The sequence below is a fragment of the Peptoniphilus timonensis JC401 genome (assembly GCF_000312025.1).
GTDB classification, from domain to species: Bacteria; Bacillota; Clostridia; order Tissierellales; family Peptoniphilaceae; genus Peptoniphilus_A; species Peptoniphilus_A timonensis.
Genome location: NZ_HE978595.1, coordinates 46,907 through 141,272, shown reverse-complemented (window position 1 = coordinate 141,272; position 94,366 = coordinate 46,907). Strand labels below are relative to the sequence as shown.

Below are 94,366 nucleotides of genomic sequence, written 5' to 3'. Positions count from 1 at the left end.
ATCCTTTGGCATTCAAGAGATGTTAGATCAAATTGGCGCCTTTCTAGGTCCATTTTTTCTTTATCTTGTGATGTTATTTAAAACTGAAGGATCTACTTTTGAAATTTACAGAACTTGTTTTGCTTTTTTGGCAATTCCTGGATTTATAACTATTATACTTTTATTTTTTACTAAAAATAAATTTCCAAATCCAGAACATTTTGAGCCTGAATCCAAGGAAAACGAGAGCTTTGTCATGAAAAAATCCTTTGTCTATTATATAGTTGGGATTTCTCTTTTTGCCTTTGGATTTATGGATTACGCTCTTATAATTATGCACATTTCAAAATCTCTTGCAGGTCTTTCTCTCATAAGCAAAGAAACTTTGCCACTTTTATATGCAGGGGCAATGCTTGTCGATGCAATAGCTGCTCTTATTTTTGGTCATATTTACGACAAAAAAGGCGTAAAAGCTCTTGTAATCTCAACCTTAATATCTGCTCCCTTCTCGATTTTTATCTTTGGGATCAAAAGTGAAGGGGCAATTTTGTTTGGTCTAGTCCTTTGGGGAATTGGAATGGGTGCACAAGAATCTATTTTAAAAGCTGCAGTAACTTCTATGGTTCCCAAGAAAAATAGGGCAAGTGGTTATGGAATTTTTGAATGTTCCTTTGGAATTTTTTGGTTTTTGGGTTCTTGGTTACTTGGAGTTTTGTATTCAGTTTCCATTCCACTTATGATAGGGATTTCTATATTAGCTCAAGTGCTTGCAATTCCATTTTATTTAAGTGTTTCCAAATTAAAATAAAATAAAGTTTAGACGGTTAATAAGAATTTATAAGTTTTTTATGTTCAACTTATAGCGAGTTATAGCCGTCTATTTTTTTTGAAAATTTTTACTATTTCTTTACAAAATTTTTACTTTTACTTTAAAAAAAGATAAATATATTGTAAGATGAAATTGAAAAACAATTTGGGAGGACATATGTCAATTAATTATTTTATTGAACTATTGGGAGGACTTGCTCTTTTCCTCTATGGAATGGAAATGATGAGTACAGGCCTCGAATTAGTCGCAGGTGATAAGCTTCGAGTTATCATAGAAAAAATGACATCGAACTTTTTTAAGGCAATACTTGTAGGTGCTGGTGTAACTGCAATTATCCAATCATCTTCAGCGACTACAGTAATGGTTGTTGGTTTTGTAAATGCAGGACTCATGACTATTTATCAGTCTGTTGGAATTATTATGGGCGCCAATATTGGTACAACAATCACTGGTCAATTAGTTGCCCTAAACATTTCTACTTTAGCACCTATAATTGCCTTTGTAGGATTCTTGCTAAATACCTTCTCCAAAAACAAGAGGAAAAGATATGTAGGTCAATCCATAATAGGACTTGGTTTCTTATTTATGGGTATGCAATTTATGAGTGACTCTATGGCACCACTAAGAGACTATCCTGGATTTGTAACTTTGATGACTAAGTTTGACAATCCATTTTTAGGAGTAATAGCAGGTACTGCCATAACAGCTTTGTTGCAATCATCTTCGGCTTCTCTTGGTATCTTGCAAGCCATTTCAAATCAAGGAGTAATAACACTACATTCAGCAATGTATATTATTCTAGGATTTAACATTGGTACTTGTGTCACTTCAGTTTTATCATCTGTTGGATCTTCCAAAAATGCCAGAAGAACTGCTTTAGTTCACGTTCTATTCAATATCATAGGAACAATTATTTTCGTAACTATTTCACTATTTGTACCTATAGACGAAATAATAAAGGGTTTTTCAAGAGATTTGCCAGCAGCAGAAATTGCCAACTTGCACACTACTTTTAACATTGCAACTACAATTTTATTAATTCCTTTCTCTAAAAAACTTGCGGACTTATCCTTCAAGATTATCCCTGGTATTGACAAGGAACAAGAAGAAATGTCTTTACAATATATAAACTTAAACGTTGTAAAGGATGCACCGGCAACTTTTACAGATGTAAAGGCAGAAATCAGAAGACTATTAGATATTGTTACTATGAACTACGAATCTTCAGTTAGCTTATTAAGTGAATTTGATGAAGAAAAATACGATGAAATCTTTAGAAGAGAAGGAGTAATAAATTACTTAAACAAACAAATTTCAGCCTTTATAATTGACTCCTTAGGTCTTTCTATGAATGAAAAAACTTCTGCAAACTTTGCAAATTATCTTAGAATTTCAAGAGATATGGAAAGAATTGGGGATCACTCCAAAAATATTGCCGAAGTTGCAAAACTAAAGTATGATGAAAAACTTGAATTTACAGACATGACTTTTGAAGAATTAAGAGAAATTAATTCAATCATTGAGAAGATGTTCCACTCTGCTATTGACAAATTAGATAAGGACGAGAGAATTACCTTTATGCGTGAATCCAATGAACTTGTCCAAAAAGAAGCATCTAACTTTAGAAACAATCACATGCTTAGAATGAGAGAAAAAATTTGTAATCCAGAATCTGGTCTTCTCTACGAAAAAACTTTGGCAGCCATGGAAAGAATTTCATCTTACATTTCTAATGCCAGCAAGCTTGCAAATTAAAATAACTTGTAAAAATAATTAATATTAAAAATAAAATAATAAAAAATTATCTGCTCTCGGGCAGATTTTTTTGTGGAAAAAATTCTTAAAAGAAAAACTAAAAGAGAGGACCAAGATATAAAAAGGAAAAGAATATTTGTTTACAAACGTAAGTTTCAATGATAAAATAAATTTGGTGGTAATATGGAATTAAGGGAAAAAATTAGAATTTTATCAGATGCTGCAAAGTATGATGTAAGCTGTTCTTCTTCTGGATCAAATAGAAAAAATAATAAGGGTCTTGGAAATGCAAGTCCTAGTGGAATTTGCCATTCTTGGTCAGAAGATGGAAGGTGTATATCCTTATTAAAAATACTTTTTACAAATCACTGCATCTATGACTGCAACTACTGCATCAATGCAAGAAGTGTTGATTCAAAAAGAGCGGCATTTACAGTTGATGAAGTAGTGGATTTGACCATAAATTTTTATAAGAGAAATTACATAGAAGGTTTATTTTTGTCCTCTGGTATTTTTAAATCCTGCGATTACACCATGGAAAAATTAATTGAAGTTGCAAAGAAACTACGTCAGGAAGAAAATTTTAATGGATACATTCACATGAAGGCAATTCCAGGTGCAAGTCAAGATCTTTTGAGAGAACTTGGCAAATATGTGGACAGGATGAGCATAAATATAGAACTTCCAACTGAAAAAAGTCTTGCTCTTTTGGCACCTGAAAAAAGTATCGAAGAAATAACAAGACCCATGGATTTAGTTTCAAAAACCTTAGAAATTAATAAACTAGAAAAGAAAAAATATAAAAAGTTTTCGAAAAAAGATTTATTTTTGCCAGCAGGTCAAACAAGTCAGATGATTGTTGGAGCAGGTGACATTCACGATAGAGACGTGCTAAAAAGGTCTCAAAGTCTTTATGATGATTACAAGTTAAAAAGAGTGTATTATTCTGCCTATGTTCCTGTTAGAAAAGATTCCAAATTGCCAAGTGTAAAGACACCACTTCTAAGGGAACACAGGATTTATCAGGCAGACTTTTTACTTAGATTTTATGGATTTAAGGCTGGAGAACTTTTAAGCGAAAGTAAAAAGGACTTTGATTTAAATATAGATCCGAAAATGGACTGGGCAATAGAAAATTATAAGGATCCCCTTGAAATAAATAAGGCGAGTCTTGAGGAACTCTTAAAAGTCCCTGGTTTTGGTCCAAGGTCTGCGAGAAAAATTGTAAGGGCGAGGAGATCTTTTAATTTGACCTTTGAAGATTTAAAAAAACTTAAGATTTCCACAAAGAGAGCCATAAATTTTATAACAGTTTCGGGAAAATATTATGGGAAAAATTTTGACTCTAAAGAAGCCTTGAGGTCCTTAATCCTAGAAAGAGAAGGAGGCGAACAACTCAGTTTTTTTGACTGAATAAATTATGATTTATATATATGATGGAAGCATTGAGGGATTATTTACTGTAATTTTTAATGCTTATAAGGTCCTAGAAGAAGTAGACACAATAACAAAAAGGTCTCAGCAAATAGATTTTATAAAGGACAGGATAAAATGCACTACTGAATTAGATAAGGCGAGACGAGTAAAAAATTCTATCATAAAAAACTTTTCCTATTCCTTTTATGACAGCATTCTAAAAGTTTTTGCCTCTTCTAGTGATAAAAAGGAAATAGCCATTGCAAAGACTCTAAAAAATTATACATCCATGGATTTAATTATTTGGAAAGTGCAGATGGAGATGTAATTCAATTTAGAGATTTATTAAAGAGAGTTTCTGGAGAAATTCATTCTTTCAAGGGGCTACTTCGCTTTGATGAAAAAGAAGGAATTTTATTTGCAAAGTTTGAACCACAAAATGACATTTTATTTTTTATTTACAGACACTTTAAGAGCAGGCTTGTAAATGAAAAATTTGTAATTGCAGATTTAAGACGTGATAAGGCAGTTATCTATAACGGCGAAAGGGGAGAATTTTTTAAATTTGAAATGAATGAAAATTTAAAATCAGAAGATGCTTATGTGGATCTTTGGATCTCCTTTTACGATGCAGTCGCCATAGATGAGAGAAAAAATGAAAAATTGAGGATGCAAAATATGCCAAAAAAATATTGGAAGAATCTCCCAGAGATGAATAGGCTAAAAAAATAAGCTATATTAATAAAACTTTCTTCAAGGGGTATAAGTATCTTGGGAGGAAAAGATGGAAAAAAATAGAATTGCAAACTTAAATACTTATATAGAAAAAAATTATCCCGGAGCAAAGTTCATCGAAGCTAGTGAGATTGATTTGCCAGATTTTTTGCAAAGAGATTTTGAGGCTGGATTAAATAACTGCACCATTACAAGCTTAACTAGGGTGATAACTTATTATTTTAAGGACATTGACAAAAATAAGGTCTACGAAGAAGTTTTTGAAATTGCAAAAAGAAATGGCTACTTCAAAAAATATGGAACTCTTCCAGTTTTTATCTCCCACATTGCAAATATTTACTTTAAGAGAAATAATATTCCCATAAGGGCAAGAGGCGTTTATTTAGGAAATTTTTATTCTCATGTAAAAGATGAGATAGATAACTTTAGGCCACTACTTATGAATTTAGCTTCAGGTTATTATAAAAATCACTCTTTAGTTATTTCGGGATATTCAGTTTACAAATTTAGGGGCATGAAAGTTAAGTTTCTACACGTTTATGACGGTTGGAATAAGGAAAAATCTTATATTGACTACAATGACTTAAATGGATTTTTGAGCCTTCCAATTTTTTCTTACAATGTCTTTGACATTGACTTAGATAGGAATTTGTAATAGAGTTTAAGACCAGATAGGGTGATTTTATGGAAAGAAACTATTTAAAATTTTTGGTATCTGAACTTATTTTTGTTAAGGAAGATACCTTGATAAATTTAATTCCAAAAACCGATGAAAAGTACAGGGAAATTTTTGGAGAATTAGAATCTTATGTAGATAATTTAAACCTCAGCATAAGAAAGCTTAGGAGAAATTTGAGACTTTTGGACAAACTTTCTCCAGAACTTGCCCAAAAAAAGGCAGATGAAGAATTTAAAAAAGATTTTTCTGAACTAAATGAAGAAGAAAAAATTGAAAATAAAGCCCCACTTATAAGTGATGATGACAGAAAAATAATAGAAGATTTATTTAGAGAAGTTATTTTTCACTACAGCCCAAGGCTTTACGATTTTCCTTTGGAAGATTTTGATGAGGCAAGAGAGTATTTTAAAAATTGTGATAGAGAGGGCCTCGAAAGCTTTTTAAATAAAAAAAGCCAGAAGAATTAGATATAAGTGATGAAAAGCTTCAGTATATGAGAGATGATTTAGAAATAGAAATTTCAATATTATTTGATAGATTTCCACTAAATCAGTTGGATATGCTAGACGATAAGGAGGCAATAGATTTCAATTTAAATAGACTAAAAAATGTCTACGAAGAGTATCAAGAAATCTATGGAAGCCTTGGAGAAGAATTAAATATAAAAATTGCAGAAAAATATACTACCCCATAAAAAATTATGAGGTAGTTTTTTTATACAAATTTTTTTACTAAAGTTCTTGCTCCAATACTGGAAAGAATGCCCACAACAATTCCTGCAAGAACATCTGTGGGATAGTGAACTGAAAGATACATTCTAGAAAATCCTATTAGACATGCCAAGATTAGGGCGAAAATTCCTTCTTTTTTGTTGAAGTGAAAAATTCCCCAAGCAGTGGCAAAGGATGATCCAGTGTGCCCTGATGGGAAAGATGATCCCATGGGTTTATTTATCAGAAGATCAAAGTCATAGACTGTATAAGGTCTAGGTCTTCCTATCAGAGGTTTCATAATTAAAAGTCCAATAATAGAAAAAATAATTAGACCAAAAATAAGAGTGAGACCTTCTCTTTTATCTCTTTTGTCTTTCTGAAAAAATATAATGAGGGCAAGAATAATCCAAACTATTCCGCCGTTACCAAGACTTGTGATAAAAATCATAAATTTGTCTAGGATGGGGGAATGAATTGATTCCAAAAATTCTAAGAATTGTAATTCCATCTTATTCTTTTTCTTTAAATTTGCTCTTGATGAATTGCACAAAATTCTTTAGGTTTTTCTTTAGGAAGGCTTCCTTGTGATAAACCATGTAGTAAGTCCTCTTTATTTCTAGGTCTTTGATTCTGTGCTTAGTTATTTCAGCATCTTCAAAAGAAGATTCTGCACCAAGAGAAATTGCATCAGAAGATTTTACAATATTTAGGACCATGTCCTTGTTTTGACAAATATACTTAATGTCAATAGGTATATTCGTTTCTCTCAAATAAGTTAGAAGGATTTTCTTTGTTGATTCGTCAAGATCTCCTAGGACAAATTTTTTGTTCCTAAGATCTTCGGCGTCTAATTCCTTCTTTTTACTGAACTCAGAATCACCAGATGAAATAATATAAATTTCATCTTCGTAGAAAGGTTCTGCAATATTTTTTTCAAAACCTGTGTCTCCGTCGATGATTGCCAAGTTAATTATTCCGGCATTTAATTTTTTAAGTATTTCTTCGCGAGAGTCAACATAAACTCTAATTTTTATGTCTTCTTTTTTACTTTCATATTCATCAATGATTTCTAAAAGAAACTGAGAGCTAAAATTTGAGCTGACGCCAAGATTGATATTGTGAGCAGTAGATGAACCTTGTAAGAAAATAACAGTATCTTGAAATTGTTCCAAAATATTTAAGGCAAAGTCATATAGTCTTAAGCCAACATCTGTTATGTATAATTTTTTTGAAATTCTATCGAAGAGTTTAACATTGTACTCACTTTCAATTTGAGAAATTGCGTGAGATACAGTGGGCTGCGAAATATTAAGGTTACTTGCAGCATTTGACATATTTTTTGTCTTAACAACTTCGATAAATATTTCTAAATCTCTAATTGTCATAAAAACCTCCTTAAACCTATTCTAGTATCATTTTTAGCAAAAATCAAGAATTATAGAAGAAAGCTTATATTTTTGTTTTCAGTAAAATTTTAAGAAAAATATTTGTAGGAATATTGTCACATTACAAAAAGGATACTAAAAAAATAAACAAAGGGATTACCCCTTTGTCTATCAAGATTTATTTATATCGTAGGTCTTTAAATCGTTAAACCAAACTGGATCGTCAGCCAGATTTTCTTGGAAGACCCCTTCTTTTTTCATATAATCAATAAAAAATAAATTAAATTTTTCTGCTCCATTCACATTTAAGTGGTGAGGATCATAAAAGTCATCCTTGGATAAATTCATTTCATCATAATACTTGTTAAAGTCGATGAAGTCTGCGTCCTTTTCGCCAAGGTGTTTTTCTATAACTTTTATATTTTCTTCATAGATTGGATAATCGTAAATTGGAGTTTTTAGAAAATAAAGTTTAATGCCATTTCTTTTCGCAAGATCAATTATTTCATCAAAGGCTTTTAAGTTGGATTCTAAATAATTTTCTTCATCAAAATTTTCTGCAAATGCTGTATATTTTGTTTTTACTTCTTCTCCAGAATTGGCAAAGTCTTTACTCTGTCCCTTTAATAGTACATAGCCCTTTAAATAGTCCTCATAGCTTTTCTTATCAAAGTTATAATCTTCGTCTTTAAGCTCATTCCATCTTGAGTGGTAGGCTATTAGAGGAAAAATTGCAGGAAGCTTATTTCCCCAGGGAACTTTTTTTGCAACCATCTCAATTTTATTTTTTGAAAGGGGCAAATAATCCGAATAAGAATTTATTACACTGTAATCCTCAGGAATATTGTAGATTGAACTTTGGATGTCCACAAAAATAACAGTTGGATTTTTTCTTTTTAATGCTTCTTTTACATAAGATGCAGTGATTTTTAGGGGTTGACTTTGTGATGCCAAGACATAGGACTTAACTCCTGTATTTCTATATATTACAAGGGGTTCAAAGGAACAGTAGGCGTGGCTTGTTCCAAAAAACATGGCATTATAATCTTCACTTTCGTTAAAAAAACCACCAATTTTATTTCCCATGTCCCAAGGTTTTGCCAAAGATTTTCTGATAAAGAGATTATTCAGTTGTAGGCAGGCAAAAATAATTATGCCTAAAAAAATTATAGATTTTAAAATTTTAAAAAATTTTTTCATATTAGCTCCTAGAACTGAAAGTAAATAAAGGCAGATTCAGAAAATTCTGGTCCATAAATGCCAAATATTATTATTGCAAAGATAAATGCCAAATAAACTATCCATCTTATAGGAAGGACTAAATTTATAACTTTTTGGGACAAATTTACCTTATTGTATTTTAGTATGTCAAAGATAAATAAAACTACAAGTCCACAAATAAGTGGATATATATTAGCTAGCCCAAATTTTGAATTAGCAATTTCATTGACTAAGTTTTTGGAAGATGGATTGTTTATTATACTTAGGATAAATTCATTTCCATGGTGAATATTTTCTGCCCTAAAATAAATAAAGGCAAAGACAACTATTATAAAAGTAAGGATTCGCCTCATGCTGTCTATAAAAATATTTTTATTCTTAAAATTTTTATTTATGCCAAAAATATTTTCTATAACATTAAAAACTCCGTGGATAAGTCCCCAAAATACAAAGGAAAGTTCTGCACCGTGCCAAAGTCCACTTACAAGAAATACAATAAGTAGGTTTAAGCATTTTCTAAAAGATCCACGTCTGTTGCCACCTAGAGGAATATAGAGATAGTCCTTAAACCAAGTGGAAAGGGAAATGTGCCATCTTCTCCAAAATTCTGTTATGGACTTTGATAAAAGTGGTTCTTTAAAATTATCCATTAAGTCAATGCCGAGAATTTTTGCAGAACCCTTTGCCATTATAGAATAGGAATAAAAGTCGCAATAAATTTGGATGGTAAATAAAAGTCCTCCGATTATTAGGAATTCTCTAGAGTGCATTTTGTAAGAAGAAAAGGCATCGTTGACAAAGATTGCTGCCCTGTCAGCTATTAGCAATTTTAAAAACATGCCGTAGACAAAAAGCACAAGACCTCTCACTAGATTTTCATAGGAAAATTTTTTAGGATTTTTAATTTGAGGAAGAAGATTTCTACTTCTTTCAATAGGTCCTGCCACAAGTTGAGGGAAGAAAGATACGAAGAGGGCATAGTCAATAAAATTTTTCTCTGCCTTGAGATCTTTTCTGTAGACATCAATTGTGTAGCCCAAAGCTTGGAAGGTATAAAAGGAAATTCCAACTGGTAGCAAAAGATCTAGGGCAATATTAAATTCTTTTGATGAAATTTTTGCTGCCAAGTCCACAAAAAAGTTAAAGTACTTAAATATAAATAAAATTCCCAGATTTATAAAGAAGCACAAAAATACAGCGACTTTCATTTTATTTTTAGAATCTCTGTTATTTTCTATAAAAATGCCAGTTAAATAAGTTATGAAAATGGAGATTAGCATTAGGAAAGTGTATTTTACATTCCAAAAACTGTAAAATGTAAGACTTGCCAAGAGCAAAAATATATTTTTAGATTTTCCCCTAAATAAATTGTAAATAATTACAACTATGGGAAGGAAAATTAAGTATTCAAATGAGTTAAAAAGCATAAAATCCTCCAATCACTATATAATATAGTAAAATTTGGAGGATTTCAATATTTAGATTAGCTAGCTATTAGGCTTAATTTGTACTCCTTGGGAGTTTTTCCAGTGTACTTTTTAAAGGTCATTGTAAAATGAGCTTGAGATGAAAATCCACACTCATAAGAAATATATTCTAGGGTCTTTTTGTCCTCTGTCAAAAGTTTTTTTGCCTTATTTGTCTTTAAAGTGTTTAGATATTGACAAAAGGTAAAGCCAGTTTCTTCTTTAAAAAGGGAGCATAAATAATTTTTGGAAAGGTGAAGTTTTTTTGCCAAATCTTCCAAAGTCAGTCCCTTCATGTATTCTTTGTTAATAATTTTAAGAGCCTTATCTATAAGATCGTTCTTGGAAAAAGAAAGGGCATCGAGAAGGGAGTTGGAATAAGGTTCTATTAGGTCTTTTGCAAGATTTTTTATAGCTTCTTCTTCATAGATATTTTCAAGTCTTTCTGTGAAATTGTCATGTATGTATGATAGGTCTTTGTTATATGTAATCAAGAAGTAGGTGTAAAGAAAGGTGTTTAGATTTTCTATTTGCCTTTTCATATCTTCAATGGAAGATTCTTTTTTTATGTCTTCAATATTTTCAAAAATTTCTGTGGCACAGTTTATGCACTGAGGTCTTGCCATTTGTGCAATCCTAAGATAATTTGTCATAAATTCCTCCTGTTTTTAATTTATTTTCTTAACTTTTTTACTTTATTTAATTTTTTATGGATTTGTTTAGTTTTTAAATTTAAAGTCAAAACAATTATAAGTTAATTGATATCAAATATCAATAGTAATATTTTTATTTTATCTCATCTTTAACAAAATAAAAGGAGAAATATTTTAAAAATCCTAAAAAGCTTTTGTAAAAATTTATAGAAAGTTGTAAAATAAATACTTTATGAAAGTCTTAATATAAAAACTAAAGAAAATAAGCCTTAATATCTTTAAAAATAAATCTAAATATTTGTAAATAATTTTAAGATTTACATCTAATTTATTTTACGAGATAAAAATTTGTTAAAAATTGAATTTGTAGAAGATAAATGGGTCTAGGTGGTTTTAATTTTTCGCAAATAGCATATAATAAGAAGAAGGAGGGATGACTGTGACAATTTCAAAAAATAAAATGATTGAATTAGAGAAGAGAACAATAGATGAATATAAAATTGATTCTCTTATTTTAATGGAAAATGCAGGAATGGGAATATATCGTGAAATTAATCAGTACGATTCCTTTACAATAATTTGCGGTAAGGGAAATAACGGTGGCGACGGTCTTGTCATTGCAAGGCACCTAATACTAAGTGGAAAACTAGTTGAGGTCTTTGTAGTTGGCGAACATCCCACTAGAGAATTTTCAAAAAATTTAGAAATTTTGGAAAAACTTACTGAAATAAATTATATAGAAGACGAAAAATTTGATGACTTAATTGAATCACTAGAAGTCAATGAAGTTACTATTGACGCCATTTTTTGGGATTGGTTTAAATAGAGATTTAAATTCTTTTTATAAAAACTTAATCAACTGTATAAATGAACATGGAAATTATGTCATTGCTGTGGATATCCCTTCTGGAATGGATGCAGATACTGGAGATGAGTACGGTAATTGTGTAGCGTCTAATCTTACTTATGCTATTTCAGACATAAAAAAGGGAGAACTTTTAAATAGCAAGGTGGGAGAACTTAAAAAGATATATATAGGGATTGTGAGGTATGCCAATGAGTAAAAAAATAAGCAGAAATATAAATTTGACAGAAGGCTCAATTGTCGAAGGGATAATTAAATTTGCCATTCCCCTTCTTCTCACAAACTTTTTGCAACAGCTCTACAACACAGCTGACCTTATGATAGTGGGAAGATTTGCTGGCAAAAACCCCATGGCAGCCGTTGGAGCAACTGGACCTGTTTCAAACCTTTTGATTGGTCTTTTCCTTGGGCTTACAACTGGTGCATCAGTAATAATTTCTCTTTACTATGGTTCCAATGACAGAGAAGCTTTAAAAAGATCTGTGGGTTGTTCTTATTTTCTCGGACTAGTTTCGGGTCTTATTATAACGGCCTTTGGTTATTTTACTACGCCATTTTTCCTAAGGATAATGGACACACCACAGGAAATTTTACAAGATGCGACAATTTACATGAGGGTATTTTTCCTAGGAACAGTTCCAATTCTTATATACAACATGGGAGCATCAATCCTAAGAGCAACAGGCGACTCCAAGAGACCTTTTAACTTTTTGTGCGTTTCTGCTATTGTAAATATTGTCCTTGACTTATTGTTAGTAGGATTTTTAAAGATGTCAGTACTAGGAGCAGGGATTGCAACTCTTGCATCTCAAGTTACATCAGCAATTCTTGTAACTTATTCACTACTAAAAACTGATGGATCTTATAAACTTAGAAGAAGTGAAATAAAACTTCACAAGTTTGAAGCTAAGAGAATTTTTGAAGTTGGTATCCCAACAGGAGTTCAAACAGCTCTCTTGTCCTTTACTAATGTAATTTTCCAAGCGAAGATAAATTCCTTTGGACCAGATGCCATAGCAGGTGTTGCGGCAGAAGGAAGAATAGATGGATTTTTATTTATGTCCCTGCAAGCTATTGCCCTTGCAGCTACAACTTTTTCAGGACAAAACTTTGGTGCCAAAAAATTTGACAGACTTCGTGAAGGTATGAAGGTTTCACTATTAATTGTGTTTGGAATTGCTTTTGTATTGTCACTAATAGCATACTTCTTGGCAAGTCCACTTATTGCAATATTTAATTCTGATCCTGATGTTGTTGCCTATGGGGCAGACTTCTTGAAGATTTTGAGTCTTGGAATATGGTCCTTTGGACTTTCAGAGACAATATCAGGTTTTATAAGAGGAAGTGGACACGCTATGGGACCTATGATTATTTCTCTTCTTACAATTTGTATATTTAGGCTTGTAATAGTTCACTTTGCAATGCCAATTTACAATTCAATAAGAGTAATATCAATAATTTATCCAGTTTCCTATTTTGCAAATTTCCTAATTATGGCTATTTATTTTAAATTTGGAAAGTGGAGAAAAGATTTTGATTTTTAAATAAATTTTATAAAAGAATTCATAGAATTTGGCACCTCTTGGTGCCTTTTTCATTGCAATAAAGAGAAGATTTATTGTAAACTATAAGTAATATAAAAAAAGCAGTGATTTTATGAAGAAAAAAACTACAATTTTAATAATTATATTGGCTTCTGCCATTTTTTTTGTCAGTATCTTCCTTTAATAGATATCCCAAAAAAATTGTTGCAGAAATCCTCTACACCATAGACGACAGGATTTTTGCCTTTGCAGATGACTATTTCCAAGATTTCGGCTTTAGTGATATCTTTAACAAGGTAAAAGCTTCTGGAGATTATGGGCTAAGACTTTCTTGTGAAAACAATAGGGGCGACAAGTTAAATATAATAAATCACCAATCAGCAAGCGACAAATCTAGATATTTTTACGAGAGAAAAGAAGTAAATCATGAGATTGAAACTTATGGTGAAAAAATTATAAATAGTGATGTTTACCTTCTTAGAGATGATATAGCAAGTCTTCCCCTATACATTGACAGAAATACTATGCTTAACCTTTCTCGTGACTCCAAAGTTTTATCAGACCTTGGCTATAGTTTGGACAACAAAAAATTATTTCTTCCACCAGTTTCTCCTTCTGAAAAGAATTCGGAACTAAAAAAATATGTGAAAAAAGAATGGACAGAGATAATTAGGAGAACTAAAGTAAAAAAAATCTCTGAAAAAAGTTATGAAGTAAAATTAAAGTCCAAAGACTTAAAAGATCTAATGGATAAGATAGAGGATTTTTATAAAGAAGAAAATTACTTTCCTTACACTTATTTTTCAAGCTTTTTTGAGAGATGAATTTTCAAAAATTTCCTATGATTTAGATAAGAGAGATTTAATAGTTTTTTATATCTCAACAGATGATGAGGGAAATCTTTTGAGATTAAAATCAGATGATTCTAAGTATGCCCTTACTATAAAGGACTATTTGGAATTAAAATTTCCAGAAACTAGAATTTATATTGAGCCTGAAGAAAATGGAGATTTAAAAACCCTAAAGGGAAAAATAAATGACAGTTCTTTTAGGATGTCCTATTATCCAAAGACAAAAAAATTAATTTATCACGATGGAAAGACCCTTATAAATGCGAGATTTTATAATTTTATAAGATCTAAAAAGTTTAAATTAATTGCTGATATTGATGGTGAAAATATAAAAAAATTAAATGTCAATTTTTATACAGTGCCAGAAAAAATTGAAAAAGAAAAAGAATATATAGAAATTTTGAAATTAGATGAAGAGGCTTGGAAGAGATTGAGATGGGGTGAAAAAGTTGAGAAATGATATAAATAGAAAGGACAAATTAATCTTTAGCATGCTTTTAGATGCCATAATGGTGGGCTTTTTTGCTGGGATTTTTTCTGTTCTATATAGATTTGTAATAATGAAAATGGACATGTATAGGGCATTTTTGTATAAGGAATTTAATATAAAATCTTTATTTATTTTAATAGTTTTGGCAAGCTTAATTTCTTTTATAATCTACAAATTATTAAAATGGGCACCCCTATCAGGTGGAAGTGGTATTCCACAAATTAGGGGAGAAATCCTTGGCAAATTTAAGATGAATGAAGTCCCAACACTTGTTTCCAAAATTGTAGGTGGAGGACTGGGAAATCTCATGGGATTTTCGCTTGGAAGAGAAGGTCCATCTATCCAAATGGGCGGAGCGGCAGCAAAGTTTTTGGGCAAATCCCTAAAAAGACCAGCTGATGAAATAAAGTATATGATAACAGCAGGAGCAGCAGCAGGACTTGCCGCAGCCTTTAACGCACCTATGGCTGGAGCAATTTTTGCCATAGAAGAACTTCACAAGTCCTATTCAAAATTTGTTCTCTTGCCAGCACTTATTGCATCAATAGTGGCAAATTATGTTTCCTTTGTAATTATGGGAGCAGAAACTTCCTTTTCCTTCTTTGTGACAAAATCACTGCCAATGAAATTAATTTGGCTTCCCATTGTTATTGGAATTTTGACAGGTTTAGTTGGAGGAATTTATAACCACTTAATAACAAAATTTCAGGACTTATTTAAAAAAATAGATTCAAAAATTTTAAAATATGCACTTTTAATGGGAGTTACAATACTTGTTGGATTTATGTTTTTTGAAGGAACTGGAGGAGGACACGGGCTTCTAGAAAAAATGGCAAAGGAAAGATTTGCAGTAAAATATATACTTGCCATACTTTTGGTAAAATTATTTTACACAACATTTTGTTACGGATCAGGTGTCCAAGGTGGAATATTCTTACCTGTCCTAGTTATTGGAGGATCTTGTGGAGCTTTAGTTTTTTCTATCTTAGATGGAACTTTTGCCCTAAACGACTATTACATCAACTTTATAATCTTGGGCATGAGTGGAATTTTAGCTTCAGTTGTCAGAAGTCCAATTCTATCCATAATTTTAGTTTCAGAAATGACAAAAACTTTTGAACACTTAATTGCCCTATCCATTGTGGTTATGGTGTCCTACTATGTTGCAGAACTTTTGAAAGTTGCACCAATTTACGACACTCTTTTTGAAAGACAGTTAAAAGATAAAAATTTACTTACTGCAAAAGAAAAAGAACTTGGCGATTATTCAGTTTTTGAGTATACTGTTTCAGATGATTTTGTCAATATAAATAAAAGCCTAAGAGATATAAAATTCCCAAGACACCTTATAATTCTTTCCATTGAAAGAGATGGAAGTGAATTTGTACCAAAGGCAGATGACTTGATCCTGCTTGGAGATAAAATAACTGTATTAATAAACGCAGAAGACTCTCTCGATATAGATGAATTTTTTAAGGGAGAATAATAACTAATAAAAAAGTGCAAGATTTTTTTCTTGCACTTATTTTACTTATAAAATAAATTTTATTTAGAAATTTACTTACAAATTTTTATAAGTTCTCTAAATATTTTTTGACTTGGGGACCTACATAGGCCTTGTCATCTTTTAAAAGAATTGGTCTTTTTACTAGCATTCCGTCACTTGAAAGAAGTTCGTAGATTTCATCGTCATTCATATCTTTTTTCTTGTCCTTTAGATTAAGCTCCCTGTATCTTATTCCAGATGAATTAAAAAGTTTGTAGATGTCTATATCTGCCATTTCTTTTATTTTTTTAAGTTCTTCTGGACTCAAGAGATCCTTGTCTATTTCTCTATATTCATAGGAAATATTTTTTTCTTCTAAAAGTTTTTCAATATTTTTGCAAGTGCTGCATTTTTTATATCCAATTAAAGTATTCATAATATCCTCCTCTTAAAACAAATTATACTATAAAAAAATATAAAAAAATTTTAAAAATTTTTTAAAAAAGTGTTTACAAAATAGTTTTGTGTGGTATAATATTAATACCAAATAAGATTAACGTATTAAAGTAAAGAAATTGATTAACTTATTTGGTGAGAAAAATGACAATTCCATCCAAGTAAAAGTAAAAGCGTATTTGATTTTTATTAAATTTGTTAGCCTTTTTATTAAATTTTAATGAGGCTTTTATATAAATCGAATGAGAAAAAGTAATTAGTTGATGGTAAATAGTGTAAATTGTAAGAATTAATGAGATTTACTCTTAGTTTTTATATAAATGGCAAAGAGTCCTAGAGTTGGGAGCTCTTACAAAAGCTTAATTTGTATATGACTTTAGTAAATAAAAGATTATAGGTGATAGATGTGATTGAACCAAAAAGTTTAAGTTGGATGGAATTGGAAATTTAAAAAGAATGTCTTTTTCTTGTATAAATATAAAGACATTCTTTTTTTTATGCATATTTTTAATTTAAAATTTTATAATTTAGATTAATATGCCTTTTTGATATTAAAATTTCAAAGAGTTTATAAAATTTATTATACAAAAAATCTCCACCATAAAAAGTGGAGATTTTTAAATTATAAGATTATTTATCTGCTAAGATTTTTGCAGCCATTTCTTTACCAAAGTCAATTAATTGTTTTAATTCTTCGTCTGTTGCTGCACCTTGAATTTCAAGTTGAGTGTCAAGAACATCGTACTTGCCATCTTCCATGTATTTCTTTAGAGTTCTTAAAGCTCCACCAGACCATGAGAAAGTACCGAAAATTCCCCAATAATTATTTTTCATTCTTTGGTGAGAAACTTCTGTCAAAAGATAATTCATTGGAGGGAATAGGTTGTTGTCATAAGAACATGATCCCAAGATAACTCCCTTGTATCTCCAAATATCTGATAGAAGATAAGAATTAGATGTCTTTGTAATATCTCTTACTTTTACATCTTTAAGTCCACCTTCAGCAAGTCCTCTGGCAACAGCTTCTGCCATTGTTTCAGTGTTTCCATACATTGAACCGTAAATAACTACACAGCCATCAATTGTTTCTTGTTTTGCAAGTGATGTGTAGATGTCGATAATTTTTTGAGGATTTTCTCTCCAAATAGGTCCGTGGTCTGGACAAATTAATTCAACATCAAGATTTTCTAATTTTTTTAGAGCCTTTAATGCTTGGCTTGCATATTTTCCAACTATGTTGATGAAATATCTAGTTGTTTCTTCTAGATATTGTGAATTGTATTCGATTTGGTCATCGAAGATTCCACCATCAAGTGTTCCAAAACCACCAAAGATATCTTGTGAGAAAAGTGTTTTAGTCGCTTCTTCATAGGCAACCATAGATTCTGGCCAGTGAACCATTGGAGTTGTGTAGAAAGTAATTTTTCTATCTCCAAGTTCTACAGTTTCTCCGTCCTTAACTTCTAGGATGTTATCAGTAACTTCGTAGAAATTATTGAGCATTGTTATAGCCTTTTTGTTTGTAACAAGTTTTGCATCTGGATAGATATCCAAAATTGATTTAAGTGAAGAAGAGTGGTCTGGTTCCATGTGATTGATTACTATGTAATCAATTTTTTCATTTTCTCCAATAATTTCATTTATCTTTTGAATGTAATCGTCAATTGTGTTAACTCTTACTAAATCAAAAAGTATATTTTTTTCACCTTTAAGCACATAAGAGTTGTAAGCAACTCCCTTTGGTAGTGGCCACATTCCTTCAAATAGTTCTGTTTTTCTATCATTTGTACCTATGAAATAAATATCATTTTTAATAGGCACTGACAATAAATTTTCCATATATCCTCCTTATATTTATATTAAATATTTTTAAAAATTTATTTCTAAAATTGAATAAGTTAAAATTTTAAATCAAAAAATTCACCATAAATAATTTAATACCCCATAATCCCAATAAAAATCAGAACTTTAGAATAATTTTTATTTTAGTAAAATTCTAAAAAGTCGTGTCTTTCTCCATTTTCTTTATATCCCAAAATCTGTTCCATATTTACATTTTCTGTTGCACGCAAGAGATTTATATCCACGTTTTTATTTTCTTTTTTTAGCTCTTCAATAAGTTCCTTTATAAAAAATCTCTTGTTGCCAGATTTCTTTTGTGTAACGGTGCAGGCACAGTCAAGAGCAGATAGACCAGTTGATTTCATAAACCTTATTATTGCTTCTTCCTTTACAAGATACATTGGTCTAATGAGTTCAAGTCCTTCAAAGTTTTTTGACTTTAACTTTGGCATCATTGTTTTAAAATCGCCAGCGTAAATAATGTTAAGTAGAACAGTTTCTATTACATCATCAAAGTGATGGCCAAGAGCAAGTTTGTTACAACCAAGTTCTTGTGCTCTGTTGTATAAATTACCTCGACGCATCCTTGCACACATGTAACAAGTTGATCCGCCTTCTGACATTTTTTCAGCCACAGAAAAGACATCGGAATCGTGAACCTTAACAGGTATGCCCAGTTTTTCACAGTTGTATTCAAGTCTTTTTCTGTTTTCAGGAAGATAACCAGGATCCATTGCTATAAATTCAAGGTCAAAGGGCACCTTGTTGTGTCTTTTTAATTCTTGCATTAATTTTGCAAGAGTAAGAGAATCCTTGCCACCTGAAATTGCAACAGCAACCTTGTCGCCTGGGCTAATCATTTCATATTTATTAACCCCTTGGACAAATTTTTTATAAATATCTCTTCTGTAAGTTTTTATGAGGGACCTCTCTATGTCCACAACACTTTTTATTGTTTCCAAAAATATTTCACCTTCATCAATCTATTTTCATTATATCACAGTTATTTACTAATTTTTAAATAAATAAAGCCTATAAAAATCTAAAATCTTTTATTAAAATCAAGACTCCTATAAAGTTTTGCTTAAAGATTATAACACAAGTAGAATTTTATAAAAATAATTTTGGGAATATATAGGATAAGAAAGACTTAAATTATAAAAAATATCTCCTTTGTGATATAATTTATGTAATTTAACTATAAGAAGCGTGAGCTAAAAAAAGAAAAGGAAGTATAAAATGGTAAATTATAATGTAAAGAAAAACCTCACTTTGCTTGTTGACTTTTATGAACTTACAATGGCAAATGGATTTTTTAAAGAAGAAATGAGAGATAAAATTGTCATCTTCGACATGTTCTTCAGAGAAGTACCTGACAATGGAGAATACACAATAGTTGCAGGACTTGAACAATTAATCGAGTACATGGGAAATCTTCATTTTTCTGATGAAGACATAGAATTTTTAAGAAGTAAGAATATTTTTGACGAAGAATTTTTAGCTTACCTAAAAGATTTTAAATTTGTATGTGATGTTTGGGCAATGCCAGAAGGAACACTTGCTTTCCCAGGCGAACCACTTTTAACAGTGAGAGGTCCAGCTATCCAGGCTCAAATGCTTGAAACTATGGTTCTCTTAACTTTAAATCACCAATCTATGATTGCAACTAAGGCATCAAGGATTGTTAGACAAGCTAAGGGAAGACCAGTAGTAGAATTTGGATCAAGAAGAGCACAAGGTTACTCTGCTGCAAATCTTGGAGCAAGGGCAGCTTATATTGGAGGTTGTGCAGGTACAGCCAACACTTTATCAGATAAAATGTTTGGAGTACCGGCTCTTGGCACAATGGCACACTCTTGGGTTCAAATGTTTGACACAGAATTAGAAGCCTTTAGAGCCTTTGCCAGAGTTTATCCAGACAACTGCCTTCTTCTTGTGGACACTTATGACACTTTAAAAGAGGGGATCCCAAATGCAATAAAAGTCTTTGACGAAGAAGTTGTGCCACGTGGATTTAGACCTAAGGGAATAAGAATTGACTCTGGGGATATAACTTATATTTCCAACAAGGCTAGAAAAATGTTAGATGATGCAGGTTATCCTGATGCACAAATTATGGCATCAAATTCTCTTGACGAATACACAATAAGGACAATCCTTCACCAAGGAGCAAAACTTGATTCCTTTGGAGTTGGCGAAAGACTTATAACATCAAAGTCATCTCCAGTTTTTGGTGGAGTTTATAAACTTGTTGCCACAGTAAATGATGATGGAAAAATAATTCCAAAGATTAAAATTTCTGAAAATGTGGCAAAAATAACTACACCAGGTTTTAAAGAACTTTATAGATTTTATGAAAACAAAACTGGTAAAGCCATGGGCGATGTAATAGCTCTAAGAGATGAAGAAATTCCTGAAGACAATTATGAAGTCTTCCACCCAATTTACACTTGGAAGAGGAAAACTTTAAGCGACTACACAGTGAAAAAAGTTCTTGTACAAATTTATGACAAGGGAGAACTTGTCTACGAACTTCCAAGCCTTGATGAAATAAGAGAAAAGGCAGAAAGAGAACTTGACACTCTTTGGGATGAAACAAAAAGACTTGACAATCCAAATGAATACATCGTCGACTTGTCAGAAAAACTTTGGAAATTAAAGGATGAACTTTTAAAGAAGCACGGTAAAAACTAATAGGATGAAAAAAGAAAGGGAAGTTATATGCAGTATTACGGAAATGTTTTTAGACCGCCAAGTGAGGCAAGGTCACTAATAGTTCAGGCTACAGTGGGTTGTTCACACAACAACTGTACTTTTTGCTACATGTACAAGGAAGATGATTTTAGGATAAGACCCCTTGAAGATATAAAAAAAGATTTAATTGAAATGTCCTCCTATGGAGATTATTTTGAGAGAATCTTCTTGGCAGATGGAGATGCCCTTGTTTTAAAGACAGAGGATTTAGTCGAAATCCTAAGGACAATAAAAAAATATTATCCCAATGTAAAGAGGGTTTCTTCCTATGCAACAGCTCAAGATATAAATAGAAAGTCCCTAGAAGAATTAAAAACTTTAAGAGAAGAAGGACTTGAAATGTTATATATAGGCTTTGAAACAGGAGATGAAGATCTTTTAAAGGAAATTCAAAAGGGCATAACTTATGACGAATATGTCACTGCCATGAAAAAGGCAAAGGAAGTAGGATTTAAAACTTCTGTCACAATAATTGCAGGTCTCGGTGGAGTAGAGGGAATGGAAAAAAATGCAGTGGGAACTGCAAAATTAGTTTCCGAAACAAAACCTGACTTTTTGGGGTACCTCACAATGAGAATTTACAAAAACACTCCACTTTATGAAGATTACGTGACGGGTAAATTTAAGATGCCAGATGCAGGAGAGATCCTAGAAGAGATGAAAATATTTTTGGAAAATGTGGACTCAGAAGGAACTGTCTTTAGGTCAAATCACGCTTCCAATTATGTACTTCTCGCTGGCAATTTAAATGAAGATAGAGAGGATCTAATAAAGGCCATAGAAAAAACTTTAAAGAAAAAGTCTTTTAGACCTGACGTATTGAGAGGATTTTAAAATTGAAAAATAAAAATTTTGAAAACAAGGATGAAAAAAGGCAAAAAAATGATAATTTTTCTAGAGATATTAACTCTGGTGTCATTTCTTTTACAGAAGAAAATGAAGAAAAATCTCTTGCCCTAAATCCTGTTAGATATCTCATCCCCCTTGATAGTTTTTCTTCCAAGAAAAAAGAAAAACTTGACATAGACTATATTTTTAAGGACAAGGATGAAGCTAACAATAAGAATTTCGAAATTATTATTGAAGTAAATCCAAAAGATTTTGAAGAAAATAAAAATAAGAGGAGAAGGGGCGATAATCTCCCTCTTCCTCGCATAAATTATATAAATGCAGAAGACAAAAATAAATCTAATAAAATAGGATATGGATCCTTATTTTATGATTACTTAGAGATTTACTTAAATAGGACAAAAAATATAGAAAGGCAATTTTTTGAAGACTACTTTGACTTGTAGTTTCAAATTGAGGTGAAAGATGGAAGAAGAAAGAGAAATAAAAGAAAAAAATAAATTGACATCAAAATTATCTTTTAAAACTGATGTCTACAAGAAGATATTTTTGTTGGGACTTGCCCTTTTATTTGTAGCATACTTATTTAGAAATAGCGGAATTATATTTTCTGGCTTAGGAGTATTCATAGGAATTTGTGCTCCCTTTATTCTAGGTGGAGTAATTGCTTTTATAATGAAAATACCTCTAAACTTTTTAGAAAGAAAAGTTTTTGACAAAATTAAAAATGAAAAATTTCAAAAACACAAGAGGTCAATATCAATTGCCCTTTCCTTTATTGTATTAATACTTCTTATATTTTTAATTAGTGCAATAATAGTGCCCCAACTTATAAATTCCTTTAACGAACTTAGGAAGTCACTTCCAAGTTTCTTGCAAATGGCAATAGATAAGACAAGAGAAATTCCTTATTTAAATAATTATTCAGACAAGTTACAAGCTGAATACGACAACTTGTCTTGGAATGAAATTTTTAACAAGGCAAAGAGTTTTGTAAAATCAGACGAAAAGTCATCCTATATACTTAACTCTGCACTTTCAACTGCATCGAGTATTGTTGGTGGACTTGTTTCTTTCTTCCTTGCCCTTATAACATCTATCTATGTATTGGCAGAAAAAGAAAGACTTGGATATCAAGCCACAAGAATTTGTTATTCATGCTTTGACAACAAAGTTGCCAACAAAATAATTCATGTTTTCCACCTTCTTCACGAAAACTTTTTTGGTTTCATAAGGGGACAACTTACAGTAGCAACTTTTATTGGAATTGCAACTTTTATATGTAGTTTAATATTGAGGATGCCAAATGCGGCGACTCTTGGAGTAATAATTGGAGTTACAGATCTTGTGCCAATAATTGGTCCCTTCCTTGGAGGAGCCATGGCATTTGTCATGATTGTAATAGAAGATCCAACAAAGGGTCTTGCTTTTATAATTTTAATTGTAATCTTACAACAAATTGAATCAAATCTTGTTTATCCAAAACTTGTGGGAAAAGAAGTTGGACTTCCATCCCTTTGGACTCTTGTAGCTATAACTATTGGTGGATCTCTTTTTGGAGTAGTTGGCATGTGGGCATTTATTCCACTAGCATCAACTATTTATGCCTTGATAAAAGAATACACAGAGTACAAAATTGATGAAAAGAACTTAGATCTTAGGATGAAAAAAATTTAAAATAAAAATAAAACTGCTTGGAGAAATAAGTCCAAGCAGTTTTTTGATTTAAAAATCTTATTTACTTTTCTTTTTTGTTGTCTTTTTAGATTTTTTATCCTTTTTATCTTCGTCTTCTTCTTCTTTTTTATTTTCTTCTGCTTCCATAATGCTACCTTCGCAGAATAAGTAAGTTCTCATTTGTTCGTCCCAGCCTTCTTGGTTGCGACGTAACCATTCAAGTGTCATCATTGCGTGTTCAATTTCTTCTTCAGCATTGTGCCACATGATTTCCTTTAATTCCTTGTCGTCAGTAACAGCAACTCTTTGGTAATACCAGTCCACTGCTTCTATTTCTTCTTTTAGTGAGTTAATCGCCCTAATAATTTCTCTAGACTTTTTTGTCATTTCACTAGCCGGTTCATGATAATCGTTAGCCATAATAACCTCCTTAACAAATAATAACATCTTACAAATAAATTATAGCACTAACAAAATAAAGTATGAAGTCAAAAATTTTTGAAAGTATGACTTTTGGGGTATAATAGATTTAGTTAGTTGATGAAAAGGAGAGATTATTAATGATTGAATTTAAAAATGTCAGCAAAATCTACCCCGGTAATCAGGTTGCAGCGGAAAATATAAATTTAAAATTTAAAGACGGCGAATTTATATGCTTTATTGGAGCCAGTGGATCGGGAAAGACTACTTGCATGAGAATGATAAATAGGATGAACGATATAACTAGTGGAGAAATTCTCATAAACGGCGTCAGCATAAAGGACATGGATCCAGTTGATCTCAGAAGACAAATTGGCTATGTAATCCAACAAATTGGACTCCTTCCACATATGACAGTTTACGATAACATAGTTCTTGTCCCAAGACTTTTGAAGTGGGACGAAGAAAAATTAAGACCTATTGCAGAAAACCTAATCGAAAAGGTGGACTTGCCACTATCTTACTTAGATAAATACCCATCAGAATTATCTGGTGGACAACAACAGAGAATTGGAGTTATAAGAGCTCTTGCAGCAGACCAAGACATAATTTTAATGGACGAACCCTTTGGTGCCCTTGACCCAATAACAAGAGATGCCCTACAAAAACTTGTAAAAAGACTTCAAAAAGAAATGGGAAAGACTATTGTCTTTGTTTCCCACGATATGGACGAAGCCCTATCACTTGCAGATAGAATTGTAATTATGAAAAAGGGTCACGTTGAACAATTTGACACTCCAGAAAATATACTCAAAAATCCAAAATCAAAGTATGTAGAAGATATGCTTGGTCAAGAAAAATTAAACGAAGCAAAAACATCTTATAGGACTGTTGAAACAATAATGTTAAAAAATCCAGTTTCTCTTCCAAAGGAAAGGTCAACTTACGATGCCCTTGCCCTTATGAGAAAGAAAAGAGTAGATACAATTTTCGTTACAGACGATGAGGGACATCTACTTGGATCAGTTGGCATGTTTGACATAGGAAAGTTCGGTAAAAATATAAAATCTCTTGAAGAAGTAATGGATAAGGTCTATGCCATAGATAAAGACACAGTTATTATGAATGCCATTCGCGACATTTATAATCTCGACATAAAAAATCTTCCTGTTGTAGATGATGAAAATAAACTTGTTGGACTAGTGACAAGGGCATCAGTTGTAGATACAATTTATACAAATCTTTGGGAAAATGAAGAAGAGGAAGAAGAGGAAGAAATTTTTGAAGAGGACAACTTGTCTGAACTTATGAAGGATGCATCAGGTGAGTCACCTAAGAAAATAGGTGATGAAAATGATTGATTTTTTAATAAATAACAGCGGAGAAATCCTGACAAAATCTATGGAGCATCTTTTTATTGCAGCAATTTCCCTTGCTTTTGGGATCCTTGTGGCAGTTCCACTGGGAATACTTTTAAATAAATCAAAGCAAGCAGCAAAAATTGTCATGGCAATAGCTTCAGTGCTACAAACAGTTCCTTCCTTTGCCCTTTTGGCTCTTATGATTCCACTTTTTGGAGTTGGGAAAAGGCCAGCTATAGTTTCACTTTTTATCTACTCTCTTCTTCCAATTTTGAGAAACACTTATCTTGGAATAGATGGAGTAAATGAAAATCTAATTGACGCAGCAAAAGGAATGGGAATGACTCCTTCTCAAGTTTTATTTAAAGTTCAAATTCCTATGGCAATGCCAGTTATCATGGGTGGAATTAGACTTTCAGCAGTTTATGTCCTTGCTTGGACAACTCTTGCTGCCTATGTAGGAGCAGGTGGACTTGGAGATTTTATCTTTAATGGACTTACAAATGCAATTATGCCAATGGTAGTTTGGGGAACAATCCCAGTAACACTTATGGCAATAATTGTGGACCTATTATTTGGAATCCTAGAGGATAAACTATCTCCAGACAAAAAAAGTGAGGTGGCATGATGAAAAAATTAAAAAATATCTTTTGATTTTTATAATTTTGCCAATCTTTTTAACATCTTGTACCCTACCAGGAATTGGTGGCAACACAAAAACTTCTGTAGTTGTGGCAACTGGATCCAACACAGAAAGACAAATTTTAGGTGAAGTTGTAAAACAAATGATAGAACACGACACAGAGCTTGACGTTTCACTAATAACCAATCTATCATCATCTGTTTTAAATCACATAGCCATGTTAAAGGGCGATGTAAATGTTGTTGGTGCCATGTACACAGGAACAGCACTAAGTGGTGAACTTGGCATGGATCCAATAAAAGATCCAAAAGAAGCAGAAAAAGTTGTAATGGAAGAATATTACAAGAGATGGGAAAGATATTGGTACCCATCCTTTGGATTTGACAACACTTATGCTTTCATGGTTACTAAAAAGTTTGCAGAAGAAAATAATCTTAAAACAGTTTCTGACCTAGAAAAAATAAAAGACAAGACAAAAGTAGGAGTTGACACTGCTTGGATTAAAAGAGAAGGCGACGGATACAAGGCCTTTCAAGAAATTTATGGATTTTCCTTTGACACAGTCTATCCCATGGACATAGGACTTGTTTATACAGCCCTTGCCAGTGGAGAAATGGACGTAGTCCTTGGATATTCCACTGATGGGAAAATTTCATCTTATGACTTAGTTGTCTTAGAAGATGACAAAAGACTTTTCCCACCTTATGATTGTTCGCCAGTAGCATCAAAGGCAATAGTCGAAAAATATCCAGAAGTTGAAGAATCAATTATGAAACTTGTGGGACAAATCTCATCAGAAACTATGCAAGAATTAAATAGACAAGCAGATGAAGATTTGATTATGCCTTCAGTAGTGGCAGAAAACTTCTTAAAAGAAAATAATTATTTTGAAGATGTAAAAGTCGATAAAAATAAAATTAAAGAATACAAAGAATTAGCGGAAGGAGGAAAAAATGTCTGATGTAATATTATATTATATGGAGAATGCATCCTATGTCTTTGAACAATTTATTAGGCATTTTCTCATATCCATTTACGGAGTTTTGTTCGCATCATTAGTGGCAATTCCCCTTGGTTTTTTCGTAGCAAGAAGAAGAAAACTATCAAGACTTACAATTAGTATTGCCAATGTAATGCAGACAATCCCTTCCCTTGCCATGCTTGCCATACTTATGTTTTTAATTGGAACTGGACCAAACACAGTGGTCTTTGCAGTATTTTTGTACGCAATTCTTCCAATTTTGAAAAACACAGTTGGTGGAATAAATTCAGTTACACCAGAATTAGTTGACGCAGCAACTGGCATGGGTATGACAAAAATTCAGCTAATGACAAAAGTAGAATTTCCCCTTGCCATTTCCATAATCATGGGTGGAATAAGAAATGCCCTAGTCCTTGCCATAGGTGTCACAGCAGTGGGAACCTTTATAGGAGCTGGAGGACTTGGAGATATAATCACAAGAGGAATCACAGTGGCAAATGGATCTCCAATAATAATTGCAGGAGCAATCCCAACAGCCTTGATGGCAGTTTTAGCAGACTTTATCTTGGGAGCAATAGAAAATAAACTTAAACCAAGAAGCTTTACAAAAGTATAAGAGCCTATAAATTTTTTGAGAAATAAAAAATTTGGCTAATAAAAAAGATAACTCAGGAGAATTCTTCTGAGTTATCTTTATGTCCTCACATAAAATTTTATAGACAAACTTTACAACTTCGCTTTAATATTTTATAATTAAAGCGAAAGTGTAAGGAGGTGAAGATATGAATGCCTTAAATAAATTTTTAGAAGATAATTCAATAATTACCAATAAAGAAGCAGAAAGACTTGGATATAGTAGACACGTTTTATCAGATCTAAATAATAAAAAAGTTTTAGAGAGATTAAGACCTGGAGTATATCAAGTGAGAGGAGAAATAGTTGACGATTTTCTCTTAATTTCTTCAAATAGCATGAGGATAGCATTTTCATATCAGACGGCACTTTATCTTCACGATTTATCAGATAGGACACCGAATATATTTCATATTTCTGTGCCGCAGGGTTATAATGCAAGTCACATAAAAAAAAGATATGAAAACTTACAACTACACTACGTAAAAAAAGATTTATTTGAAATAGGTCTTACTAAAGTAGAAACACCTATGGGAAGTTTAGTCCCAGCTTATGATAGAGAGAGGACAATTTGCGACATAATAATAGATAGAGAAAAAATAGATAGACAAATTTTTACAGATGGCATAAGGAAATATTTTAATTCTTCAAATAAAGATCTAAGGAAGCTAATAAAGTACAGCAGACTTTTTAAAATAGAAGAAGATGTAAAAAAGTATATTGAGGTATTGTCGTGATTAATATAGAAAGTATAAAGGGTAAAATAAGAAATTTTTCAGAAAACAATAATTTAAGTTCTCAAGAAATTCTTCAAATGTATTTTTTTGAAAGATTTTTAGAAAGACTTTCCAAATCCAAATACAAACAAAACTTTGTAATTAAAGGTGGATTTCTAATTTCTTCCATAATTGGAATAGAAAATAGGACTACCATGGATATGGACACAACACTAAAGGGTCTGCCTTTAAGAAAAGAAATAATCAAAGATATTGTAGAAGAAATTTTAGACATTTCTGTCGATGATGGCATAGAATTTGAAATGACATCAATAGAATATATTAGAGAAGATGACGATTATGAAGATTTTAGAATTTCATTAATCGCAAAAATTGGCAAAACTAAAAACCCAATGAAATTAGATATAACTACTGGAGATGTTATAACTCCAAGGGAAATGGAATATTCTTATTCATGTATTTTTAGTGATGAAAATATAAAAGTGCTTGCGTACCCAATAGAAACAATACTTGCAGAAAAATATGAAAGCATAATAAAGAGAAATATTGCGACTACGAGAATGAGAGATTTTTATGATATTTACTCACTTTACAATTTAAAAAGTGAAGAAATAGATTACAAAATCTTAAATGAAGCCATAGCTAAAACTGCTGAAAAAAGAAATAGCATAGAAATTCTTAGAGATTATGAAGAAATAATTGAAGATATTAGAAATGATAGTTATCTAACTAACTTGTGGGAAATCTATGTAAATGAAAATAAGTATATTGGAAATTTAGCTTTTGAAGATGTAGTTGAAGTAATAAATGAAATATCAAAGAAGATAACAATGGAAAAAAGCATAAAAAAAACTCAGGTTTTGCCTGAGTTTTTTTAATGTAAAAGTTTAAAATAATGACAAACTTTACAAGTTCGCTTTAAAAATTAAAGCGAAAGTGTAAGGTAAAAAAATTTATTTGTTTTTCTTAAAATCTATTATAGAAATTATTGTGTTTACCAAGACTATATAGTGGTGGTAAAAGGAAAATAGGATTGCAGAAATTGGACCTCCAACCAACTCCATGGGACTTCTTCCTGTTATATTCCAAGGTATGTAGAGAGGAGTCATTATTGCAGAATTTTCCAAATCCAAGGCAAGTTTATAGGGATCCTCATAATTTTCCCTTGCCATTTCATAAGTTATCATAGAAGTTAGAGTTTGGTTGGCAGAAAAAGCTGCAATTATAAGAGAAATTATGGACATGACCACCATGTCTGGCAAAATTTCAAACATTTTATTTACATATTTTTTTATAGACATCAAAAGATCTGTGTTCTTGAAAAAACCAAAGTAGCCAGAAGAAATTCCAACTATCAAAAGCATTTTTTTCATGGATAGAAGTCCTCCACCGTTTATGAGCCTTCCACTTTCAGAATCTATGTGAAAACCAAAAATTAAAGCTCTAAAAATTTCTATAAGTCCCTTATCTTGAAAGATTACTGCAAAAATTACAGATAAGACAATAGAAATTATTAAGTTTAACCTTATATCAACTTTTAAAATTGCAAGAACAATAATAGAAAGAGTTGGAATAATTAATAAAAAATTAAAATTAAACATATCTGCAATTGATTTTAAACTGTCATAATTAAGCTCTGCCTCACTTCCAAAGTTAAAAATCTGAAAACTAATTAAAGTTAAAATAAGTGGAATCACACAAGTCCTAAACATATTTTTTAAATTTTCATAGAGGTCTGTCTTTGTCAGTGTCGCAACTAAAAGGGCAGAAGTGGACATTGGAGATGACCTATCTCCAAAATAGCAACCGGATAAAATTGCACCGCCACTTATCAGTGGATTAAAATTCATTGCTGTTGAAATTGACATAGAAATTATTCCAGAAGTGGATGCTGTTCCAAGGCTTGTCCCTGTCAAAAGTGAAATTAGGGAGTTAAATAGGAAAACTCCAATATAAAAAAACTTGGGAGAAATTAAACCTGTCCCATAATAGATTATGTAGGCAATAGTGCCAGATAGTCGCCAAATTCCAGTTATCATTCCTATTAAAATAAATACAAAGAGAATTGTCTTGGTCTCCAAAAGACCTTGATAGACCATTTCAAATATTTCTTTTAATTTGTAGTCTTTGATAAAAGCATAAAATATTAAGAGTATTAAATTTGCAAAGAGGGCAAGTACAATTGATATATCAAAAATAATTGCAAGAAATAAATTTACCATGAATAATAGTAAGATAAAATATTCTAACACTCTAGCACCCCCAAAATTATTATAGCTTAATTTTATCTTTATAACTTATATTGTATAATTAATGAGCTAAAGCTTACAAGAGAATTTAAGGATTTTTTAATATATTTTTAAGGATTTATACAAGTCTTTTCTATTGTAATTTGTGAGAAATTTACTATATAATGATGCTTGGAGGTAGATATGAAAAATTTTTACATAAGTACGAAAAACTTAATTTTAAAAAATAAAAGAAATAAAATAATTGCAGGACTTATCTTAGCACTTATTCTTTTCTTGATATTAAAGCCAATTTTTGCGAAAATATCTGGAAAAGATGCTGAGGGGATTTCCAAAAATCAAGTTGTAAGCCTAACTAAGGGCGATTTGACAAACTCAGTGAGTGAAAAGGGAAAAGTCGTGCCATCAAATTCTGTGGAAGTTTTTTCTGAAAAGACTTTGCCAGTTACAGAAGTAAATGTAAAAGTGGGCGACAAAGTTAAAAAAGGCGATGTCATAGCAAAACTTGATTCCTCAAGTCTTGAGCAACAGCTAAAGGCTAGAAAGGCACAAAAGGAAGCCACAGATAAAAATGTCTCTGCACAAATATCTGCTGCTAAAAAGAGATTATCTGAAGCAGTAAGTGGAAAAAACTCTGGCAAAAATCCCGCAATAGTTGCTGCTGAAACAAGTCTAACTCAAGCAATGGACCAATATCTTGCAGCACAAAAATCCTACGATGATTTTAAAAGAAGTATTGACGAAAGATACAATCAAGGCATTGTTGCAGAGAGAAACACAAGGGAAAACCTAGCTTATCAAGAAGAAGCGACTGACTTAAAATACAAGCAGTTACAAGAAGATATGGATTCTAATAGAAATAAAATTGCTGAAAATAGAGCTCTTGCTATAAATTCTTCAAGGCAAAAAAATTATCTTCAAAATCAACTAGATAATGCCAAGAGAGATTTGACTGAAATAGGAATTGAAATTAGTGAAAAACAGTCCCAAATAGCAGAAAAAGAAGGACAAATTGCAAAACCTCTTGGAGGAAGAGGAGAAACTGAAAATAAGAGAAATAATATAAATAATCTTGAAGCAGGAAATCAAAACAATACTGATACTTTGAACAAAAAAATTATTTCTATTAATGAAGCTGGAAATAAGTCTGATCCAGAAAAAGTAAAAAGAGAAATAAAGAATCTAAAGGAAGACATAAAAAATCTTACAAGAGAACAAACAGAAATAGAACTTGAAGTAAATAGAATATCTGAAGAACTTGCAAATGCCAAGGCAGATGAACAAAAATACGAATCTGAAGCTGATGCCATAGAAAAAGAATTGGAAGCTCAAACAAAACAAGTTGACTCCACAAAACTTGAAGTGGATAAGGCAAAAGAAGATATTTACGCAGATGCAGATAAGGTTCTAAAGGCACAAAAATCTCGTGATGATGAATTAAAAACACTTGCACAAAACCTTGACACTGCGAAAAACAATTACGAAAATGCCAAGAAAAATCTTGAGTCCACAAAAAATCAAGTTGAAAATGAAATATCTGGACTTTCAGACAACTTAAAAACAGCCAAGGCAAATGCAAATAACTTAGACAGCGTGGAAATCGAAAACCTAACAGAAGAATTAGAAAAAGTTATGATAAAAGCACCAGCAGATGGCACAATAACAGAAGTAAACGCAAAAGAAGGACAAGTTCCAACAGCTTCTCTTGCCAAAATCGAAACAGTAGAAAGCCTAAGAATAGAATCTCAAATAAAAGAATACGACAAAAATTCTATAAGCGTGGGAACACAAGTTGAAATTACATCAGATTCCATTGTGGGAGAAGTTTACAAGGGGAAAGTAATTTCCATAGACCCAGTGCCAATGGAAGCTTCTCAAGAAAATAAAACTGGCGAAGTCCTTTACAAAACTGTCATAGAAATAGAAGAAGGTCAAGAAGAAAAATTCTCTGCTGGCATGAGCCTAAGAGTAAAATATATCATTAGCGAAGAAAAAGATACCTTCAAAGTCCCAAGCGAAGCCATCTTTGATAGAGATGGAAAATCCTATGTCCTAGCCCTAAAGGAAGCAGGCAAAGACAACTATCAAATCGAAAAAGTTGAAGTCATAAAAGGACTAGAAAATGATGCCGAAACTGCCATAAAATCAAAGGACCTAAAAGATGGATCAAAAGTATTGACGACATCAGCTGGTTATGGAGAAGGCAGTCAGGTAAAAATTCTTGAAAACACAGAGAATAAAGAGAAGGATAAAAATGACCAATAATCTAATAAAAATGGAGGGCATAAAAAAGTCCTTTAATATAGGAAAAGAAAATGAACTTGAAATCCTTCATGGCATAAACTTTGATGTAAATGACGGCGATTTTGTATCAGTTGTAGGTCAGTCAGGTTCTGGAAAATCAACACTTATGAACATCATTGGGCTTTTGGACAGACAAACTTCTGGCTATTATGAATTAAATGGAGTGGACATATCAAAATTAAAGGACAGCGAACTTTCTGCCTATAGATCCAAAAAAATTGGCTTTGTCTTTCAAAACTTTAACCTAATCCCAAGATCCAATGCCCTAAAAAACGTGGAACTTCCCATGACTTATGCAGGAGTTTCAAAAAAAGAAAGAACAGAAAGAGCAGAAAAACTTCTTGAAATAGTTGAGATGAAAGACAGAATGGACCACTTGCCCAACGAACTATCTGGTGGACAAAAACAAAGAGTTGCCATAGCAAGATCCATGGCAAATAATCCCGATATAATCTTGGCAGACGAACCAACTGGAGCTCTTGATTCCAAAACTGGAAGAAATGTCATGGATTTATTTCACAAGCTAAACAAAGAAGAAAAGAGAACAATAATAATCATCACTCACAACATGGAATTGGCAGAAGAAGCTGGCAGGATTTATAAGATGACTGATGGACTTTTGGAGGAGATTTAATGGATTTATTAGAAACAATAAAACTCTCTCTAGAGGGACTTAGGTCAAATAAACTGAGATCCTTTTTGACTATGTTAGGCATAATAATCGGCATAGGATCAGTTATTGGGATCACGACAATAGGAGATTCACTTACAAAATCTGTCAACAAGGCCTTTGACTCCATTGCCAACACAGCAGTTCAGATGTATGTCAAACCCAAAAATGCAGATTACGATGGCGGCGAGCTAAGTGAGAATGATTACTTTACAGAAAACATAATAAATTATCTGGAGTCACAAAAGGGCAAGAGAATAGATGAGCTTATCTATCACGGAGCAAGTGCCCAAGGCTATGTAAAAGAAGGAAGAAACAAAGAAGCAGTAAATATAACTTCAACGTCTCCTGGAGAAAAAAATATATTTAAATTAAAAATGATTTCTGGAAGATTTTTAAAAGACGAAGATATAGCTCGTGGCAAATTAGTTGCAGTAATATCTGACAAAGTTTTAGATGAAATTTACAAAACATCTGCACCAGAAGTTTTAGGTAAAGAAGTAAAGATCGAAACAAATGGTAAACTTATTGTTGCCACAATAATTGGTGTCTATGAATACGAAGAGATGCAGGTCATGGGTCAGTCCCTAAATGGATCTAGCTCTGCAATATACATTCCAAGGACTACTGGCGATAGAGAACTTTTGACTGAACCGAGAACTGTCTACTACGATTTGGCAATGACACTGACAAATCCAGATAGCATAGAAGAAGATGCAGAGGCAATTTGCAATGAAATAAATGAAAAATTTTATGCTAACAATCCTCGTGCAGAAGCAGCCTATTATTCAGCCAAAAGCGAAATATCACAGATGAATAATGCTATGGGCTCAATCCAAATAGCCATAGGAGCAATTGCTGCCATATCCCTTTTAGTTGGAGGAATTGGAGTAATGAATATACTTCTAGTTTCCGTCACAGAAAGAACTAAAGAAATTGGAATAAGAAAGGCACTGGGAGCGACGAGAGGAGATATCCGAAAGCAATTTATAATCGAATCAGTTATAATTTGCATAATTGGGGGAATCTTTGGCATTATCCTTGGTACAATAATAGGACTTGTGGGCTCAAATCTCTTAAAGGCACAGACCTTCCCGTCAATAGGATCAATTGTAGTTGCCGTAGGTTTCTCAATGCTAATAGGAATTTTCTTCGGCTATTACCCAGCCAATAAGGCGGCAAAACTAGATCCAATAGAAGCTTTGAGATACGAATAAAATTTGAATTTTAAAATATGGAGAAATATAAAAAGGGACATAAAATAAATATAATTAAAATGATCCAAAAAATCTTATAAAAAACCTTATATAAAATCTTATAAAAAACCTTATATAATAGAAGAAAAATGCATTGTTATCAAAACAGTGCATTTTTTATTGCTCTATTAAGTAAAAATAAAATCAAAAATTGGTAAAGGCTTGCAAAGTAAAAATTAAATTTATTTTAAAAATTCGATTTAAAAAACTATTGTATTTTTTTAGGATTATAATAGAAGGAATTAAAAAATTACAAAGACAAAAAACCAGCTAGACCCTACTAATTTGAATAAGAACATGAAAAATTCACAATAAAAATTAAAAATTTTCTTCAAATGAAAGATTGTATAAAATAAATACAATAAATTCACACTTGCCCATGCTAATATATATATTAATAAATCTTCCAATAAAGCGAATGGCAGAAAACAGCCAAAAATAGCAAAATTACATTTATATGACAAAGATTTCATAAATTATATTCAATATTGATCAAAATAAAGATTTGTCAAAAATCCAAAAAATGACAGCAAATAGCCAAATAAAAACTATATTTTATAAATTTAGTATTGATATTTGACGATTGTTGTATTATTATATACATAATATTACTAGAGAAATACACGACTTCCTAGTATAGGCTAAGACTGATTAATAAAGGAGCGGAAAAATGGACAAGATTTTTAAAAGATTTACTTGCCTAATATTGGCATTATTAATGGTATTGGAGGTGTTCAGCCCAGTAGCTGTCGCAGCAGCAGGCTTATTTGAAGAGGCTGAAATGAAAAATTCCACTACAACAAATCAAGAGAAATTAACTGATGAGTTGTTTGAAACAAAATCGTCTAAGACCGAGGAGAAAAAACAAAAAGATACTAGGACAGAATATGAAAAGTCCGAAGACTTTTTAAAGCCGGCAAAAAAACCTGCAAAGAAAGCAGTGGAAAAAGAAGGGGATTATGAAATCCTAGTGCCAGCTAAGAAACAAGTTAATAAAGAAAATAACGTACTTACAGCTCCTGAAAAAGAAGACATAGAAAAAGACGAAAAGAAACTTCAAGAAGAAAAGGCTCAAGAGGAAAAGAAGAAAGAAGAACAAGCTAAGCTAGAACAAGAAAAACTTGAAGCCTTGAAGATTGAAGCAGCAAAACAAGAAGCAGCAGCAAGAGCAAACGAAAGAGAGTCTTTAGAAGCAGAGGCTGAATACAGAGAAGCTCGTGACAAGAGAATTGAGCTTGAAAAGAAATTAGAAGAATTAAAAAAACAAAAAGGTCTAAGAGACCAAGAGAAAAAATCAGAAAATAGCCTAAACTCTGAAGAATCAAATAAATTAAATAAAAAAGAAGACATAGAAGAAAAGCAAGTTGAAGAGGAAGAAGAAAAAGGTCTACTAGAAAAAAATCAAAGAAGGCCTTGGACTTACAGACTTACAAAGAGCAGACAAAGAACTAAAAAAAGCTCTTGCAAACAAGGAAAATGGATTAGAAGAAATCCAAGCATTACTTAACACTTTCGAAGATAAGTACGACTTGTCAAGAGAAGACCAAGAAAAACTTATGGCTGACAACGAAGAAGCTTTCCAAGAACTTATTGAAAGAGATAGGGAAGAAAATTTAAGACCTAACATGTATGTTGATTTAACAGACACCCTAGCAAACAAGAAGTTCACTATTAAAACTAGATTTGACACATCAACAGCAGTTGGTCCAATAAAAAAAGGGCAATATTTTATAATACATCTAGATGATCAGCTAACTGTAAAAGAAGGAACAAATCTTGAAGCTATAAGATACAATGGACAAGTTATAGCAGAGCCTAATTACAACCCTACTGATAATACAATAACTTATACTATAACAAGAGATATAAAAGAAAATATTAGTGTGCCATTAGATATACCTGTAGACTACAAAATAGAAAACATTAAGCTTAATGAAGACAAAACTTTTGTAGTAATCAATAAGGTATCAGGACTTGGAGTGGAGGCACCTAAAGATCTTTTACCACAAAGAGTTAATGAAAATGGTGAAATAGTAGGATCTATTATTGAACCAGGTAGAGATGATGTAACTCAAATCATCGAACCAGACGACTCTAACTACAAGGTAGACACATATGCAGTAGCAAACCCAGTAATAAAAGACGGAGAATTAGTAGGCTACAACTGGACTATCAGAGTCACATCAGATACTGATCTAGATACACTTGGATACAAGGCCAACTTTACAGCAGTTAAAGGATCAGGTCTTAAAGAAATTACAAGTCGTGATAATAATGTAACTTTAACAAAACAGCTTGACGGTGTTTTTGGAATTAATGATTCTAAGCATCACGAACCAACACCAGGAACTAGAGAAGTAACTTACAACCTCTTCACACCAACAACAGGTAAGCAAGAAAAATATATGATGGATTTCTCAGTAATTCTTACTAAGAAGATCAAAGATGGCAAGCCAAAAGTTGGTGCAAAGAGAATCGTTATAGACGAAGGCTGGTCAATAGAAAAGGTAAAAGAATCTACACCGAATAGAGTAGACATGAATAACAGAACTACAATATTAGGTGAGTTCACATCAAATGATGCTGCAAAATGGACAGTAACAGATGCAGTTTCAACTGGTGATGATAAAGATGCAGAAGGAAAGCCAACTGATACAAAACTTCCTTGGGAAACAAGAAGTCTTGGAAACCAAAATTTCCAAAAAGGACAAGTTGCTGTTTATGGATTAGACGCTGAAGGTAAGATGGTTCAAGTTGGAAGCACTCAAACAAATGTAAATCCAATGCCAACTCAAGGTCAAAACCCTGGATCAAGTGACGTTGGAACTATTGCAGTATATGAATATGACACAAGTATTCCTAAAGATAACAAAGAGCCACAAACCCTTGACGGAGTAGCAATATCAAGATACGAAGATCTTATGGTAAACCAATCTTGGACACTTCAAAAAGATCAAAAAATGCCAAGTCAAACTATTAAGGCTGTAGACCCTAATACAAATGATGAACTTGGAAAAGTTGACGTCCTAGCATCAGAAAACACTGACCCAACTAGAACAATAACAATTCCACAAGTAAAAGTTTGGGATATAGAAAATGAAACAGCTAAAAAAGCTCAACCAGAACTTATCCAAGAAAATTTCCCAACTACTGACAAAGATCCGAATACTGGAAAAACAATTAGATACTTTGAAAATAACAACTACTATCTAAAAGAAACAGACGAGTACTACATTCACAACGGTGCAACAGTAGATGAAAATCCATCATTTGCTAGCTTTACGATTTTAAAGAAAGACAAAGATGGTAATCCACTTCCAGGAGCTACTTTCAAACTCCTTAACGGACCTGAAGTGGTAACAGATGAAAATGGTAAGGCACTATTTTCTAGCATAGAACCTGGACGTCATACTCTTAAAGAAACTAAGGCTCCAAAAGGCTTTAAAGTCAACACAGAAAATACAATTCTATATGTTGACGAAAATGGCAGACTTTCAAAAGAAGGTGGACCTGGAATCTTAGAAGTAGGAGCAAACCCTACTAAGTCAGTTGCCGATGGCGGATATCCCGACTACATGAATGCAATGCAGTATGCAACAGTTGATGAAAATGGCGATGTAACAACTTACATCTACCTAAAAGCAAATGCAGCAAGTCATGGTGGCTCAACTGATAGGGATACAAGGCTAAATATAGTTTCAGATGGTGGGGAAATTAAAAGATTAGATGATGTCCAAGTCTATGACGTAAATCCATACTATAGGGACTCGCTCAGGACAGAAATGATCCAACAAAGTGTTGACCAGAACACCATTAACATGATAGGCAATACTAATGTCCTAAAAACACCAAATGATATACCAATTAGAGCAAGTCGTAGACCTAGAGATCCTTACACTAACGAACTAGGTTATAAGATTACTTTCCCTAAGGAAAGATTTGCAAACGACTGGGGATTCCTAGTTGTAGCAAAATCTACCAAAGATAGGAATGCAACAAGTCAAACTATCCACTATGACTGGCTAACAGACCAAGATACAGATAACCAAGCTAAATTAAAAGATCAATACATCACTCCTACAACAGCAGAAGATGCTAAGAAGGACACAACCCTTACTATTACAAACGAAGCCTTCCAAACTCGTCCTGTAGAAGTATTAAAAATCGATAAGGATAAAAAGCCAATTCCAGGCGCAACTTTTGTTATAAAAGACGAAAAAGGCAATCCTATAACTACGGTTACTTCAGACGCAGAAGGTAAAGCATCCTTTGGAAACTTACCAGAAGGCAAGTATACAATAGAAGAAATTGAAGCACCAGCAGGTTACGACAAGTCAAATGTTATTTTTAATGTGACAGTAGATGATTCAAATCAAGTAACTTATGAGGCTAAATTTAAAACAGGTGCTGGTAACCCAATAAACGGTAAAGATTATTGGATAGAAGATGAGGAACAAACTCAAGAAGATGCTAAAGCAGGAGTAAAAAAAGTAACTCAAACCCTATCTATCCAAGAAGGAGAAGAAGGGGATATTGGTAAAAGACCAGGTGTATGGGAAGCTTATAGACTTGAATCTTTAAAATATGAAGCTACTATTGACCTTACAGACACAGCTCCTGGCAAGAGATTCTCTATTCAATTTGACCCTAACCTTGACTTTACTCAATATTTTGGAGAACTTCCTAAACTATTGATAAATGGTAAAGAAGTTGCAGATCCTTACTTTGATTACAGCACAAACAGACTGACTTATGTATTTAATGAAGACTCAGCTGGTGGTGAGGGTACTGCAAAGATTAACTTAAGAGGTATTATTCCAAGTAAATACTTTGCCCAATACGACGGAGAATATGACTTTACTGTAACAGTTGAACCAGGACAAACGGGTATAGAAGGTCAAACAATAACACAATCTGTCAAGGCAAATTATGAGGACTATGACTATGACCCAGCAGGCGCGAAAACGTCACAATCATATTACTTTAGAGATGTCTATAAGGGCGACGATGGCGAATGGTATGTAACAGCACTTGCATATTACAACCCTATATATGCAAATGAAGGAAACAATGACACACTAAACTTTAACTGGAAGTCCACTAACTACCAATCTGGTAACTATGTTAACTGGAAAGGTAATGGTACAACACCAGCCTTTACCCTTAGAGATGTAAAAGTTTATAGAACATCGCCTTCAATTATCACACAACCAATAGAAGGCACTATATACAATAAGAAGATTAACAGAAATCTGCCATTGTCTTTCGGTATAAGGCCAGAACAAGATCCGTCAACTTATCGATTGTTATACAGCAGAAGTATCAATCCTGAAGGAACTATAACAAATGATAGACAAGGAAGTATTACACTTAACTATGATCCAAATAAGTTAAATCCATTTGGAACTATGAGGCAAGACGGACCTTTAAACATACAAATGCCAAGTGTAGGTCCTTACACTAATTATGGTTATGTAGTTGAACAAACCTTCAAGATTGACGATATGAATAAATTCAACAATACTTGGAGAGCCTTTAATATGTCCAATGGTAAATTCAACTCTGCTTTTGTTACAAGAGCAAATTATAACAAGGCCGTTGGGGACCAAACAGGTGGAGAAATTCCAAAATTCTTCAGCCAAAAAGTTGGACTTTTCAACTATAAGTTTACACCAGGTAAATTTAGTATAGAAAAAGTAAATGAACTAAATAATAGTGAAAAACTATCAGGTGCAACCTTCTCATTGACAGATGAAGAAAACAACACAATTTATAGGACTACAGACGCAAATGGTAAAATAGACTTTACAGATTTAAAACCAGGATCCTATACACTAAAAGAAGTAGAGGCACCAGAAAATTACAACAAATCTGATAAGACCTGGACAGTAGATGTAAGTAATGAAGGAAATGTAACAATAACAGAATTTAGCATAGGCTCAACTGGTAAACAAATTAGTGGAGACAATATCACACTTCAAGTTACCAACCAACCAGTTGCTAAAAAGTTTGTTGTCTACAAAAAAGACGGTGACAACAGACCACTAGAAGGTGCAGAGTTTAAGCTAACTAAAAAAGGTCAAACAGATGCCTTTGCAACAGGCACGTCAAATGCCCAAGGTATAGTAAGCTTCAACAAAGATTTAACTCAAGGAACTTATATCCTAGAAGAAACTAAGGCACCTACAGGCTACACTAAGCTAAATAAAAAATGGGTAGTAGAAGTAGATGCAGACAACAAGGTAAAAGTCTACAACTATGTAGAACCATCAGGTACAACAGACCCTGATGTTAACAAATCTATCCTTGGAGAAGAAGGAACAAAATGGGTTAATGTTGCAAAAAGACCACTTGATGGATGGATTCTTGGGGATAACAGACAAACTGGTTACTATAACAACTATCCAGTTCCATATAAACTTGGTACAAGAATAGTTGCTAAAAACACTGACCAAAAATATGTTATCCAAAGATATGTAATAAACCCAGAAGCAGACTCAATAACTCTTAACAACGCATCAATCCATAGAGAAAAACCACAGTTTACAAACATGGATTGGTATGCAGGCAATGGAGTTTATAAAATATTTGAACTTGACAAGGCAGTAGAAGGTAAAGTAGAAGATATTAGATTAGAAAACTACGGCCTTACAGAAATTAAAGACGTAAAAGCATCAAGTCAAAATATCTCAGGCCAACCAAGACTTTATCTAGACTTTAATAATAGACAAATAACAAAACCTATTATTATAGATGTAAAGGTACCTTACACATCTGAAGATGGTGGAGTAGGTACAGGTATGGATCTTCAAACTGATAAGGGTCTATATTGGAAGTCTGACTATTACGACAGAGCCAACCAAATTGTAGAAGGTGAACCAGTTACAAAAACAGGTGAAGCTGGAAATATCAAGGGTGCATACATCTCAGAAGATTCGCTTGATGTAACTAACAAATTAGACAAACAAAACTTCTCTTTCAAAAAAATAAGAGCAGGTTCTACAGATGCAGTTTCTGGAGCAACGTTTAAACTTACTGGTCCACAACCAAAAGAAGATGAAAGATACGCTAAGTCTGATGCAAATGGATATGTAAACTTCAGAGACTTAGAACCAGGAGTTTACAAACTTATAGAAACAGGCGCAGCTCAAGGTTATGAAAAAGCCAATACAGACTGGACAGTAACAATAACTAGAGACGGCAAAACTTATATAAGAGATAACGATGCTGAAAGTTCTCAAGGGCCTAAGTGGCAAAAGGTAAATGATTTAGATAAGGAAAATGCTGGAAGGGAGAGAAAATCATCTTCATACGATTCAAATCCTTATAACGCTGGTAAAGCTAATAAAAGTTATATTACCGAAGTAGATAAAGCAAACAAGAAGTTCAGACAAGTGTTTATTGTAAATAAACAAAGAAATTACTTGGATAATCCACAGCTAGAAATCCACTTCTATCCAGAAAACAGAGATCTTTCTGAAGGAAACACAAAGATATTATCAATTAAAGAAGTAGGAGCAAATTCTGAACCTAATAAAATTGAAAATGTTGGAATAGATGTACCATATACATCTAAAATAGAGACTAGAAGAACCAAAGACGGAAAAGATATTGACAGGTTTGTAATCAATACTACAGTTAACCAAAGTAAAACTCTTATGGTAGAAGTAGAATCAGACCTACCAGAATCTGGACCTTTTGGATTAGGAATGGACTTTATAAATAGGGGAACTTATTGGGCTGCAGAAAAATATAACAGCTTAGATAATGTTAATCTAGACCCAGCTCAAGAATCTTCTGTTGATAAAAAATGCAACTATAAAAGTTAATAAAGGAACTTGTGCAAATAAAATGAGAGCAGTTTCTTATTCTGCAAATACTTTCTCTGAAGATCCAGTTACTCTTTCAGAAAATCTATTGGGATACGGAAATACAGATGACAAAACTTTCTATATAAGTAATGTCATAGGTAATAAAGCTACTTGGTCTGAAAAGATTGAAGATTTCAAAACTAGAAATGCTTCATTGGAAGAAGCACAAGGCGTAGATAATGCTGGATTAGAAATTGCTGATGAAACAATCCCTCAAGCACAAGGAGCAGAAGAAGATTGGCAAGCAGTTGATCCAAATAGATCTGATAAAGAAAAAGTCACTGAAGCACAAGGCTCACAATATATTGAATCTAAAGTTACAGAAATTAATAAGGATACTAAGTCATATAAGCAAGTTTTCTTGTTAACAAACACTAGCAAAAATGAGAAAAAATCACTACATTTCTATCTAGAAGCTAATGGAAATCAATATAATATGCCTAAAGATGCTGTTAATGTATTAAGTGTTTATAAGGTAGGTCAAGGGTCTACAATTGATAATATTGTTGGAGCTAAAACGGCTATTAACTTTACTCAAAGTAATGGTTCTATTGGAAATTTGGACACAAAAATGTTTATAACAAAAGACAGCATTAAAGATCCTGTATTAGTTGAAGTTGAAGTTAACCAATACAATAATGACGGTACAATTGGTCTTGGAGCAGCTTACAGAAACAATGGTTATACAAAACCACCAGTATACTTTAGAAAGGTTTATGAAAAAGAAAGTTCAATTAATAAGGAAACAACTTATAAAGTAACTCCTAATGTACAAGAGAATGGTACTGTTACTGCAGATCCAAATCAAAATATAAAGGCTGGTCAAACTGTAACACTAACATTAAATCCTAATGATGGATTTGTACTAAAGACATTAGAAGTTAATAGTACAAAAGGAACTGTACAAACTAACAAAGTAAATGACACAACATACACATTTACAATGCCAGAATCAGATGTTGGAGTTAATATATACTTTGAAAAGAAAGAAGCCGACACATATTCTATTACAGTTAACCCATCACAAAATGGTTCTGTGACCGCTGATAAAAAAACTGCAAAAGCAAATGAAACAGTAACATTAAAAGTTAAACCAGATGCTAATTACAAACTTGAAAGCTTAACGGTTAAAGATGCAAATGAGCAAACTGTAAATGTCAACATGAATGACTACACATTCACAATGCCAGCAAGTAATGTTACAGTATCAGCAAGTTTCAAGAAAGTTGAGGATCCAACTCCAGAAACTTACAGTGTAACAGTTACTCAACCAACAGAAGGTGGAAAAATTTCTGCAAATCCAACTTCTGCAGCAAAAGATGTTGAAGTAACATTAACTGCAAGTCCAGAAAAAGGTTATGTATTAGATAAGTTCACAGTAACTTCAAATGGACAAGAGCTAGTAGTAAAGGATAACAAGTTTACAATGCCAGCAGGCGATGTAAATGTAACAGCGACTTTCAAAAAATCAGACGACCCACTTGATAGCTTCACTCCAGAAGAAGGAAAAGATATTCTTATTAAAGATGAACAAAACAATATTTGTAATTCATTAGATATCACAAACAAAACTGGTGGACTTGGTCTAAAGATTTTAAAGAAAGACATCAATGACCTTCCTCTTGAAGGAGCAGAGTTCACTATCAAGAAGATGACTGATGGAACTTATGAAACAGAAGATAAAGACTTTACTCCACTTACTGGAAAATCAGACTCTAATGGTGATCTAGTATTTAAAGACAAAGACGAAAAAGAAGTTAAACTTGAAAAAGGATTCTATGTTCTAACAGAAACAAAGGCTCCAGTAGGCTTTAAGGAAGCAGCTAATGACTGGAAGATTGAAGTCAAAGATGACGGTGGACGTATTTACGCTGAGTACAAGGGTCCACAAGAAACTTCAGCAAGTCTTATCGAAGATGACACAAAAGCAAATGCAGGTAAATCTTTTGACAATGATGGAATTAAGTATTACTCAAGATTGACTTACTTGGACCCAGAAGCTAAGACCTTTGTCCAAAGAATCTATATAGACACTAGAGGATACACAGGCAGTGATCAAATCAATGTACAAATCACTCCTAAGTACAAGAGAGAAGAAATAGACACTCCATCACAACCTCCAGTAACAATAAAAGAAGGTGTAAAGACAGCCTACAGAACAACTTACGAAATCACAAACCCAGAAGCAAACGAAGACGTTAAGAATGGAAAATATGACACAATTCTAAGATCATACGACCTTTCTAAGAAGGATATGTCTATGGTAAACACTGCAAGGTGGAGACCATTTGACTGGGGCTTCGACGAAGACCAACTAAACTTAGGAAAAGGTGTCTACATCGTTGATGTAGAAGGTTATTATGACACTTCAATAATTGATGGAGTTGTGACTAACGAAGTAGAATATGATGACAATTACAATCTTCTTGATGAAAATGGACAAATAATTTCAAGTGAAGAACTATTCAAAACAAAGGATCCTGCTAAGAAGGAACCATATAAGAGAACTGATATACCAGAAAAAGATTTAGGTAAGATTGACCTTAAAGTTGACTTCTTTGATGGAAAGAGAGAATTCAAGCAACTTAAGTTCGATGAAAATGGTAACTCATACTATGAAGCTTTCCATGGTGCATCTTACCAAGGCGGTGCTAAAGAACTTACTGAAGCAAAAAATGTCACAGAGTATAAAGCACCAGGTGCAAAATATCCAAACTTTGTAGGTAAGGAAATTACAGTTGATGGAAAAACTTATAAAACAGGTATAATTGACCCTTCAATAGATGGAAAGGCAACTTATACTGCTAATACAAGTATAAATCTAAAACCTATCTATACTTCAGACAAGGCAACTGAGATACCAAAAGAAGGATTAGTAGTTGAAAATGAAAGAGAAAAGTTCAACATCACATTTTCTAAACACGGACGTGATAATCCAGAAGACGATCTTAACAGTCAAACAGTAACTGACAACAGACTTGAAGGCGCAATCTTCAAGCTTCAAAAACAAGTTGCTGGTGGATATGAAGATGTACCAGGATCTACAGTATCATCTGCATTTAATGGTTACTTTGGATTTAGAGGTCTTGAACCAGGTCGTTATAGACTACTTGAAGTTAGACCACCTAAGGACTATGCACCACTTAAGGGAGCAGTTCTTCAATTTACAATAGCCTATGAAAAAGGCGATATAGATAAAGAAACTGGAGAAATTACCCCAGGTAGAGGTGTCATAACTCTTGAATACGACAATGCCAACGGCATTATCCAATACGCGGGTAAAAACGCAGAAGGTTCAGGTCAGTTAACAGACTTCGTAACATCTGCTACTGCAAAGAACATGGGTAAGATTATCAACAACAAACCAGGAAAAGGTAAAGTTGAAATCAACAAGAAAGACCTAGATGGAAAACTTGTTGAAGGAGCAGAATTTAAACTTACAAGAACATCCTTGGCGAAAAACGCAGATGCAACTACTCCACAAGATGCAACACAAACTGGTACAGTTGGTCAAGATGGAAAACTTATATTTGATAATCTAATTATTGGTAACTACGAACTTGAAGAGATAAAACCTGGAGACGGTCACCAAAACCTTGGACAAAAATGGAGATTTACTGTTGGGGGTAAGGGATTAGACCCATATTCTGGACCAATCGCAAGAACAGGTCAAGATTTGACAAGCAAAATTACTCTTGAAAAATCTGACATGCAAATTATAAAGCCAGATAAGGATGAAGCAACAGCTACAGCTAATACAATTTATCCTAACTCAGCTCATCTATTGTCCTTTGACAATGACTTCAAGATAGCTGAAGGTACTGTAATAAAACCTGGAGATTATTTCCAATTAGATATAAGTGAATATACAGACCTTTACGGAATCTACAACAAAGACTTAGTAGCAGGACTTGATATATTTGCAGATGGAATTGGTACAATTGCCAAGGCTGAATATGACGACCAAAACAATGTGATAATTTACACATTTACTGAGTATGCTAACACTTATGAACTTACAGACTTTAGTAACAAATTAATATCTCATATTGACAGATTTAAATTCCCTGCAGTAGGAGATAACGAAGTTATTAAAAATGTTCCTGTAGGATTCAAGATGAAGGGAAATACTCAAGAACAATATCAAAATATTGATGTCATATTCGACGCAGGAACTCATAGATCTCCTTATGCAGTTAATGGAGGTTTACCAAATATATCATCTAAGATAACCTACTTTGATTACAAGACTGGTGAGTTTGAGCATATTATCTATGTAAATAGAGATCAAAGGGATATTCTCGATGGTACTCTAAGATACACACCAGGAATGGATATTGAAAATGTAAGCTTCAATGTTTACAAGGTTAATTATGATTATATAAACCCTGACAACCAATATAGTAACAACAATAAGAACTTGATATTACCTCCATCTTATGCAGTTAATATTAATTACCTTGTAAACCAAGGTTATATATATTCATTTAGTAGCAAGTATGGAGATATAACTAAAGAAGAAGGTTTGGAATATACTTTCCCATCAGCCTACAAAGACTATTATGGAAATTATCACGATTTCCTAAGCGAAGATGACACTTATATAATAAGAGTTGCTGGTAAAATCAAAGATAAAATTGATCCAAATACAGGTGAAAGTATAGAAGTAGACAAGAGTTTCTATGAAGCGACAACTAACTTTGATAGATACAATTACTATGGCTATCCATATATGGGTGTTGAGAGACAAGACTATGTCTATGGTTTGTTAAATGAAAACACAGCTAGTGGTAAACTTGAAATAACAGCTATAAACCCTAAAAATGAAATCAACTTCAAGAAAGTTGACCAAGAAGGTAAAGCACTAGAGGGTGCAAAATTCGGTTTAATAAAATTCGATAAGAATACTTCTAAGTGGTCAGAAACACCTGTATCTGGATCAGTAAAAAATTCTGGAGCAGATGGTTTAATCCACTACGAAAAACTATCTCCTGGAAAATATGCCCTAATAGAAATCAAAGCCCCAACAGGCTACAAGAAGATAGAAGGTCATATAGAAGAATTCACAGTAGAAGCAAATGGTACAATTACAAGATTAGTTGAGAAACCAAAAGAAGATACAACTGATACAAATGGAAATAGTTCAACTCTTTCAAGAGTGGCAGGAGCATTAAAATCTGCAGCAGCATCTCTTGCTGGTGAAACTACTGAAAAAGTAAGCCAAGCAGCTGGAACAGCTCCAATAAATGTTGTAAACTACAAAGACATTGAGTTTATAAAGGTTGATGGAGATAATCATGAAACCTTCTTACCAGGTGCAGAATTCGAAGTTTGGTATAAAGAAACTGAAGAAGGAGAATATGCACCTTATGAGGTTACAGAAGACGGTAAAGTAGTAACAAAGACAGTGACTTCTGGTACAGATGGTAAATTTGTACTAAATCCAAGCAAACCAGGCTACTATGCACTTAAAGAAATTAAGGCACCTAAGGGATATGGAAAGATGCCAGGCTGGATAAAAGAATTCAAGCTAGAAAATGGAAAAATGCAAGTGCTTGAAAAAGACTTGACTAAGGCAACTCACAAGACAAGTGCTAATGGTTTAATTACAAGTGAAATCTTAGAAGTGGATAAGACAAATAATACCTTTAAACAAAGAATTATTATTAACCCTAACCACACTGAAATGACAATTCCATCTTACGAGTCATATATCCGTATCAAGGAAAATGACTGGAAGATTACACCGAAGTTTAAAGAAAACCATACAAATGGTATAGGTGGAGAAGTAAGTGTAGCTCTTCTTAAGAAAGATGGAGATAAAACTCTTGAAACATTAGAAGAAAAAGACTTCACAAAAATGGATGCATTTAGTTTCCAAAGTGCTGGAGGAACTGTAGGTTCAAGATACGGCCTAAAGGAAATGCTTGGAGAAACATCTACAACAGATAAACCAATCACTACAACAGATTCAATAGTAATGGAATTTACTGGTAAGCTTGATGATAACAACACAACAGGCACAGCAGACCAACTATTTGAATTAGTACTTGAATCACAAATAGACGACTCCATTGGAGATAAGTTAGACCTAAGTGTATTAGCAGGCGATAAGCCACTTTATGGAGATTATGACACAACAAAAGCAATAGAACTTGAAAACCGTAAGGCGGAATATCCACTTACTGGTGGCAGGGGTACGTTGATCTTTACTCTTGCTGGTTTAATGCTTATGAGTGCAGCGGCTTATGTTTACAAGAGAAAAAGGGGTGTGTCTTATGATGAAGAGTTTTAAAGGCACAAGTTCCACATCTCTTGTGGTAAATTCTTATAAATTTAGTAAGAAGAGATCTTTTTGTGACAAAGTGCATAAGAGCCAAGGAAAGAGGGTGGTGGTCTTATGATGACTAGCATCAAAGACAAGAAGAGGCACCCTCCGTAAAGTACTAGTGAAAAGTGCAAGTCAAAATCAATGTTAACAAATGAATATGAGGGCAGAGAAATCTGCTCTCGATTCTAAAATTTATTATGGCTTTTGAAAGATAAAGCGAAAGAGTGGAGCTATCTTAAATTTTACGAATTAAAAGTTTATTGCCAAGGGCAATAGGAAGTAAATTTATGGTAATAATTTGCGGTAGCAAATAATTATAAAAATTTATAAAAGAAGGAGTTATATTATGAACAAAAAGAAAATTTTATCACTAATCATGGCATTAGTGATGCTAGTAGGAGTTTTCTCTCCACTAACAGCACTAGCTGCTGGCGAAGATGGTCCTGCTACAATTAAGGTTAATGTACACAAAATCTTGATAAGTCAAGATGCGCTAGATAAGCATGATTCAAACAAAAAATATGATCCAACAAAAGGCGTTAATGTTAAAGAATTCTTTGGTGACACAAATGCTAAAGAAATTAACGATGTTTACTTTGTAGCAATCAAAGAAGACGAAACAGGTTATGATGATTTTGACAAAAAATCAAAAGCTGAACAAGATGCCATTTTAGAGGAAATTCCAGCAGAAAGACAAGGAAAAACAAAAAATGTTGAAGGCACTGATGGTGTAATTCAATTTGATCTTGATAATCCTGGAAACTACAAGATTTATGAAGTAAAGCATAAATCAACTTACAAGGGACCAAATGGTGAAGTACTAACAGGTATGAAGGCTATTCCTGTTGATTTAAAACTTCCAGAACACGCTAGAACTGAAGCTGGTGTACAAAATGAAATTCACGTATATCCTAAGAACTCTGAAGATAAGGTAAAATTCGACAAGAACTTTGCAAAGAAAAATGGATTAGAAGCAATCACTGACCCTAACACTTTAAAAGATGTTGGAGCGGTAATGGATAATTACAACAAAGAAAAAGCAAATGCAAAAGCTCATATAGATAAAGAAGTTCCTTATGAAGCTAAAGCAGAACTTCCTAAAGGATCTGTATTCACTCACTTAGATTTAGCAGATTCTATGGACAAGGGATTAAAATATAATGAAGAAAATGGTGTTACAGTTACAGTAACTCCTGCATTAGATCAAGATCTTGTTGCAGGAACTGACTATACAGTAGAAACTGTAGGAAATGGATTTAAAGTTCACTTTGAACAATCTGGTTTAGATAAACTTAATAAAGCAGCAGAAACAAATGATTTATCAATTGAATTCACATATTCTGCAAAAGTTACAGCAGATGCAATAGTTGATAAACCAATGGACAACCACGCTACATTCACTTACAACCACGAACCACCTAAGCCATCAAGTGAAACATTAACACCTGTTGATGAAAAAATCAACGTTGAAAAGACTTGGGCAGATGGTACAGCTCCAACTGACATCATTGTAAAATATGTTTTATTAGATGAAAATGATATGCCAGTTGCTGATGTTACATTTAAGAATGCAACAAAAGTTGATGATACAGATTTAGGCAATGGAATTACTTTTGAACAAACAGGTAACTACAAAGGTACTTTCAAAGGCTTAGAAAAAGGCAAAAACTATAAAGTAAAAGAACTTGTAAATGGTTATGAACCAGAATACACAGTAGCAGCTGATACAGCTACAGTAACTGTTAAGAATACTAAGACTAATGAATCAATCACTCCTACACCTCCACAAGTAACTGTTGGTGGAAAGAAATTTGTTAAGACTAACCAAGATGGAAGTAAGAGATTAGCAGGTGCTGAATTTGCTATCCAAAATAAAAATGGTGGAACAGACAATGATAAATATCTAAAGATTACAGAAAATGAAGGTACAGCTTATACAACAGCAGAAAAAGCATACAATGATGCTATTGCAGCAGTTAACGAAGCATTAGCAAAGGGAGAAATCTCAGCTACAAATAAAGTAACAATTGCTGGTCAAGAATATGAATCTAAAGATGCAGCAATGGCAAAAGTTGAAGAATTAAAAGCAGCAAGAGATAAAGCATTTACAGAAGCTAAATTATCTTATACTTGGGTAGAAAAAATAGAAGATGCTACTAAATTTACTTCAAATGATAAAGGTCAATTCGAAGTTAAAGGTTTAGAATACGGTAATTACAGAGCTGTGGAAACAAAAGCTCCAGCTGGATATGCTCTTCCAACTAATGGTGGAAACTTCACATTTGAAATAGCTAAGGGAACATATACAGGTGAAGGAACTATTGATTACGTAGCAGAATCTAATAAGAACGATGCTATGCAAATCACAAATAATGATGTAACTATCCCACAAACTGGTGGTATGGGTACTGTATTATTCACAGTTGTTGGTATTGGTCTAATGGCTGGCGCTGTTATGGCAATGAAGAGAAATAGAGAAGAAGCTTAAGGTTCTATCTATTGATTGAGATTGTTTTAAAAAGATCTTTGAGATAATGTTTTATATTTATACTAATTTATTCAAAGTTAGATGACTTTTGATATAATTGGTATAGGTAAAGTGATTTTTAAAGGCTACTTATATTTTCTTTATAAGTATAAGCTTTAATTATTTAAATCTAAGGGAGGGGATTTCCCCTTCCTCTACATATTAAGATTGAGAGGTAGAGATGAAGAAGAGAATCAAAGATTTAATAATTTTATATATGATGGTAACTATGGTCTTCCTACCTCTAAATGTTTTAGGAGCATCATCTGTTACCATCGATATTAAGACAAGGGAAAGTTTAGCTAAAGAGGACCTGGAAGGTAGGACTCTTGGTATTTGGAAAATCAATGACAAGTTCATTGATACTAGTATGGATAAGACAAGACTTGTTTCTATTTTGGACAAGTTAAGTGAGGATGAGCTTGACAGACAACTTGCTAACAAGGCTGACAAGTGGATTGTAAGTCCTAAGGAAAAGGACGATTATAAGGTTACTCTTGATCTTGAGCCTGGCACTTATTATATTAGGGAGCTTGGGGACAAGGACCGCTTTATTGAGTCTGCAGTTTTTAGTCCAGGAGAGACTAATATTGCTAAGTTAAAATGGGGGCTAAAGGTTAGACCTACACCTCCACCACCACCTCCAGGAGAAACTCCTCCACCACCAGAAACTGTTGTGCTTGTAAAGACTGATGGTGAGGGCAAAGTTCTTTCTGGTGCCAAGTTTACTCTTCATTATTCAAATGGCAATCCTGTTTTGACAAAAAATGGTGCTATTGATGATAAGGGTTCTGCTGAAGTTTTTTTAACTGATGAAAATGGTAGGATTACTATTAAAAATGTGAAGGCTGGTATTTATACTTTCAAGGAAGTTGAAGCTCCAGCTGGCTATGAAATCCTTCATAGTGAGAGTGATTTTGCTATTTTTGAAGGCAAGGGTGCCAATGTAAGTGTCATCAACAAGAAAAAGTTAGGTTCTTATAATTTCTTTAAGACTGATGAGAAAAGGGAAAAGGGTCTAGCTGGTGCTGAGTTTATTATAACTCGTGACAAGGATGGCATGGATGAAAGGGTTAAGCGAGATGGCAAGGATCTTGTCCTTAATTCTGGCAATGATGGTAAGTTTTTTGTAAGGGATCTTCCTTATGGAACTTATGAGATTTGGGAAACTAAGGCTCCAGATGGCTATGCTTTATTGCAAGGCTCTTTAAAATTTGAAATTGACGATAGTTCTTTTGAAAAAGTCCTAATTATTGAAAACCGTATTAAAGATGATAAATCATCACCTCTTCCTCTTCCAAAAACTGGTGATATTACACTTATTGTGTTAGTTGTGGCTGGTGCTATTATGGTAGGATTAGGTAAGTATTTAATCAAGGACAAGAAATAAAGTGAGGCTCCTTGGAGCCTCTTTTTTATGGGAGAAAAGATGAGCAAAAAAAAGAAAAAATCTAACAAGTTATTTATTTTTATTTTTATTTTAGGTCTTGGAATTCTTTCCTATCCTTTGATTTCCAACTGGTATTATAGGATTGAGGCAAATAATCAGGTTGCTGATTTTAAGGAAGCAAGAGATCTTTTGAGTCAGGAAGAAATCGACAGAAGGTTGAGGCTAGCTAAGATTTATAATGATAATCTAGGAAATGTTACTCCAAAGGATCCTTATAGTGAAGAGGAAAAGAAGAGGGCCATTGAGAATTATGCTCAAATGCTAGAGTTAAGGAGCAAGATTGGTACTATCGAAGTGCCTTCTATTGATGTTGATCTTCCTATTTATGCTGGTACTAATGAGGAAATCTTGCAAAAGGGTGCTGGTCACCTTGAGGGTACAAGTTTACCTATTGGTGGTGAGTCCACTCACACTGTCATCACTGCTCACTCTGGTCTTCCTTCTGCAAGGCTTTTTACAGATCTTGAGAAAGTGAAAATGGGGGACAAGTTTTACATTGAAAATATTGGCGGCACTATGGCATATGAAGTGGATCACATTGATGTTATTGATCCCAGTGATTTTTCACAGCTTTTGGTTGTGCCGGGAAAGGATTATGCAACTCTTTTAACTTGCACTCCTATTATGATAAACACTCACAGGCTCATTGTGCGTGGTCACAGGGTTCCTTATGTGCCAGAAGAGGATGACAAGACAAGAGAAGATGTGGGCAAGAATCTTGATATTGATAAAAGGCTTATTATTCTTCTAATTTTTGCTATAATTATCTTAACAAGATTTATTCTTGACAAGAGAAAAAAGAAAAAGGCGGCAAAAAGAGAAGCTGAAAGGGCAAGAAATATTGAGATGGCAAAGATGAATTTGGAAAAGAAAAATAATGGTATGAGTGATAATAAGGATAGGGGTGAGGACCATGAAGGAGAAGTTTAAAAAGAATTGGAAGATTATTCTTATGTTCATAGTTGGTCTTTTGATTGCGTCTTATCCTATTATTTCAAACTGGTACTATACTGTGGAGAACAACAATCAAATTGTGGACTTTAAGGAAGCTGTTGACGAGATGAGTGAGGAAGAGATCAACGAGAGAATTGATCTTGCAAGGGCATATAATGAAACTCTTGATCCTTCAAAGCTTGCTGATCCATATACTGACAGGGAAAAAAAGGGTGTTGAAAATTATGCACGCATGCTAGAGGCAAGGGAAAAAATTGGTTATCTTGATGTTCCAAAGATAAATCAACAAATACCTGTTTATGCTGGTACTTCTGAAGATGTATTGCAACATGCTTGTGGTCACTTGGAGGGGACATCTCTTCCTATTGGTGGCAAGTCCACTCACTCTGTCATCACAGCTCACAGGGGTCTTCCACAAGTTAAGCTCTTTAGGGACCTTGACAAGATGGAAGTGGGAGATGTTTTCTACTATACTAACGTAAAGGAAACTCTTGCTTATCAAGTGGACCAAATTTTAACTATTGAGCCATGGAATTTTGATCCTGTTCTTGTTGTGGAAGGCAAGGATTATATGACGCTTCTTACTTGTACACCTTATATGATTAATTCGCACAGACTTTTGGTTCGTGGTCACAGGATTCCTTATGTGCCAGAGGAAAAGGAAGAGGCTGAAAATGCTAAGTTTAATTACAAGTCATTGATTTGGCCATGTGCAATACTTCTTCTTGTCATGATCATTATTTTCATTTATATTAGAAGACGCAGGAGGAGAACTTATGAAGGCTAAGACAAGGGTCTTAATTGGATATTTATTTATCTTATTGGGGATTTTTTTGCCACTACTTGCTTTTTCTTCTATGTCATATAGGGAGATAATGGCAGACAAAAAGTATGCATCTTTTAAGGAAAAGGATGCTAGTGTAAGTGATGATCTCATAGATTACAACAAGAAAGTGGTCAAGGGAGATAATAATATTATTGATCCTTTTGACAATGAAGATTATGAGGGCTTTTATAACATCAAGGGAATTGACAAGGACGAAGTTTTTTCTTATTTGATAATTCCAAAACTTGATATGAAAAAGCCGATTTATCTCGATGCAACTTACGATCATCTGGACTGGGGAGTGGCACAAGTTGAAGGAACATCTCTTCCTCTTGGGGGAAATTCAACTAGGACTGTCATAGCTGGTCACAGAGGTTGGTGGGGCGACCTCATGTTTTATAACATTGAAAAGCTAGAAGAGGGTGACGAAATTTTAATTGATGGACGAACAGGCCTTTTGAAATACAAAGTCACAGGTCAAGAGATAATTGATCCAAGTGATTGGGAAAAAGTCCTTCCAAAAGATGGAAAGGATATGGTGACGCTTTTATCTTGTCACCCAAAGAGACCACCAAGACCAAAGAGAATTTTAATTAATGCAGAAAGAGTTGTGGAAAAAAAAGGCCGATGTAAAAACTCTTGTAGAGGAAAAGAGAGAAGTTTCTTATTTAAAATATGGCGTTTATGGAGTGACTATTGTAGGTTGGATAGCTTTTATCTTGGTATTCTTTAAGATGATAGGCTATGTGAGAAATAGCAAGAGAAGAAGTAAGAGAAGATAGTTTGTTTAAATTTTTTAGAATATAAAGAAGTTAAGAGTCTGGTTTTACCAGGCTCTTTTTGCTTTTTTATTTTGTCGTCCTAATTTTTGTGCAAAATTTATGTAAAAGATTATAGCTAGGAATATATTATTGAATAATACAACTAAAATATTTATAGCAAATGTATTTACAAATACTATAAACATGATAAAATTAGTTTAAGGAGATGATGTTATGGTACAAATTAATGTTAGAGTAGATGAAGATGTTAAAAGAAGAGCAGAGAGAGTTTGTCAAGAAATTGGAATTTCTATGTCTTCTGCAATAAATGTTTATTTGAAAAAAATTGCAAGAGAAAATAAAATCCCCTTTGAATTAACAGCAGATCCTTTTTATAGCAAAGAAAACATAGATTATCTTGAAAAGAAATATAATGATTATAAAAATGGGAAACTAGAACTTATTGAAAGAGATATTATAGATGAGTGAAATAAAAAATATAAAGTGGGATTATAGTGCTTGGCAAGAGTATTTATATTGGCAAAAGAAAAATAAAGTTAATTTGCGAAGAATAAATCAGATAATTAAAGATATTAAGAGAAGCCCCTTTGAGGGTATAGGTAAGCCTGAAGCATTAAAAAACAATTTGTCAGGTCTGTGGAGCAGACGTATAGACAAAGAGAACAGAATAGTTTATTTGATTGAGGAAGATACAGTGGTTATATTTCAATGTAAGGGTCATTATAAAAAACAGTAAGAAGAAAAGGATGCAAGCTTATGTGGCTGCATCCTTTTTTGTCTTTTATGTTTTTGTTTATGATAAGATAAAAATTCAAAATTTAAAATATTATAAGTCAAATAAAACTACTTTATTTTCATCCAAGGATTTTTGAATGTCTATTATCCTTTGGTTGGAAGATCCTCGAAATCTTAGTTTTAAGTCTTTTAGAGCTTCAACAAATCTCCCATCAACAAGTACGTCACACTCTTCTAGGAGTTTCTTCTTGTCCTGGTCTTTTAAAATTTCTTCATAGCTATAGCCAGAGAAGATCCAAATGTCCTTTTGGACTTCTTTTTTTATGTCACGAATAACCTGTAAGAGGTCAATTTCATTTTGAAAGGGCTCACCACCAAGTAGTGTGAGACCCTTTACTTCATCTAGTTTTAAATATCTAATTACTTCTTCTGTTTCTTTGTCAGTCCAAGTATCTCCATAATTAAAATCTTGGTATTCTTCGTTAAAACAGTTGTGGCAATTGTGAGTGCAACCTGTGACAAAAATCGTAGTCCTTATGCCAGGGCCATTGGCAACATCATACTTTCTTATTTGTGCAAAGTTCATTAGATATGAAGCACCCTTGCATTAATTTCTTTAGTACGACCTTCGTTCCAAAAGTTTTCACCAAGGTAACCACAAGTACGTCTTACAACAGTTAGTGTTGACCTGTCAGTGTTGTGACATTGTGGACATTCCCAATCGCCGTGGTCATTTAATTTTATTTCTCCATCAAAACCACATTCAGAACAATAGTCAGATTTTGTATTAAATTCTGCATATTGAATATTGTCGTAAATATATCTTACGATTGTCTCAAGTGCTTCTAAGTTGTGGCCCATGTTTGGAATTTCTACATAAGAAATGCAACCACCAGTTGACTTGTCTTGGAATTTTGATTCAAAGTTGAACTTTTCAAAAGCAGAGATTTCTTCACGAACGTCTACATGGAAAGAGTTGATGTAGTAACCCTTGTCTGTTACATTTTCAATAATTCCAAATCTTTCCTTGTCGATATTGCAAAATCTTTGTGTAAGTGATTCTGCAGGAGTTGCATAAAGAGTAAATTTAATTCCATATTCTTCTGTCCATTTTTTTACTGCGGCATTCATTGTGTCCATAATTCTCATGGCAAAGTCATATCCTTTTTTATCTGTATGACTAACGCCCTTAACTAGGACGCTTGCTTCATATATTCCAATGTAGCCAAGTGAAACTGTTGAGTAACCATTTAAAAGAAGTGGAGCGATGGATTCGTGTTTTCCAAGTCTTGAGATGGCACCGTGTTGCCAGTGAATTGGAGATGAATCGCTTGTAACTTTTTTCAAGTGTTCATATCTAAGAAGACCAACTCTCTTAACTAGGTCTAATCTTTTTTCTAAAATTTCAAAGAATTTTTCTTCGTTTCCACCAGAAAGGATGCCTATTTGAGGAAGGTTTATAGAACAAGCGCCCATGTTAAATCTTCCTTCAAATTTGTAATTTCCTTTTTCGTCCTTGTAAGGAGGAAGAAAAGCCCTGCAGCCCATTGGAGCAAAGACATTGCCTTCATAATTTGCACGCATTTTCTTTGCAGAAATATAGTCAGGATACATTCTCTTTGCAGTACATCTTATTGCAAGGGAAGTCAAATAATAATATTTTGAGTCCTTATTTATATTGTTTTCATCAAGAACATAAATTAATTTAGGGAAGGCTGGTGTTACATAGACACCTGCGTCATTTTTAATCCCTTGAATTCTTTGTTTTAAGATTTCTTCTATTATCATTGCAACTTCATCTACATATTGGTCATTATCTTCAAGCCACATAAATAAAGTTACAAAAGGTGCTTGACCATTTGAAGTCATTAGGGTATTTATTTGATATTGAATTGTTTGGATGCCGCTTTCTAAATCTTTTCTAGTCATTTTATCTGCCATTTTTTCAGCAAGTTCAATATCGCCTAGAGTGTCAAGGGCAAGAGAAAGATTCTTTTCATAAGATCTTCTTAAATATTTGCCAAGGCAAGATAAATTAATACTTTGACCACCGTATTGATTTGATGCAATTTGTGCAATGATTTGTGTCATTACATTGCAGGCAACTTGAAAAGATTTTGGAGTTTCGATCATCTTTCCATTTACAACTGTTCCGTTATCTAGCATATCCTTCATGTTAACTAGACAGCAGTTAAAAATTGGCTGAATAAAATAGTCCATATCGTGGATGTGAATTGCACCAGAATCGTGAGCTTCAACTAAATCAGCAGGAATCATTTTTCTCTTTGCAATATCCTTTGAAACTTCTCCTGCTATTAAATCTCTTTGAGTTGATGCTATAACTGCATTTTTGTTGGAGTTTTCATCCATTAGGTCATCATTAGTTTCATTTAAAAGTCCCAAAATATCTTCGTCAGTTGTATTTTGTTCACGTTTAAATTGTTGAACTGACTTGTAAGATTCATAGGCTCTAGCTGTTGCAGGATTATCATTTTGGATCAAACGGTAATAAACTTCTCCTTCAATGTCATAAATTGATAGGGGAATATCCTTAGATTGTGCAAGTTCTTCAATCTCTTTGGCAATTTCTAGAGCTTGATTTTCTATGTATACACCTGAACTTGAGTGCATAGCTTTTTCTATAGCGATTACGATTTTATTTATATCGAAATCAACTTTTTTGCCATTTCTTTTTATAACTTGTGGCATTGTTCCCATCCTTTCTACTTAATTTTACATATAAAATAGAAGAAAATCTTCTCCTAATTTTCTTTTTCGAATACATCAATTATACAGCATATTGTGTGTAAAGTAAATTACAAAATACTAGATATAGTATATTGACAGAAATTATAGAGTATTAGATTTTCTTGATTTTAAGAAGTTTGCGCTTAATGTTATAATGAAATTAATAATTTTAGGAGGGCTTATGTTAAAAATATTTACAGATGTGTTGGACCCCTTTTTGTGGGGACTTTTTCCAATAATCAGAAAATTTGAAAGAAAATATAAAAATTTTAAATATGAATTTGTAATGGGAGGACTAATTGGCGACTATGAAGAATTCTTGCCACAAAATTTTAGGGAAAAAAATTCTATTAAATTAGGCAATAAAATTCTCTATGACATGTACAGGGCAACTAGTACTATAACAAATATGAAGGGTTTTTCATCTCCACCAGAACTTTTTACAGAAGATTACAAGTCATCCTATCCACTGGACAAGTACTTTCTATCTGTAAAGGAAATTGATGAAGATATTTCTAAGAAATATATGAGAAAAATTTTGGAAGAGGCAATAATTTTTGAGAAAAATATTTTTAAGATAGATGTCCAAAAAGAAATTGTAAAAGACTTTGGATTGGATCTTGAAGAATTTATTTTTAATTATGAAAATAGTCAGGATATATTTCTTCAAAATAGGATGGAAACTTTTGATTACAGGATAAAAAAATTTCCGGGATTTTTAATTACTGAAAATAATAGAGTTCTTCAAAATATAATGAACTTTGGAAGGATTGAGGAATTTTTATTGGAAAATTTGGACTTAGATGAGAGAGATGAAAATTTATCAGAGGAAGAAAAATTTTAGATTATATAAATTCCTATGATTTGGTTTTAAAAGATGAAATAAAAATAGTCTTTGGAGAAGATAATAAATTAGAAGATTTACTAAAAGATGGAATAGTTGAGATAAAGAAAGTAAATTCCTTTGAAATTTTAGAGATGGCGTGAGATAAAATTATAAGGCAGAAGCTTCCTTTTTAACTTTAAAAATTTTTTATATCTGCTATAATATTTGCCGGAGACGGTATTATTTTTATAAACCGTACTTAAATATTTATAAGTAAATATTTCTCCAAAATAAATTTTAAGGAGAGAAGAATGAAAGTACTAAGAAACGTGGAAGAAGCTTTGGAATTTACCAAGGGAAATTACCAAAAGTCCGTGGGCTTAGTTCCGACTATGGGATTTTTTGCACCAAGGACATAAGTCACTAATTGATGAGGCCAGAAAGAATAACGATGTAGTTATTGTTTCTATTTTTGTCAATCCAACACAATTTGGACCAGGCGAAGATTACGAGGCCTATCCAAGAGACGAAAAGAGAGATTTTAAACTTTGTGAAGATGCTGGGGTAGATGCAGTATTTACGCCAGATCCAAAGGAGTTTTATCAAAATCACAAAACTTATGTAACTATTGAAGATTTAAAGGACAACTTGTGTGGCAAGACTCGCCCAATTCACTTTAGGGGAGTTTTAACTGTTCTAACTAAGTTATTTAATATCTTTAGACCTACAAATGCTTATTTTGGCAGGAAAGATGCCCAACAATTTCTAATTGTAAAAAAAGCTGTCTATGATTTAAATTTTGGAATCAACATTATTCCTTGTCCTATTAAAAGAGAAGAAGATGGTCTTGCAATTTCATCAAGAAATGTTTATCTATCTGATGAAGAGAGAAAGGCTGCTCCAGTTTTAAATAGAGCCTTAGAAAAGGGAAAAGCTGCTATTAAAAAGGGAATGAAGGCAGAGGATTTAATAAAGATTATTGAAGATGAAATAAAGACTGAAGAACTTGCAGATATTGAGTATGTTCAAGTTGTTGACACAGAAGAGATAAAAGACATAGACATAATTGATAAAGATGTTCTTGTTGCTCTTGCTGTTAGATTTGGAAATACTAGACTTATAGACAACTTTTTCTACGAGGTGTGACGTGTTTAGAAAAATTTCACACTATATAGAAAAATACTTAATTTTAATAATATTATTTTTATCAGCTTGTGCTTTGAGATATCCCAATGCCTTTAAGGGTATGACAAATTACACTGCTCTTTTTTTGGCAGCAGCCATGTTTGGAATGGGAACAAGCATAGAAGTTAAGGACTTTAAAGAACTTTTAAAGGCACCAAAACTTATATTTTTGGGAGCCCTTTGTCAGTACACAATTATGCCCCTCTTGGCACTAATCCTATCAGTAATTTTTAAACTGCCAAAGGACATAAGCCTTGGAGTAATCCTTGTTGGGACTTGTCCAGGTGGAACTGCATCAAATGTTTTGAGTCACATAGCAGAAGGGGATTTGGCTTACTCTGTACTACTTACAGTAGCATCAACTTTACTTGCTCCAATATTGACACCACTTCTTGTCTATATTATGGCAGGATCTTTGGTTGAAGTTTCCTTCATATCAATGTTTATGTCTATTGTAAAAGTTATAGTAATACCAGTGGGACTTGGAATTATTGCCAATACTCTTTTAAAGGAAAAGTTAAAGAAAATAGATTTTATTTTTCCACTTATATCATCTGTGGCAATTGCCCTAATAATTGCTGCTATTGTTGGACTTAATGCAGAAAAAATTATGACTTCTGGTTTATTAGTTTTTGGAGTTGTTATTATTCACAATTTTTTGGGACTTATGATTGGTCTAGGACTAGGAAAAATAGTTGGACTTGATTATGATAAAAAGTCTACTCTTGCCATTGAAGTGGGAACACAAAACTCAGGTCTTGCAGTAGTTCTTGCAAATACAAACTTTGCAATGAATCCACTAGCAGCACTTCCTGGTGCAATTTTCTCTGTAGTTCAAAACTTAATTGGTTCAATTTTTGCCCATTATAGAGAAAGTCAAAGGGAAAAACGACTTGAAGAAGTTAAATTAAATATATAAAGAATTAGCCAAGGTTTTTTGCCTTGGCTTTTATAGTGAAGATATTTATTATTTTTCGTGGACTTTTTTGCAAGTCATATGTTCAACATTAAGACAATAAACAAGGACATTATCAAAACTTCTTTCCATAGTAGCATGGACTTCTTGGAGTGAGGGATAATATCTTTCTGCAAGCTCACTTAATTTTTTTGCTGCAAGTTCTTTATCTTCAATTATTTCGACTTTTCCAAAAATTACCACACTTTTAAGGTAAAAGGACCAGCCATTGTCAGAAAGCTCTTCGTCGCCATAAGTTACAAAAGAGGACTTGTTATTATTTTTAATGCAGTCAAGTTTGTAACCACTTTTTGCGCCATGAAAGTATAATTTATTTTCTTCGGCATCGTATAAATAATTTATTGGAAGGGAATAGGGATAGTCATTATCCCCATTAAAGGAGATGACTCCTCTTTTATTTTTCAAAAGTAATTTTTTAGCTTCATCGAGGGGAAGCTCTTGCTTTATTCTTCTCATTTGTCTAAACATTTTGCACCTCTTTTTTTTATAATTATAACAAATACTTTTACAATTATAAATTGAGAATAAAAATCATGTTATAATAAAAGAATGAAGGACTTATACAATATTTTTAAAAATATAAACTTTTCTGAAGAAAAAGAAATTGAAGAAAAATTTATGAAGATGAAAGTTTAAGGATTATTAGAACAATGTCACTTAATCAAGTTACAGATTTTTATGATCAGGATGAACTTGAAATTGTATTTTTGTTAAGAGGATCAGCTAATATAGAATATAGCCATGGGAGACTTATAAAATTAAGTGAAGGAGATAGTTTAGAGATAAAAGCTCATGAAATTCACAGGGTGTCTTGGCAAGAAAGAGCAGTTTGGCTTTGTATTTTTAAAAAATAATATGAAATAGGGAAGAGCAATGACTCTTATATTATAAAAAAAACCTCATGCACGAATATCTCATTACAAAAATTGGTGTTTTCTAAATCTCAAACTCGCTTACGCTCATACAGTGCGATTTTAGCCGAAGTTTTTCGATTTGAAAACTACACAATTTTTTACATAGGATATTCTTTGCAAGAGGTTTTTTAACTTTTATATAGAATTATTTATTTCTCAAAAATTCATCAATTGATTTTGCAGCATTTTTACCAGCACCCATGGCAAGAATTACTGTGGCAGATCCAGTTACAGCATCTCCACCAGCAAAGATTTCTTGACGAGATGTTTGAGAATCTTCATTTACGATTATTCCGCCCCAATTTTCTATTTCAAGATTTTTTGTAGTGGAAGAAATTAGTGGGTTTGGATTTGTGCCAAGAGCCATTATAACTGTTTGGAAGTTTTCTTCATATTCACTACCTTCAATTGGAACTGGTCTTCTTCTGCCAGATGCATCAGCTTCGCCAAGCTCATTTCTTTGACATTTTAGTCCTTTGACCCAACCTTCATCGTCTCCAAGAATTTCCACTGGAGCAGTTAGCATTTCAAACTTAATGCCTTCTTCCTTGGCGTGGTGAACTTCTTCTGTTCTAGCTGGAAGTTCCTTTTCAGTTCTTCTGTAGACAATGGAAACATCGGCGCCAAGTCTTTTTGCAACTCTAGCAGCATCCATTGCAACATTTCCGCCACCTATTACTGCAACTTTTTCTCCAACATTTACTGGAGTATCGTATTCTTCATCAAAAGATCTCATTAAATTGTTTCTTGTTAAGAATTCATTGGCAGAGTAAACACCATTTAAGTTTTCACCAGGTATATTCATGAACTTAGGAAGTCCTGCACCAGAACCGATAAATACTGCATCAAAACCCTCTTTGATTAAGTCGTCTATAGTTTCAGTTCTTCCTATTACAAAGTTATTTTCAAATTTAACTCCAAGTTTTTTTATGTTTTCAACTTCATATTCCACAACTTCATCGGGAAGCCTAAATTCTGGAATGCCGTAGATTAAAACTCCACCAGATTGTTGTAAGGCTTCAAAAACTGTGACATCGTAGCCCATCTTTGCAAGTTCACCTGCACAAGTAAGTCCTGCTGGACCTGCTCCAACTATGGCAACTTTTTTGTCAATTTTTCTTATGTCAGCATTTTCTCTAATTTGGTGGCGTCTTGCATAGTCAGCTGCAAATCTTTCAAGTTTACCAATAGAAACAGCATCGCCTCTATTTGCAAGAACACACCTTTCTTCGCATTGTGTTTCTTGTGGACAAACTCTACCACAAACTGCTGGAAGACTTGTATAAAGTGAAAGAACCTTGTAGGCTTCTTTGAAGTTTCCGTTGGCAATTTCCTTTATAAATCCTGGTATGTCAATGGAAACAGGGCAACCTCCTACACAGCCAGGATTCTTACAATTTAGGCACCTGCTTGCTTCAGTGACTGCTTCTTCGGCAGTGTAGCCAAGGCAAACTTCTTTAAAGTTTTTATTTCTTTCATCTGGTGCTTGTTCGGCTATAGGAACTCTTTTAAATCTGTCTTCAGCTTTTTTTATTACAAAGTCTTCATGACTTTCGCCTTCAACATTTTTATCTTGAACAGAATTTTCTGCAAGGTGGTCTGACACAGCTAGATCCATTGTGCAGTGGTGGTCAGATATTGTATGAGTTTTTTTGTTATCAATATATTGTCTTTGTCTTTTCATAGCAGAATCAAAATCAACTAAATGACCATCAAATTCTGGACCATCAACACAGGCAAATTTAGTTTTTCCACCAACAGAAACACGGCAAGCTCCACACATTCCTGTACCATCAACCATTATTGGGTTTAGGGAAACTGTTGTAGGAAGGCCATATTTCTTTGTAGTTAGACAGACAAATTTCATCATTATCATTGGTCCAATGGAAACAACGTGGTCGTATTTTTTATTTTCATTTTCTACAAGGTCTGTGATTTTATCAGTAACTAAACCCTTAAAACCATAGGATCCATCGTCAGTTGCTATGTATAAATTGTCGCAAACTGATTTTAGTTCTTCTTCTAGAATTACAAATTCCTTAGACTTTGCTCCAATAATTATGTCGCAATGAAATCCATTTTCTTTAAAAAACTTTGCTTGTGGATAAACTGGTGCAGTTCCAACTCCACCGGCAACGAATAAGTATTTTTTGTTTTTTAAATCATTTTTGTCCATATAATAAAAATCTGATGCATGGCCAAGAGGACCTACGAAGTCTTTGAAGCTTTCTCCTTCTTCAAATTTTGCAATTTTCTTTGTAGATTCACCAGAAGCTTGGACAACTATTTGGACGCTTCCTCTTTTAACATCGTAGTCTGAAATAGTAAGAGGAATTCTTTCAGAATATTTATCAGCAATTAAAATAATAAATTGACCTGGTTTTGCAGATGCTGCAATTTTAGGCGCATATATGTCAAATAAATAAATATTTGGCGCAAGTTCTTCTTTTTTTAAAATTTTTGGCAAAATAATCACACTCCAAGAATATTATAGCATAAGGGAAAATACAGGGTAGAGGAAATTTAAAATACTAAGCTTATTTATTTAAAAATAACTTTTAGCTGACAAATGCTAAAAAATATTTACTAAAGTGCAATTTTCAAGTATATTATATCTAAGGTGGTTGAAATGAGAAAATTTTCAAGAAAAATAAAGAAAATCGTGATAAAAGTTGGATCCTCTTCTATAACTCACGACAACGGAAAAATTAATTTGCAAAAAATTGACGAACTCTGCTTTGAAATAGCAAACTTAAAAAATCAAGGATATGATGTTGTCCTTGTTTCCTCTGGTGCTATTGCAGCAGGACGTGCCAAATTAAATTTAAAAGAAAGACCAAAGGAAACCTCAGATAAACAAGCTGCAGCAGCAGTTGGTCAAGTTGCTCTTACAAATATTTATGACAGATCACTTGTGTCCTATGGCTACAATTCTGCCCAAGTTCTTCTTACGAGAACTATAGAAAAAGACGATGAGATGAGGGTAAATGCAAAAAACACCTTTGAAAAACTTCAAGAAATGAGTGTAATTCCTATAATAAATGAAAACGACACAATTTCTACTTACGAAATTAAGTTTGGTGACAATGACACCCTTTCTGCAGTAATTGCAAGGATGATTGATGCGGATTTACTTATAATGCTTACAGATATAGAAGGTCTTTATACAGATGATCCAAGAAAGAATCATGATGCAAAAATAATTCATGAAGTCGAAAATATTGAAGACGTTGAGGGGATGGCAAAGGAAACTGATTCAAATCTTGGTACAGGTGGCATGTACACAAAGATTAAAGCAGCAAAGCTAGCCATAGAAAAGGACATAGAAGTTGTAATTGGATCTGGAGAAAAAATGAAAATAATTAGAGATATAGTTAAAGGAGAAGAAATTGGAACATATTTTAAGTGTTAAAGAACTTGGCAAAATTGCCAAAGAAGCTTCTTACAAGCTAAAAAAATTAAAAACTGGTGAAAAAAATAAAATGCTTCTTGAAATAAAGAATGCCCTCATTAGCGAAAGAGAAAATATTTTAAAAGCCAATGAAGAGGACATCAAAAATGGAAGAGAAAATAATATGCCAGAAGGTCTAATTGATAGACTTCTTTTGACTGATGAAAGATTAGATGCAATGGCAAAGTCGATTGATGAAGTAATTGACTTTAAGGATCCAGTTGGAAAAGTCCTATCTATGGAAGAAAATAGTGCAGGACTTTTAATTGGCAAAAAAACTGTCCCAATGGGAGTCATTGCAATTATTTATGAATCAAGACCTAATGTAACTCTTGATGCAGCAATTTTATCTCTAAAGGCTTCAAGTGCCATAATTCTTCGTGGCGGCAAGGAATCTATAAATTCTAACATAGCCATAGCAGATGCTATAAGACTTGGAATAAAAAATGCTGGCTACGATGAAAATTTTGTGCAAATAGTAAAAGATACTTCTAGAGAATCTTCTAAGGAACTTATGCAATTAAAGGGTTATGTAGATTTACTTTTACCAAGAGGTTCAGCATCACTTATTAATTCAGTTGTGGAAAATGCAAAAGTACCTGTAATAGAAACAGGTGTGGGCAATTGCCACATATATGTAGATGAAGATGCCGATATTGAAAATGCAGTAAAAATTATAGAAAATGCAAAAACTCAAAGAATTGGAGTTTGCAATGCAGTGGAATCTCTTGTTTTAAATAAAAATCTTCCAGATGAATTTTATAAACTTTTAAATGAAGTTGTAGAAAAATACAATATAAAAGTTCACGCAGATGAAAATGCCCTTCCTAAATTTAAAAATGCTCTAAAAGCAGAAGAAGATGACTACGCAAGAGAATACTTAGACTATGAATTTTCTGTAAAGACTGTAGATAATGTGGAAGAAGCAATTGATCACATTAGAAAGTATTCAACAGGTCATTCTGAATCAATTTTGACAAAATCCTATGATAAGGCAATAAAATTCTTGGAAGAAGTGGATTCAGCTTGTGTATATGTAAATGCTTCAACAAGATTTACAGATGGGGGAGAATTTGGAAAGGGTGCAGAACTAGGTATATCAACACAAAAGCTTCACGCCAGAGGACCAGTGGGCTTAGAAGAGTTAGTTAGCTACAAGTATATAATATTTGGTCATGGTGAATATAGAAAATAAAATTTATTTATTTTTGACAATTATTTTGAGAAGATAATTTTCATAAAAAAGTTAAAGATAAAAGAAGTAAAATTAAATAGCATAAATTAATCGGCAGGATTTTCTTGTCGATTTTTTGTAAGTATAAAAATATTAAAGTATAAAGATTATAAATATATTGAAGTATAAAGAATTTTTCAAATTTTAATAGTATTTATATATTTTTAAAGGAAATAATTTTCAGCTATAAAATTAATTGAAAATAAATTTAAAATGAAAAATAGTATAAAAAAAGAGGCTATATATAATATGTAACCTCTTTTTTGTATGATTTAATAAATTTAAAGATAATTAGTTTTATGCTGCAGCTGGTTTATCCTTGTTTAAAAGTCTTTGAGTAACAAAGATTATTGCTAAAGCGCCTAAGCCAATTGCATCTGTTAAAAGTTTTGGATCAAGAAGTGCAAAGGCAGCTCCAAGTAGGATAACTCTTTGCCAAATTCTTAGATTTCCAAATAGGTAAGATTCTACTGTACCTGCCAAGCAGACAGTACCAATAAGTGCTGTTACAATTGTTGGTAATGCTGATGTTATTGGAAGCCAGTTTACTGTTGTTCCCACAACTGAGTCAACCATAATTAAGTTTGGATTTATAACGAAGATGTAAGGTATTATAAAGGCACCAATTGCAAGTTTAAAGGCTTGGAAACCAGTCTTCATTGAGTTAGCACCTGCAATACCTGCTCCTGCGTAAGCTGCTAGGGCAACTGGAGGAGTAACGTCAGCAACTACACCAAAGTATAGGATAAATAAGTGAGCTGACATTAGGTTTACACCAAGTTTTGTTATTGCTGGAACAGCCATTGTTGCAAGAACTATATATTTTGCAGTAGTTGGAAGTCCCATTCCAAGTATAATTGAAGAAACCATTGTAAGAAGTAGTGTAGGTATAAGTTTACCTTTAGCAATTAATACAATAACTTCTGCGATTTTAAGACCGAAACCTGTAAGTGTTACAACACCTACGATCATACCGGCACATGCACAGGCACAAGCTACACCAACGGCACCCTTAGCACCTGCTTCCATTGCTCCAAGTATATCTTTTGGAGTAAAGGAATCGTCTTTTTTAATAAGTGATGCTGCAAAAGCAACGATAACACCAATAACAATACCAGTTAAAGCAGCCATTGTTGGCGGAAATTGTTTAACCAACATAAAGATAATAGCAATTAGAGGTAAAGTTAAGTAACCTTGTTTTCTTAAAATATTTGAAACCTTTGGAAGGGATTCTCTAGGCATTCCCTTTAGTCCAAGTTTACAAGCTTCTAAGTGAACCATTGTACCAACAGCTATATAATATAGAACAGCTGGGATAATAGCAGCTTTAACAATTGAAATATATGGGAAACCTGTGAAGTCTGCCATGATAAAAGCAGCAGCACCCATTACTGGAGGCATTATTTGTCCACCAGTTGATGCAGTAGCTTCAACGGCACCTGCATAGTGAGGTTTGTATCCAACAGATTTCATTAGAGGAATTGTAAAAGCACCAGTAGTAACTGTATTTGCAACAGATGATCCTGAGATAGAACCCATAAGTCCTGAAGATAATACTGATGTCATTGCTGGACCTGATCTTGTAGAACCAGTAAGAGCATAGGCAAAGTCTATAAAGAATTCACCAACGCCAGTTTTATCTAGGAACGATCCAAATAAGATAAACATAAATACAAATGTAGAAGATACTCCAAGTGGTGTACCCATAATACCTTCTGTAGTCATGTACATATGAGAAACAATTCTAGTTATATTAAAGCCTCTGTGGGCAAAAACGCCTGGCAAGCTTCTACCAAAATATGCAAATAGTAGGAACACTATGGTAACAATTGGAAGTTCTGGTCCAACAACTCTTCTTGTAACTTCAAGAGTAAGGAGAACTGCTAAAACACCCATTACCATGTCAAATGATGACATTTGACCACCCTTTAAGGCGATTTCTTCTACGTTAAAGAATATGTAGCCCCAAACAAAAATTGATAGAGCCATTAATATCCAATCTAAAATATCAATTTTATCTTTAGATGATTTTTTAAATCCAGGATATAGGGCAAAGCCAAGAGTAAAGGCAAAGATTAAGTGAAGTGATCTTTGCTTCATAGCTAAAAGTGTACCATTCCATGCTGTAAATAGATGGAAGGCAGACATTAATATTGCAACGATTGTAATGAATAATGCAACCTTGCCAGTTAACTTACGAAGTTTACTAGTTTCAAGGTCGTATTGTTCCATTAACTCGTCAACATTCATAGTACCTAGTTCTTCTGCAGACTTAACATTATTTTCAGTAGTGTTTTCTGTAGTCGTGTTTTCATTTTCTAGGTTTTCATTTAATTTTTTATCATTATCGCTCAATTTGGCACCTCCTTAGTGCGTAATCCAAAAGTGAAATGTGTTCGGTAGAAAATTCTAAAGCTTCTCTAGGCTCAGAAAATTCTAAGAAGGGAGTAGTTTTTCCATTAATTACAAGTTTGTGATTAGCTATGACTGCTCCTGTTCTATAAATAACAGTTTCAAAGGGAACATTCATATCATATAGACAAAAACTTCCGTCTTCAGCATACTTGAATTTGTAGATTAAATTAACAGGAAGACCTGCACCCTGATCTCTATATCTTTGTTCCATTAATATTAGTTTTCCGTCACGGACTTCATACCATTCGCTGGTTTCTGATCTTTCAACTGAATGTGTATATACTATGCCGAACCTTTCTTTATCCTTTAAATGTTCAATCTTTAATAGATCTTTATTAAAATAAGATTTGATTATTATTGCATCTATTTTTACAAAGGATAAAATAAAAAAACTAATATAATAAAGAGAATTGGAAAGAATAAAATCTTTCCAATGCCCTCTTTATTTCTACCATTCATTATTTTTTAACTTCGTCAAAATATTTTTGTGCACCTTTGTGAAGTTCAATACTCATACCATCAAGAGCCTTATCAAGAGCGATGTCGCCACCTCTAGCGTGAGATTCTTTCATAGTATCAAGGTTTTCAAATAATAGTTTTACAATGTTATAAGCATCTTCTTCAGCCATTTGTTCATCAACAGCAAGCATTGATTGAACAGCTACTACAGAGATTTCTTGGTCTTGTCCCTTGTATTCTGTAGGAGTGATGTGTAGGTTAACATAGAAAGGATATTTTTCGATTAAAGCTTCAGCTTTATCTTCTGCAATTGGAACTAGGTGAACATCGTGAGTTGTTGCAAGTTCAGTAATAGCTGAAGATGGGATAGCTGCAGTTAAGAAAGTTGCATCAATTTGACCAGATTTAATTTGGTCAGCAGCTTCTGCGAAAGATAAGTAATCTACTTTTCCTAAATCGTCATAAGAAATTCCGTGAATATCAAGAATTTGTTTAACGTTTACTTCAACACCAGATCCTGGAGCACCAACAGCAACTTTCTTGCCTTTAAGATCATCTATAGTTTTGATTCCAGATGAATCAGAAGCAACGATTTGTACTATTTCAGGATATAGACAGCATAGTCCTTTTAGACTAGGTTTCTTTTGTCCTTCAAAGATATCAGTGCCGTTTACTGCATAGTAAGCAACGTCGTTTTGAATAAATGCGATTTCTGCGTCTCCTCTAGTAACAAGTTCTACGTTTTCCTTAGAAGCACCAGTAGCTTGTGCAGTTGCTGTGTAGTCAACACCTGCATTGTTAAGAATGTTAGATAGTGCTCCACCTAGTGGGTAATATGTACCACCAGTACCACCAGTTGCAACTGACATAAATCCGCCCTTTGTTTCCATTAGGCCTTCAGCAGTCATTTCACCAGTAGATTCTTCTGTCTTAGCGTTTTCTTCAGTCTTAGTAGCGTTTGCAGTTTCTTCTTTCTTTGCATTTTCGCCACCACCACACGCTGTTAGCGTAAGTGTAACCAAAGCAATAAGCATGATCAATGTCGTAAATTTTTTCTTTGTCATAATATACCTCCTTGACATTATTCAAATAAACGAAACACTATGAAAATGTTTATTTGATGATTTAATAGTACAATAATAAAAAGAAAATGTCAATCTAATAATAAGTTGAAATAGGGAATTAACTTGGATAAAAATTCAAATAGTAAAAATCTGAAAACGGTTGTATTATGTATATCGAAATGATGTATTTGAAAGGAATTAAAAACAAAAATATTTTAAATTAAATTTATGACTTGTTAGGCTGATTTTAGGATTTTTAAAAAAATTATTTTTAAAATTAGAAAGATATAGTAAAATAATTGTACTTTTAAAATACAATTTTTATTTTGGATAAAAGCAAAAATAACAACAAAAGGACGAAAAATGAACAAAAGATTTACTAATGAAAAATTAAAGAAATTTCAAATTTTAAATGGAGCACAGTTAAAATATATTGCCTTTATATCTATGTTAATCGACCATGTAAACAAGGCGATAATTTTGCCATACCTTGAAGTTGGAAGTACTTTATCAAAGATTTCTTCTTTTTTTGATATTTTAGGTCGCATTGCTTTTCCACTATTTTCATTTTTTATAGTGGAAGGATTTTTTAGGACTCACTCAAGGAAAAAGTATTTACTTAACTTACTTTTCTTTGCAGTAATATCAGAAGTACCTTACGATATGTTCTCTTCAAAAGTTTTTTTGGAATTTAGATTAAATAATGTCTTGTTTTCCCTTGCACTTTCACTTATAACTATTTGGATCTTAGATGAATTTAGAAATAAATATGAAGAAAAACTTGGGAATTTTTGGATTTTATTTTCTATTCCACTTTTAATAATTATGTTTTTTGTATCAACTTTTGTATCAGGCGATTATGACTTTCATGCCATTATGACAACTTTTTTCTTTTATATATTTTACGATAAACCTATTACTTCGGTGTTTTTTGCCTATGTAGGCATTATCAATGAATATTGGTCAATACTTGGATTTGGACTCACTATAATGTATAATGGTGAAAAAGGAAAACAAAATAAAATCTTTAATTATTTATTTTATCCAGTGCATCTTTTTATACTTGGACTTTTGAGGATGTATCTTAATATTTAAATTTTAATCGAAGGCGCAGATGCGTCTTTTTATTTTTTTAAATTAATTTTAAAATTTTAAAGATTTTTATAAAATGGGAGATAATATATGAAAGAAGAAAATATTTTAGGAAGAGAAGATATAAAAAAGTTACTTATAAAGTTTGCAATACCAAGTATTTTGGCACTAATAGTAAGTTCTCTTTATAATATAGTGGACCAAATTTTTATTGGAAACTCTGTGGGAATGCTGGGAAATGCTGCTACAAATGTTGCCTTTCCTCTTGTGACAATTTGTACAGCTCTTGCACTTTTGTGTGGAATTGGTGGAGCTGCAAATTTTAATATTTCCCTTGGAAGAGGAGAAGATGAACTTGCAAGTCACTATATTAGAAATGCCATAAGTCTTGCCACAATTTCAGCCCTAATCTTTACAATAATAACTCATATATTTATGGGATCTTTCTTAAAAATTTTTGGGGCAACAGAAGAAATTATGGATTATGCCATAGAATATGTGTCCATAACTTCTTATGGTTTTATTTTTTTAATTCTAGTAAATGTTGGCTCAACTTTAATAAGAGCTGATGGAGCTCCAAAATATTCCATGTACTCTATGGTAGTGGGCGCTGTCATAAATTTAATTTTAGACCCTATTTTTATTTTTACCTTTAAAATGGGAATGGCTGGAGCAGCTTATGCAACTGTTCTTGGGCAGATTTTTTCTTTTTTAATGATAATATTTTATTTTACAAGGCATTTTAAATCTGTAGATTTAAAGGGAAAATATTTTGAATTTCAATTTGATAAGATGATTAATATTATAAGGCTTGGTGCAGCAAGTGGATTTAACCAAGTGGCAATACTTTTTGTGCAAATACTTATGAATAATTTTTACAGATACTATGGATCCTTGTCAGAATATGGTTCTAATATTCCTCTTGCAGCAGTGGGAATTGTCATGAAGGTAAGCATGGTGTTTTTCTGCATAAATATTGGACTTTCACAAGGACTTCAACCAATATCTTCTTTTAACTATGGTGCAAAAAATTATGACAGAGTAGTGGAAGTTTACAAACTTGCAATTAAGTATTCACTAATAATTTCATCACTTTCCTTTGTAATTTTCCAAGTCTTTCCAAGGCAAATAATTATGCTCTTTGGTGGAGGAAGTGACTTATATTTTGACTTCGCCATAAAATTATTTAGAATTATGCTTTTCTTTACATTTTTAAATGGTGTGCAGCCAGTTACTATGGGATTTTTGACATCAATTGGGCTTGCAAAAAGAGGAATTTTAATTTCCCTATTAAGACAAGTTATTCTCTTAGTTCCCTTTGCCTATCTTTATGCAAACTTATTTGGAGTAAAGGGACTTTTGTATGCACCGCCTACGGCAGATTTTATAACAGCTATAGTTACTTTTGTCCTTGCAAAAAAAGTTTTAGATGAGCTGAGAAAAAGACAAATAAGAGAATAAATTATTAGCCTTTGTATAAATCATTAACTTTAAGTAAATATAAAATGGTTTTCCAAAGGCTTTTTTAAAGAAAAGTATTAATTAAATTAAGAACTTAAATGAACTTGAAAAAGATAGTAATTTCAACTAAAATATAAATGTAACGAAGTACATAAAATTTTAAGGAGGATGTAAATGAAAGCGTTAATGGTAGATTACATGTCAGATTTAATTGACAAGGGACTTGAAGAAAGAGGTATTGAACTTGATAAGGTTATGCTTCCAACTTCTGAAAAATTAGCAGAAATTATTGAACCATATGATTTCTTATTCATGAGAGTTGACCCATTCATCAACAAAGAAGTTCTTGATGCTGCTAAAAACTTAAAGGCAATTTTTGTTGGTTCAACTGGAACTAACCACATTGACCTTGACTATGCAAAGGAAAAAAATATTCCAGTTAAAAACTCTCCAGGACAAAATGCAAACGCAGTTGCTGAACTTGTTTTTGCAAAAATGTTAGACCTTTACAGAAACTCTGTACAAGCTCAAAACGAAGTTAAGGGTGGAATCTGGAACAAATACAGATGGATTGGTAGAGAACTTAGAAACAAAACTCTAGGAATTTGTGGTTTTGGTGCAATTGGTAGAAGAGTTGGCGAAATAGCTAATGTATTCCACATGGATGTTCTTGCTTATGACCCATTCTTAAAACCAGAAGATATTAAAGTTGACTATGCTAAATTAGTTGATTTCGATACTCTTGTAAAAGAATCTGATATTATAACTCTTCACATGCCACTAACTCCAGACACTAAGGACTTATTTGCAGCAGAAGAATTTGAAAAAATGAAAGACGGAGCTTGCATCATCAACGCTGCACGTGGTGGAATTGTAAACGAAGAAGATCTTTACACATACATCAAAAATGGCAAACTAGGTGGAGCAAACTTAGATACACTTTCTAACGAACTTGGCTCTGGCGGACTTGACACTCAAGATGTACCAGTAGAAAATAAATTATTCGAACTTGATAGACTTTATGTTACTCCACACATTGGTGGATCAACAATTGATGCTCAAGACGATATTGGAAATGTAATTCTTAAAAACTTTGACGAATTATTTCCAAACTGCAAATAATTAAAAAATAAATAAGTAATTTAGGGCTGTCCTTTTGTGGGCAGCCTTTTTTATAATAGGATTTAGTAAAATAAAGATGGTCTTGAATAGAATAAATTCTCATGATAGTATTTAGTAAATTAAAGGGAAAAATTTAAAAATTACTATTCACATATTAATATAGGAGGAAAAATGGAAGATTATTATGCGCCAATCCTTTTATTAATAAGCTTTACTGCTATTATTTTTATTTACAATTACTATGTAAAGAAGAGAAATGAAAAGATTTTGCGAGATGAAATAAGAAAAAATTTTGGAAAAATTCATTCCCAAAAATACAAGGGAAAAATAGAGGGGATACATAAGAGACTAGGCGGAAATATTACTGAAATAACTGCAAGTGATTTAAATTTTGATAAAATTATTGAAAATATGAATCACAATATGACAAAAATTGGTCTTGAATATTTTTATTATAGGCTTAGGAATTTATTCTTAGATAAAGATGAACTTGTAAAGATTCAAAAAAATATAAAATCCTCTGAAAATAAAGAAGAAAAGTTGCAAGAAATCCAGTTTCAACTGGGAAAAGTTGGTTTTTTTAAAGAAGATGTGCTAGATCTTATCGAAGAAGAAGTAGAAATAGAAAAAGAACTGGAAATTGCAGCAAAAGTTTTTTCTTTTACTGCAGTTTACATATTAATACTTTTTATTTTTTTAAGAGCCCAAGCAATTTTATTTATTTTTTTACTACTTGGCATTAACACCTTTATTTACAAAAAATTTAACGAGATAACTTTGGGAAAGTTGGAGAGTTTAGTTAGATTAAAAAGTATTATATTTGTAGCTGAAAAATTGATAAAAAATAAAAATGAAATTTTCACAGAAGACCTTCAAGAACTTGAAAATATTTTGAGTGAAATTGCTCCACTAAAGAAAACTTTGAAGTCCTTTGGGTTTTTTACAGGAATAGCAGAGATGGACTTTGCAGAAACTTATAAGAATGTATTATTTTTATCAGAAGCTAGGAGTTTTTCTAATTCTCAAAAGTATTTTAAGAAGTATGGAGAAGAAATTCATAGACTTTATTACTTAATGGGAAAAATCGACTGTGAAATTGGTATTATTTCAATTAAAAGGGCATACAAAACAAATTATGCAGACTTTGGTGAAAAAATTTCTGGGAAAAATTTATACAATCCATTAATAAAAAAGCCTGTAGCCAATGATCTAGATTTAGAAAAATCAATAATTTTAACGGGATCAAATGCTTCGGGAAAATCAACTTATTTAAGGACAATTGGTATAAATGCAATTTTTGCCCTTAGCTTTGGAATTTTCTTTGGAGAAAGTTTTGAAATAAAGGCAATTAAAATAAAATCTGCAATTGATATTTCAGACTCGATAATGGAAAATCTTTCTTACTTTATGGCAGAATCCAAAGCAATAGGCGAGATGATAGAAGATAAGGAAGAAAAAATTATCTTGCTAGATGAAATATTTAGAGGAACTAACACAATTGATAGAATTGCATCGGCTACTGCAACATTAAAATATTTGGCAAAAAATAATCATGTGGTGGCAGCGACACACGACATAGAACTGACAATACTTTTAAAGGATTTGTATAAAAATAAACACTTTGAAGAAAAGATAGAAGATGGGGACATAAAGTTCGACTACCTTTTAAAAGAGGGACCTGCTACAAGTAGGAATGCAATTGCAATTTTGGAAAATTTATCTTATCCAAGAGAGATAATAGAAGAAGCAAAAAGTCTTTCAAAAAGTTTGGAAAAATAGAAATTTTATCATAATACTTAGTTAATTTTTTAGCTAAGTATTTTTTTATCTTTATTAGTTGATTTTTATCCTTTATACTAGTATTAAGTGAGAGGGAAAGATGAGAATTTATTTTACTAGACATGGTGAAACTGAATGGAATAAACTTGGTATTATCCAAGGACAACTAGATTCTGCCTTGACTAATGAAGGGCTTGATATGGGATTAAGGCTTAGGGAAAAATCTAAGGACCTACACTTTGACAAGGTCTATTCATCAGATCTTGGAAGGGCATTTGATACTGCAAAATTAATTTGTCCTGATAGGGAAATTATAAAGACGCCTCTTCTTCGTGAAATTGATGTGGGGTCTTGGTCAGGGAAAAATATAAAGGATGTAAAAACAAGTGATGAGATTCTTTATAAGAAATATTTTGAAGAACCAGAAAATTATTATAGACCTGATGGGGAAAGTATATATGATCTCAAGAATAGGGTTGAAAAATTTTTTGAGGAAAATATCTATAATAGTGAAGATGAAAATATACTTATAGTGACTCACGGTGTAACTATTGTCGCCATTTATTCTCTTATGGAAAATATACCCATAGAAGATTTTTGGTCCAACAGAGTTAGACGTAACGGCGAATTTAATATAGCAGATTATGAAAATGGAAAATTTAAAATTATAAAGAAGGCTCCCAAAAACCCAGTGGATTCAATTTGAGGTGATAAAATGAATACTTATGACTTAATTATTATTGGTGCAGGTGCAGCTGGTTTAAGTGCTGCTATTTATGCTGGCAGATCTCTTTTAAATACACTTGTTATAGAAAAATTTTCCTTTGGTGGCAGAGTTAATGACACTCCGAAGATTATAAATTATCCAGGATTTAAAGAGATTTCAGGACGAGATCTTATAAATGAATTTAGGAAGCAAGCAGAAAATTTTACTACAAATGAATTTACCTATGGCACTGTGAAAAAAATTGAAAAGATTGATGATCTTTTTAAGATAACTACTCTTAGAAGAAAAGAGTTTATGGCAAAGGCAATTATTATTTCCACAGGGACTTATGCAAAGATGATAAATGTACCTGGTGAAACTGAATTTGCAGGACGTGGAGTTTCATACTGTTCTACTTGTGATGCAGATTATTTTAAGGATAAGGACATACACATTCTTGGATCTGGTGACTTGGCACTGGAAGAGGCAGATTATCTTTCAAATTTTGCCAACTCTATAAACATGATAATTATTCATGAAGAGGGAAATTTTGATGGAAATAAACTAGAAGCTGAGAGAATTATGAAAAATCCAAAGATTTCTTACACTTGGCATTCAAAGTTAGAAGGCATCTATGGAAACGACAGGGTGAACAGCCTTGATATTTTAGATTTATCAGATAATACAAATACTAGAGTGACTTCTGATGGAATTTTTATTTTTGCAGGAATGAGTCCCAATTCTGATTTTGTAAAGGATCTTTTAGAGATAGATGATTATGGTTTTATAAAGACTGATGACGAGATGAAGACATCAGTAGAAGGAATTTTTGCAGCTGGAGATATAAGGAAAAAAGCCCTTAGACAAATTGTCACTGCAGCAAATGATGGAGCAGTGGCAAGTGTTTATGCAGAAAAATACATTAGAAATAGGGGTGTAAAATGAGAGTCTATCCAAGAGGAACTGTGCTTTATAAAAGAGATAAGGCCTACAATGGAATAAATTTAATTTCTACAGCAAAAGATGGTGCCCTAATAACTAAAATGGACGGAACAGAATTAAGGAGATATTCTGTCAATCCCATGCCAGCAAAAATGTTAGCTAATAAAAATATTATGAGTATTTCTTCTTTTAGATCATCTGATTTTGGTGTCAGTGATGGTATCGACTTAATTGAATTTGATAAAAATGGAAAAATTTCATTTGATTTTGACAAGTTTAAATTTACAGAGGATAGGGGATACAGACCAAAGTGGATGGCGAGAGCCCATTCTGATTTTCAAAGAGAAGGAAATTCTGTGGGATATTATTATCCAGACCAAAAAATTGTGGAAAACGGAAAGACCCTTCTTCTTGTTCACGATGCTATTGTCGAACCGAGAATATCTGACAAGACTCTTCTTGACGATGTTATTTTAGAAGTTGATGAAGAGGGAAATATACTGTGGAAATTTTCCTTTAGTGAACATTTTGACGAGTTAGGTTTTTCTGAAGAGGCGAAGAATGTTTTATACAGAAATCCAAATTTGAGGATAACAGAAAGACCTCTTGGAAATTACCTTGATGTAACTTCAATTTCAACTATTGGAGAAAATAAGTGGTATGACCAAGGAGATCCTCGCTTTCATCCAGACAATATTTTATTTACGGCAAGAGCTGCAAATATTATTGGCATAATTGACAAGAAGAGGTCAAGAATTTGCTACAAACTTGGACCAAACTTTTCCGATTTCAAAAAAGTTGATCCAGTAGTTGGATCTGCCTTTGCAAGTATTGTGCCAAGAGGTTTGCCAGGAGAAGGAAATCTTTTAATATTTGACAATGGGGGAAGATGTGGCTATGGTTCTCCAACTCTTACATCTCCATCAGGACTACTTCCTTTCGTGAGAAATTATTCTAGGATACTTGAAATAAATCCAGTTACACTTTCTCTTAATTGGTCAGTAGATCCAAGAGATTTTGGTTTTTCCATACCAATGAATGGTTACAAATTTTATTCACCTTATGGTGGAAATCTCCAAAGACTTCCCAATGGAAACACCCTAATTACTCTTGCCACAGAAGGACTTGTAATTGAAATAACGCCATCAAAGGAAATTGTATGGCAGTGGACTTGCCCTTATAGGACAACAACAGAAAATCTTCTTAAAAACAACATGATTTATAGAGTTTACAGATATCCCTATGACTACTTAGATATTGATGAAAATGAAAATGAAATTGAAGAAATAGAAGATGCATCTTATTTTAAACTTCTTGGTGCAGGTGACTTCAAGTCAGTTGAAATTACAAATGTAAATAAGAGTGAATTATCAATTGATATAGATCCACTTTCTCAAGAATCAGAATCTGTTAGAGATCTTGCTGAAAACAAGAAGGTAATAAAGAGAAATGAATCAGTAATAAAATATATTGCAGCAAGTCATTTTGAAAAGACAATTGCTGAAAATAATATGTCAATAATAATTTATGGAGCAGAAAGATGTTCTCACTGTGAACCTCTTATGGAAGTAATGGAAGTTTTATTGAAGGAAGAATTTAAAGAAGTATCATGCTTCTATATGGATCTCGACAAAAATAAAAATTTTGCAGAAGAACATGAAATTTTTCAACTTCCAAGAGTTTCCTTTTATAAGGATGGAGAGAAAGTTTATGAGTTTATGGGAGAAAAATCTTACGACGAAATTGCCGGCTTGATAGAAGAATATCTTTTAGAATTAAACTAAAAAAAGAACTGGAGACTTTATTTGTGACTAATCATAAAAGACTCCAGTTTTTATTTTTATAAATTATTTTCGCCGCCAATGGCATGCCAATTTAAATTGTAATAGCCCTTTTTATTTACTTTTGAATTTATTAAAAATCTATTTTTCACAAGTCTAAGCATATACTTATCATCTTTATAGGAATCAGAATAAGCAGAAGAATTTTCATAATCTATATCTATATCTTTCTTATCCAAGAGCCTTTTAATATTTTTAACCTTAATATCTTTTTTGTTATTGCCACTTGTCAACTTATAATTCTCGTCAAGTTCAGTCCCAATAATGTAATCAAAATTATATAATTCTTTTACATATTTTAGATAGGAAGTCGCAGATGCAGAGCATAAAATTTTTATTGTGTCTTTATCATGGGAATTAAAATTATCTTCAAATTCTTCAAAAAAGAATTTGGGATAAAGATAATCTGTCATAAAAGATTTTAATTCATCTTCTGAAAAATACTTTATAATAGAAACCATTTGAGTTTTCATTATATCAAAGTCAGACTTAAATTTTGATTTTATGTAGGCAGAAGTAAGCCCTCCAAAAGTTTTAAATATATTTATTTTTTTATGTTTAAGTCCATATTTATAAAGCTCTATTATTGATTCACAATCAACTACAGTTTTGTCAAAATCATAGAGCGCAAGCTTTTTTTTCAAAATCTCACCTCATAAGAATTATATCAAATTACCTTCATTATAAAAAGATTTATGATATACTAAAGTCGTGATATTTATGGCAATTATTATACATGTAGACATAGATGCCTTTTACGCATCTGTAGAAGAATTAGATGATAAAAGCATAATAGGAAAACCAGTTGTAGTGGGCGGAAGTTCCAATCATGGAGTTGTAACTACTGCAAATTATATTGCAAGAGAATATGGCATTCACTCTGCCATGCCAATGTATATGGCAAAAAATCTCTGTGATCACTTGATTATAAAGCCAATGAGAAGACAGAGATATTTGGAAAAATCAAGAGAGGTTTTTGAAGTCTTAAAGACTTATACAAATAAAATTGAAAAAGTTTCTATTGACGAGTCTTATCTAGATATTAGTGGACTGGGTTATGATGAAGATATTGTCTATAAGCTTCAAGAAGATGTTTATAAAAAAACTGGTTTGAGTGTAAGCTGCGGATTGAGCTATAATAAATTTTTGGCGAAACTTGCAAGTGATTGGAATAAGCCAAGGGGAGTCAAAATAATTAGAGAAGAAGACTTGCCCCATATTTTATTTCCCTTAGATATTAGAAAAGTTCACGGAATTGGAAATAAAACAGAAAAAAAGCTTAGAAATATTGGAATAAATACTGTTGAAGATTTATATTCATTGTCTTATGAATTTTTGACAAGCAGTTTCAAAAAGAGTGGGGAAGAAATTTACAAGAGAATAAGGGGAATTGACAAGAGAGAAGTCACTCCCAATACTGTGAGAAAAAGTCTTGGCACAGAAAGCACTTTTGAAGTTACTAGCAAGAGAGAAGAATTAATTTATTATTTAAAAGAATTTGCAAGAGAAATATCTGAAGATTTGATTGTAAAAGAAATTGCTGGATATACTTTGACTTTAAAGATGAAAAACGAAAATTCTAAGATAAAAACAAGATCAAAAACTTATGAAGAGACAATCTACGAAGAAGATGATATTTTTAAAAAGTCTTTGGAAATCTTTGAAGAGGCTTATGATGGGGAAAAGCTAAGACTTATTGGCATAACTGTATCAAATTTAGTAGATTTAAATATAAGACAACTTACATTTTTTAATTAATAAAAATAAGGACAGCAAAAAAACTGTCCTATTTTTGTGAAAATTTTTAAATTAGTTTTTTATTTTAAAAAGTCAAAAGCTGTTGCTACAAATATTGCAATGCCCTTGTAAAAAAGCGATTCATCTAAATCAAATTTTGGGCTGTGATTTGGATAATATTTTCCATCCTTTGCCTTTCTTAAATTTGAAAGAAATAAAAAGCTGCCAGGGACTTTTTCTTGATAAAATGCCATGTCTTCGCTGCCCATTGTTGGTTCTTTTAAGTCAAAGATGTCTTCTGGGAAAAGCTTAGAAGTGATATTTTTTACATAGGATGTAAAGTTGGGATCATTCTTTAAAACAGGATAATATCTCTTGTATTCTGTTTCTGCAGAGCCACCATAACTTTTAGCAATCCCATCTGAGACTTCAGCAATTCTTTTTTCAATTAAGTCTCTTGTTTCTTCTTTTAAGGCACGAGATGTTCCAAGCATTTCAACATCATCAGGAATTATATTTTGACAAGTTCCACCATTAATTTTACATACAGATATTAAAGCTCTATCCACGGGAGAAATTTCTCTTGAAATAATTTTTTGTAGTCCCATTAGAATTTCTCCTGAAATAATTATGGGATCAATAGCAAGTTGAGGATTTGCACCATGACCACCCTTGCCCTTTACTTTAATAGAAAAAATATCCATTGATGCCATAAGTTCATTATCTTTAAATCCAATATAGCCTTGAGGAATATCGGCAAGTTTTCCGCAGTGCATTCCAATTATTGCATCCACCTTAGGATTTTCTAGACAAGATTCTTTTATCATAAGATCAGCGCCACCTGGCACTTCTTCACCAGGTTGGAAGATAAACTTTACAGAACCTTTTAATTTGTCTTTATTTTCATTTATAATTTTTGCAGCTGTAAGGGCAATTGCAGTGTGGGCATCGTGACCACATGCGTGCATACATCCTTCGTGAGTAGACTCAAAGCTAAGACCTGTTTCTTCTTTTATGGGAAGTGCATCCATATCAGCTCTTATGGCAAGACACTTTCCACTTTCTTTTCCCTTAATTGTTGCCACAAGTCCATTTCCCTTTACAAATTCCTTATAGGAAATGCCAAATTTATCTAACTCATTTTTTACATATTTTACAGTTTTTGGAAGTTCAAGCTCAAGTTCAGGAATTTTATGTAAGTCTCTTCTAATTTTTATTGAGAGATTTTCATTTTTCCTTAGCTAATTTTATTATGTCCATCTAAATTCCTCCCTTAAATGAAAATTTAGTTTTAATTATAAATTAAAAAAGAGAAAAGTTCCACTTAGCTCACAAAAAAAAGACAGACCAAAGTCTGCCTTTAAAAAATTATTTGTCACTTGCAATAGTATTATAAGTAATTGCCACAAGGCCACCACCAATAATATTTCCAATAGTAACTGGTATTAAATTTTTTAGAATTAGCCCAATAGTAAATTCTGGATTTAACATCTTTGCTAGGGCAAAGCAAGTCATATTTGCCACGCTATGCTCAAAACCAAGACTTGCAAAAGCCAAGATACACCAAAAGATTAAAATTAATTTTGATGAATCAGATATGGGTCTAGAGCAAATTAAAACTGCAAGACAAACTAGAATGTTACACATTATTCCCTTAAATAAAAGGGCAGTGAAGTCAAAACTTGACTTTGTTGTTGCTAGATTTAATAGTGATTCATTAAATTCAGGAGAAACTCCTGTCATTTTAAATAAGAAAGAAATTAAAATTGATCCCAAAAGATTTCCTATGTAGGAAAAAACTAAAATCTTTAAAAGTGTGGAAGTTTCAATTTTTTTGTTTAATCTTCCAATACTTGTCACAAGGACATTACCTGTGAAAAGTTCACCACCAGCAAAGATTACAAAGGAAAGGGCAAGGGAAAAGACAAAGCCATTTATAAATTTAACAGCTGGAATTTCAAGTCCTGAAAAGACACTTGCAGATAGGGTCATGATTAACATTCCCATTCCAATAAAAAATCCTGCAAGAACTGAAGCGACCATGTACTTAAAAAGGGAATTTTCAAGTAAATTTTTCTTAGTGTTTGCAGAATTTGTAAGTCCACCAATTATATCCTTATACATATCACACCTCTTTTTTTATTCCATTAAACATTATATCAAAAAGAGGTGACTTTTCAATTGGTGAAAGAATCTTTATGTGAAAATATATAAAAGTTTTCTTTATAATTTATATTTTATTTTGAATTTGCATCTAACTTATATTTATTAGCTTCTATTGCCACAACAATTACTTGAACAAGGGGCATTAACAAATTAGAAACTAGGAAAGGAAGATAGTGAACAGTGGATACTCCGAGAACAGTGGACATATAAGTTCCACAAGTATTCCAAGGTATCATGGCAGATGTCACAGTTCCTCCTGATTCTAGAGTTGATGACAACAATACTGGGTCAAGATTTCTTTCCTTATATTCATTTTTAAACATTCTGCCAGGAACAACAATAGAGATGTACTGTTCAGGCATAGTTGCATTTGTAAATAGGCAAGTTAAAATTGTAGAAATTACAAGTCCAACTAGTGATTTTACCTTGTGAAGGAATTTTTTTACAATGGATTCAAGGATTCCCGTTTCTTCAGCAATTCCACCAAACATCATGGCGATTATTGTAAGAGAAATGGAAGACATCATGTTGTTTAGTCCACCTGTAGTTAAAAGTTTATCCACTGCTTCAAGCCCAGTATTTGAAACAAAACCATTTAGACCTGCTGATAAAATATCCCCAAAATTTATATCTTGATAAATTGGTCCTAAGATAGCAGCGATAATTATGCCGAGAGTTATCCCAGGAACTGCTGGAAGTTTTTTAGCAATAGAAATTATTACAACTATGGGAGCCAGCAATAAAACTGGAGTAATTGTAAAATTATCCTTTAGTCCCTTTGCAATTACACTTACATTAGATAAATCTGCAGAAGACCCCTTATATTTAATAGATAAGATCCCAAAAATTATTAGAGTTAAAACATAGGCAATAATTGTTGGTTTAAACATAGATTTTATGTGAGTAAATACGTCTGTACCTGCCATAGCTGGTGCAAGATTAGTTGTATCAGATAGGGGACTCATTTTGTCTCCGAAATTAGCTCCAGATAAAACTGCACCTGCAGTAATAGGTGCAGGAATGCCAAGTCCACTTGCAATTCCCATAAGGGCAATACCCATAGTTCCAGCAGTACCCCAACTTGTGCCAGTAGCAAGAGAAGTGATTGATGTAATTATAACTGTGGCTATTAAAAAAATAGAGGGTCTTAAAATCATAAGACCATAATAAATCATTGTTGGCACAACGCCTGCTAAAATCCACACACCAATTAAAACTCCAATTATTGCCAAGATAATTATGGACTGCATAGCTTGAGAAATTCCTTTTATCATGGAGTTTTCAATAAACTTCCAAGAGTATCCGATTTTAAGTGCAACAAGAGATGCTATTAATACTCCAATTAACATTGGTATGTGAGGACTCTCTTTATATTTTATTATGCTGATAAACATAATTATAGTGAGGGATAAAAAGGTAAAAATTAGCTTCGCCAAAGCTAGCCTTTCTCACTTCTTTTTCATATTTATTACAATCTTTTTTCTTCATAATTCACCTCTGGATAAATTCCAAAATTTAACATATTATACCATTAAAAGGATTTTATTAAAAGTTTTTATTGGCTAATAAAGATGGTATACTATAAGGGAATGGGGGAAATTATGGAATTAAAAGATACAATTCGTGCAATTGAAGATTATCCAAAAGAGGGAGTTATTTTTAGGGACATCACAACTCTTTTAAAGGATAAAGATGCCTTCAAAAAAGCAGTGGACGAAATGGCAGAAAAAATTGACAGTGATGTGGACAAGATAATAGGAATTGAAGCAAGAGGTTTTATCTTTGGTGCAGCTCTTGCCTACAAACTAAATAAGGGATTTATACCAGTTAGAAAACCAGGTAAACTTCCCTGGGACAAGTTAAGTGAATCCTATGACCTTGAATACGGCGAAGATTCAATTGAAATCCATGAAGATGCTATAGATCCAGGAGAAAAGATCGTAATAGTTGATGATTTACTTGCAACTGGTGGAACTTCAAAGGCTTGTTTAAAGCTTGTTGAAAGTTTGAAGGGGGAAGTATCATCCCTAGTTTTCTTGGCAGAGCTTGAAGGATTAAAGGGAAGAGAAGTCCTTGAAGGTGAAAAAGTTCATTCAGTTATAAAATACTAAAAATAAAAATTTTACAAAAATAAAAATCTGCATAGAATATTAACAAGTCTTATGTGTTTAATATTTCTTTGCAGATTTTTTATTGTAATGTTTAAAATTAATTTATCCAGCAGAATTAGCGTTGGCTCTAGCAGTATCTTTTATATTATTTAGACAAAGGGTGATGGCAAGTAGGGCTTCTGTGTAATTTTCGTCGTAAACACTTAATTTGTAGCTGTCAGCCATGGCAAAAAGAGCTTTTTCGATTTCTCCGATAATTTTTTCTCCCTTAAAGATTTGAAAATTTAAATCTGGAAATTTTCCTTCTAGATATAAACTTTCGCCACTTAAGTCTATTTGAACTTTTCTAACTAGAAAACTTATCTTTGACTCAAGTCTCATAAACTTGCCGTCAGAAAAATTAACATTAAATTTTTGAAGTAGACTAAAAACTTCTTTGTCAATTTCTATTATGGGATTTTTATTTTTATCAGAAATTCTAGCCTTATAGCCAATGAGTTTAAAATCTTGGTCTACATAATAAACTTCTCTTCCATCGTCATCTAAGATAGGATAGTGGTCTGTTATTTTAAAAAACTTTTCTTTAAAGTAATAATTTTTCATAGTTCACCTCTTTATGAGTAGATTATACCATGAATTTTTTACATTTATAATTTATAAAAATAAAAGAAATAGACATAAAAAAAGCCCCACAGTTTCCTGCAGGGCAATTTAAGATTATTTATTAGTCGATATTAAGTGAATCAACAGCATTATCAATTAATTCGTCCTTAACAAGGTAAGGAAGTGTAATGTGTCCGAATTCATTATCTTCGTTAAATTCTTTAGAAACTTCAATTGCGTGATCATTTCTAGCCCAGTTACGTCTAGCAACACCACTCATTACGTCCCAAGTAAGTGAAAGTTTGATGATTTCGTCAACCATTTCAGATCCGTCAAGTACTAGACCAAATCCACCATTGATTGATTTACCAATACCAACTCCACCACCGTTGTGAAGAGCAACAAGAGACATACCTCTTGCACAGTTACCTGCGAAACATTGAGTAGCCATGTCAGCCATTACATTAGATCCATCTTTAATGTTAGAAGTTTCTCTGAATGGTGAGTCTGTACCAGATACATCGTGGTGGTCACGACCCATCATAACAGGACCAATCTTTCCTTCTCTAACAAGTTCGTTGAATTTAAGAGCAATGTCAACTCTACCCTTAGCATCTTGGTAAAGAATTCTTGCTTGAGTACCAACTACTAATTGGTTCTTTTCAGCGTCTCTGATCCAGATATAGTTATCCATATCTTGGTATCTTCTGTCTTTATCTATACATTCCATTGCAGCGTGGTCAGTTGCAATTAAGTCTTCGTGTTTACCACTTAGGCAAACCCATCTGAATGGTCCATATCCATAGTCAAATAGAAGTGGTCCCATGATGTCTTCAACATAAGAAGGCCAAATAAATCCGTCTTTATCGTCTTTACCGTTCTTAGAAACTTCTTTAACTCCAGCATCGTAGATAGCTTTTAAGAAAGAGTTACCATAGTCGAAGAAGTAAGTTCCCTTAGAAGTAAGGCTCTTAATAACTTCAAAGTGTTGTTTAAGAGTTTCATCAACAAGTTCACGGAATTTCTTGATGTCAGTTCTTAATAGTTCAGTTCTTTCTTCGAAAGTAATTCCTACTGGACAGTAACCACCATTGTATGCGTTGTGGCAAGAAGTTTGGTCAGAAAGTAGGTCAATATGGATGTCATTTTTGTCCATATAGTGAAGAAGATCAACGATATTACCGTGGAAGGCAATAGAAAGAGCTTCTTTCTTTTCAAGAGCATCTTGAGCAAGCTTAACAGCTTCTTCAGGAGTTTCAGCAAGTTTCTTGATCCATCCTTGTTCAAGTCTAGTTTCAATTCTTGAAATATCAACTTCAGCGATGATAGATACAGCACCTGCGATATCTCCGGCTTTACCTTGAGCACCACTCATTCCACCAAGTCCAGATGAAACGAATAATTTACCAGCTAAGTTGTCTTTTTCGCCAAGACCAAGTTTTAATCTACCAGCGTTAAGAATAGTGTTGTAAGTTCCGTGAACAATACCTTGTGGTCCAATGTACATCCAACCACCAGCAGTCATTTGTCCGTAGTTAGCAACTCCCATTTCTTCTGCAATTTCCCAATCGTCAAGATTGTCATAAAGACCAACCATTAGACCGTTAGTGATAATAACTCTTGGAGAGTTTTTTCTTGATTTAAATAGTCCAAGTGGGTGACCAGATTCCATAACAAGAGTTTCGTCATCGTGCATAATTTCAAGATATTGTTTGATTAAGTTGTATTGCATCCAGTCGTGACAAACTGAACCAGTTTCTCCATAAGTTACAAGTTCATATGGATATAAAGCAACTTCAAAGTCTAAGTTGTTGTCAATCATTACTTGGAAAGCTTTTCCGGCTAAGCAATTTCCCTTGTATTCATCAATTGGTTTACCGTAAATTCTTCCTTCTGGTCTGAATCTGTATCCGTAGATTCTTCCTCTAGTAGTAAGTTCTTCTAAAAATTCAGGAATTAATTCTTCATGATATTCTTCTGGGATATATCTTAGAGCATTTCTAAGAGCAATTTTAGTTTGATCCTTTGAAAGTCTAAATCCTCTATCAGGAGCTCTTCTAATTCCTTGTTCAAAAGATTTTTTTTCTGGAAGGTTTTTGATTTGTACCTTCATAATCTTTTGAACGTCTGCGTTATGATTATTTATCACTTTTATCAACCTCCATTTATTAGACATTATAAATTAAAACTTTTAAAAAGTAAATACAAAGGGAAATTAATTTCCTGATTTTTTTATTTTTATTTATAAATGTTTTGTAAAAAAGTAAAAAGAATGTGATATTTGCTAGATATAGAGCAAGCATCACAATTATAAATGATTGATTTATCACGATAACTCATGAAATGAATCGTTTTCAAAAATTCCATATAATTATATAAAAATTAAAAAATTAAGTTATTTTAGGAAAATTTTATGGGGAAATTTAAAATTTTTATATTTTTATTTTATTGTTTTATATTTTTATATTGAAGTAAATTTAATAGCTTATAAAATTTGAAGAATTAAAAAAAGTTAGAAATTTTATTTTAGTGTTTTTTCTTTATTTTAAAATTCTCTTGGGTATAATGAAAATATAATGGATGTAAAAATTAAGGAGGAAATATGAAAGCGGATAAAATTTTAGTTAATCTTGATCAAGTTTTTTCACCTAAGGATATAGGTAGACCTCTAAGAGGCGAAGAAATGAATGAAGCAGAAATTTTAGAAAATGCTTATATCGCAATTAAAGATGGCAAAATTCTAGAAGTTGGCGAAGGAAATGGCTACGAAAATCTAAAAGATGACAATACAGAAATAGTTGATCTTACTGGAAAAGTTGCAACTCCAGGTCTTATAGATGCTCACACTCACCTAGTATATGGTGGAAGTCGTGAAAATGAATTTGCAATGAAGCTTAACGGTATGGAATATCTTGAAATTCTTGAAGCTGGTGGAGGAATTCTTTCCACATTAAAAGCTACTGAATCTGCAAGCTTTGAAGAACTTTATGACAAGACAAGAGATCTTCTTGAACACATGCTTGTTCACGGTGTAACTACTGTTGAAGCTAAGAGTGGTTATGGTATTACTCTTGAAACAGAACTTAAAGAACTTGAAGTTCTTGAAAAATTAAATAAAGATTTTCCAACAGAACTTGTGAGAACTTTTATGGCAGCTCACGTAATTCATGAAAAATATAAAGACAATTCTGATGAATATGTGGACATTGTAATTGACATGATGCCAGAAGTTGCAAAGAGAAATCTTGCAGAATTCTGTGACGTATTCTGTGAAAAGGGAGTATTTACAGCAGAACAATCTGAAAGAATTTTGACAGCTGCAAAAGAACATGGCTTTAAACTAAGAATTCACTCTGATGAAATTGAAAACATTGGTGGTGTTGATGTAGCTGCTAAGGTTGGAGCAGTTTCTGCAGAACACTTAATGGTAGTAGATGAAGAAGAAATTGAAACCCTATCAAAGGCAAATGTAATAGGAAACTTACTTCCTGGAACAACTTTCTCATTAATGCTAGACACTTATGCTCCAGCAAGAAAGATGCTTGAAAAGGGAATGGCTATTACACTTTGTACAGATTCAAACCCAGGATCTTGTCCAACAGCAAATCTTCAATTCATCATGCAACTTGGATGTCTTGAAATGAAACTTACTCCAATTGAAGTTTACAATGCAGTAACTATTAATGCTGCTTATTCAGTTGACAGAGCTGAAACTATTGGATCTTTTGACAAGGGCAAGAGAGCAAATATTACAATTTTTGATGCCCACAATATTGATTACACACTTTACTTCTTTGGCACAAACCTATGTAAACAAGTTTATGTTGATGGAGAATTAGTTGTTGAAGACAGAAAATTAGTAAAATAATTTTGGAAAAATTTTATATGAATTGAAATAAGGGAGCGTGTGCTCTCTTATTTTTTTGACAAAAATAATTTTATTCATATTAGTTAAGAGATTTTTAAAGTAAAAACTATAAATAAAGACTTAATCACCAATTAAAAAAATGTTTTATGAAAACTTTGTCACAAAGATTTTATTATAGATTTGATAGGGAAAATTTATTTATAACTTATGAAATTTTGTTAAAAAAATAGAGTTTAATAGTAAAATGGAATTAATAAACACTATAAAATACAATTTTTCATCGCTTTTAACTAAGACTAAATAAGAGCTAAAGCATACTCTATGGCAAAGCTAGACATCCACTATACTGTATTAAATTAGCATGTAATCAAGTTAAGTTATTGTATAAAATTAAGTGTAAGATAAAAATCTTTATAAAATATAGTTGACTTATATCTTCCAGTAGAGTAAGATTAGCTTAGAAAACATTTTCAGCGATACAAAAATTTCACATAATGTATCGCCGGCATATTAAATTTTTTATGGTATGCTCGACAATATGTTTTAAGGAGGTAATTATATGAAGAACGACGGTCAAAAAGCTGTTAGACTACCTAGTTTTTTCGAAGCAATACTACCTATTATAACAATGGTAGCTCTAATGGTATATGTTTTCAAATTCAGTGATGAGGCTTATGACGCAGCTCACATGCCACTAATCATAGCACTTATAGTTACTGTAACTATTGGTGTAATTTGCGGACATACTTTTGAAGAAATGTTGTCTGGTATTATTGACAGAATAACAGCGACATTGGATGCAATTTTAATTTTACTTACTGTAGGTCTATTGGTATCATCTTTCATGATTTCAGGTACAATTCCAGCTCTTATCTATTATGGACTTTGACTTTATATCACCACAAACATTCCTACCAGTTGGTTGCTTACTTTGTGCAGTAGTTGGTTGTGCATGTGGTTCATCTTGGACTGCAACAGCAACTGTAGGTATTGCATTTATGACAATTGGTACTGGTCTTGGAATTAACCCTGCACTAACAGCAGGTATGGTAATATCTGGAGCATATGTTGGAGATAAATTCTCTCCACTATCTGATACTACTAACCTTGCAGCAGGTGTTGCTGGAACAGGTCTATTTGACCACGTTGCAGCTATGGTTTCTACAACTGGTCCTGTTTTCTTAATATCTCTTATTATTTATACTGTTTTAGGTATGAATATTGCAGGCGCTGGATATGATCCAACAATTGCTGATGGTATTAGAGAAGCAATCGCAGGTAACTTCAACGTTAACCCACTAGTTTTACTTCCAATTCTAGTTATTGTTTTAATCATGGTTCTTAGAATCCCTGGTCTTCCAGGCGTACTTGGTTCAGTTGCAGTTGGTATTATATTTGCTCTTATCTTCCAACAAAGATATTCAGTAGCAGATTTATTCTCAATCCTACACTATGGTCCATCAATTGAAACAGGAAATGAATTCCTTGATGGTGCTCTTGCTAAAGGTGGTATGGATAACCAAATGTGGACAATCAACCTTATTATTCTTGCAGTATCCTTTGGTGGTGCTCTTGAAAAATGTGGTATCGTTGAAAAATTATTTGGTGGAATTAAAAATAGAATCAACTCTGTTGGTGGAATCGTTCTTGCTACAATGCTTACATCTATCTTCTGTGACGCAGCAATGTGTGACCAATTCTTAGGAATCGGTGTTCCTGCTCCTCTATATGATACAAAATATGATGAACTTGGTCTTGCAAGAAACATGTTATCAAGAACACTTGAAGATGCTGGTACTCTTTGGGCAGTAATGTTCCCATGGACAGCTTGTGGTGCTTACCAATTTAGAACACTTGGTGTTAATCCACTTGCATTCTTCCCATTTGCATTTGTTAACTTACTAAACCCAATTTACGCTTGCGTAACAGCATTTGCTGGTAAAAATATATTCTGGGCTGACGGATCTTATACAAATCTATTTGGTAAGACTACAATGAAGAAACAAGCTAAATCTCCAGAAGCAGCTAGAGAAGTAGCTATGGCAGCTCTTGAAAGAAGAAGAGCAGAAGGAAAAGCTCCAAAACTTAGTGCTTAATTAAACTTTCCTCACTAATATTTATAGAAAGAAGTGATTATGTGTCAGAGATAAAATTGCCTTGGGATGATGACAGCGAAGCGATTAAATACGAATATGTAAATCCAAGAAAAACATTTTCTGAAAAATATGCCTATGTAGTCACTTCCGTATTAATTATCTTGGGTATTTTCACACAGTATAAGCTAACTCTTCTCTTGGCACTCTTATTATTGCTCTCACTACTTACAAAAAAGTATGTGGCAGTGACTAGCAAGGGTCTTGAGATGTGTAATGATATGAAGATCACAAAGACCAATGAAGTTTGGGAATGGTCAAAAATCGATGCAATTACTTATGAGAAAAAACCCAATGAGCCAGGTAAAATTCTTCTTTATTTTACTAAAGGAGATTTGACAAGAAGATTCTTCTTTAAAGAAGAAGATAAAGAAAGAGTTTTTGATTTAGCTCACAAATACAACAAAAAAATAAAAGTTTACGATGCCTATGAATACAAAGAAAATCTTAAAAATTTCAAAAAAGAATTGAAAAAAACTAAGAGAAGATGGCAAAGGTAAATTAAATTTTAAGAGGTTTCATTATGAAGCCTCTTTTTTTGCGTTAAAATTTCTTAATGTTGAATTATTTACTAATTAATTATAGAATTATCTTTGTTGAGAGCATTATATTTTTTATAAAATGCTAAAATAAAAATTATTGAGAAAAACTTAAATAATTGTAAATTTTCATTTTAAATATAAAAGCATAATAAGTTTATTTTTAAATTCTAAAAATTTATTATTTAGAAGTATTATCAATAAGAATGGATTTATAAGATTTTTTAATTTCTTTTTAAGAAAATAGACACTACTTTTTTATAAAACACAGAGGATGATTTTATGAGATTTAATTATAATAGCTATCCCTATCCATCAACAAGAAGAGTTATTTTTGGGAAGAATGGAATGGTTGCCACATCTTCTCCCTACGCAACTAGTGCAGGAGCAAAAATTCTTCTTGAAGGGGGAAATGCCATTGATGCTGCTCTTGCCGCATCAATGACCCTACCAGTAGTTGAGCCAACAGGAAATGGACTTGGTTCCGATATGTTTGCCTTAATTTATTTTGAGGGAAAGCTTTATGGCATTAATGCCAGTGGAAGAAGTCCTAAAAATATTTCTATTGAAAGATTAAGGGAAAAGGGCTATGATAAAA

At 32.7% G+C, this 94,366-nt stretch carries 77 protein-coding genes and 2 pseudogenes; 56 read left to right on the top strand and 23 right to left on the bottom strand.

Going from position 1 to position 94,366, the window contains the following annotated elements; all coding sequences use genetic code 11:
- The 8 genes from HGPT_RS05940 to HGPT_RS10045 form a co-directional block, all read left to right on the top strand.
- Positions 1–787: MFS transporter (locus HGPT_RS05940; RefSeq protein WP_155799235.1), on the top strand; the 787-nt coding region annotated here is incomplete at its 5' end.
- Between the two features lie 177 nt (positions 788–964).
- Positions 965–2,563: a Na/Pi cotransporter family protein gene (locus tag HGPT_RS05935; protein WP_019138920.1), complete on the top strand. Its 1,599-nt coding sequence runs from the start codon at positions 965–967 to the stop codon at positions 2,561–2,563.
- A gap of 183 nt (positions 2,564–2,746) precedes the next feature.
- Positions 2,747–3,976 carry a putative DNA modification/repair radical SAM protein gene (locus HGPT_RS05930; protein ID WP_019138919.1) on the top strand — a complete coding sequence of 410 codons (1,230 nt, stop codon included), beginning with the start codon at positions 2,747–2,749 and terminating at the stop codon, positions 3,974–3,976.
- Between the two features lie 7 nt (positions 3,977–3,983).
- Entirely contained in the window at positions 3,984–4,307 is a 324-nt protein-coding gene (locus HGPT_RS10055; protein WP_245544161.1) for a hypothetical protein, read from the top strand.
- Positions 4,283–4,711 carry a TIGR03915 family putative DNA repair protein gene (locus tag HGPT_RS10050; RefSeq protein ID WP_245544160.1) on the top strand — a complete coding sequence of 143 codons (429 nt, stop codon included), beginning with the start codon at positions 4,283–4,285 and terminating at the stop codon, positions 4,709–4,711. The genes HGPT_RS10055 and HGPT_RS10050 overlap by 25 nt, the downstream gene beginning before the upstream one ends.
- 52 nt (positions 4,712–4,763) lie before the next feature.
- Positions 4,764–5,369: a C39 family peptidase gene (locus HGPT_RS05920; protein ID WP_019138918.1), complete on the top strand. Its 606-nt coding sequence runs from the start codon at positions 4,764–4,766 to the stop codon at positions 5,367–5,369.
- Positions 5,370–5,398: 29 nt separating this feature from the next.
- A complete protein-coding gene (locus HGPT_RS05915; protein WP_019138917.1) occupies positions 5,399–5,860 on the top strand; it encodes a hypothetical protein in 462 nt (153 codons plus the stop codon).
- A 26-nt stretch (positions 5,861–5,886) separates the two neighbouring features.
- Positions 5,887–6,087, top strand: coding sequence for a hypothetical protein (locus HGPT_RS10045; RefSeq protein ID WP_019138916.1), 201 nt, complete (start codon positions 5,887–5,889; stop codon positions 6,085–6,087).
- Positions 6,088–6,107: 20 nt separating this feature from the next.
- On the opposite strand, the gene HGPT_RS05910 is transcribed toward HGPT_RS10045, so the two are convergent.
- From HGPT_RS05910 to HGPT_RS05890, 5 genes are all read right to left on the bottom strand, one after another.
- Positions 6,108–6,614, bottom strand: a complete 507-nt coding sequence (locus tag HGPT_RS05910) for a phosphatase PAP2 family protein (protein WP_040542743.1) — start codon at positions 6,612–6,614, stop codon at positions 6,108–6,110.
- A gap of 1 nt (position 6,615) precedes the next feature.
- Complete coding sequence (locus HGPT_RS05905; protein ID WP_019138914.1) at positions 6,616–7,491, bottom strand: LysR family transcriptional regulator; 876 nt, start codon at positions 7,489–7,491, stop codon at positions 6,616–6,618.
- 171 nt (positions 7,492–7,662) lie between these two features.
- Positions 7,663–8,691 carry a hypothetical protein gene (locus HGPT_RS05900; protein ID WP_019138913.1) on the bottom strand — a complete coding sequence of 343 codons (1,029 nt, stop codon included), beginning with the start codon at positions 8,689–8,691 and terminating at the stop codon, positions 7,663–7,665.
- Positions 8,692–8,699: 8 nt separating this feature from the next.
- Positions 8,700–10,139 (bottom strand): MBOAT family O-acyltransferase, encoded by a 1,440-nt coding sequence (locus tag HGPT_RS05895; RefSeq protein WP_019138912.1) that lies wholly within the window; start codon positions 10,137–10,139, stop codon positions 8,700–8,702.
- 56 nt (positions 10,140–10,195) lie between these two features.
- A complete protein-coding gene (locus HGPT_RS05890) occupies positions 10,196–10,831 on the bottom strand; it encodes a helix-turn-helix domain-containing protein (RefSeq protein WP_019138911.1) in 636 nt (211 codons plus the stop codon).
- A gap of 439 nt (positions 10,832–11,270) precedes the next feature.
- Between HGPT_RS05890 and HGPT_RS10040 the strand changes: the two genes are divergently transcribed.
- The 6 genes from HGPT_RS10040 to HGPT_RS05870 all read left to right on the top strand — a co-directional run bounded on the left by HGPT_RS10040 (position 11,271) and on the right by HGPT_RS05870 (position 16,067).
- Positions 11,271–11,657: an NAD(P)H-hydrate epimerase gene (locus tag HGPT_RS10040; protein WP_245544159.1), complete on the top strand. Its 387-nt coding sequence runs from the start codon at positions 11,271–11,273 to the stop codon at positions 11,655–11,657.
- Complete coding sequence (locus HGPT_RS10035) at positions 11,626–11,895, top strand: NAD(P)H-hydrate epimerase (protein WP_245544158.1); 270 nt, start codon at positions 11,626–11,628, stop codon at positions 11,893–11,895. Before HGPT_RS10040 ends, HGPT_RS10035 begins: the two co-directional genes overlap by 32 nt.
- Entirely contained in the window at positions 11,888–13,240 is a 1,353-nt protein-coding gene (locus HGPT_RS05880) for an MATE family efflux transporter (RefSeq protein ID WP_019138910.1), read from the top strand. Before HGPT_RS10035 ends, HGPT_RS05880 begins: the two co-directional genes overlap by 8 nt.
- A 164-nt stretch (positions 13,241–13,404) precedes the next feature.
- Positions 13,405–14,064, top strand: a complete 660-nt coding sequence (locus tag HGPT_RS10030) for a hypothetical protein (protein ID WP_019138909.1) — start codon at positions 13,405–13,407, stop codon at positions 14,062–14,064.
- Positions 14,054–14,551 carry a hypothetical protein gene (locus HGPT_RS10025; RefSeq protein WP_019138908.1) on the top strand — a complete coding sequence of 166 codons (498 nt, stop codon included), beginning with the start codon at positions 14,054–14,056 and terminating at the stop codon, positions 14,549–14,551. The genes HGPT_RS10030 and HGPT_RS10025 overlap by 11 nt, the downstream gene beginning before the upstream one ends.
- The gene (locus HGPT_RS05870) at positions 14,541–16,067 is read left to right on the top strand and encodes a ClC family H(+)/Cl(-) exchange transporter (protein ID WP_019138907.1); all 1,527 of its coding nucleotides are present in this window, start codon (positions 14,541–14,543) and stop codon (positions 16,065–16,067) included. Before HGPT_RS10025 ends, HGPT_RS05870 begins: the two co-directional genes overlap by 11 nt.
- 85 nt (positions 16,068–16,152) lie before the next feature.
- Here the strand turns inward: HGPT_RS05870 and HGPT_RS05865 are convergent, their stop codons facing one another.
- The 3 genes from HGPT_RS05865 to HGPT_RS05855 all read right to left on the bottom strand — a co-directional run bounded on the left by HGPT_RS05865 (position 16,153) and on the right by HGPT_RS05855 (position 19,327).
- Entirely contained in the window at positions 16,153–16,503 is a 351-nt protein-coding gene (locus HGPT_RS05865; protein WP_019138906.1) for a Spx/MgsR family RNA polymerase-binding regulatory protein, read from the bottom strand.
- 650 nt (positions 16,504–17,153) lie between these two features.
- Positions 17,154–18,362 carry an FprA family A-type flavoprotein gene (locus HGPT_RS05860; RefSeq protein WP_019138905.1) on the bottom strand — a complete coding sequence of 403 codons (1,209 nt, stop codon included), beginning with the start codon at positions 18,360–18,362 and terminating at the stop codon, positions 17,154–17,156.
- A 146-nt stretch (positions 18,363–18,508) separates the two neighbouring features.
- Entirely contained in the window at positions 18,509–19,327 is an 819-nt protein-coding gene (locus HGPT_RS05855; RefSeq protein WP_019138904.1) for a tRNA lysidine(34) synthetase, read from the bottom strand.
- 277 nt (positions 19,328–19,604) lie between these two features.
- Here HGPT_RS05855 and HGPT_RS05850 point away from each other — a divergent pair, with 277 nt between their 5' ends.
- The 4 genes from HGPT_RS05850 to HGPT_RS05835 are packed head-to-tail and all read left to right on the top strand — an operon-like array spanning position 19,605 to position 23,645.
- Entirely contained in the window at positions 19,605–21,059 is a 1,455-nt protein-coding gene (locus tag HGPT_RS05850) for a nicotinate phosphoribosyltransferase (protein ID WP_019138903.1), read from the top strand.
- Between the two features lie 27 nt (positions 21,060–21,086).
- The gene (locus tag HGPT_RS05845; RefSeq protein ID WP_019138902.1) at positions 21,087–21,953 is read left to right on the top strand and encodes a radical SAM protein; all 867 of its coding nucleotides are present in this window, start codon (positions 21,087–21,089) and stop codon (positions 21,951–21,953) included.
- Between the two features lie 2 nt (positions 21,954–21,955).
- Positions 21,956–22,414 (top strand): hypothetical protein, encoded by a 459-nt coding sequence (locus HGPT_RS05840; RefSeq protein WP_019138901.1) that lies wholly within the window; start codon positions 21,956–21,958, stop codon positions 22,412–22,414.
- A gap of 19 nt (positions 22,415–22,433) precedes the next feature.
- The gene (locus HGPT_RS05835) at positions 22,434–23,645 is read left to right on the top strand and encodes an AI-2E family transporter (RefSeq protein WP_019138900.1); all 1,212 of its coding nucleotides are present in this window, start codon (positions 22,434–22,436) and stop codon (positions 23,643–23,645) included.
- Positions 23,646–23,702: 57 nt separating this feature from the next.
- Here HGPT_RS05835 and HGPT_RS05830 read toward each other — a convergent pair whose 3' ends face one another.
- Complete coding sequence (locus HGPT_RS05830) at positions 23,703–24,065, bottom strand: encapsulin-associated ferritin-like protein (protein ID WP_019138899.1); 363 nt, start codon at positions 24,063–24,065, stop codon at positions 23,703–23,705.
- A 140-nt stretch (positions 24,066–24,205) separates the two neighbouring features.
- Between HGPT_RS05830 and HGPT_RS05825 the strand changes: the two genes are divergently transcribed.
- From HGPT_RS05825 to HGPT_RS05800, 6 genes are all read left to right on the top strand, one after another.
- The gene (locus HGPT_RS05825) at positions 24,206–25,426 is read left to right on the top strand and encodes an ABC transporter ATP-binding protein (protein ID WP_019138898.1); all 1,221 of its coding nucleotides are present in this window, start codon (positions 24,206–24,208) and stop codon (positions 25,424–25,426) included.
- Positions 25,419–26,054, top strand: a complete 636-nt coding sequence (locus HGPT_RS05820) for an ABC transporter permease (RefSeq protein WP_019138897.1) — start codon at positions 25,419–25,421, stop codon at positions 26,052–26,054. Before HGPT_RS05825 ends, HGPT_RS05820 begins: the two co-directional genes overlap by 8 nt.
- Entirely contained in the window at positions 26,041–27,030 is a 990-nt protein-coding gene (locus HGPT_RS05815) for an osmoprotectant ABC transporter substrate-binding protein (RefSeq protein ID WP_172633945.1), read from the top strand. Before HGPT_RS05820 ends, HGPT_RS05815 begins: the two co-directional genes overlap by 14 nt.
- Positions 27,023–27,667, top strand: a complete 645-nt coding sequence (locus HGPT_RS05810) for an ABC transporter permease (protein WP_019138895.1) — start codon at positions 27,023–27,025, stop codon at positions 27,665–27,667. The genes HGPT_RS05815 and HGPT_RS05810 overlap by 8 nt, the downstream gene beginning before the upstream one ends.
- A 166-nt stretch (positions 27,668–27,833) precedes the next feature.
- Complete coding sequence (locus HGPT_RS05805) at positions 27,834–28,421, top strand: type IV toxin-antitoxin system AbiEi family antitoxin domain-containing protein (protein WP_019138894.1); 588 nt, start codon at positions 27,834–27,836, stop codon at positions 28,419–28,421.
- Complete coding sequence (locus HGPT_RS05800; RefSeq protein ID WP_019138893.1) at positions 28,418–29,299, top strand: nucleotidyl transferase AbiEii/AbiGii toxin family protein; 882 nt, start codon at positions 28,418–28,420, stop codon at positions 29,297–29,299. The genes HGPT_RS05805 and HGPT_RS05800 overlap by 4 nt, the downstream gene beginning before the upstream one ends.
- Positions 29,300–29,374: 75 nt before the next feature.
- Here the strand turns inward: HGPT_RS05800 and HGPT_RS05795 are convergent, their stop codons facing one another.
- Entirely contained in the window at positions 29,375–30,673 is a 1,299-nt protein-coding gene (locus tag HGPT_RS05795) for a Na+/H+ antiporter NhaC family protein (protein ID WP_019138892.1), read from the bottom strand.
- 180 nt (positions 30,674–30,853) lie between these two features.
- On the opposite strand from HGPT_RS05795, the gene HGPT_RS05790 reads away from it, so the two are divergent.
- The 13 genes from HGPT_RS05790 (at position 30,854) to HGPT_RS05735 (ending at position 56,377) form a co-directional block, all read left to right on the top strand.
- The gene (locus HGPT_RS05790; RefSeq protein ID WP_019138891.1) at positions 30,854–32,935 is read left to right on the top strand and encodes an efflux RND transporter periplasmic adaptor subunit; all 2,082 of its coding nucleotides are present in this window, start codon (positions 30,854–30,856) and stop codon (positions 32,933–32,935) included.
- On the top strand, positions 32,925–33,608 hold the full coding sequence (locus HGPT_RS05785; RefSeq protein WP_019138890.1) for an ABC transporter ATP-binding protein: 684 nt from the start codon (positions 32,925–32,927) through the stop codon (positions 33,606–33,608). Before HGPT_RS05790 ends, HGPT_RS05785 begins: the two co-directional genes overlap by 11 nt.
- Positions 33,608–34,861 carry an ABC transporter permease gene (locus tag HGPT_RS05780; RefSeq protein WP_019138889.1) on the top strand — a complete coding sequence of 418 codons (1,254 nt, stop codon included), beginning with the start codon at positions 33,608–33,610 and terminating at the stop codon, positions 34,859–34,861. The genes HGPT_RS05785 and HGPT_RS05780 overlap by 1 nt, the downstream gene beginning before the upstream one ends.
- Before the next feature lie 709 nt (positions 34,862–35,570).
- Positions 35,571–36,407, top strand: a complete 837-nt coding sequence (locus HGPT_RS08705) for a hypothetical protein (RefSeq protein WP_019138888.1) — start codon at positions 35,571–35,573, stop codon at positions 36,405–36,407.
- Positions 36,408–36,429: 22 nt separating this feature from the next.
- Positions 36,430–42,729: a SpaA isopeptide-forming pilin-related protein gene (locus HGPT_RS05775; RefSeq protein ID WP_051007900.1), complete on the top strand. Its 6,300-nt coding sequence runs from the start codon at positions 36,430–36,432 to the stop codon at positions 42,727–42,729.
- Positions 42,701–49,066 (top strand): SpaA isopeptide-forming pilin-related protein, encoded by a 6,366-nt coding sequence (locus tag HGPT_RS05770; RefSeq protein WP_051007899.1) that lies wholly within the window; start codon positions 42,701–42,703, stop codon positions 49,064–49,066. Before HGPT_RS05775 ends, HGPT_RS05770 begins: the two co-directional genes overlap by 29 nt.
- A 382-nt stretch (positions 49,067–49,448) precedes the next feature.
- Positions 49,449–51,590: a SpaA isopeptide-forming pilin-related protein gene (locus HGPT_RS05765; RefSeq protein ID WP_019138886.1), complete on the top strand. Its 2,142-nt coding sequence runs from the start codon at positions 49,449–49,451 to the stop codon at positions 51,588–51,590.
- Between the two features lie 220 nt (positions 51,591–51,810).
- Entirely contained in the window at positions 51,811–53,019 is a 1,209-nt protein-coding gene (locus tag HGPT_RS05760; RefSeq protein ID WP_019138885.1) for an LPXTG cell wall anchor domain-containing protein, read from the top strand.
- Between the two features lie 39 nt (positions 53,020–53,058).
- On the top strand, positions 53,059–54,009 hold the full coding sequence (locus HGPT_RS05755) for a class C sortase (RefSeq protein WP_040542729.1): 951 nt from the start codon (positions 53,059–53,061) through the stop codon (positions 54,007–54,009).
- Positions 53,993–54,820 (top strand): class C sortase, encoded by an 828-nt coding sequence (locus tag HGPT_RS05750; protein ID WP_019138883.1) that lies wholly within the window; start codon positions 53,993–53,995, stop codon positions 54,818–54,820. The genes HGPT_RS05755 and HGPT_RS05750 overlap by 17 nt, the downstream gene beginning before the upstream one ends.
- The gene (locus HGPT_RS05745; protein ID WP_245544157.1) at positions 54,810–55,592 is read left to right on the top strand and encodes a class C sortase; all 783 of its coding nucleotides are present in this window, start codon (positions 54,810–54,812) and stop codon (positions 55,590–55,592) included. The genes HGPT_RS05750 and HGPT_RS05745 overlap by 11 nt, the downstream gene beginning before the upstream one ends.
- A gap of 262 nt (positions 55,593–55,854) precedes the next feature.
- The gene (locus HGPT_RS05740) at positions 55,855–56,109 is read left to right on the top strand and encodes a type II toxin-antitoxin system RelB/DinJ family antitoxin (protein WP_019138882.1); all 255 of its coding nucleotides are present in this window, start codon (positions 55,855–55,857) and stop codon (positions 56,107–56,109) included.
- Positions 56,102–56,377 carry a Txe/YoeB family addiction module toxin gene (locus tag HGPT_RS05735; protein WP_019138881.1) on the top strand — a complete coding sequence of 92 codons (276 nt, stop codon included), beginning with the start codon at positions 56,102–56,104 and terminating at the stop codon, positions 56,375–56,377. Before HGPT_RS05740 ends, HGPT_RS05735 begins: the two co-directional genes overlap by 8 nt.
- A 90-nt stretch (positions 56,378–56,467) precedes the next feature.
- Here HGPT_RS05735 and nrdG read toward each other — a convergent pair whose 3' ends face one another.
- The gene (gene nrdG, locus HGPT_RS05730) at positions 56,468–56,962 is read right to left on the bottom strand and encodes an anaerobic ribonucleoside-triphosphate reductase activating protein (protein WP_019138880.1); all 495 of its coding nucleotides are present in this window, start codon (positions 56,960–56,962) and stop codon (positions 56,468–56,470) included.
- Positions 56,962–59,085: an anaerobic ribonucleoside-triphosphate reductase gene (gene nrdD, locus HGPT_RS05725; protein ID WP_019138879.1), complete on the bottom strand. Its 2,124-nt coding sequence runs from the start codon at positions 59,083–59,085 to the stop codon at positions 56,962–56,964. The genes nrdG and nrdD overlap by 1 nt, the downstream gene beginning before the upstream one ends.
- Positions 59,086–59,305: 220 nt before the next feature.
- On the opposite strand from nrdD, the gene HGPT_RS05720 reads away from it, so the two are divergent.
- The 3 genes and pseudogenes from HGPT_RS05720 to HGPT_RS05710 all read left to right on the top strand — a co-directional run bounded on the left by HGPT_RS05720 (position 59,306) and on the right by HGPT_RS05710 (position 62,054).
- On the top strand, positions 59,306–59,968 hold the full coding sequence (locus HGPT_RS05720) for a thioredoxin domain-containing protein (protein ID WP_019138878.1): 663 nt from the start codon (positions 59,306–59,308) through the stop codon (positions 59,966–59,968).
- Positions 59,969–60,261: 293 nt separating this feature from the next.
- Positions 60,262–61,096 (top strand): annotated as a pseudogene (gene panC, locus HGPT_RS05715) (pantoate--beta-alanine ligase).
- Between the two features lies 1 nt (position 61,097).
- Entirely contained in the window at positions 61,098–62,054 is a 957-nt protein-coding gene (locus HGPT_RS05710; RefSeq protein WP_019138874.1) for a bile acid:sodium symporter family protein, read from the top strand.
- A gap of 48 nt (positions 62,055–62,102) precedes the next feature.
- Here the strand turns inward: HGPT_RS05710 and HGPT_RS05705 are convergent, their stop codons facing one another.
- Positions 62,103–62,579 carry a pyridoxamine 5'-phosphate oxidase family protein gene (locus HGPT_RS05705; RefSeq protein WP_019138873.1) on the bottom strand — a complete coding sequence of 159 codons (477 nt, stop codon included), beginning with the start codon at positions 62,577–62,579 and terminating at the stop codon, positions 62,103–62,105.
- Positions 62,580–62,761: 182 nt separating this feature from the next.
- Between HGPT_RS05705 and HGPT_RS05700 the strand changes: the two genes are divergently transcribed.
- A complete protein-coding gene (locus tag HGPT_RS05700; protein ID WP_019138872.1) occupies positions 62,762–62,965 on the top strand; it encodes a cupin domain-containing protein in 204 nt (67 codons plus the stop codon).
- 205 nt (positions 62,966–63,170) lie between these two features.
- On the opposite strand, the gene HGPT_RS05695 is transcribed toward HGPT_RS05700, so the two are convergent.
- Complete coding sequence (locus HGPT_RS05695; RefSeq protein WP_019138871.1) at positions 63,171–65,492, bottom strand: bifunctional dihydroorotate dehydrogenase B NAD binding subunit/NADPH-dependent glutamate synthase; 2,322 nt, start codon at positions 65,490–65,492, stop codon at positions 63,171–63,173.
- A gap of 162 nt (positions 65,493–65,654) precedes the next feature.
- Between HGPT_RS05695 and proB the strand changes: the two genes are divergently transcribed.
- Complete coding sequence (gene proB, locus HGPT_RS05690) at positions 65,655–66,437, top strand: glutamate 5-kinase (protein ID WP_019138870.1); 783 nt, start codon at positions 65,655–65,657, stop codon at positions 66,435–66,437.
- Positions 66,415–67,671, top strand: a complete 1,257-nt coding sequence (locus HGPT_RS05685; RefSeq protein WP_019138869.1) for a glutamate-5-semialdehyde dehydrogenase — start codon at positions 66,415–66,417, stop codon at positions 67,669–67,671. Before proB ends, HGPT_RS05685 begins: the two co-directional genes overlap by 23 nt.
- A gap of 336 nt (positions 67,672–68,007) precedes the next feature.
- On the opposite strand, the gene HGPT_RS05680 is transcribed toward HGPT_RS05685, so the two are convergent.
- From HGPT_RS05680 to HGPT_RS05670, 3 genes are all read right to left on the bottom strand, one after another.
- Complete coding sequence (locus tag HGPT_RS05680) at positions 68,008–70,065, bottom strand: TRAP transporter permease (RefSeq protein WP_019138868.1); 2,058 nt, start codon at positions 70,063–70,065, stop codon at positions 68,008–68,010.
- Positions 70,055–70,411 carry a DUF1850 domain-containing protein gene (locus HGPT_RS05675; protein ID WP_245544170.1) on the bottom strand — a complete coding sequence of 119 codons (357 nt, stop codon included), beginning with the start codon at positions 70,409–70,411 and terminating at the stop codon, positions 70,055–70,057. Before HGPT_RS05675 ends, HGPT_RS05680 begins: the two co-directional genes overlap by 11 nt.
- Positions 70,412–70,583: 172 nt before the next feature.
- Positions 70,584–71,648 (bottom strand): TAXI family TRAP transporter solute-binding subunit, encoded by a 1,065-nt coding sequence (locus HGPT_RS05670; protein ID WP_019138866.1) that lies wholly within the window; start codon positions 71,646–71,648, stop codon positions 70,584–70,586.
- A gap of 363 nt (positions 71,649–72,011) precedes the next feature.
- On the opposite strand from HGPT_RS05670, the gene HGPT_RS05665 reads away from it, so the two are divergent.
- The 7 genes from HGPT_RS05665 (at position 72,012) to HGPT_RS05635 (ending at position 80,534) form a co-directional block, all read left to right on the top strand.
- On the top strand, positions 72,012–72,743 hold the full coding sequence (locus tag HGPT_RS05665) for a TraX family protein (RefSeq protein WP_019138865.1): 732 nt from the start codon (positions 72,012–72,014) through the stop codon (positions 72,741–72,743).
- Positions 72,744–72,830: 87 nt separating this feature from the next.
- Positions 72,831–74,201, top strand: coding sequence for an MATE family efflux transporter (locus HGPT_RS05660; RefSeq protein ID WP_019138864.1), 1,371 nt, complete (start codon positions 72,831–72,833; stop codon positions 74,199–74,201).
- A 174-nt stretch (positions 74,202–74,375) separates the two neighbouring features.
- Positions 74,376–75,323 (top strand): D-2-hydroxyacid dehydrogenase, encoded by a 948-nt coding sequence (locus tag HGPT_RS05655; protein WP_019138863.1) that lies wholly within the window; start codon positions 74,376–74,378, stop codon positions 75,321–75,323.
- Positions 75,324–75,494: 171 nt separating this feature from the next.
- The gene (locus tag HGPT_RS05650; RefSeq protein ID WP_019138862.1) at positions 75,495–77,102 is read left to right on the top strand and encodes a MutS-related protein; all 1,608 of its coding nucleotides are present in this window, start codon (positions 75,495–75,497) and stop codon (positions 77,100–77,102) included.
- A gap of 100 nt (positions 77,103–77,202) precedes the next feature.
- On the top strand, positions 77,203–77,808 hold the full coding sequence (locus HGPT_RS05645) for a histidine phosphatase family protein (protein WP_019138861.1): 606 nt from the start codon (positions 77,203–77,205) through the stop codon (positions 77,806–77,808).
- Positions 77,809–77,817: 9 nt separating this feature from the next.
- Positions 77,818–78,753, top strand: coding sequence for an NAD(P)/FAD-dependent oxidoreductase (locus HGPT_RS05640; RefSeq protein WP_019138860.1), 936 nt, complete (start codon positions 77,818–77,820; stop codon positions 78,751–78,753).
- Positions 78,750–80,534 (top strand): thioredoxin domain-containing protein, encoded by a 1,785-nt coding sequence (locus tag HGPT_RS05635; RefSeq protein WP_019138859.1) that lies wholly within the window; start codon positions 78,750–78,752, stop codon positions 80,532–80,534. The genes HGPT_RS05640 and HGPT_RS05635 overlap by 4 nt, the downstream gene beginning before the upstream one ends.
- Before the next feature lie 56 nt (positions 80,535–80,590).
- On the opposite strand, the gene HGPT_RS05630 is transcribed toward HGPT_RS05635, so the two are convergent.
- Entirely contained in the window at positions 80,591–81,235 is a 645-nt protein-coding gene (locus tag HGPT_RS05630; protein ID WP_019138858.1) for an HAD family hydrolase, read from the bottom strand.
- Positions 81,236–81,311: 76 nt separating this feature from the next.
- On the opposite strand from HGPT_RS05630, the gene HGPT_RS05625 reads away from it, so the two are divergent.
- Entirely contained in the window at positions 81,312–82,349 is a 1,038-nt protein-coding gene (locus HGPT_RS05625) for a DNA polymerase IV (protein WP_019138857.1), read from the top strand.
- 59 nt (positions 82,350–82,408) lie between these two features.
- Here HGPT_RS05625 and HGPT_RS05620 read toward each other — a convergent pair whose 3' ends face one another.
- The 3 genes from HGPT_RS05620 to nhaC (HGPT_RS05610) form a co-directional block, all read right to left on the bottom strand.
- Positions 82,409–83,539, bottom strand: coding sequence for a M20 metallopeptidase family protein (locus HGPT_RS05620; protein WP_245544169.1), 1,131 nt, complete (start codon positions 83,537–83,539; stop codon positions 82,409–82,411).
- Positions 83,540–83,696: 157 nt separating this feature from the next.
- Positions 83,697–84,452, bottom strand: coding sequence for a formate/nitrite transporter family protein (locus HGPT_RS05615; RefSeq protein ID WP_019138855.1), 756 nt, complete (start codon positions 84,450–84,452; stop codon positions 83,697–83,699).
- Between the two features lie 113 nt (positions 84,453–84,565).
- On the bottom strand, positions 84,566–85,888 hold the full coding sequence (gene nhaC / locus HGPT_RS05610; RefSeq protein ID WP_081578510.1) for a Na+/H+ antiporter NhaC: 1,323 nt from the start codon (positions 85,886–85,888) through the stop codon (positions 84,566–84,568).
- 207 nt (positions 85,889–86,095) lie between these two features.
- Here nhaC (HGPT_RS05610) and HGPT_RS05605 point away from each other — a divergent pair, with 207 nt between their 5' ends.
- Positions 86,096–86,605, top strand: coding sequence for an adenine phosphoribosyltransferase (locus HGPT_RS05605; protein ID WP_019138852.1), 510 nt, complete (start codon positions 86,096–86,098; stop codon positions 86,603–86,605).
- A 102-nt stretch (positions 86,606–86,707) separates the two neighbouring features.
- On the opposite strand, the gene HGPT_RS05600 is transcribed toward HGPT_RS05605, so the two are convergent.
- Complete coding sequence (locus HGPT_RS05600) at positions 86,708–87,208, bottom strand: LURP-one-related/scramblase family protein (protein WP_019138851.1); 501 nt, start codon at positions 87,206–87,208, stop codon at positions 86,708–86,710.
- Positions 87,209–87,329: 121 nt separating this feature from the next.
- On the bottom strand, positions 87,330–89,321 hold the full coding sequence (locus HGPT_RS05595) for a urocanate hydratase (protein WP_425357427.1): 1,992 nt from the start codon (positions 89,319–89,321) through the stop codon (positions 87,330–87,332).
- Between the two features lie 489 nt (positions 89,322–89,810).
- Between HGPT_RS05595 and hutI the strand changes: the two genes are divergently transcribed.
- The 4 genes and pseudogenes from hutI to HGPT_RS05575 all read left to right on the top strand — a co-directional run.
- Positions 89,811–91,076 carry an imidazolonepropionase gene (gene hutI, locus HGPT_RS05590; protein WP_019138849.1) on the top strand — a complete coding sequence of 422 codons (1,266 nt, stop codon included), beginning with the start codon at positions 89,811–89,813 and terminating at the stop codon, positions 91,074–91,076.
- 559 nt (positions 91,077–91,635) lie between these two features.
- A pseudogene (nhaC, locus tag HGPT_RS05585) lies at positions 91,636–93,172 on the top strand (Na+/H+ antiporter NhaC).
- 41 nt (positions 93,173–93,213) lie between these two features.
- Entirely contained in the window at positions 93,214–93,729 is a 516-nt protein-coding gene (locus HGPT_RS05580) for a hypothetical protein (protein ID WP_019138848.1), read from the top strand.
- 321 nt (positions 93,730–94,050) lie between these two features.
- The coding region (locus HGPT_RS05575) for a gamma-glutamyltransferase (RefSeq protein ID WP_040542687.1) at positions 94,051–94,366 on the top strand (316 nt) is incomplete at its 3' end.

Excerpts from the sequence above, each read along its gene's own strand:
- HGPT_RS05935 (WP_019138920.1), top strand. The coding sequence starts at position 965 with ATGTCAATTAATTATTTTATTGAACTATTGGGAGGACTTGCTCTTTTC.
- HGPT_RS05930 (WP_019138919.1), top strand. The coding sequence starts at position 2,747 with ATGGAATTAAGGGAAAAAATTAGAATTTTATCAGATGCTGCAAAGTAT.
- HGPT_RS10055 (WP_245544161.1), top strand. The coding sequence starts at position 3,984 with ATGATTTATATATATGATGGAAGCATTGAGGGATTATTTACTGTAATT.
- HGPT_RS05920 (WP_019138918.1), top strand. The coding sequence starts at position 4,764 with ATGGAAAAAAATAGAATTGCAAACTTAAATACTTATATAGAAAAAAAT.
- HGPT_RS05915 (WP_019138917.1), top strand. The coding sequence starts at position 5,399 with ATGGAAAGAAACTATTTAAAATTTTTGGTATCTGAACTTATTTTTGTT.
- HGPT_RS10045 (WP_019138916.1), top strand. The coding sequence starts at position 5,887 with ATGAGAGATGATTTAGAAATAGAAATTTCAATATTATTTGATAGATTT.
- HGPT_RS05910 (WP_040542743.1), bottom strand. The coding sequence starts at position 6,614 with ATGGAATTACAATTCTTAGAATTTTTGGAATCAATTCATTCCCCCATC.
- HGPT_RS05905 (WP_019138914.1), bottom strand. The coding sequence starts at position 7,491 with ATGACAATTAGAGATTTAGAAATATTTATCGAAGTTGTTAAGACAAAA.
- HGPT_RS05900 (WP_019138913.1), bottom strand. The coding sequence starts at position 8,691 with ATGAAAAAATTTTTTAAAATTTTAAAATCTATAATTTTTTTAGGCATA.
- HGPT_RS05895 (WP_019138912.1), bottom strand. The coding sequence starts at position 10,139 with ATGCTTTTTAACTCATTTGAATACTTAATTTTCCTTCCCATAGTTGTA.
- HGPT_RS05890 (WP_019138911.1), bottom strand. The coding sequence starts at position 10,831 with ATGACAAATTATCTTAGGATTGCACAAATGGCAAGACCTCAGTGCATA.
- HGPT_RS05880 (WP_019138910.1), top strand. The coding sequence starts at position 11,888 with ATGAGTAAAAAAATAAGCAGAAATATAAATTTGACAGAAGGCTCAATT.
- HGPT_RS05865 (WP_019138906.1), bottom strand. The coding sequence starts at position 16,503 with ATGAATACTTTAATTGGATATAAAAAATGCAGCACTTGCAAAAATATT.
- HGPT_RS05860 (WP_019138905.1), bottom strand. The coding sequence starts at position 18,362 with ATGGAAAATTTATTGTCAGTGCCTATTAAAAATGATATTTATTTCATA.
- HGPT_RS05850 (WP_019138903.1), top strand. The coding sequence starts at position 19,605 with ATGGTAAATTATAATGTAAAGAAAAACCTCACTTTGCTTGTTGACTTT.
- HGPT_RS05845 (WP_019138902.1), top strand. The coding sequence starts at position 21,087 with ATGCAGTATTACGGAAATGTTTTTAGACCGCCAAGTGAGGCAAGGTCA.
- HGPT_RS05835 (WP_019138900.1), top strand. The coding sequence starts at position 22,434 with ATGGAAGAAGAAAGAGAAATAAAAGAAAAAAATAAATTGACATCAAAA.
- HGPT_RS05830 (WP_019138899.1), bottom strand. The coding sequence starts at position 24,065 with ATGGCTAACGATTATCATGAACCGGCTAGTGAAATGACAAAAAAGTCT.
- HGPT_RS05825 (WP_019138898.1), top strand. The coding sequence starts at position 24,206 with ATGATTGAATTTAAAAATGTCAGCAAAATCTACCCCGGTAATCAGGTT.
- HGPT_RS05820 (WP_019138897.1), top strand. The coding sequence starts at position 25,419 with ATGATTGATTTTTTAATAAATAACAGCGGAGAAATCCTGACAAAATCT.
- HGPT_RS05810 (WP_019138895.1), top strand. The coding sequence starts at position 27,023 with ATGTCTGATGTAATATTATATTATATGGAGAATGCATCCTATGTCTTT.
- HGPT_RS05805 (WP_019138894.1), top strand. The coding sequence starts at position 27,834 with ATGAATGCCTTAAATAAATTTTTAGAAGATAATTCAATAATTACCAAT.
- HGPT_RS05790 (WP_019138891.1), top strand. The coding sequence starts at position 30,854 with ATGAAAAATTTTTACATAAGTACGAAAAACTTAATTTTAAAAAATAAA.
- HGPT_RS05785 (WP_019138890.1), top strand. The coding sequence starts at position 32,925 with ATGACCAATAATCTAATAAAAATGGAGGGCATAAAAAAGTCCTTTAAT.
- HGPT_RS05780 (WP_019138889.1), top strand. The coding sequence starts at position 33,608 with ATGGATTTATTAGAAACAATAAAACTCTCTCTAGAGGGACTTAGGTCA.
- HGPT_RS08705 (WP_019138888.1), top strand. The coding sequence starts at position 35,571 with ATGGACAAGATTTTTAAAAGATTTACTTGCCTAATATTGGCATTATTA.
- HGPT_RS05765 (WP_019138886.1), top strand. The coding sequence starts at position 49,449 with ATGAACAAAAAGAAAATTTTATCACTAATCATGGCATTAGTGATGCTA.
- HGPT_RS05760 (WP_019138885.1), top strand. The coding sequence starts at position 51,811 with ATGAAGAAGAGAATCAAAGATTTAATAATTTTATATATGATGGTAACT.
- HGPT_RS05755 (WP_040542729.1), top strand. The coding sequence starts at position 53,059 with ATGAGCAAAAAAAAGAAAAAATCTAACAAGTTATTTATTTTTATTTTT.
- HGPT_RS05750 (WP_019138883.1), top strand. The coding sequence starts at position 53,993 with ATGAAGGAGAAGTTTAAAAAGAATTGGAAGATTATTCTTATGTTCATA.
- HGPT_RS05745 (WP_245544157.1), top strand. The coding sequence starts at position 54,810 with ATGAAGGCTAAGACAAGGGTCTTAATTGGATATTTATTTATCTTATTG.
- HGPT_RS05740 (WP_019138882.1), top strand. The coding sequence starts at position 55,855 with ATGGTACAAATTAATGTTAGAGTAGATGAAGATGTTAAAAGAAGAGCA.
- HGPT_RS05735 (WP_019138881.1), top strand. The coding sequence starts at position 56,102 with ATGAGTGAAATAAAAAATATAAAGTGGGATTATAGTGCTTGGCAAGAG.
- nrdG (WP_019138880.1), bottom strand. The coding sequence starts at position 56,962 with ATGAACTTTGCACAAATAAGAAAGTATGATGTTGCCAATGGCCCTGGC.
- nrdD (WP_019138879.1), bottom strand. The coding sequence starts at position 59,085 with ATGCCACAAGTTATAAAAAGAAATGGCAAAAAAGTTGATTTCGATATA.
- HGPT_RS05720 (WP_019138878.1), top strand. The coding sequence starts at position 59,306 with ATGTTAAAAATATTTACAGATGTGTTGGACCCCTTTTTGTGGGGACTT.
- HGPT_RS05705 (WP_019138873.1), bottom strand. The coding sequence starts at position 62,579 with ATGTTTAGACAAATGAGAAGAATAAAGCAAGAGCTTCCCCTCGATGAA.
- HGPT_RS05700 (WP_019138872.1), top strand. The coding sequence starts at position 62,762 with ATGTCACTTAATCAAGTTACAGATTTTTATGATCAGGATGAACTTGAA.
- proB (WP_019138870.1), top strand. The coding sequence starts at position 65,655 with ATGAGAAAATTTTCAAGAAAAATAAAGAAAATCGTGATAAAAGTTGGA.
- HGPT_RS05670 (WP_019138866.1), bottom strand. The coding sequence starts at position 71,648 with ATGACAAAGAAAAAATTTACGACATTGATCATGCTTATTGCTTTGGTT.
- HGPT_RS05665 (WP_019138865.1), top strand. The coding sequence starts at position 72,012 with ATGAACAAAAGATTTACTAATGAAAAATTAAAGAAATTTCAAATTTTA.
- HGPT_RS05660 (WP_019138864.1), top strand. The coding sequence starts at position 72,831 with ATGAAAGAAGAAAATATTTTAGGAAGAGAAGATATAAAAAAGTTACTT.
- HGPT_RS05655 (WP_019138863.1), top strand. The coding sequence starts at position 74,376 with ATGAAAGCGTTAATGGTAGATTACATGTCAGATTTAATTGACAAGGGA.
- HGPT_RS05650 (WP_019138862.1), top strand. The coding sequence starts at position 75,495 with ATGGAAGATTATTATGCGCCAATCCTTTTATTAATAAGCTTTACTGCT.
- HGPT_RS05645 (WP_019138861.1), top strand. The coding sequence starts at position 77,203 with ATGAGAATTTATTTTACTAGACATGGTGAAACTGAATGGAATAAACTT.
- HGPT_RS05640 (WP_019138860.1), top strand. The coding sequence starts at position 77,818 with ATGAATACTTATGACTTAATTATTATTGGTGCAGGTGCAGCTGGTTTA.
- HGPT_RS05635 (WP_019138859.1), top strand. The coding sequence starts at position 78,750 with ATGAGAGTCTATCCAAGAGGAACTGTGCTTTATAAAAGAGATAAGGCC.
- HGPT_RS05625 (WP_019138857.1), top strand. The coding sequence starts at position 81,312 with ATGGCAATTATTATACATGTAGACATAGATGCCTTTTACGCATCTGTA.
- HGPT_RS05615 (WP_019138855.1), bottom strand. The coding sequence starts at position 84,452 with ATGTATAAGGATATAATTGGTGGACTTACAAATTCTGCAAACACTAAG.
- nhaC (WP_081578510.1), bottom strand. The coding sequence starts at position 85,888 with ATGTTTATCAGCATAATAAAATATAAAGAGAGTCCTCACATACCAATG.
- HGPT_RS05605 (WP_019138852.1), top strand. The coding sequence starts at position 86,096 with ATGGAATTAAAAGATACAATTCGTGCAATTGAAGATTATCCAAAAGAG.
- HGPT_RS05600 (WP_019138851.1), bottom strand. The coding sequence starts at position 87,208 with ATGAAAAATTATTACTTTAAAGAAAAGTTTTTTAAAATAACAGACCAC.
- HGPT_RS05595 (WP_425357427.1), bottom strand. The coding sequence starts at position 89,321 with ATGAAGGTACAAATCAAAAACCTTCCAGAAAAAAAATCTTTTGAACAA.
- hutI (WP_019138849.1), top strand. The coding sequence starts at position 89,811 with ATGAAAGCGGATAAAATTTTAGTTAATCTTGATCAAGTTTTTTCACCT.